The sequence below is a fragment of the Paenibacillus silviterrae genome (genome assembly GCF_030167925.1).
GTDB lineage: Bacteria > Bacillota > Bacilli > Paenibacillales > NBRC-103111 > Paenibacillus_G > Paenibacillus_G silviterrae.
Genome location: NZ_JASKUT010000001.1, coordinates 980,415 through 1,095,757, shown reverse-complemented (window position 1 = coordinate 1,095,757; position 115,343 = coordinate 980,415). Strand labels below are relative to the sequence as shown.

General features: G+C 54.0%; 114 protein-coding genes and 1 other annotated feature (1 of these 115 only partly in view). Of the genes, 23 read left to right on the top strand and 91 right to left on the bottom strand.

The features are described from left to right. The first annotated feature begins 33 nt into the window (after positions 1-33). From QMO62_RS04700 to QMO62_RS04695, 3 genes are all read left to right on the top strand, one after another. Positions 34-159: a hypothetical protein gene (locus tag QMO62_RS04700; protein WP_284638951.1), complete on the top strand. Its 126-nt coding sequence runs from the start codon at positions 34-36 to the stop codon at positions 157-159. Between the two features lie 86 nt (positions 160-245). Beyond that, positions 246-428, top strand: a complete 183-nt coding sequence (locus tag QMO62_RS33375; protein WP_369699102.1) for a putative holin-like toxin — start codon at positions 246-248, stop codon at positions 426-428. A gap of 279 nt (positions 429-707) precedes the next feature. Next, on the top strand, positions 708-932 hold the full coding sequence (locus tag QMO62_RS04695) for an alpha/beta-type small acid-soluble spore protein (RefSeq protein WP_284638950.1): 225 nt from the start codon (positions 708-710) through the stop codon (positions 930-932). A gap of 66 nt (positions 933-998) precedes the next feature. On the opposite strand, the gene QMO62_RS04690 is transcribed toward QMO62_RS04695, so the two are convergent. From QMO62_RS04690 to QMO62_RS04655, 8 genes are all read right to left on the bottom strand, one after another. Continuing rightward, entirely contained in the window at positions 999-1,433 is a 435-nt protein-coding gene (locus tag QMO62_RS04690; RefSeq protein ID WP_284638949.1) for a DUF350 domain-containing protein, read from the bottom strand. 11 nt (positions 1,434-1,444) lie between these two features. Beyond that, complete coding sequence (locus QMO62_RS04685; RefSeq protein WP_284644861.1) at positions 1,445-2,731, bottom strand: glutathionylspermidine synthase family protein; 1,287 nt, start codon at positions 2,729-2,731, stop codon at positions 1,445-1,447. Positions 2,732-2,775: 44 nt separating this feature from the next. Continuing rightward, entirely contained in the window at positions 2,776-3,039 is a 264-nt protein-coding gene (locus QMO62_RS04680) for a hypothetical protein (RefSeq protein WP_372516647.1), read from the bottom strand. Between the two features lie 32 nt (positions 3,040-3,071). Continuing rightward, positions 3,072-3,518: a hypothetical protein gene (locus tag QMO62_RS04675; protein WP_284638948.1), complete on the bottom strand. Its 447-nt coding sequence runs from the start codon at positions 3,516-3,518 to the stop codon at positions 3,072-3,074. A gap of 169 nt (positions 3,519-3,687) precedes the next feature. Next, the gene (locus tag QMO62_RS04670; protein ID WP_284644859.1) at positions 3,688-4,584 is read right to left on the bottom strand and encodes a hypothetical protein; all 897 of its coding nucleotides are present in this window, start codon (positions 4,582-4,584) and stop codon (positions 3,688-3,690) included. Positions 4,585-4,827: 243 nt separating this feature from the next. Next, entirely contained in the window at positions 4,828-5,325 is a 498-nt protein-coding gene (locus QMO62_RS04665) for a YhjD family protein (RefSeq protein ID WP_284638947.1), read from the bottom strand. Beyond that, the gene (locus QMO62_RS04660) at positions 5,322-6,590 is read right to left on the bottom strand and encodes a DNA polymerase IV (protein WP_284638946.1); all 1,269 of its coding nucleotides are present in this window, start codon (positions 6,588-6,590) and stop codon (positions 5,322-5,324) included. The genes QMO62_RS04665 and QMO62_RS04660 overlap by 4 nt, the downstream gene beginning before the upstream one ends. After that, positions 6,587-6,958 carry a YhjD family protein gene (locus tag QMO62_RS04655; protein WP_284638945.1) on the bottom strand — a complete coding sequence of 124 codons (372 nt, stop codon included), beginning with the start codon at positions 6,956-6,958 and terminating at the stop codon, positions 6,587-6,589. The genes QMO62_RS04660 and QMO62_RS04655 overlap by 4 nt, the downstream gene beginning before the upstream one ends. Positions 6,959-7,256: 298 nt before the next feature. Here QMO62_RS04655 and QMO62_RS04650 point away from each other — a divergent pair, with 298 nt between their 5' ends. Further along, entirely contained in the window at positions 7,257-9,059 is a 1,803-nt protein-coding gene (locus QMO62_RS04650) for an LTA synthase family protein (RefSeq protein ID WP_284638944.1), read from the top strand. A gap of 57 nt (positions 9,060-9,116) precedes the next feature. Here the strand turns inward: QMO62_RS04650 and QMO62_RS04645 are convergent, their stop codons facing one another. Continuing rightward, entirely contained in the window at positions 9,117-9,719 is a 603-nt protein-coding gene (locus tag QMO62_RS04645; RefSeq protein WP_284638943.1) for a DedA family protein, read from the bottom strand. Beyond that, positions 9,716-10,309, bottom strand: coding sequence for a class I SAM-dependent methyltransferase (locus QMO62_RS04640; RefSeq protein WP_284638942.1), 594 nt, complete (start codon positions 10,307-10,309; stop codon positions 9,716-9,718). The genes QMO62_RS04645 and QMO62_RS04640 overlap by 4 nt, the downstream gene beginning before the upstream one ends. Positions 10,310-10,515: 206 nt before the next feature. On the opposite strand from QMO62_RS04640, the gene QMO62_RS04635 reads away from it, so the two are divergent. Then, complete coding sequence (locus tag QMO62_RS04635; RefSeq protein ID WP_284638941.1) at positions 10,516-11,019, top strand: Crp/Fnr family transcriptional regulator; 504 nt, start codon at positions 10,516-10,518, stop codon at positions 11,017-11,019. 55 nt (positions 11,020-11,074) lie between these two features. On the opposite strand, the gene QMO62_RS04630 is transcribed toward QMO62_RS04635, so the two are convergent. The 5 genes from QMO62_RS04630 to QMO62_RS04610 form a co-directional block, all read right to left on the bottom strand. After that, on the bottom strand, positions 11,075-11,362 hold the full coding sequence (locus QMO62_RS04630) for a stage VI sporulation protein F (RefSeq protein WP_284638940.1): 288 nt from the start codon (positions 11,360-11,362) through the stop codon (positions 11,075-11,077). Positions 11,363-11,470: 108 nt separating this feature from the next. Beyond that, positions 11,471-13,519, bottom strand: a complete 2,049-nt coding sequence (gene recG / locus QMO62_RS04625) for an ATP-dependent DNA helicase RecG (protein ID WP_372516705.1) — start codon at positions 13,517-13,519, stop codon at positions 11,471-11,473. An 8-nt stretch (positions 13,520-13,527) separates the two neighbouring features. Further along, positions 13,528-14,379, bottom strand: coding sequence for a DegV family protein (locus tag QMO62_RS04620; protein ID WP_284638938.1), 852 nt, complete (start codon positions 14,377-14,379; stop codon positions 13,528-13,530). 34 nt (positions 14,380-14,413) lie between these two features. Continuing rightward, positions 14,414-16,186, bottom strand: a complete 1,773-nt coding sequence (locus tag QMO62_RS04615) for a DAK2 domain-containing protein (protein WP_504928718.1) — start codon at positions 16,184-16,186, stop codon at positions 14,414-14,416. A gap of 108 nt (positions 16,187-16,294) precedes the next feature. After that, on the bottom strand, positions 16,295-16,657 hold the full coding sequence (locus QMO62_RS04610) for an Asp23/Gls24 family envelope stress response protein (protein WP_284638936.1): 363 nt from the start codon (positions 16,655-16,657) through the stop codon (positions 16,295-16,297). A 231-nt stretch (positions 16,658-16,888) separates the two neighbouring features. Here QMO62_RS04610 and rpmB point away from each other — a divergent pair, with 231 nt between their 5' ends. Then, on the top strand, positions 16,889-17,077 hold the full coding sequence (gene rpmB, locus QMO62_RS04605) for a 50S ribosomal protein L28 (RefSeq protein WP_284638935.1): 189 nt from the start codon (positions 16,889-16,891) through the stop codon (positions 17,075-17,077). A gap of 104 nt (positions 17,078-17,181) precedes the next feature. Here rpmB and spoVM read toward each other — a convergent pair whose 3' ends face one another. From spoVM to QMO62_RS04510, 19 genes are all read right to left on the bottom strand, one after another. After that, a complete protein-coding gene (gene spoVM, locus QMO62_RS04600) occupies positions 17,182-17,262 on the bottom strand; it encodes a stage V sporulation protein SpoVM (protein WP_014652194.1) in 81 nt (26 codons plus the stop codon). An 854-nt stretch (positions 17,263-18,116) separates the two neighbouring features. Further along, entirely contained in the window at positions 18,117-18,368 is a 252-nt protein-coding gene (locus QMO62_RS04595; protein ID WP_284638934.1) for a hypothetical protein, read from the bottom strand. A 6-nt stretch (positions 18,369-18,374) separates the two neighbouring features. After that, entirely contained in the window at positions 18,375-19,034 is a 660-nt protein-coding gene (gene rpe / locus QMO62_RS04590; protein ID WP_284638933.1) for a ribulose-phosphate 3-epimerase, read from the bottom strand. Positions 19,035-19,036: 2 nt separating this feature from the next. Beyond that, the gene (rsgA, locus tag QMO62_RS04585) at positions 19,037-19,981 is read right to left on the bottom strand and encodes a ribosome small subunit-dependent GTPase A (RefSeq protein WP_284638932.1); all 945 of its coding nucleotides are present in this window, start codon (positions 19,979-19,981) and stop codon (positions 19,037-19,039) included. Then, positions 19,981-22,161: a Stk1 family PASTA domain-containing Ser/Thr kinase gene (pknB, locus tag QMO62_RS04580; protein WP_284638931.1), complete on the bottom strand. Its 2,181-nt coding sequence runs from the start codon at positions 22,159-22,161 to the stop codon at positions 19,981-19,983. The genes rsgA and pknB overlap by 1 nt, the downstream gene beginning before the upstream one ends. Positions 22,162-22,167: 6 nt before the next feature. Further along, the gene (locus QMO62_RS04575) at positions 22,168-22,938 is read right to left on the bottom strand and encodes a Stp1/IreP family PP2C-type Ser/Thr phosphatase (RefSeq protein WP_284638930.1); all 771 of its coding nucleotides are present in this window, start codon (positions 22,936-22,938) and stop codon (positions 22,168-22,170) included. Positions 22,939-22,947: 9 nt separating this feature from the next. Then, a complete protein-coding gene (gene rlmN, locus QMO62_RS04570) occupies positions 22,948-24,033 on the bottom strand; it encodes a dual-specificity RNA methyltransferase RlmN (protein ID WP_284638929.1) in 1,086 nt (361 codons plus the stop codon). A gap of 108 nt (positions 24,034-24,141) precedes the next feature. Then, complete coding sequence (gene rsmB, locus QMO62_RS04565) at positions 24,142-25,515, bottom strand: 16S rRNA (cytosine(967)-C(5))-methyltransferase RsmB (protein ID WP_284644858.1); 1,374 nt, start codon at positions 25,513-25,515, stop codon at positions 24,142-24,144. Between the two features lie 69 nt (positions 25,516-25,584). Beyond that, entirely contained in the window at positions 25,585-26,526 is a 942-nt protein-coding gene (fmt, locus tag QMO62_RS04560; protein ID WP_284638928.1) for a methionyl-tRNA formyltransferase, read from the bottom strand. Continuing rightward, entirely contained in the window at positions 26,523-27,008 is a 486-nt protein-coding gene (def, locus tag QMO62_RS04555; RefSeq protein ID WP_284638927.1) for a peptide deformylase, read from the bottom strand. The genes fmt and def overlap by 4 nt, the downstream gene beginning before the upstream one ends. A 28-nt stretch (positions 27,009-27,036) precedes the next feature. Further along, positions 27,037-29,577: a primosomal protein N' gene (priA, locus tag QMO62_RS04550; protein ID WP_284644857.1), complete on the bottom strand. Its 2,541-nt coding sequence runs from the start codon at positions 29,575-29,577 to the stop codon at positions 27,037-27,039. An 8-nt stretch (positions 29,578-29,585) separates the two neighbouring features. After that, on the bottom strand, positions 29,586-30,791 hold the full coding sequence (gene coaBC, locus QMO62_RS04545; protein WP_284638926.1) for a bifunctional phosphopantothenoylcysteine decarboxylase/phosphopantothenate--cysteine ligase CoaBC: 1,206 nt from the start codon (positions 30,789-30,791) through the stop codon (positions 29,586-29,588). 114 nt (positions 30,792-30,905) lie between these two features. Further along, positions 30,906-31,121 (bottom strand): DNA-directed RNA polymerase subunit omega, encoded by a 216-nt coding sequence (rpoZ, locus tag QMO62_RS04540; RefSeq protein ID WP_284638925.1) that lies wholly within the window; start codon positions 31,119-31,121, stop codon positions 30,906-30,908. A gap of 2 nt (positions 31,122-31,123) precedes the next feature. Continuing rightward, positions 31,124-31,762 (bottom strand): guanylate kinase, encoded by a 639-nt coding sequence (gmk, locus tag QMO62_RS04535; RefSeq protein WP_284638924.1) that lies wholly within the window; start codon positions 31,760-31,762, stop codon positions 31,124-31,126. After that, positions 31,752-32,012, bottom strand: a complete 261-nt coding sequence (remA, locus tag QMO62_RS04530; protein ID WP_009672664.1) for an extracellular matrix/biofilm regulator RemA — start codon at positions 32,010-32,012, stop codon at positions 31,752-31,754. The genes gmk and remA overlap by 11 nt, the downstream gene beginning before the upstream one ends. 277 nt (positions 32,013-32,289) lie before the next feature. Further along, entirely contained in the window at positions 32,290-33,174 is an 885-nt protein-coding gene (locus QMO62_RS04525; protein ID WP_284638923.1) for a YicC/YloC family endoribonuclease, read from the bottom strand. Positions 33,175-33,204: 30 nt separating this feature from the next. Then, the gene (locus QMO62_RS04520) at positions 33,205-35,058 is read right to left on the bottom strand and encodes a bifunctional homocysteine S-methyltransferase/methylenetetrahydrofolate reductase (protein ID WP_372516704.1); all 1,854 of its coding nucleotides are present in this window, start codon (positions 35,056-35,058) and stop codon (positions 33,205-33,207) included. Positions 35,059-35,146: 88 nt separating this feature from the next. Continuing rightward, positions 35,147-35,983, bottom strand: coding sequence for a diaminopimelate epimerase (gene dapF, locus QMO62_RS04515; RefSeq protein ID WP_284638921.1), 837 nt, complete (start codon positions 35,981-35,983; stop codon positions 35,147-35,149). 145 nt (positions 35,984-36,128) lie between these two features. After that, positions 36,129-38,915: a calcium-translocating P-type ATPase, SERCA-type gene (locus tag QMO62_RS04510; RefSeq protein WP_284638920.1), complete on the bottom strand. Its 2,787-nt coding sequence runs from the start codon at positions 38,913-38,915 to the stop codon at positions 36,129-36,131. A 178-nt stretch (positions 38,916-39,093) separates the two neighbouring features. On the opposite strand from QMO62_RS04510, the gene QMO62_RS04505 reads away from it, so the two are divergent. Further along, positions 39,094-40,092, top strand: coding sequence for an MDR family oxidoreductase (locus QMO62_RS04505; protein WP_284638919.1), 999 nt, complete (start codon positions 39,094-39,096; stop codon positions 40,090-40,092). Between the two features lie 65 nt (positions 40,093-40,157). Then, entirely contained in the window at positions 40,158-41,903 is a 1,746-nt protein-coding gene (locus QMO62_RS04500) for an Rqc2 family fibronectin-binding protein (RefSeq protein ID WP_284638918.1), read from the top strand. Between the two features lie 87 nt (positions 41,904-41,990). Here QMO62_RS04500 and QMO62_RS04495 read toward each other — a convergent pair whose 3' ends face one another. Then, positions 41,991-42,938: a MerR family transcriptional regulator gene (locus tag QMO62_RS04495; protein ID WP_284638917.1), complete on the bottom strand. Its 948-nt coding sequence runs from the start codon at positions 42,936-42,938 to the stop codon at positions 41,991-41,993. A gap of 78 nt (positions 42,939-43,016) precedes the next feature. Between QMO62_RS04495 and QMO62_RS04490 the strand changes: the two genes are divergently transcribed. Next, positions 43,017-43,205 carry a hypothetical protein gene (locus QMO62_RS04490; RefSeq protein WP_284638916.1) on the top strand — a complete coding sequence of 63 codons (189 nt, stop codon included), beginning with the start codon at positions 43,017-43,019 and terminating at the stop codon, positions 43,203-43,205. 47 nt (positions 43,206-43,252) lie between these two features. On the opposite strand, the gene QMO62_RS04485 is transcribed toward QMO62_RS04490, so the two are convergent. The 6 genes from QMO62_RS04485 to QMO62_RS04460 all read right to left on the bottom strand — a co-directional run bounded on the left by QMO62_RS04485 (position 43,253) and on the right by QMO62_RS04460 (position 48,320). After that, positions 43,253-44,563, bottom strand: a complete 1,311-nt coding sequence (locus QMO62_RS04485; protein WP_284638915.1) for a UDP-glucose dehydrogenase family protein — start codon at positions 44,561-44,563, stop codon at positions 43,253-43,255. Between the two features lie 23 nt (positions 44,564-44,586). Beyond that, complete coding sequence (gene galU / locus QMO62_RS04480; RefSeq protein ID WP_284638914.1) at positions 44,587-45,465, bottom strand: UTP--glucose-1-phosphate uridylyltransferase GalU; 879 nt, start codon at positions 45,463-45,465, stop codon at positions 44,587-44,589. Then, positions 45,462-46,310: a PHP domain-containing protein gene (locus tag QMO62_RS04475; RefSeq protein ID WP_284638913.1), complete on the bottom strand. Its 849-nt coding sequence runs from the start codon at positions 46,308-46,310 to the stop codon at positions 45,462-45,464. The genes galU and QMO62_RS04475 overlap by 4 nt, the downstream gene beginning before the upstream one ends. 79 nt (positions 46,311-46,389) lie before the next feature. Beyond that, positions 46,390-47,301, bottom strand: coding sequence for a selenium metabolism-associated LysR family transcriptional regulator (locus QMO62_RS04470; protein WP_284638912.1), 912 nt, complete (start codon positions 47,299-47,301; stop codon positions 46,390-46,392). A 104-nt stretch (positions 47,302-47,405) separates the two neighbouring features. Then, the gene (locus QMO62_RS04465) at positions 47,406-47,843 is read right to left on the bottom strand and encodes a hypothetical protein (protein WP_372516703.1); all 438 of its coding nucleotides are present in this window, start codon (positions 47,841-47,843) and stop codon (positions 47,406-47,408) included. 210 nt (positions 47,844-48,053) lie between these two features. Continuing rightward, positions 48,054-48,320, bottom strand: a complete 267-nt coding sequence (locus QMO62_RS04460) for a YlbG family protein (RefSeq protein WP_284638910.1) — start codon at positions 48,318-48,320, stop codon at positions 48,054-48,056. Positions 48,321-48,369: 49 nt separating this feature from the next. Between QMO62_RS04460 and QMO62_RS04455 the strand changes: the two genes are divergently transcribed. Next, complete coding sequence (locus QMO62_RS04455) at positions 48,370-49,395, top strand: asparaginase (protein ID WP_284638909.1); 1,026 nt, start codon at positions 48,370-48,372, stop codon at positions 49,393-49,395. Between the two features lie 4 nt (positions 49,396-49,399). Here QMO62_RS04455 and QMO62_RS04450 read toward each other — a convergent pair whose 3' ends face one another. The 3 genes from QMO62_RS04450 to QMO62_RS04440 all read right to left on the bottom strand — a co-directional run bounded on the left by QMO62_RS04450 (position 49,400) and on the right by QMO62_RS04440 (position 53,622). Continuing rightward, positions 49,400-49,849, bottom strand: a complete 450-nt coding sequence (locus tag QMO62_RS04450) for a YlbF/YmcA family competence regulator (protein ID WP_284638908.1) — start codon at positions 49,847-49,849, stop codon at positions 49,400-49,402. Positions 49,850-49,927: 78 nt separating this feature from the next. Beyond that, positions 49,928-51,925 (bottom strand): helicase-associated domain-containing protein, encoded by a 1,998-nt coding sequence (locus QMO62_RS04445; protein ID WP_284638907.1) that lies wholly within the window; start codon positions 51,923-51,925, stop codon positions 49,928-49,930. After that, positions 51,922-53,622 carry a DNA repair helicase XPB gene (locus QMO62_RS04440; protein WP_284638906.1) on the bottom strand — a complete coding sequence of 567 codons (1,701 nt, stop codon included), beginning with the start codon at positions 53,620-53,622 and terminating at the stop codon, positions 51,922-51,924. The genes QMO62_RS04445 and QMO62_RS04440 overlap by 4 nt, the downstream gene beginning before the upstream one ends. A gap of 142 nt (positions 53,623-53,764) precedes the next feature. Between QMO62_RS04440 and QMO62_RS04435 the strand changes: the two genes are divergently transcribed. Further along, entirely contained in the window at positions 53,765-54,319 is a 555-nt protein-coding gene (locus tag QMO62_RS04435) for a thermonuclease family protein (RefSeq protein ID WP_284638905.1), read from the top strand. Positions 54,320-54,373: 54 nt separating this feature from the next. Here QMO62_RS04435 and QMO62_RS04430 read toward each other — a convergent pair whose 3' ends face one another. From QMO62_RS04430 to QMO62_RS04420, 3 genes are all read right to left on the bottom strand, one after another. Continuing rightward, complete coding sequence (locus QMO62_RS04430) at positions 54,374-55,540, bottom strand: Gfo/Idh/MocA family protein (protein WP_284638904.1); 1,167 nt, start codon at positions 55,538-55,540, stop codon at positions 54,374-54,376. A 145-nt stretch (positions 55,541-55,685) separates the two neighbouring features. Then, positions 55,686-56,126: a CBS domain-containing protein gene (locus QMO62_RS04425; protein WP_284638903.1), complete on the bottom strand. Its 441-nt coding sequence runs from the start codon at positions 56,124-56,126 to the stop codon at positions 55,686-55,688. 103 nt (positions 56,127-56,229) lie between these two features. Beyond that, the gene (locus QMO62_RS04420) at positions 56,230-57,417 is read right to left on the bottom strand and encodes a M20 metallopeptidase family protein (protein WP_284638902.1); all 1,188 of its coding nucleotides are present in this window, start codon (positions 57,415-57,417) and stop codon (positions 56,230-56,232) included. Between the two features lie 222 nt (positions 57,418-57,639). On the opposite strand from QMO62_RS04420, the gene QMO62_RS04415 reads away from it, so the two are divergent. Together QMO62_RS04415 and ftsW are read left to right on the top strand one after the other, a co-directional pair. Beyond that, positions 57,640-57,987, top strand: a complete 348-nt coding sequence (locus QMO62_RS04415; protein ID WP_284638901.1) for a YugN family protein — start codon at positions 57,640-57,642, stop codon at positions 57,985-57,987. A gap of 12 nt (positions 57,988-57,999) precedes the next feature. Beyond that, a complete protein-coding gene (gene ftsW / locus QMO62_RS04410) occupies positions 58,000-59,169 on the top strand; it encodes a putative lipid II flippase FtsW (RefSeq protein ID WP_284638900.1) in 1,170 nt (389 codons plus the stop codon). A 54-nt stretch (positions 59,170-59,223) separates the two neighbouring features. On the opposite strand, the gene QMO62_RS04405 is transcribed toward ftsW, so the two are convergent. Next, a complete protein-coding gene (locus QMO62_RS04405) occupies positions 59,224-59,616 on the bottom strand; it encodes an Asp23/Gls24 family envelope stress response protein (protein ID WP_284638899.1) in 393 nt (130 codons plus the stop codon). A gap of 115 nt (positions 59,617-59,731) precedes the next feature. Next, positions 59,732-60,517, bottom strand: coding sequence for an SDR family oxidoreductase (locus QMO62_RS04400; protein WP_284638898.1), 786 nt, complete (start codon positions 60,515-60,517; stop codon positions 59,732-59,734). 103 nt (positions 60,518-60,620) lie between these two features. Here QMO62_RS04400 and cax point away from each other — a divergent pair, with 103 nt between their 5' ends. After that, positions 60,621-61,673 carry a calcium/proton exchanger gene (gene cax / locus QMO62_RS04395; RefSeq protein ID WP_284638897.1) on the top strand — a complete coding sequence of 351 codons (1,053 nt, stop codon included), beginning with the start codon at positions 60,621-60,623 and terminating at the stop codon, positions 61,671-61,673. A 54-nt stretch (positions 61,674-61,727) separates the two neighbouring features. Here cax and QMO62_RS04390 read toward each other — a convergent pair whose 3' ends face one another. The 5 genes from QMO62_RS04390 to QMO62_RS04370 all read right to left on the bottom strand — a co-directional run bounded on the left by QMO62_RS04390 (position 61,728) and on the right by QMO62_RS04370 (position 65,212). Continuing rightward, positions 61,728-62,018 (bottom strand): Fpa/YlaN family protein, encoded by a 291-nt coding sequence (locus QMO62_RS04390; protein WP_284638896.1) that lies wholly within the window; start codon positions 62,016-62,018, stop codon positions 61,728-61,730. Positions 62,019-62,168: 150 nt separating this feature from the next. Then, complete coding sequence (locus tag QMO62_RS04385) at positions 62,169-62,417, bottom strand: HPr family phosphocarrier protein (protein ID WP_284638895.1); 249 nt, start codon at positions 62,415-62,417, stop codon at positions 62,169-62,171. Positions 62,418-62,520: 103 nt separating this feature from the next. Next, positions 62,521-63,636, bottom strand: a complete 1,116-nt coding sequence (locus tag QMO62_RS04380; protein WP_284638894.1) for an aminopeptidase — start codon at positions 63,634-63,636, stop codon at positions 62,521-62,523. Next, a complete protein-coding gene (locus QMO62_RS04375; RefSeq protein WP_284638893.1) occupies positions 63,629-64,255 on the bottom strand; it encodes a TVP38/TMEM64 family protein in 627 nt (208 codons plus the stop codon). The genes QMO62_RS04380 and QMO62_RS04375 overlap by 8 nt, the downstream gene beginning before the upstream one ends. 84 nt (positions 64,256-64,339) lie before the next feature. Beyond that, positions 64,340-65,212 (bottom strand): hypothetical protein, encoded by an 873-nt coding sequence (locus QMO62_RS04370; RefSeq protein ID WP_284638892.1) that lies wholly within the window; start codon positions 65,210-65,212, stop codon positions 64,340-64,342. Between the two features lie 300 nt (positions 65,213-65,512). On the opposite strand from QMO62_RS04370, the gene rpsD reads away from it, so the two are divergent. Continuing rightward, positions 65,513-66,112, top strand: a complete 600-nt coding sequence (gene rpsD, locus QMO62_RS04365; RefSeq protein ID WP_284638891.1) for a 30S ribosomal protein S4 — start codon at positions 65,513-65,515, stop codon at positions 66,110-66,112. A 106-nt stretch (positions 66,113-66,218) separates the two neighbouring features. On the opposite strand, the gene tyrS is transcribed toward rpsD, so the two are convergent. Further along, the gene (gene tyrS, locus QMO62_RS04360; protein ID WP_284638890.1) at positions 66,219-67,478 is read right to left on the bottom strand and encodes a tyrosine--tRNA ligase; all 1,260 of its coding nucleotides are present in this window, start codon (positions 67,476-67,478) and stop codon (positions 66,219-66,221) included. A 42-nt stretch (positions 67,479-67,520) separates the two neighbouring features. Then, positions 67,521-67,773, bottom strand: a binding site (T-box leader). Positions 67,774-67,979: 206 nt separating this feature from the next. Between tyrS and QMO62_RS04355 the strand changes: the two genes are divergently transcribed. Then, complete coding sequence (locus QMO62_RS04355; RefSeq protein ID WP_284638889.1) at positions 67,980-71,105, top strand: transglycosylase domain-containing protein; 3,126 nt, start codon at positions 67,980-67,982, stop codon at positions 71,103-71,105. Positions 71,106-71,164: 59 nt separating this feature from the next. Here the strand turns inward: QMO62_RS04355 and acsA are convergent, their stop codons facing one another. After that, on the bottom strand, positions 71,165-72,889 hold the full coding sequence (gene acsA, locus QMO62_RS04350) for an acetate--CoA ligase (protein ID WP_284638888.1): 1,725 nt from the start codon (positions 72,887-72,889) through the stop codon (positions 71,165-71,167). A gap of 170 nt (positions 72,890-73,059) precedes the next feature. On the opposite strand from acsA, the gene QMO62_RS04345 reads away from it, so the two are divergent. Beyond that, the gene (locus QMO62_RS04345; protein WP_284638887.1) at positions 73,060-73,692 is read left to right on the top strand and encodes a GNAT family N-acetyltransferase; all 633 of its coding nucleotides are present in this window, start codon (positions 73,060-73,062) and stop codon (positions 73,690-73,692) included. A 16-nt stretch (positions 73,693-73,708) separates the two neighbouring features. Beyond that, on the top strand, positions 73,709-74,887 hold the full coding sequence (locus QMO62_RS04340) for an acetoin utilization protein AcuC (protein WP_284638886.1): 1,179 nt from the start codon (positions 73,709-73,711) through the stop codon (positions 74,885-74,887). 37 nt (positions 74,888-74,924) lie between these two features. Here QMO62_RS04340 and QMO62_RS04335 read toward each other — a convergent pair whose 3' ends face one another. From QMO62_RS04335 to QMO62_RS04310, 6 genes are all read right to left on the bottom strand, one after another. After that, positions 74,925-75,383: a hypothetical protein gene (locus QMO62_RS04335; RefSeq protein WP_284638885.1), complete on the bottom strand. Its 459-nt coding sequence runs from the start codon at positions 75,381-75,383 to the stop codon at positions 74,925-74,927. 200 nt (positions 75,384-75,583) lie between these two features. Then, positions 75,584-76,969 carry a glycine--tRNA ligase gene (locus QMO62_RS04330; protein ID WP_284638884.1) on the bottom strand — a complete coding sequence of 462 codons (1,386 nt, stop codon included), beginning with the start codon at positions 76,967-76,969 and terminating at the stop codon, positions 75,584-75,586. Between the two features lie 31 nt (positions 76,970-77,000). Then, entirely contained in the window at positions 77,001-77,702 is a 702-nt protein-coding gene (locus QMO62_RS04325) for a 5'-methylthioadenosine/adenosylhomocysteine nucleosidase (protein ID WP_284638883.1), read from the bottom strand. A 46-nt stretch (positions 77,703-77,748) separates the two neighbouring features. After that, positions 77,749-78,762, bottom strand: coding sequence for a catabolite control protein A (ccpA, locus tag QMO62_RS04320; RefSeq protein WP_284638882.1), 1,014 nt, complete (start codon positions 78,760-78,762; stop codon positions 77,749-77,751). A 151-nt stretch (positions 78,763-78,913) separates the two neighbouring features. Then, positions 78,914-79,330 carry a hypothetical protein gene (locus QMO62_RS04315; RefSeq protein WP_284638881.1) on the bottom strand — a complete coding sequence of 139 codons (417 nt, stop codon included), beginning with the start codon at positions 79,328-79,330 and terminating at the stop codon, positions 78,914-78,916. Positions 79,331-79,432: 102 nt separating this feature from the next. Then, a complete protein-coding gene (locus QMO62_RS04310) occupies positions 79,433-79,828 on the bottom strand; it encodes a VanZ family protein (RefSeq protein ID WP_284638880.1) in 396 nt (131 codons plus the stop codon). A gap of 149 nt (positions 79,829-79,977) precedes the next feature. Here QMO62_RS04310 and QMO62_RS04305 point away from each other — a divergent pair, with 149 nt between their 5' ends. Continuing rightward, positions 79,978-80,502 carry a type 1 glutamine amidotransferase domain-containing protein gene (locus tag QMO62_RS04305; protein ID WP_284638879.1) on the top strand — a complete coding sequence of 175 codons (525 nt, stop codon included), beginning with the start codon at positions 79,978-79,980 and terminating at the stop codon, positions 80,500-80,502. Positions 80,503-80,626: 124 nt separating this feature from the next. Here QMO62_RS04305 and ptsP read toward each other — a convergent pair whose 3' ends face one another. The 10 genes from ptsP to chrA form a co-directional block, all read right to left on the bottom strand. Beyond that, on the bottom strand, positions 80,627-82,393 hold the full coding sequence (gene ptsP / locus QMO62_RS04300; protein WP_284638878.1) for a phosphoenolpyruvate--protein phosphotransferase: 1,767 nt from the start codon (positions 82,391-82,393) through the stop codon (positions 80,627-80,629). Beyond that, entirely contained in the window at positions 82,386-84,275 is a 1,890-nt protein-coding gene (locus QMO62_RS04295; protein WP_284638877.1) for a glucose PTS transporter subunit IIA, read from the bottom strand. Before QMO62_RS04295 ends, ptsP begins: the two co-directional genes overlap by 8 nt. Positions 84,276-84,380: 105 nt before the next feature. After that, positions 84,381-84,980 carry a hypothetical protein gene (locus tag QMO62_RS04290; protein ID WP_284638876.1) on the bottom strand — a complete coding sequence of 200 codons (600 nt, stop codon included), beginning with the start codon at positions 84,978-84,980 and terminating at the stop codon, positions 84,381-84,383. A gap of 131 nt (positions 84,981-85,111) precedes the next feature. Further along, the gene (gene thiE / locus QMO62_RS04285) at positions 85,112-85,765 is read right to left on the bottom strand and encodes a thiamine phosphate synthase (protein ID WP_284638875.1); all 654 of its coding nucleotides are present in this window, start codon (positions 85,763-85,765) and stop codon (positions 85,112-85,114) included. Between the two features lies 1 nt (position 85,766). Further along, complete coding sequence (locus QMO62_RS04280) at positions 85,767-86,195, bottom strand: CoA-binding protein (protein WP_284638874.1); 429 nt, start codon at positions 86,193-86,195, stop codon at positions 85,767-85,769. A 23-nt stretch (positions 86,196-86,218) separates the two neighbouring features. Next, the gene (locus QMO62_RS04275; protein WP_284638873.1) at positions 86,219-87,034 is read right to left on the bottom strand and encodes a C39 family peptidase; all 816 of its coding nucleotides are present in this window, start codon (positions 87,032-87,034) and stop codon (positions 86,219-86,221) included. Positions 87,035-87,070: 36 nt separating this feature from the next. Next, positions 87,071-88,366, bottom strand: a complete 1,296-nt coding sequence (gene aroA, locus QMO62_RS04270; RefSeq protein WP_284638872.1) for a 3-phosphoshikimate 1-carboxyvinyltransferase — start codon at positions 88,364-88,366, stop codon at positions 87,071-87,073. A gap of 35 nt (positions 88,367-88,401) precedes the next feature. Further along, a complete protein-coding gene (locus tag QMO62_RS04265) occupies positions 88,402-88,764 on the bottom strand; it encodes a fluoride efflux transporter FluC (RefSeq protein ID WP_284638871.1) in 363 nt (120 codons plus the stop codon). 16 nt (positions 88,765-88,780) lie between these two features. Then, positions 88,781-89,146 carry a fluoride efflux transporter CrcB gene (crcB, locus tag QMO62_RS04260; RefSeq protein ID WP_284638870.1) on the bottom strand — a complete coding sequence of 122 codons (366 nt, stop codon included), beginning with the start codon at positions 89,144-89,146 and terminating at the stop codon, positions 88,781-88,783. Continuing rightward, positions 89,143-90,321: a chromate efflux transporter gene (chrA, locus tag QMO62_RS04255; RefSeq protein WP_284638869.1), complete on the bottom strand. Its 1,179-nt coding sequence runs from the start codon at positions 90,319-90,321 to the stop codon at positions 89,143-89,145. Before chrA ends, crcB begins: the two co-directional genes overlap by 4 nt. A gap of 93 nt (positions 90,322-90,414) precedes the next feature. Here chrA and QMO62_RS04250 point away from each other — a divergent pair, with 93 nt between their 5' ends. Further along, positions 90,415-90,708 (top strand): rhodanese-like domain-containing protein, encoded by a 294-nt coding sequence (locus QMO62_RS04250; protein ID WP_284638868.1) that lies wholly within the window; start codon positions 90,415-90,417, stop codon positions 90,706-90,708. 2 nt (positions 90,709-90,710) lie between these two features. Here the strand turns inward: QMO62_RS04250 and QMO62_RS04245 are convergent, their stop codons facing one another. Continuing rightward, positions 90,711-91,256: a shikimate kinase gene (locus QMO62_RS04245; protein ID WP_284638867.1), complete on the bottom strand. Its 546-nt coding sequence runs from the start codon at positions 91,254-91,256 to the stop codon at positions 90,711-90,713. 157 nt (positions 91,257-91,413) lie between these two features. On the opposite strand from QMO62_RS04245, the gene QMO62_RS04240 reads away from it, so the two are divergent. Beyond that, positions 91,414-91,755 (top strand): hypothetical protein, encoded by a 342-nt coding sequence (locus QMO62_RS04240; protein WP_284638866.1) that lies wholly within the window; start codon positions 91,414-91,416, stop codon positions 91,753-91,755. On the opposite strand, the gene gnd is transcribed toward QMO62_RS04240, so the two are convergent. The 9 genes from gnd to QMO62_RS04195 all read right to left on the bottom strand — a co-directional run bounded on the left by gnd (position 91,752) and on the right by QMO62_RS04195 (position 102,308). Continuing rightward, on the bottom strand, positions 91,752-93,161 hold the full coding sequence (gene gnd, locus QMO62_RS04235; RefSeq protein WP_284638865.1) for an NADP-dependent phosphogluconate dehydrogenase: 1,410 nt from the start codon (positions 93,159-93,161) through the stop codon (positions 91,752-91,754). The two genes, QMO62_RS04240 and gnd, sit on opposite strands and share 4 nt — an antisense overlap. A gap of 257 nt (positions 93,162-93,418) precedes the next feature. Beyond that, a complete protein-coding gene (locus QMO62_RS04230; RefSeq protein ID WP_284638864.1) occupies positions 93,419-94,186 on the bottom strand; it encodes an SDR family oxidoreductase in 768 nt (255 codons plus the stop codon). A 13-nt stretch (positions 94,187-94,199) separates the two neighbouring features. Next, complete coding sequence (locus tag QMO62_RS04225) at positions 94,200-95,762, bottom strand: gluconokinase (protein WP_284638863.1); 1,563 nt, start codon at positions 95,760-95,762, stop codon at positions 94,200-94,202. Next, positions 95,763-97,031, bottom strand: coding sequence for a nickel pincer cofactor-dependent isomerase, group 22 (locus tag QMO62_RS04220; protein WP_284638862.1), 1,269 nt, complete (start codon positions 97,029-97,031; stop codon positions 95,763-95,765). Then, positions 97,028-98,047 carry a LacI family DNA-binding transcriptional regulator gene (locus tag QMO62_RS04215; protein WP_284638861.1) on the bottom strand — a complete coding sequence of 340 codons (1,020 nt, stop codon included), beginning with the start codon at positions 98,045-98,047 and terminating at the stop codon, positions 97,028-97,030. The genes QMO62_RS04220 and QMO62_RS04215 overlap by 4 nt, the downstream gene beginning before the upstream one ends. Before the next feature lie 149 nt (positions 98,048-98,196). Next, positions 98,197-98,793: a YkzI domain-containing protein gene (locus QMO62_RS04210; RefSeq protein ID WP_284638860.1), complete on the bottom strand. Its 597-nt coding sequence runs from the start codon at positions 98,791-98,793 to the stop codon at positions 98,197-98,199. A 252-nt stretch (positions 98,794-99,045) separates the two neighbouring features. Beyond that, the gene (locus tag QMO62_RS04205) at positions 99,046-100,179 is read right to left on the bottom strand and encodes an ABC transporter permease (protein ID WP_284638859.1); all 1,134 of its coding nucleotides are present in this window, start codon (positions 100,177-100,179) and stop codon (positions 99,046-99,048) included. Further along, positions 100,172-101,359 carry an ABC transporter permease gene (locus tag QMO62_RS04200; protein WP_284638858.1) on the bottom strand — a complete coding sequence of 396 codons (1,188 nt, stop codon included), beginning with the start codon at positions 101,357-101,359 and terminating at the stop codon, positions 100,172-100,174. The genes QMO62_RS04205 and QMO62_RS04200 overlap by 8 nt, the downstream gene beginning before the upstream one ends. Before the next feature lie 13 nt (positions 101,360-101,372). Continuing rightward, complete coding sequence (locus tag QMO62_RS04195; protein WP_284638857.1) at positions 101,373-102,308, bottom strand: ABC transporter ATP-binding protein; 936 nt, start codon at positions 102,306-102,308, stop codon at positions 101,373-101,375. 144 nt (positions 102,309-102,452) lie between these two features. Between QMO62_RS04195 and QMO62_RS04190 the strand changes: the two genes are divergently transcribed. Together QMO62_RS04190 and QMO62_RS04185 are read left to right on the top strand one after the other, a co-directional pair. Then, a complete protein-coding gene (locus QMO62_RS04190) occupies positions 102,453-103,580 on the top strand; it encodes a sensor histidine kinase (RefSeq protein ID WP_284638856.1) in 1,128 nt (375 codons plus the stop codon). A gap of 23 nt (positions 103,581-103,603) precedes the next feature. Continuing rightward, positions 103,604-104,263 carry a response regulator transcription factor gene (locus QMO62_RS04185; protein WP_284638855.1) on the top strand — a complete coding sequence of 220 codons (660 nt, stop codon included), beginning with the start codon at positions 103,604-103,606 and terminating at the stop codon, positions 104,261-104,263. Positions 104,264-104,281: 18 nt separating this feature from the next. Here the strand turns inward: QMO62_RS04185 and QMO62_RS04180 are convergent, their stop codons facing one another. The 9 genes from QMO62_RS04180 to QMO62_RS04140 form a co-directional block, all read right to left on the bottom strand. Next, entirely contained in the window at positions 104,282-105,211 is a 930-nt protein-coding gene (locus QMO62_RS04180) for a stalk domain-containing protein (protein ID WP_284638854.1), read from the bottom strand. A 131-nt stretch (positions 105,212-105,342) separates the two neighbouring features. After that, on the bottom strand, positions 105,343-106,470 hold the full coding sequence (locus tag QMO62_RS04175) for a serine hydrolase domain-containing protein (protein ID WP_284638853.1): 1,128 nt from the start codon (positions 106,468-106,470) through the stop codon (positions 105,343-105,345). A gap of 226 nt (positions 106,471-106,696) precedes the next feature. Further along, positions 106,697-107,704 (bottom strand): Bug family tripartite tricarboxylate transporter substrate binding protein, encoded by a 1,008-nt coding sequence (locus QMO62_RS04170; protein WP_372516646.1) that lies wholly within the window; start codon positions 107,702-107,704, stop codon positions 106,697-106,699. 25 nt (positions 107,705-107,729) lie between these two features. Then, positions 107,730-109,184 (bottom strand): tripartite tricarboxylate transporter permease, encoded by a 1,455-nt coding sequence (locus QMO62_RS04165; protein ID WP_372516702.1) that lies wholly within the window; start codon positions 109,182-109,184, stop codon positions 107,730-107,732. Positions 109,185-109,268: 84 nt separating this feature from the next. Beyond that, positions 109,269-109,730, bottom strand: a complete 462-nt coding sequence (locus QMO62_RS04160) for a tripartite tricarboxylate transporter TctB family protein (RefSeq protein WP_284638850.1) — start codon at positions 109,728-109,730, stop codon at positions 109,269-109,271. A gap of 170 nt (positions 109,731-109,900) precedes the next feature. After that, positions 109,901-110,458: a hypothetical protein gene (locus QMO62_RS04155; protein WP_284638849.1), complete on the bottom strand. Its 558-nt coding sequence runs from the start codon at positions 110,456-110,458 to the stop codon at positions 109,901-109,903. A gap of 157 nt (positions 110,459-110,615) precedes the next feature. Next, complete coding sequence (locus QMO62_RS04150) at positions 110,616-112,919, bottom strand: DUF4962 domain-containing protein (RefSeq protein WP_284638848.1); 2,304 nt, start codon at positions 112,917-112,919, stop codon at positions 110,616-110,618. A gap of 6 nt (positions 112,920-112,925) precedes the next feature. Continuing rightward, positions 112,926-114,953 carry a heparinase II/III domain-containing protein gene (locus QMO62_RS04145; RefSeq protein ID WP_284638847.1) on the bottom strand — a complete coding sequence of 676 codons (2,028 nt, stop codon included), beginning with the start codon at positions 114,951-114,953 and terminating at the stop codon, positions 112,926-112,928. Continuing rightward, positions 114,950-115,343 carry the 3' portion of an SDR family NAD(P)-dependent oxidoreductase gene (locus QMO62_RS04140; protein ID WP_284638846.1) on the bottom strand. It continues 374 nt past the right edge of the window, so the window shows 394 of its 768 coding nt (coding positions 375-768); its start codon lies beyond the right edge, outside the window; the stop codon is at positions 114,950-114,952. The genes QMO62_RS04145 and QMO62_RS04140 overlap by 4 nt, the downstream gene beginning before the upstream one ends.

Here is a 115,343-nt window from a genome sequence, read left to right as displayed (position 1 = left end):
GAAGCTTTAATGTGCAAGTATTGCGGGGAGCTGGTGAGTCATTCAAGGGATGCGCCTGTGTCGGCGCCTGAGTCCAAATCCTCCTCCCGAAATACGTGGTCCATTTGGATTGCTCTGATTGTCTTGCTGCTGCTGGCCGTATACCTCGCGATGAAGTAATACAAAAAAAGCTCCGTGATCCTGAAGCTAGGACGCGGAGCTTATTTTCTCTGTTCGCCTTTTTATACGAACACTTATGTGATATAATGGAAAATGTACAACGGAATAAGGCGCTGCAAGGGTGGTGGCACTCCACCGTAACGCTTAAGGGACAAGCCGTTCCCGGGCGTAGAGGAGGTGATGCCATGGAGGTGTACCAAACATTAACGCTAATGATTTCATTCGCGACATTGGTGGTGCTGGTCCTCTCTTTCCATAAAAGGAAATAGACCGCCCTTGCGACAGGCCGCGGTCTATTCTTAATCCAACGTCTGATTGCCACCGCCCTTACAGCGGACCGGTGTGCCGCCGTAGATGTTAGCCGCATCTATGGCGTTTTTATATTACCCTCATTTTACCACAAGCATCCCTCCCATTTCAATCAGCCATTCCTTCCTCTGCGGCGGCGGCTCCCGTTTTCTTTTTTCTAGTCATGCATATTCCTGGGATGATTGGTTATCATAACGTTACTGGGTAATCAAATCACTTAATCAGGAGGAATGATTATCATGGCACAAGGACAATCCAGAAGCAGCAACACATTGGTGGTACCACAGGCATCCCGCGCGCTCGATCAACTGAAGTACGAGGTTGCTCAAGAGCTGGGCATCCAAATCCCGCAAGACGGGTACTACGGCTACATGGCTACTCGCGACACCGGCGCTATCGGTGGTCACATTACACGCCGCCTGGTTCAAATCGCCGAGCAGCAGCTCGCCGGCAATCGCTTCTAATCAGGCAATCCAACAAATCCCCAACGGCTTCGCTTGAAGCCATTGGGGATTTGTCACGTTGCATGATTAATAGCTGATCAGAGAGGCCATCAGCAGCCCGGACGCCACACTCAAGAAGCAGGAGAACATCCCTACGGAAATGTTGCCCTTCGGAATTTCAGCCAGCACTTTAAACGGGGTCAGCAGCTCGAACACATAGAACACAATAATTTGGAACGCTACGCCGATCAGCCCCCATACGATCAAATCCAGGAAGCCGACCGAATGGTAGACGGCGGAAGCCAGCACCAGCACCTGCCCCAGGATTTTCCCTCCCAGATCATACGCCGCAGCCCTCCCTGCCGCTACCTTCACCGGATCGCTTACGTCACCGCCGTCCCGAATGAGACGAAATTCGTTGTACGGAGTCACCAGATTGAAGAACAGAATGCCCACGCCGACAAGCGGCAGGGTGACTCCTAAGTAAATGAGAAAATTCAAGATCGAGCTCCACTGTGCCAAAGGTATACCCCCTAAGAATCAATAACTCGCCCGCGCACCGCCGACGGTAAATAATATGACATATTGCTAGTAATTTTGCCTCCGACCCTGGCAACAACGGCTGAAGCCTGCCCATCGATCAAAAAGCACCCCCACAGCAGCCGGCCCCGGAACGGCCCGTTTGCGGTCTCCACCTCGATCTCCGGCAGCTCGGCATATTGCTGATACACCATCGGCTGATCCCTGTATTCCTCTTCCTCGCTGCGCTCGGAAACGCCCGCGGCCTCGAAGATCGTCACTCCGCTGCCCTCACGCCCGAGGATCGGCTTCGCGACGTACGAGCTGCCCGCCTCGAAGCCCGGCTCCAAATACGTGGGCAGCATATAAGCGGCGATGGCCGCATGCTCCTCTTCCGTGAAAAACTCCCCGGCCTCGTGCAGGCTCCAGATGAGGGCCTGCAGCGCTTTGGTTTGCGCGGCGAAGCCCGACGGCGGGTTGATAATCGCCAGTCGGCCGTCCGCAATGAGCTGCAGCACATGCTCGCCCGTCGGATAGCCGTCCGTGTCCCGCTCATACGCCAGCTTCTCCAGCGCATGCAGCCGATACAGCACGTCAACCGGCTGCATCCGGCCCTCGTCCGCCGTACACGGCGCCCACAGCAGGTCGCCGTCTACCCGCAGCTCCTCCAGCGGAACAAACTCCGCTCCGGGAATCCCCGAAGCCCTCATCAGGTAGCGAGTCGTCCCCGCATCCTCCTCATGCCAATCGAGGGCGCTGAACACCACCCGCTCCACCGGCTGCCCCGCAGCCCTGTACAGCTGCAGCATCCGGCTGAACGCCTGCGTCAGTCGCTCGCTGCAGCCCGCGTTCGGATCCTCTTCGCCGTACCACTCGCATACACGCCCGTTCACGTAGAATGCTTCCACGATCCCGGTGGGCGTGTCGCTGTTGAACTCGAGCATCTTCGGCCCTTTCGGCGTCAGGGCGAAGTCGAAGCGGCCGATCAGCGTCGGCACCGACTCGTCATACCGCCGACGGATCGTCCCGATTGCCGCTTCCGGCAGCCCGAGCTCAAGCAGCAGCGCCTCCTCGCCTTGCTGAACGATCTGTACGGTCTTTGCATAGACGCGTCCAAGCGCTTCCGCCGCCGTCCGCAAGCTTGTCAGCTGCCCCGGCTCCAATCGGACCAGGCCGGGAAGGGCATATTCCTCTCCATACATCGTATCCCAGGTAAACACGCCTTCCTCCCGCAGAGGCCCGTAGAGGCTGTCCCGAAGCTCCCGATAGGAGGAAGCAGCGTGGCTTTCCTTCTTCGTCATCAATGGCCACTTAGCCTCCTTCGACTGCGTATCTCGCAAGCTGGCTAGCTTGAGCTGGACCCGCTGCTGCCAATGCCGCCTTTGGAGCCGCTGGTAATCCCCGAGGAAGATTTGCTCTTGGAGCTATAGCTGGAGCCGGTGCCCCCATAATAACCTCCCGAGGAGCTTCCCCCCGTATTGTCGCAGTAGCCGTCGCGGTTATTGTCCACACAATCCCTGTCGGAGCAGGCCGTCGTTCCCAGCATGAGCGCCGTTGCGACGAACAGCGACATCACCTTGCGCGTTCTACCTGCTATCTGCTGTTCCAACTCTCGCCACTCCCCTCACTATTCTGCATCCGCTAAACCGGTTCGGCATAAATGACATACGTCTTCCGGTCCTCATCGATCTCGGTGGAGGTGCGCGACCACTCTCTGCCCTCCGCATACAAATAATTCGCCTGAAGGTGCAGCATCATCTCGAGCGTGTCCTTGAAGCTGTATGTCTCGACCAGCCGATAATCCGCGACGCCGTCGCGATATTCGCGCAGCTCGGCATGCACGCCATGAGGCAATCCGGCCGGAACCGGCCAGAACATGACACGCTCATCCTCGGCCTCTTTCACATACACGATATAACAGCCGGGTTCCACGGCACAAGAGGTTTTTTCATACACCTTACTTCCCTTGACGAAATAATCGCAGGCAAATCGAAGAGCCACCTCATCCCGTCCGATGCCATGATAGTAATACAGCACCGGAAATTCCGAGCTGCCTTCACGATAATGCCGATACTCGAGTCGTACCACGCGCGTTGCTCCTTCCTATGAATCTCATGATCAATGAACGTAAACATTAATACGCACTTTCTGGAAAAAGGATGCGCAGGACGAAGGTCCCATTTTCACGGGATACTTTAGCACAAAAAAAAGGACAGTCCCGCTTACGGCGGAACTGTCTTCTTCAGCCAAGCCAAGCTCAAGCCCCTGCTTGATGCCCCATGGCAATGTAAATGGCCATCAGGCCGAACAGCAGCACACAGAAGTTCACAAGCACGAACAGTGAACGCAGCACCAGGGAACGGTGAAATCGGAACGGCGTAACGAACGTGCCTTCACCTTCAATAAGAAACAAAATGAGCAGCGTATGCACGATGGTATGACCGACGATCTCCGTGAAGCCGAACACCGTCGTGGTTGTGATAAACACCAAGGTGACCAGGATCGAGATAAACCGGTTCAGGATGCCGACAATAAACGTCCACGCGAGACCCAGCTCGATGAAGGCGCTGATCAGTACGAAATCCTCCACGCTAAAGCCGAAGGTCGGAATGTGGAACTCGTGCATAATGTCATAGGCCAGCTGCGGCAGCGTCATCTTCTCCAGCCCGACCCAGGCGAGCGACAGCCCGGTAAACAGATACAGAACCGGTGTGGCTGTCGGTCTCCAGCGCGTCTCAGCCACCAGCAGGTAATAGACGATGCCGGCGAAGAACAAATAATCGAGCCCGTGGAATACGCCGTAACGGGCTAATGCATATACGTACAACACTCCGATAGCCAGCCCGCTGACCGCCAGCAAACGCCGATGGAGCAGCCCCATGAACGCAACAATCAAGACGACTTTGATCCAGGCCGCATCGGCCGCCAGCTCCGGCGCAAGGAAGGTGCCGGTGACGAGCTGCAGCAGCAAACCCGCTCCCAGGCCGATCCGCAGGATCAGCGTTTCATACGGCTTCAGCCTGTCAAGGAAGCGATGCACCCGTTCTACCAGCTTGATACGCTGCAGCGGCTCGTTAAAGATCGTGGAGCCGAGCAGGCCGACCAGCGTCACGCCCAGCCAGAATAAGAAGCCGGGGGTAATGACCTCGGCCATCGGCAGTGGAAACTCCTTACCCGCTCCGGTAAACCATTTGACGTGCGTGTACATACCTTGGAAAACATTCAACATATGACTTCCTACTCTCTCTAGACCATAGATTCGTTTAGCTTTCCTTTATTTTACTTATTCCATTCTGCTCTCTCCTGTGATTTCCCTCACACCCGCCAAGACACTTGTGTCTATTTCGTGACAAAAAAGCCCGCCCAATGACTTAGCATTAGACGGGCTGCCGCCCGATTAGGACGGCTTTCGATTGACCTCCTGCAGAGCAGATGCCAGATTTCTTACATAACGTTCGATCCTGACGCTGACCTCGCTGCGCATGTAGTCCTTGGTCATGACGAACCGGTTCTCGTAGCCTCGGCACACATAACGATAGACGATCTCCGAAGCGTCCTTTGAATCCTCGAAGACCCGAATCTGCTTCTCCACGAGCGCCTTCCTCGACTGCTGAACATCCTCTTGGATGCTCTTAACCAATACCTTCGCAGCGGCCGAGTACAAGATCTTCAGGGTGAGGGAGGACATTTCCGTCTCCCTTCGTTTCTTCTCCACAATACCGAGGGCGACCGGTAAGATGATGAAGTCCCGCATAAGCTCCAGCTCTTTTTGCGTCGGCGGTTCGGGAGCGGCTGCCGGCTTGGGATGGCTCAGCAGCATCGACTGCTCCTTATGCTGCGGCAGCATCATGCGGCTGGATTCCCACAGGCCGTTACCTTGGAGCTTCTTGCTCATTTATAATGACCTCCGATTTTTTGTGACCTCATCATGGCCTGACCTGCCGCTCGAAGCGAGGAGGCCCTGATGATCGCCGCGCTTCCGAAGCGTTCCTTGATGTGGTCCGTAGCCTTATCCAGAGCCCTCGTCTTGATCTGATCCTCGAACAGCGTCAATTGATAGCCTGAATCATCGATGAGACCGCTCAGCATAATCCCTACCCGGCGTACCGGCATACGGTCCCAGTACCGGTAGAACAGCGTCTTCGCCGCTTCAAATACCGTATTGGTATGATTAGTGGGGTCCGGCATTTTCATCTGACGCGAGAACCCCGTGGGCTGCTCATACGGACTGCACATGCAGCTGACGGAGACAACCCATCCCATAAAGCCTTTGCTGCGGCAATCGCGGCAAACCTCCTCGGTCAGCTCCAGAAGCACCGTTTCCACCTCCGAGTTCTCCAGGTAGTCTCTCGGCAGCGTCATCATATGACCGACGGACTTGGGCGGCGTAAGGAAGGTGCCCGGCGTTACGGGAGAATCATCGAGCCCGTTCGCGGTTCGCCACATGACCTCGGCATGGATGTCGCTCTGCTTTCCGAAGCGCTTGCGGAACTTATCCTTGAGAAGCGGCAGCGGCGTGCGGGCAATATCCCCGATCGTATGCATGCCTAACCGGGTAAAATGCCCCGTCATTCTCGAACCGACGCCGAACATTTTATTCACCGGCTCCTTCCAGAGCTTCCCCTCCACATCCGACGGGTTGAGTGTAAAAATGCCCTCAGAATTCTTCTTGGCCCAGATGTCCGTGGCCAGCTTCGCCAGCATCTTGTTCGTACCGATCCCTACCCTGACCTTGATCCCCGTCTGCTGCAGCACCTTCTGCTGAATCGATCGGGCGATCGTAACGGGATCCCCGAACAGCCGAAGGCTTCCGGTTACATCCAGAAACTGCTCGTCGATGGAGAAGATCTCCACAAGGTCCGTATATTCCTTATAAATTTGCGTAATCATCAGCGACACATCGATATAATGCTGCATGCGCGGACGCATGACCACCAGCTCGGGACACTTGTTCATCGCGGCTCCCAGACGTTCGGCTGTCGTGACCCCGTATTCCTTGGCGATCGGGCAGGCAGCCAGAACAATGCCGGAGCGAAGAGCCGGGTCTCCCGCCACCACCACCGGCTTCTCCCTGCACCAGGGGTGGTCGGCCTTCTCCACGCTGGCGTAGAAGCTTTGGCAGTCCGCCAAAAAAATCGTTCTTTCGCTTTTCCCGGTCATGTTAACCGCCTCCTTATGTCCATAAGCAAGGTCATGAGCTCCGCTTTCACCAGGCTCCTTAACATTTGAAAATGATGAATGTAGCCCCGGACCTTATACTCCACCTCGATGCCCAGTGCGTTCATTTCCGTCTTCAAAATTTGAATATTGTGCTTCCTCATCCTGCTCTTGATCGCCTGCAGCTCCGGAAAAATCGACCGTTCGACCTCTTGAAGGTAAGAGATCACATGGTGATAAACAACCTTGTCCTTATACATCTTCAGCTCGTTCAGATCTCGTGCCAGCATATCCAGCAAAATAGGCAGCAGCGTGTATTCCTTGATGATTTGAATATCCTCTTCTGTCTCAACCCTTGGATTACCACTCATAATCACACCACCATATTGCGAACGTGTATTCGTATTCTTTATTATATACCGAACACAAGTTCGATATGCAAGCAAATTTTTTTGGAAACAAAAAGAAATGCCGCCCGGCAGCGTCGGAACGCAATCGAACGGCTCTCTTTGAGCTTTCAGCAAACTTTCAGTCTATTTTCATGTTAATTTAATGTAAAGAAAATATAATGAAATTGTAAAAAACGGTCAACGGAATAGCACCTGACGGAGGAGCCTGCCACCACAGAGGCTCTTTTGCTTTTTTCAACGAAGAAAGGAGAGGTTCTTTATGAAGCGGTTCAAAACCGGCTGGAGTCTGGGAATCTCCTTCGTGACGGCCAATCTTCTTGTCCTTGCGATGCAATATGCATCCTTTAAGCCGTTCGAGGACAGCTGGATCGATTGGATGCGCGATAATATGCCGCTGTATGCTCTATCGACGGCGATTCTGTTCATCCTGATTCTCGGACTGGACGGCTTGTTCGATAATACGCTGTTCGCGGCAGGCATCGCAGCCGCGGCGATCGGCGCCTTGACGTTCGGCAATTATCATAAACTGATGGTATTGGGGGAGCCGGTCTATCCCTGGGATTTAAACCAGCTGAGGCAGTTTTCGGAAATACTGAACATTGCCCGGGATATCGCCTCGCCGCGGATCGTGACCGCTGTGCTGGCCGGGAGCGTTGTGTTATTGACGGCAACGTTCTTTCTTCCGAGAGCCAGAAAGGGAATGGCTTACCGTTTCGGCTGTGTGTTCGCAGCGGCGCTCATGGTATTCTCCTGCTTTCACGTACAGAGCACGGTATTTGCCAAGCCGCTTTCCAAGCTGGGCGTCGTCGATCACAACTGGAACCAGCGGGAAAATTATTTGATGAATGGATTTGTGATCGCCTTTCTGCAAAATATAGGAGCGAAAATTCAAAGCCAGCCGGCAGGCTACAGCGAAGAAGAGATCAACCGGATCCTCCATAAATATACGAATCCGGCCTCCGCTGCGGGGGCTTCGGAGGAGCAGCCGAATATCGTTCTGGTCATGAACGAATCCTTGTTCGATCCGACGCGGCTCTCCGGCGTCTCCTTCAGTGAGGATCCACTCAGCAGACTGCACCGGAATGAAAAGCGGTTTCCGTCAGGCAAGTCGCTGTCCCCTACGTACGGCGGCGGTACCTCCAATGTGGAATTCGAGGCGCTCACAGGGCTTTCCATGTCGTTTATCAATCAAGGAGCAACGCCTTATCAGCAGCTTTTGGTCAAAACCGATCGCTTCCCGTCCATGGTCAGCCTGCTGAAGGACAAAGGCTACCAAACGACGGCGATTCATCCGTTCGACGGAACCTTCTACAACCGGAACCGCGTGTATCCGGTGCTCGGCTTCGATCAATTCATCACTCAGGATAACATCGCCTATACAGACACTTTAACGGATAACGGATTTATTTCCGATATGGCCGCCACCCGGCAAGTGATGGATGTACTGAACGCAGGAGAGGCGCCGCAATTCATCCATCTGGTCACGATGCAAAATCATTTGCCCATTCAAGGAGTGGCAGGCGCCGATCCTCTGACGGTCAAAGGGCTGAAGGGCTCCGGTAAGAAGGAGCTCGAAAGCTATGCCCAGAGTATCCGGGAATCCGACCGGGCGATTCAATATTTGATTGATTCCATTCAGGAAGTGAAGCGGCCGACGATCGTGCTTGTATTCGGGGACCATCTGCCTGCGCTGGAGGAGTCCACCTATATCCAAGGAACCGAAGGCCTATCCGAAATGGAGCGGACGCAGTTCCAGCATGAAACTCCGCTTCTCCTTGCGGCCAATTACCCTATGAAGGCGCAAAGCCTAGGCACGGTATCGCCGTCCTTCTTCGGACCGATCCTATTCGAGCAGGCCGGCTTGCAGCAGCCTCCTTTTTATCAGCTGCTGCAAGCGGTGAAGCGGGAGCTGCCGGGATTGACGCGCAGCGTCTATGTAGATGCCGGCGGGCAGCCGCTGCTCGAGCTTAGCGACGGACAGGAGGAGCTGCTCCGCGATTACGAGATGGTGCAATACGATTTGCTGTACGGCAACAAATATGCACTGCCGATGATGAAGTAACCTATAAAGCCGATCCGTGCGGGAATCGCTTTTCCCCCGCAACGGATCGGCTTTTTCTTAGTTAGACACGTTTCGCTGCCGCAGGCTCCGAACCCCCCAAACCGCAAGAGCTACGCACCCTGCTCCCGCCAGCACGAACCAGCCGTAGCGATAGACGGCTGCAGCGATCCTCTCGATATTTCCGCCGAAATAGTAGCCTACTGTAAAGAAGCCTGCCGTCCAGACCAGACCGGTCGAATAAGAATAAAGCGCATACCATCCGAAGGGCATCCGATGAACCCCAACAAGATAAGGCACTACATGGCGAACCACCGGGAGAAAGTAACTAAAGATGAGCGTAGCGCGGCCATAGCGTTCCAGAAGACGCTGCGACCTCTCGAGGGGACGTCTCATATTTTTCCGTTTCATGAGCCGCTCCACAATCGGCGGACCCATCATGCGGCCAAGCACATAGCCTAACGATAACCCCGAAACGACTCCAAGATAAGTAACAATAAAGGCCGGAAGGATCTGTAGAATATGAAGAGAGGCGACCATCCCGCCGGTCATGACAACCGCCTCATCCGGGATGGGCATGCCCACGATTCCAAGCCACAACGCGAAAAATAAAGCAAAATAACCGAACTGCTCCACATACTGCAGAAGTGCATCAACCGTCATCTGATCGCCTTCTTCTGACGGCATACGTAAACGAAGGCCGGGGGGATATTCCATGGAACGAAGCCGATGCTCACCTCGTCGAAGCACGAAGTCAGCAGCCGCTTCATCTGCAGCGAGTATTGAAAGGCGATGAAGACACCGTCTTCTGTCAGCGACTGCTTCACCTGTGATATGATCCGTTCCCTCATTTCGGCAGGAAAATTGGCGAAAGGCAGCCCCGAGACGACACAATCGAGCCGATCCATCCCGTAGCCGGAAAGCCCTTGAAGCATCTTTTGCGCATCATGGTAAAAATATAGCCCGTCATACTTTTCCCGCAGCTGCGAGCGCATGCCTGCATCCTTTTCGCAGACCAGTACTTTGCACTCCGGATGCTTCCTTTCGTGAATGGCGCGGGTGAATACGCCGGTTCCCGCCCCAAGCTCCGCCATCGCCCGCACATTCGCCCAGTCGACGGGCTCCAGCATTTTCTCCGTCAGCGCCGTAGAGCTGGGAATCAAGCTGCCGACGTCGCGGGGACTGCGCAGAAATTTTTGAAAAAACATCACCTTATCGGATAGCCTTGAGGTCAGCGTCGAATGTAATGACATAAATCGTTATCACTCCTTGTTTCCAATCCTAGCTCTTAGCTTATCCAAAAAATCATAAGATTGTAGCATGAAACTTCTGAAGATTTTCTTAACAATAAGAGAAAGACACCATCCCAGGGCTAATCAAACCCCAAGCAGCGCAAAAAAGACATGGGGTTCCCTGCCTTTGCCTTTCCATGTTATGATGACCGGGAGGTGAGCTTACCATGCTTCTGCATAAGGGAGAAACATTATTCCGGCAGGGAGAAACCGGTCCTCTGTTTCGGATCCAAAGCGGCCTGCTCAAAATCGTCCGAGTGAACGAAGAGGGCCACCCGTTCTTATTTAATATTATTGTTCCCGGTGAGATGATTCCCCATCATTCGTTAATGACCCCCAAGGACTATCACGGAACGGCCATTGCTTTAATGACCACAGAGGTGGAGCGGGTTTCGCCGAAGGAGTGGTACGAGGAGCTGGAGCGGAATCCGGAAAAATACCGCGAGGTGGCGCTGCTGCTGCAAAGTAAGCTGCGCATGATGCAGCTGCGGATCGACCAGCTGACCCAGGTAACCCCTGCCGAGAAGCTGGGGCAGCTGCGCAGCTGGTTCGCCGAATACTTATCGCCGGACGTCTCGCTTACCGATGTGCTGACTCAAGAAGAGATCGGCCAGCTGATCGGTATTCGCCGCGAGACGGTAAACCGGCTGCTGCGGGCGGATCGGGCATAGCCGGGATACGCCAAAAAGGCCGGTACCCGGTACCGGCCTTTCCGCAGTTCGCAGCTTAACGAAACATTCCCCACAGCTTGATGAGGTGAAACGTATTGTTCGGGTCGATCTTTTGGGAGATGACGAAGTTCACCAGATGATCCGTTTGCGCTTCGGTGAGCTTCTCCCCGAGCACCTTGGTCAGCATTCCTACGAAACGGCGCACCTTGACGCGATCCTGCAGATCGTATTTATTAACGCCCTTGAGGATCATCTTCACGCGTTCCTTGACCTCGGGGTTCTTCATCTTCAGCTTGATCCGCTCCACCTGAGCAGGATCGAAGCCATGCTTTGCATAAGCCATGCCGCACACCTCCGTCTTCATCACTTTATGCCTGTTTCCCTCGTGCTAAAGTAATTCTATGACGGAGTGCTTGGACATGTGTCCCCATTTTCCATAAGAAGAATGAAATTAGTCCAATAAATCGTTAGAGAAAATTTGCTCCCGCTGCAAATATTGACGGAGCATGACGTAGGAAGCGGAGGTCCAGAAGTCGGACTGCCGCACCAGCCGGGCAGCATCGTCCCGCGCTTGCTCCATGACCTCGAAGTCGGTCACCATATCCGCGATGCGGAACTCCGGCATCCCGCTCTGCTTCGTGCCGAAGAAGTCGCCCGGCCCGCGAAGCTCCAAATCGCGTCTTGCGATTTCGAAGCCGTCGTTCGTATCCGTCATCGCCTTCATGCGCTCCTTGCCTACCTCGTTCTTCGGGTCGGCGATCAGCACGCAATACGACTGATGCTCTCCCCGCCCTACCCTGCCCCGCAGCTGATGCAGCTGGGACAGCCCGAAACGATCGGCGTCATACACGACCATGAGCGTCGAATTCGGCACATCGACACCTACCTCAATGACGGTGGTGGACACGAGCACCTGCACACGGCCTTCACTGAATTCCCGCATGACGGCATCCTTCTCGGCCGGAGCCATTCGCCCGTGCAGCAAGCCGACACGGAAGCCGGGGAATTCATGCTGCAGCTGAGCATGCACGTCGATGGCGTTCTGGACGTCGAGCTTCTCCGACTCTTCGATCAGAGGGCAAATGATGTACGCCTGCCGCCCTTGATCCACCTCGCGGCGGATAAAGCCAAGCACGCGCTCCAGCATGGCATGCGTGACCGCATACGTCTTGATCGGCTTGCGGCCCTTCGGCAGCTCCTTCAGCGTGGATACGTCCATATCCCCGAAAGCCGTAATGGCCAGCGTGCGGGGAATGGGTGTCGCCGTCATCGTCAGCACGTCGGGATTCATCCCCTTGCGGCGCAGAATGCTTCGCTGATTCACGCCGAAGCGATGCTGCTCGTCGGTGACGACCAACCCCAGCTTGCGGAAGAATACATCCTCCTGAATCAACGCATGGGTGCCGACCACAACGTCAATCATCCCCATCTGCAGCGCCCCCAGCACGTCACGGCGCTGCCGGTCCGTCAAGCTGCCGGTAAGCAGCGCCACCTGGATGCCGTAAGGCTCATAGAGCCGCTCCAGCGACCGCTTGTGCTGCTCCGCCAGGATTTCGGTCGGCACCATGAGCGCCCCTTGATAGCCTGCCTTAACGGCAGCGAACAAGGCCGCAGCGGCAACGACCGTTTTGCCCGCGCCGACGTCGCCTTGAAGCAGCCGATTCATACAGTACGGCTGCTGAAGATCGTGCAAAATCTCAGCCAGCACCGTCTTCTGAGAATCGGTCAGCTTGAAGGGAAGTGCCCGGACGAAGGCCCGAACGGCCGGAAGATCCACCGGATGGGCTACCCCGTCGGAGCGGTCATGATTCAAGGCGCGGTAGGCCTGCATTTTCAGCTGAAACAGAAACAGCTCCTCATACACCATCCGCTTCCGCGCGCGCTGTCCCTCCTCCGTGCTTCCGGGCATGTGCAGCAGCGCTACCGCCTGTTTGCGCGGCAGCAAGCGGTAGCTCTGCAGCAGCTCCGCCGGCAGCACCTCCGGAATGAGGCCGGCGAACTGCGTCAGCGCCTGCTTCATCGTCTGCCGCATCCACTTCTGCGTAAGTGCAGCGGTCACGGAATAGACCGGCTGCAGGGTGCCGATCTGGGAAGCGCCTTGGCCCGGAAACTCCGTTTCCGATACCGTAATATGAAGCCGCCTTTGGTCCCATTTCCCCGTAAGCACCACTTCATTGCCTGCCGCCAGCTTGTCCTTCAGAAAATGACGGTTAAACCAGACCGCCGTTACGAAGAGAGAATCGACCATAAGCTTGCAGGTCATTCTTGATTTGGTCCGGCCGTACATCTGTACCTGCGGCATGCCGGCGATCGTGCCCTGCACGGTAATCTTGTCTCCGTCCTTCACCTGGGTCAAGTCACGAAGCGTGTAATCCTCGTAGCGGAAAGGATAATAGTCAAGCAGCTGCCCAACACTGGAAATTCCCAGCGTGAGCAGCTCCTCGGACTTCTTGCCTTTGACACCGGACACCTGCGTGACCGGAATTTCATATAGATCCATACTCATCATTACGCCTTCCAAACAAAAGCCGCCACGACTCCGGGACCCGTGTGGGTACCGATCACAGGGCCAATTTCGGTAAACCTCGAGCTGCGTACGTCAAAATGCTGATGCATCAGAGCGTTCAGCTCCTCCGCCGCCTCCGGCGCCTTTCCGTGAGCAACGGTCAGGTGCATCGGCACCCCCGCATAATCCTGTTGAAACAGCTCGATCATACGGGCCATAGCCTTCTTCTGCCCGCGTACCTTGTCTACCGAATACACCTGGCCCTCGCCGTTAATCGAGAGAATAGGTTTGATGTTGAGCAGCGACCCGACCAAAGCGGAGGCTTTGCCGATGCGGCCGCCCTTCTGCAAGTACTCCAGCGTATCGACAAGGAAGTAGAGGCGCCGGCTGCTCTTCAGCTCTTCAATGAGCTGAACGATCTCTTCCTTGCTCTTGCCCTGCTTGGCTGCCTCCGCTGCGGCGACAACCAGCATGCCGATGCCGTAGGAAGCCGACAAGGAATCGACGACCGTAACGTCCGCATCGCCATCCAGCATGGACTGGGCCAAATGCGCCGATTGATACGTCCCGCTTAGCGCAGAAGCGAGATGAATCGAAACGATGGACTGCGCTCCGCTGTCGAAAACCCGTTTATACGTTTCCATAAATTCAACCGGAGACGGCTGAGACGTGGTAGGAAGGCCGGCCGAAACGGCCAGCTTGGTGAAGAACGCTTCCGTGCCGATGTCTACCCCGTCCAAATAAGATTCCGAACCGAACAGCACCTTCAGCGGCACCATTTCGATTCCAAGCTCCTTGCGCACGCTCTCCGGAATATCTGCCGTGCTATCCGTTACAATCCGAACTTGACTCATAGGGTCACCCCCAACATATTGAACTTTATTTATTCTATTCGGCGGAGATGATGTAATAATACACCGGCTGTCCGCCGGCATGAACCTCCAGCTCCACCTGCTTGTAAGAGGATTCGACGTAAGACTCGAGCTCTGCCGTCACCGCGTCTTCCGCCTCCGCACCGGTATAGATCGTCAGAATCTCCCGCCCGTCCTGAAGCAGGCTGTCGATCAGCTTGCGGCAGGAAGCCGTAATATCCGGCTCGGCCGAGACGATTTTGCCGTTATGAATCCCGATGTAATCGCCCTGCTTAATCTCAATGCCGTCCATGGACGTATCCCGAACCGCATAGGTTACCTGTCCGGACTGCACTTGCTGCAGCGCCTGCTGCATAGCATCCGCGTTAACCTCTGCCTCCGCATCCTCCTGGAACGCAATCACCGCTGCAATGCCTTGAGGAATGGACTTGCTCGGAATCACGACAAGCTGCTTTTCCTCCACCAGCTCCACCGCCTGCTGGGCAGCCAGAATGATATTCGAGTTGTTCGGAAGAATAAAGACCGTTTGGGCTTCCACCGCATTCACGGCATTTACGATATCCTCCGTGCTCGGATTCATCGTCTGGCCCCCGTGAAGCACCTGGTCTACGCCAAGGCTGGAGAAAATGCTTGTAATGCCTTCCCCGGCCGAGACGGCAACAAAGCCATAGCGCTTCAGCTCCTTCGTCTCTTCGGCCGGAGCCGTGGAAACCGTGCTGACAACTGCAGGCGTTTCCGGTACGTCATGTTCCAGAAGATGCGTGTGCTGATCCCGCATGTTTTCTATTTTAATTCGGCTCAGATCGCCGTAGTTCATGGCTAAATTCATAACCGTGCCCGGATATTCGGCGTGAATATGCACCTTGACGAGATCTTCGTCCGCCACGACCAGGAGGGAATCCCCATGAGCGGAGAGCTCATCCCTAAAGCGGGACTCATCGAAGGACCGGTCCGCTGTCTTCTGCGCATTTAAGGTAACGATAAACTCCGTACAATATCCGAATTCGATATCCTCCGTAGCGAGCATCGCTTGAGCCCGCTTCGGTTCATGCGCGTGGGCGTGCGCAGCCAGGCTCTCCAGCCGAACCGGCTCCAAGGTTGCCTCTGTCGTCTCTACCGCGCCGAGCGCCGCATAAGGCACATCGATTGGTCCGGACGGTACCGCCTCCTCATCCAGAGCAGCCATGAAGCCCTCGTAAATGTAGACCAGTCCCTGTCCGCCGGAATCGACAACCCCCACCTGCTTCAGAACAGGCAGCATGTCCGGCGTCCGTTCCAGTGCTTCCTTCCCCTGTCTCAGCACCTCGTGCATCACTTCGTCAATGCCTGCATGCCTCTTGGCATACTGTACCCCATGTCTTGCCGCTTCCTTGGCTACCGTAAGAATGGTGCCCTCCACCGGCTTCACAACCGCTTTATACGCCATATCGACGCCGTTTTGAAGTGCCGCGGCGAATTGCTGGCTATTTGCTTCCTCTAGGTCGGCTACCGCCTTCGAGAAGCCGCGGAACAGCTGTGACAAGATCACGCCAGAATTGCCGCGCGCTCCCATCAGCAGCCCTTTTGCAAGCGCTTCAGCAGCTTTCCCCAAATGGGACGAAGGACGGCGGCGCAGCTCCTCCACGCCGGAGGTCAGCGTCAAATTCATATTTGTGCCCGTATCTCCATCCGGAACAGGGAACACGTTGAGCGCGTTTACACGCTCCGCGTTAGCCGTGAGCTGCTGTGCACCCGCCTCTACCATCCGAATGAAATCTTGTCCATTGATCATATTTAAGCGCTTACTCAAAAAAACCATTCCCCTTCCTGCTCTGATGCCATCCGGACCCTTAAGCAACTGCCGCACCGCAAGGCGAATGCGCCAGTTGCCATGAATCGCTGGAACCAATCATGCTGTCTACTGCGCAACCCGGACACCGGATACAAAAATGTTGACGTTCTCCACCTTAAGGCCGGCCACGTCGTTCAGTACATATTTCACCTTGGTTTGCACATTATGAGCAACCACGGAAATCTTCGTGCCGTAGCTGACGACGATATATAAATCGATCGCCATCAAGCCCTGTTCGTCTCTATGTACCTCTACCCCGCGACTCAAATTGTCCCGGCGCAATAATTCGGCGATCCCATCCTTGAGCTGATTGCGTGAAGCCATGCCGACCAAGCCGTAGCAATCCAATGCCGCCGAGCCTGCAAGTATTGCGATGACTTCATCCGTTACAAACACCTTGCCATACTCTGTCGCCAGTTCTATAGCCATCTCCAACAGCTCCTTTAAAATATACAATGATTAGGATGGACTATTTTTCATTGTACTATAGATATGAAAAGAAATAAATAAATTGATGAATATTGCATAAATCGGTGTGCTTCGCGTTGACGCCCGCTTATGTGCTGTGATATGATATTCAAGTGTGTTTTGAACGCAAAGAAAGTGGAGAGCAGCTATCGATCTTGAAACCGTCGGAGCTTTTTAAGGAGGTGTAATACAATGTCCCGCAAATGTTTCATCACTGGTAAAGGTCCGGGTACCGGAAACAACGTTTCCCATGCGAACAATAAGACAAGACGCACTTGGGGTGTCAACGTACAGAAGGTTCGCATTCTGGTGGACGGCAAGCCGAAGCGCGTTTGGGTTAGCACCCGAGCTCTGAAAGCTGGCAAGGTTACTCGCGTATAATAGCTATACAAGCAAAAAGCACCTGACTCAGGTGCTTTTTTTAGTTGGCGGAGACGGAGCACCCTTGCGGCTCGCTCCGCTTAAGTATGCACCAACGCGAATCGTCAGTTTTTGCTGAACGTATTAAGTACGGCTTTCACGAATCCACCCAAAAACTTCGGAAGCTTGATAGTGTAAAATTTCATCTCGTACCCCTCCTCTGACGTGCTTTGCTGAAGCAAAGCCGCTTTCGTTCATCTTCCTCGGAGCTTTGCTTCAGCAAAGCCGTGCGCTGCTCCCGGTGGCGTCCGGACCCACCTACCGAAGCACATACCTAGTATATTCCTTCGCGGCCAAAACGTGACTTCCCAAAGCCCGCCTGCGCAAAAAGAAAAAGGTTACAAAAGCGCGTACTTTTGATTTATTCATATTAAAGTCCCATTGGATTTATGACAAGATGGAGCAAACGGGAGGGCTGACACTCTGAAAAAAAGCTATTTTCGCCGAAGGATCTGCTAGGGTTCCGTACGGGCATCAAGCGAAAATATCCCGCACCGCTTAGCGGAAAATATGCCATGGGAACGCACTTCTGTGAACCTGCTAAGCCAAAACGTATAAGGCAAGGGGTACAAAGGTGCTAAAGTGCAGAAATCCACAAGCTTAAGCGGGGTTCGGATCGAGATTTGTGACAATTGGCAGCTTTAGGAGCGCGCAATGGCTGAAAATGAGGCAAATGGTCTTGGAATGTTGTATTTACGCAGAAATCTTCCTGCTTCTGATACAAATCGTGGGGGAAAGTTGCGTTTTTGCAGAATTCAAGGCTGAACAGCTCCCGACCGCAGATCGGGATGTGTTCTGATCAAATCAAAGGTATGGGTAGATCCGAGGGGAAATGCGTAGGTGTGGAAAGCTAACGGACCGCCTTTGAAGTCGCATCCTTACCGAAAATCCCTTCCAATGGACACGACTTCAAAAGAGGCTTAGCACGCAGAGATCATAAAAAGGACGCCGCTAGGCGTGGGCGTTTATCAAACCGCTATCCTCGAAAGGAGCACCGTAATCATGCCGGAGCAGGCATCTGCTGCATGGCGACATAGACGGCATAAATGAAAGCGAAGATGAAGTAAAATACGATCGTCAAAGCGACGAACCAAATCCGCAGGCTGCGCTCTTCATATCGTTTAAAAAACTGAATGCCTGCGAACAGGGCGCCTAGGGAAAATACATACTTCAATAAGTCCTGGATGTGGGAGAACAGGCTCAGAAAAATCGCGCAAAGCAGGCTGAAGCCAAGGACAGCTAAGGCACGCATGCTCCCTCACTCTCCCGTTCCGCGAATCCGGCGAATCGCTTCCGCCCGATCCTGTTGGTTAAAGATCGCGTTGCCTGCCACGAGCACGTTCGCGCCGGCGGCAATGACCTGCTTGGCCGTCTCCGGGTTAATCCCCCCGTCGACCTCGATATCGACATGATCCAAGCCTCGCTCGTTCAGCATTTGACGAAGACGTGTAATCTTCGGCAGCATTTCGGGAATGAACTGCTGTCCTCCGAAGCCCGGATTCACCGTCATGATTAGGATCAGATCGACGGCCCCGGTAAGCACATGCTCCAGGGACGACAAAGGTGTCGCCGGATTCAGAACGATGCCTGCCTTGACCCCCTGCTCTTTAATCAGATGCACCGTCCGGTGCAGATGGCGCGCCGCCTCCACGTGAACGGAGATCAGGTCCGCCCCGGCCTTGGCGAAGGCAGGAATGTATCGGTCAGGCTCCTCGATCATCAGATGTACGTCAAGCGGAAGCTTGGTGATCGGACGAATCGACTCCACGACCAGGGGGCCAATGGTAATGTTCGGAACGAAATGTCCGTCCATAACATCGACGTGGATCCAATCCGCTCCACCGCGCTCAACGTCCGCAATGTCTTCCCCCAACCGGGAGAAGTCCGCAGATAAAATAGAAGGGGCGATTCGCAGCATGATCAATACCTCCTTTTTCTCTCTTTAATTTCAGTCAGAAATTGCAAATAGTGATTGTAGCGGGATGAGACGATTTGCCCTTCCGCCACGGCCTCTTGGACCTTACAGTCCGGCTCGTGCTGATGAAGGCAGCCCCGAAAGCGGCATTGCTCGGAAAGCAGCTGGAATTCCCGGAAGCAGGAGCTGAGCTCCTCCGCCTCTTCAATCTGTAGAAAATCAAGCGAGCTGAAGCCCGGCGTATCCGCAACAATGCCCCCGTTCGGCAGCCGTATCAGCTCGACATGACGGGTCGTATGCTTCCCGCGGCCGAGCTTATTGCTGATCGCATTCGTTTCCAGATCAAGACCCGGAATCATCGCATTAAGCAGCGAGGATTTCCCGACGCCGGATTGCCCGGCGAATACGCCGATGCGGCCGATCAGGCGCCGCTCCACCTCGGCCACGCCGATGCCTTCCTTGGCGCTTGTCATCAGCACCGGGTAACCGATCGATTCGTATAATTGAACGGCGGAATCCAGCGAAGCCGCCTCCTCTTCCTCGCTCTCCGTCAGCTCGGAGGCGGTTTCCATCGAAGCAGAGCCGGGCACGAGATCCTGCTTCGTAAAGCAAATGACCGTGTCCAGTCCTGCGCTTTCCGTGTGCACAAGAAACTTATCCAACAGCTGCAGGTTTAGCGTCGGCTCGGTCACAGAGAAAACCAGTACGACAAGATCGACATTTGCAATAGGAGGTCTCACCAGCTCCGAATGACGGGGGAGAATTTCCGTGACCGTCCCCTCGCCGTTCTCCGTCAGCTCAAATTCCACTCGGTCTCCAACCAAGGGGGAAACTCCCCTTTTTTTGAAGATTCCTCTTGCCCGGCATTGCACCGGCTCCCGATCCTCCGAATCATCCGGAAGTACATAGTAATATCCGCTTAGCGCCTTTACGATTAAACCTGCTGGCATTATTGAGTTCTGCCTCCCGTGCCTGTTGTAGTTGTTGGAGCTCCAGACGTATTGCCGCTTTGCGCTCCGCCCGTAGACGGTGTCGCTGCGCCTGTTCCGCCGGTTGCCGGCGCCGTGCCGGTTCCCGTTGCAGGCGTAGGAGTCGGCGCGGGGGCTGTTGTCCCCGGCGCAGGAGTCGTACCTGACGGCGCGGCCGGCTTGCCGTTCTTCTGAGCAAGATAATCCTGGTAGGTGACTGTCATAATATCGGCTGTCGCATTATCGACCTTCACCTGAATGGTCGCGTTCTTCTCGGGCGATACCACCAGCTTGACGCTGACGGCCTCCGTCTTGGTTATATTAAGCGTTTGATACTCGAAATTATCATACTGCGCGTCCGTCAGCAAAATTTTGACCGTAGAGCTCTTGCCTTCCCGCGCAGGCTTCACCGGAACGCTTACCGTCATCGGACCGGCTTCCTCCGGAAGACCCGAGCTAATGATCAGCTTGATCTCCGACCCGGCCGAAACCTCTTCGTTAGGCTGGAACGGGAACTGGGTAATGACCTTTCCCTTCGGCTGCTTGTAGCTGGTCTCTACGTTGATGCCGTCCTTCGCAAGCTTCAGGTTGCTGACCGTGATCCGGTTACGCGCCTCCGCCTCCGTCAAGCCGACCAGGTTCGGCATTTTGAACGTTTCCCTGCCTTGACTGATCGTCAGGACGACCGTTGCCGTCGCCGGATCGACCTCCGTACCGGCAGCCGGGTTCTGTACCAGTACCGTATCGGGCGGCTCATCCATATATTTTTTCTCAACCTTGATCCTGCTGTCATCCTTAATGCCCAGCGCACTCAGCGCCATCTTCGCCTCTACCAGCTTTTGTCCGACCAGGTTCGGCAGCTTCTCGAGCTCCGGTCCCTTGCTGACGGTCAGCTTCACCGTTGAGTTTTCCTTTACCTTGGTATTCGTACTGCTTTGACGCAGAACGGTATCCTTCGCGATTTCCTTGTTCACCTCATACGATACGTCGGGTATGAGCTTGAGAGCGATGAGGGCCGCTTGCGCCTCCGTCAAAGGCTTGCCTACCACATTCGGCACCTCGACCTCAGGTACCACCAGCATCCCCTTCACGTAACCGACAAGCGACCACATTCCTGCCAGAAGGGCCATCAAGACGATAAACCAGATCAAAGGCTTAACCCAGCGGCGCTTTTTCTTCCCCTGCTCGGCAGGAGCCTCCGACTCTTCCTCTTCCGAAGCCTCGGCAGCAGCCGCCCTTTCCTGAGGGGCATATTGACTCGGCCGAAGAGCGGGAATGACCCGTGTCTTCTCCTCATCCATCTCGTCCTCATCGAAGAAGTTCACCTTGGGCTCATTCCGGCGATGCGGCTGCAAGCATGCCTCCAGATCGCTCATCATGTCCTGCGCCGTCCGGTAACGCTCCGTCGTGCTTTTGCGCATCGCGCGTAGAATAATGTTCTCCACGCTTTGCGGAATAAGCGGATTTACCTTCCGCGGCTCCTCCACATCCTCCTGCAGATGCTTCAGTGCAACACTGATTGGGCTTTCCCCAAGGAAAGGCAGACGTCCTGTGAGCATTTGGTACATGACGATTCCGAGGGAATACAGGTCAGACTGCTCGCCGGTCGGCGTTCCTTTGGCATGCTCGGGAGAAAAATAATGCACGGAGCCTACTACGGAGCCGGTCTGCGTGATCGTGGAGGACGTGACCGCCCGCGCGATTCCGAAGTCCGTCACCTTGACCCGGCCGTTACGCCCGATAAGAATATTGTGCGGCTTAATATCGCGGTGGATGATTTGATTGTGATGGGCGTGGTCCAGAGCATCGCAAATTTGCACCGCAATATGAATCGCCTCTTCCACCTGAAGCGGGGCCCGTTCTTTGATCAAGCTGTTCAGCGTGTGCCCTTCCACGTATTCCATCACGATATAATGTACGTCTTCTTCCTGCCCTACATCGTAAATACTAACCACGTTGGGGTGGGATAATGATGCGGCTGCCTGTGCTTCCCGGCGAAAACGCTGAATAAACTCCTCGTCGTGCACATACTGCTGTCTTAGTATTTTAACGGCTACATGTCGATGTAATAAAATATCTAGTCCTTTGTAAACTATAGCCATCCCGCCGCCGCCGACTCGTTCCAGAATCTCGTAGCGACCTCCCAGCTGTCTACCGATCATTCATCCTCACCCCGTTTCTCCGTCGTTTGCTGAGTCGCTATCCCGCGCGCTCTCCATGAGCACAACCGTAACGTTGTCGTCTCCTCCGGCGTTCAAGGCTTCGGAAATCAAGCGATCTACCTTCTCCTCGAGCGAGCCCTCCCCGGTAATGTGTACGGTCAGCTTCTCCTGGTCCACCAGACTGCTGAGGCCGTCGCTGCAAAGCAGCAGCACATCGCCTTGCTCCCAAGCGATATCCCGCACGTCCACCTCAATGGTCGGCTCGGTTCCGAGAGCACGGGTCAGCACATTGCGCCTAGGATGGTGAAACGCTTCCTCCCGCGTAATTTGCCCGCTCTTTACAAGCTCATTGACCAAGGAATGGTCCTCCGTCAGCTGCTCCATCTGACCCTTATGTACGCGGTAAGCGCGGCTGTCGCCGATATGGGCGACAACCACATGCTGCTCGTCCGCCAAAACAACCACTACCGTGGTCCCCATGCCATGGTAGTTCTCCCGCCTGGAGGCGAATTCGAAGATTTTCTCATTGGCGATTTCGACCGCCGACTTCACCAGCTGCTTCCTCTCCTCAATCGACATCTCCCGATGAAGGGTTTGCAGCTGAAATTGGATCAATTCCACCGCCATTTGACTGGCAATGTCTCCGGCCTGATGGCCGCCCATACCGTCGGCCACGATGGCGAGCGACAGCCCGTTCAGCTCGTCTTGCACGACCGCCCGGTCCTCATTCACCATCCGTACACGGCCGATATCCGATTGGTACGCCAATTTCAGCATCGATTCATCTCACCTCGCACCCGTTTCCATATGCTTCGCCCTCAGCTGTCCGCAGGCGGCGGCAATATCGCTGCCCTGCTCCCGCCGGATCGTGGCGTTCACCTTGCTTCTTTCCAAAATGCGCTGGAACGTAAAGATGTCGTCACGCGTCGTACGGACGTAATCGCGCTCCGACACATAGTTGACCGGAATCAAATTCACATGCGCATGCGGGAAATCCTTCAGCACCTTCGCCAGCTCCTCCGCATGCACCGCCTGGTCGTTCACGCCGCCCATCAGGGCATACTCGAACGTAATACGGCGGCCGGTTTTGCCGACATAATATTTGCACGCCTCAATCAAATCCGCGAACGGAAAGCGCCGGTTTACCGGCATCAGCTTCGAACGCAGCTCGTCGTTCGGCGCATGGATCGAAATCGCCAGGTTGATCTGCGTATTCTCCTCGGCGAATTTGTAAATATTCGGCACGATACCGCTCGTCGACACTGTAATATGACGCTGGCCGATGTTGAGTCCCTTCGGATGAATCATAACCTTCAGGAACGTCATGACGGCGTCATAGTTCTCGAACGGCTCGCCAATGCCCATGATGACAATGCTGCTGACCCGCTCCTGCGTAGCATCCAGCAGCTGCTGCGCCTTGACCACCTGAGCGATGATTTCGCCGGGACTCAAGTTGCGCTTCAGCCCGCCCAGCGTGGACGCACAAAACGTACATCCGATCCGGCAGCCGACCTGTGTGGTCACACAAACGCTGTTGCCGTAGCTGTGCTTCATGATGACCGTTTCGATCGCATTTTTGTCGGTCAGCTCGAACAGAAACTTCACCGTACCGTCCTGGGACTGGTACTTAGCGACCTCCGTCAGCGTAACAAAATCGAACTGCGTCGTCAGCTTCTCCCGAAGCCCCTTCGGAAGGTTCGTCATCTCCTCGAAGCTCGACACTCGCTTGACATACAGCCATTCAAAAATTTGTCCCGCACGAAAGCCGGGCTCGCCGTTCGCCTTCACCCAATCCTGCCACTGCTCCAGCGTGAAGTCGTAGACGTAAGGCTTCTCGTTCACGGGTCCTTTGGGCGGCCGTTTTTCAGTCATTTGCTGTTCCGTATGCTCCATATCGTTTATCACAACCTGTTGTTTGTCAGAGTAGTGCCCTCAGCCTGCGCATGAAGGCCACAGTATATTTTACCACAATAGCACCGCTTATGCTCGTTTGCGAAGCCTCGCAATGTAGAAGCCGTCGGAGCCGAAATCAAAAGGGAAAATCTGGATCTCCTCTTCCTTTGCGTGGGGAGGCGCCTCGAGCTCATATTCCGGATGCTTGTCCAAAAAGGAACGGATCATCTCTTCATTCTCCGCCTTCTCAATGGTACAGGTGCTGTAAACGAACACGCCTCCCGGCTTCAGCAGCCCGTGAACCGCCTCCAGCAGCTCCCGCTGCACGGCGCAAATCTCGCCAAGCTCCCGCTCCTCCTTGCCCCATTTCATGTCCGGCTTACGACGAATGACGCCGAGTCCGGAGCAGGGGGCGTCGAGCAAGATCCGGTCGAAGCTGCCGGGAGCGTACTTCCGGTGCAGCTCCTTCGCGTCCGCCACAACCGTGCGAATGCTGCGCAGCCCCAGCCGCTCGGCCTGCTCGCGAACCAGCTTCTCCTTATGCTCATGGATGTCGCTGGCCACGATCTCGCCGCGGTCCTGCATCTTCTCGGCCAGATGCGCCGTCTTGCCGCCCGGGGCGGCGCAGCAATCGAGCACCCGCTCGCCCGGCTGCGGGTCGACCCATTCCGCGACGAGCATCGAGCTCTCGTCCTGCACCGAGAACAGGCCTGCCGCATACTCCGGCGTCAAGGCCATGTTCCCGCCGCCGCGCACAAGCACGCCGGCCGGAGCTACCGCAGAGGGCTCCGCTTCGAGCCCTCCCTCGCGCAGCCGCTGCACCAGAGCGTCGCGGCTGCCCATGAGCGAGTTCGCCCGGATGCTCACGCGCGGAGGCGTGTTGTTCGCCTCGCAGATGCGCATTGCCGTCTGCTCGCCGAACTGGCGAACCCACCGCCGCACCATCCATTCGGGGTGCGACCCGGCAAGGGCAATGCGGCGCTCGGCCGGCAGATCATCCGGGATGACCAGCTCCGCCTTGCGCCGAATGATGCTGCGCAGCACGCCGTTCACCATGCCGGAGATGCCTTGATGACCCTTGCGCTTCGCTAGGTTCACCGCTTCGTTCACCACCGCGTGATCCGGCACCCGCTCAAGATAATAGAGCTGGTAGAAGCTCAGCCGCAGCAAGCTGCGCACCCAAGGCTGAAGCTTGCCGAGTCCCTTCGTAACGAAGGGCTCCAGGAAATAATCGATCGTGTTCAGCCGCTGAATCGTGCCATAAACGATCTCTGTAGCAAGCCCTGCATCCGCCCGGTCCAGGCGATACTTCTGAAGCGTCTGGTTTAGCAGCAGATTGCTGTAAGAGCGATCCTGCTCGATGCGTACAAGCACGTCCAACGCCGCTTCGCGGGCGCTTCCTTTTCTCGCGGCTGTCGGAGCCGGGCCTTTGGGGCCTGTTCGATCCTTGCTTCCGTTCATATCTTTCACCGTAAGCCTCGGCTCTGCTTACCAATCGCATCGCCTTGAAGCATTTCCTTTCGATTGCTCTTAGCCTAATCTCGTCCCTGCGGCCAATTGGCCGCCCTTAACGAATTCCTCTACCGCCATCGCCTTCTTACCAGCGGGCTGCAGCTCCGTGATGCGGACAACTCCATCCGCTGCGGCAACCTCAATCCCCTGCGGAGACACTGCTACGACCGTGCCCGGCTCCGCTTTGACGATCGCTTGTCCTGCAGCCGGCTTCTCACATTTCCAAATCTTCAGCACCTCTCCGTTCCACAGCGTGAAAGCGCCGGGCCGCGGGTGCAGGGCACGAACCAGGTTCCAGATGCCCAGAGCAGGCAGATTCCAATCGATTCTCTCCTGCTCCCGCTGAATATTGGGCGAATACACGGCCTCGTCGTCGTTCTGGGGAACGGCATTCACCTCGCCGGCCAGCAGGGCAGGCAGCGTATCCGTCAGCAGCTCGGCTCCTGCCACACTTAGTTTCTCAAACATCGTGCCGGTTGTATCCTCGTCGGTAATCGGCACCTCGATCCGGCTGATCATATCTCCGGTATCGAGCCCTTCGGCCATATACATGATCGTGACGCCCGTTACCGCATCCCCGTTCATCACCGCATAATGAATCGGCGCGCCGCCGCGGTATTTGGGCAGCAGCGAGGCATGGATGTTAATGCATCCGAGCTTCGGCATGTCCAATACCGACTTGGGCAAAATTTGCCCGTAAGCGGCTGTCACGATCAAATCCGGCGCATACTCGCGAAGCGCCTCCACAGCTTCCGCCCGGCGCAGCCGCTCCGGCTGCAGCACCGGCAGTCCGTGCTTCTCCGCTTCCACCTTCACGGGGGTAGGCGTCAGCACGCGCTTGCGTCCTACCGGTCGATCCGGCTGGGTCACTACCGCCACTACCTGCACCCGATCGTTTGCTAGCAACGCTTGAAGGGACGGCACGGCAAACTCCGGCGTCCCCATGAATACTACTCTCATCCTTCCTCACGCTCCGGGCGGTCTTCGCTGCGATACATCGCTTCCGCCAAATCCGTGTACAGCACCCCATTCAAATGGTCCACCTCATGCAAAATGCAGCGGGCCAGCAGATCCGTCCCTTCAATGACGATCTCCTCCCCGTCTCGGTTCAGTCCCTTCACCTTCACGCGCTGCGCCCGGCGCACATCCCCCGTCATACCGGGAATGCTGAGACAGCCCTCGGGTCCGAATTGCTCTCCCTCGCGCTCGATCACCTCAGGATTGATCAGCTCGATCAAGCCGTGGTCATCTCCCACATCCATCACGATGACACGCTTCAGGATGCCGATCTGAGGGGCAGCCAGCCCTACACCCTGTGCGTCATACATTGTATCGGCCATATCGTTCAGGAGCTTATGAATGTTCGGTGTAATTTTCGGAACCGGCTTCGCCACCTCGCGCAATACTGGATCGGGATCCTTCACTATCATCTTAATCGCCATAACTAACCACGCACCTCTTCATGATCTTCTACATTAATACTTGAGGGTCGACGTCGATGCTGATCGTCAGCTTCTGCTGCTTTACCGCATCGTCCAACACGGCTGCGGCTTGCCGGACCAGGTCCGCCGCGTCCGTCTCTCCCCGATATTTTACCATGCATTGGAATCGATATCTATCTTTGATCCGCGAGATCGGCGACGCCACCGGGCCCAGCACCTCGAGCTCCACCGGCTTGAATAGAGCTCCCGGCCTGCCCTGTGGAACGCTGCCCACCACTTCCACAGCCGTACATTCGCGGGCCAGCTCCTTGAGCCTGGCGGCGAGCGCCTCCCCTGATCGTATCAGCAGCGGCACCTGCTCGTGCGACAGCGTAATCAGGATTAACCGGTGAAACGGCGGATAGTTGTGCACCTTGCGGATGAGCAGCTCCTTGCGGATAAAGCTGTTATAATCGTGCTTGCTCGCTGTAAGTATGCTGTAATGCTCGGGAGTGTACGTCTGTACGAACACCTCGCCCGGCAGATGATGCCGTCCTGCGCGGCCGGCGACCTGCGTGAGCAGCTGAAACGACCGCTCGGATGCGCGAAAATCGGGCAAATTCAGCACCGAATCCGCCGCCAAGGCGCCGACTAACGTCACATGAGGGAAATCAAGGCCCTTGGCTACCATCTGCGTTCCCAGCAGCACATCCGCCTGCCGGTTTCGGAACATCGTCAGCCATTTTTCGTGGGAGCCCTTCTCTGTGGTCGTGTCGATATCCATCCGTATGACGCGAATTCCCGGGAACAGCTTGCTCAGCTCTTCCTCCACCCGCTGCGTGCCTGTGCCGAAATGGCGGATATGCTCGCTTTGGCACTCGGGACAAGCGGACAGCTCCTGCTGCGCGTAGCCGCAATAATGGCAGCGGATCACCTTAGCGTTCTGATGATAGGTCAGTGAAATGTCGCAGTGCGGACACTCGGCGACATACCCGCAGGTACGGCACATGACGAAGGTCGCGTAGCCGCGGCGGTTGAGCAGCAAAACCGTCTGTTCTTTCTTGTCTAACCGTTCTTGGATCGCTTTATACAGGGCGCGGCTGAACATGGAGCGATTTCCGCTCTTCAGCTCCTCCCTCATATCTACTATATGCACGGGCGGAAGAGGACGACCCTCTACGCGGGAGGCCATCGTAAGCAGCTCGTACGGCGGCCTCGCGGTGCCCGCTTCGATCGCGGCCTCCTGCGTAGTGCGATACATGCTCTCCAGCGAGGGCGTAGCGGAGCCCAGCACCACGACAGCTCCAAGACGGGAGGCTCGCGCAGCCGCCACCTCACGGGCATGGTACTTGGGGCTCTCCTCCTGCTTGTACGACGATTCGTGCTCTTCATCAATAATAATGAGTCCAATTTTCGTAAAAGGAGCAAAAATCGCCGAACGTGCGCCGATGACCACCTTCACCTGCTTGCGCATGATTTTACGCCATTCGTCGTACCGTTCGCCATGAGACAGTCGGCTGTGCAGCACGGCGACAGCGTTGCCGAACCGCCCCTTAAACCGCTCCACCATCTGCGGGGTCAGGGAAATCTCCGGCACCAGCACGATCGCTTCCCGGCCTTGATCGAGGCAGGTCTGGATCGACTGCAGGTATACCTCCGTCTTCCCGCTGCCCGTTACCCCTTGCAGCAGAAAAACCTGATGTGAGCGCTCCTCCAGCGTATCCCGGATGCGCCCGTAAACCGCTTGCTGCTCGGGTGTCAGCGGCAGCGGCGAGGTCGGCTGAAAGGCGCGGTCCGCATATGGATCGCGAAGCACCTCAACCTCCTCGATGCGAAGCCACCCGCGTTCAGCAAGTGACTTCACCGTCCCTGCACTGATATTCAGCTTCGAGAGCAGGTCGGTCAGCCGGATGGGCCGGGAATCCTCTTGGAAATGCCGCAGCACTTCCTTCTGCTTCCCCGCCCGGGCGGGAAGCTCGTCCACCCAAGCTTCCAGCAGCTCTGTATTCTCCGGAGGGAATACCGTCAGTACCTTCTTGGATTGGAGCCTGTCCTTAATCAGCTGTACCTCTTCCAGAAAGCCCTCTTCCAGAAGCTGCCTCACCATCACCGCTTGCGAGGCATACTTATCTAATAAAGCGCCGAGCTCTACCGACTGCTTGCTTCGGACATAGCTCAGAATGTCCTTCTGCTCCGGCAGCAGCAGCTGCGCCTGCCCGGACGAGCCGGCTTCGTCCAAAGCCCTCACATGCCGCTCATACTTCGCCTTAAGCGCCCCGGGGATCATCACCTGCAGCGCAGTGACCTCATGACAGACGTAGGTTTGGCTGATCCATCGCCCCAGCTCGACCAGCTCGGGCGTTAAGGGCGGGGACACATCCAGTACCTGTGAGATCGGCTTCAGCTTGGCCGTATCCAGCTCCGTCGTGCGATGCAGCTCCGTAACGAAGCCTTGTACGACTCTAGGCCCGAAGGGAACTCCGACGCGGCTTCCCACCTCCACGAGACCTTGCATCCCTTCCGGTACGATATAGTCAAAAGCCCGGTTCGTTTGACGCGCCGGCACATCTACAATGACCTTGGCAAACAATCGTCCGCTCACTCTTCCTTTCTCAGCCTTTCCTTGACGAGAAGCAGCAATCTTCTTCCCACCTCACGCTTGGACAGAAGCGGCAGCGCCTCCACCAAGCCGTTTGCATCATAAATACGAACGACGTTCGTATCCGTTCCAAAGCCTGCGCCTGCCATAGTCACATCGTTAGCCACCAGCAGATCGGATTTCTTGCGCTTCAGCTTGTCAATCGCGTACGCCTCAACATTGTTCGTTTCCGCAGCAAAGCCGACAATGATTTGTCCCGGCTTTTTTCGCTCGCCGAGGGCCTGGAGGATGTCCGGGTTTTTGACCAGCTTCAGCGACATTTCCTCTTCCTTCTTCTTGATCTTCTGCTCCGCCTGCTCGGCAGGCCGGTAATCGGCTACCGCGGCCGCCTTAATGACGACATCCTGCTCAGGGAGCCGCTCCAGCACCGCATCCAGCATCTGAAGCGCAGATTCCACAGGCACGACATGAACGCCGGACGGCGGGGGAACGGACGCCTTCCCCGTTACCAGCGTCACTTCCGCTCCCATACGGAGCGCTTCTTCGGCAATGGCGTACCCCATTTTACCGGACGAGTCGTTGGTCAAATAACGAACCGGATCGATTCTTTCCACAGTGCCTCCTGCCGTCACCAGCACCTTAGTGCCCAGCAGGGGCTTATCTTCTTGAAAGAACGCGACAATGGCCGCGAGAATCTCCTCCGGCTCCGCTAAGCGTCCTTTGCCTACATAACCGCAGGCCAGCTGACCGGTGCCCGGCTCTACGAAATAAACCCCGCGATCCGCCAGCGTCTTCAGGTTCTCCTGTACCGCCGGATGGGTGTACATATGAACATTCATGGCGGGGGCTACAAGAATCGGAGCCGTTGTCGCAAGTAATGTTGTACTGAGCATGTCGTCGGCCAAACCATGCGCCATTTTACCAATGATATTCGCCGTTGCCGGTGCGATGACGACGAGATCGGCGCGGTCCGCCAAATCAATGTGCTGAACCACCGAGGGATCCTTCTCATCGAACGTATCGATTGCCACCGGCTGCCGCGATAATGTCTGAAACGTTAACGGCGTGACGAATTTGGATGCCGATTCCGTCAGGATGACTTGAACCTTCGCTCCCGCCTGCGCCAGCTTGCTGGTTAGCGCCGCCGCCTTGAACACGGCAATCCCCCCGCTGACTCCCAGTACAATCGTTTTGCCGTTCAACATAGTGAATCTCCCCCCCTATAGAACTGCATTCTCAAAAAATCCTTCGTATCCCAGGTTAACCTCGTCAAAGAAAAAAATAACAACCGCTCACAGAGGGTTGTTTTTTTCTTGAATCTATTTCAGTGTTTCTTTGCCTTGCAGCTTCTCGTAGGAAATGTGATCTTCATAAATCTCCTCTAGTGCGAGTCCTACGAACTTATGCGATTTCTTATTGCGTACTTCTGATTTCGAACCGTCACGCAGCAATCGGGCGCGCTTGGAAGCGGCCACCACCAAAGAGTATTTGCTGTCCACCTTGCCGAGCAGCTTATCAATGGAAGGATACAACATAATTATCTCACCTCTGCCATCCAATGTTTGATTTTTGACAGCATTCTGTCCTTTCGGCAATGCTCTGCCGTAAGAATCGCTTGAATACGGTCACAGGCAGACTCTACCTGGTCGTTCACAATCGCGTAATCGTAATGCTCCATTAAGCGGATTTCTTCTACGGCTACCGACATCCGGCTGCGAATCGAATCCTCGGATTCCGTTCCCCGGCCTACGATGCGGCTCTCCAGCTCGACAAGCGAGGGTGGAAGCAGGAAAATAAACACGCCCTCCGGAAACTTTTGCTTTACCTTAAGCGCTCCCTGGACTTCGATCTCCAGAATGATATCCTTGCCGGAATTCAAGGTATCCTCTACAAATTTACGCGGCGTACCGTATAAATTGCCTACATATTCGGCCCACTCCAACATTTGGTCCTGGTCGATAAGCTGCTGGAATTCTTCCCTGGACTTGAAAAAATAATTCACGCCCTCCAGCTCGCCTTCCCGCGGTGTCCGCGTGGTTGCCGATACGGAATAAGTAATCTCAGGCGCTTTGCCGCGCAAAGCTTTACATACGGTTCCTTTCCCCACTCCGGACGGACCGGACAAAACGATGAGAATCCCTCTCTCCGACGGGGGAACATTTCTATTATTCGTCATGATCATCGTCCTTATTGGAAAGTCGATGCGCAACCGTCTCCGGCTGAACCGCGGACAAAATAACATGGTCGCTGTCCGTGATGATGACGGCACGGGTACGCCGGCCATACGTGGCATCAATCAGCATATGGCGGTCGCGGGCTTCTTGAATGATCCGTTTGATCGGCGCCGATTCCGGGCTGACAATGGAAATGATCCGGTTGGCGGATACGATATTTCCAAAACCGATATTGATAAGTTTGATCGCCATTGATTTGGGTCCCCCTGGAATTTTTTTTGTTAGTAATAACATTGTCGATACGACTCAGCTCCAAGGTAAGCTATTCCCCTCCGGTCGCTCTTGAAATTAAATTCTTTTTATTAGACTCCTGCGGAGTGAATTCAATTTCAAAGGCGACACGTAAACTCTCCGGTGAACACTTACCTTTCCGCTTCGCTTATCGGCCAAAACGAACCAACAAAAAAAATGGATATTACGAAAGAGATTGGTCGTGCCTTGCCTGTAGCGGCACGACGTTGCTCTGCGGTTACTCTATGTTTTGGATTTGTTCGCGCATCTTCTCGAGCTCGGCCTTCATGTCGACGACCAATGCGGTTAACGTCGCGTGATTGGCCTTCGAGCCGATCGTATTGACCTCGCGGTTCATTTCCTGCACCAGGAAATCGAGCTTACGGCCCACGGCTTCGCTGGAGAAAAGCATATCGCTGCATTGCTGGAAATGGCTCTGAAGCCTGGTCAGCTCTTCGTCGATATTAGCCCGGTCGGCGAAGATGGCGACTTCCGTTGCCAGTCTCGTCTCATCAATGACGATGTGGGATTGTACGAGCTCCTGAATTCTTGCCCGCAGCTTCTCCGCATGCTCCTGTACAACCTTTGGAGCCAGTTCGGCAGCCTGCTCGGCATAACCGCGCAAAGCAGCCAATCGCTGCTGCAGATCGTTCTGCAGATGCGTGCCTTCCCTCTCCCGCATCTCCGTCAGCCGCTCGGCCGCTTCCGATGCGCAAGCCTGCAGCTCGCGCTCCATGTCTTCGTCCGCCACGTCGATATCGTCCTGCATGACGATTATCTCTGGCATCCGAAGCAAGTCACGCAGAGTGAGCTCGTCGGTAAGCGTAAGACGTTCCTTCAGCTGCTGGGCAGCCTGACGGTAAGCCTCTACCATTACCCAGTCCACCTGAACGGATTGGACCTTGGACCGATCCCCCTCCACCGTAACAAACACATCCACACGGCCACGCTTAATGTATTGCTGTACTGCCCTCTTCAATACGTCCTCGAAACGCCCCCACTCCCTGGGCATACGAACGATCACTTCACTATAGCGATGGTTCACCGACTTCAGGTCGATCTGCACTTGATAGCCGGCCACCCTTCGAGCGGCTTGACCGAAGCCGGTCATACTGCGAAGCATTGGCAGTCACATCCATTACCCTATTTTAATTCATTTTCCTACAGGGGACAAGTGTAAATCGCGGCGGTTCGACTTCTCCCAAACATATTGGGTCAGCTTCACCGTCATCCCGTAAGATAAGAACGGCGTCATCAGATAGATGCCGTTGAAGTGCTTCATCGCCTCATCCAGCAGCTCCTTTGCGATTTGAACCCCCATCGCGCGCCCTTCGGCGCCGCTGAGCCCCTTCATCCGCTGACGCACCTCATCCGAAAGCTGGATCCCCGGCACCTCGTTGTGCAAATATTCGGCGTTATTGCCGCTGGCAAGCGGCATGATGCCGATAAAGATCGGAATGCTCAGATGCTTCGTGGCCTCGCGGATTTTGGCGAACTGCTCCAGTCCGTAGACCGGCTGGGTCATAATGTAATCGGCGCCTGCTTCCACCTTGCGCTCCAGACGCTGAACCGCCTTGTCCAAATATTTGACGTTAGGATTAAAGGCCGCACCTACGATGAAATTCGCTTTTTCCTTCAGCTGCTTGCCGGAGAAAGCGATGCCCTCGTTCAGCTGCTTGATCATGCGAATGATCTCGAAGGAGGTCAGATCGTATACGGAGCTTGAGCCCGGTAAATCCCCGAATTTGGCCGGATCCCCGGTAACGGCAAGCACATGGTCGATGCCTAAAGCATGCAGACCCATCATATGCGACTGCGTGCCGATCATGTTGCGGTCCCGGCAGGCAATGTGAATGAGCGGGCGGATGCCGACCCGTTCTCGGATCAGGCTGCCGAGCGCCAGATTGCTCATGCGCGTCACAGCGAGCGAGTTATCCGCCATGGTCAATGCATCGACGTGTGCTTCCTTCAGCGCTTTGGCTCCTTCCATGAATCTGCCGATATCCAGATCCGTCGGAGGGTCGAGCTCTACGATCACCGTGTGACGCTGCTTGACAAGCTCAACGAGGTTTGGCTCCTCTGCGAGACTCTCCTCCGCGGCGGAAGGAATCGCCGCCGCAGAAGCTTTCACTTCACTCACGACCGGCCCGGGAGCTTGCTCCCGGCGAAGGCGCTTAACGTCCTCCAGCGGTACGCTGTAGCTCTGCAGCCGCCCTGCTATCGCCCCAATGTGCTCGGGCGTCGTACCGCAGCAGCCGCCGATGATGCGGGCGCCAAGCTGAGCGAACTTCAAGGCCGTTTCGGCAAAATACTCCGGCGTGGCGGCATAGGAGTACCGGCCGTCCACGTAATCCGGAATCCCGGCATTCGGGAATACCGAGAACGGCAGCGTGCCGTCCACATCCGCCACCTTCTCCAGCGAGCGCAGCAAGCCGTTAGGACCGCTGCGGCAGTTGAAGCCGATGACATCCGCACCATGCTGCTTCAGCTTGTCGAACGCCTCTTCGAGCGGAATACCGTCGTGCGTCATGCCTGTGCCTTCGGTTGCAAACTGACAGATGACCGGAATCGAGCTCACCTTGCGGATCAGCTTGAGCGCGAGCAGCAGCTCCTCCAAATCATAAAACGATTCCAGCAGCAGCCCGTCCACCTGCGTGTCCAGCAGCACCTCGATTTGCTGGCGCAAATCCTCCTTCACCTTGGAGGTCCGTACATTCTTTCGTCGGCCGGCGCGGATGGAGCCGATCGCGCCTACCACATAAGCGTCGCTGCCGACGGCATTTCGTGCCAGCTCAACGCCGGCACGGTTGATCGCCTCCACCTCATTCTCGAGACCGTATTTCGACAGCTTCTCCCGGTTCGCGGAGAAGGTATTCGTCTCGATCAGCCGCGCTCCAGCTTCATAATACCTGCGATGCACCTCGGCGATCTTCTCCGGCTGCAGCAAATTGAGCTCTTCATATGAAATCCCGACGGGAAAGCCCATCTGGTATAAATACGTCCCCATTGCCCCGTCTCCCACCAGCACCTGCCGGCGGAGCGCTTCTCTTAAGTCTGGCTTCGCCAAAGCGGCCACCTACCTCCCATGATGAACATTAAAGCGTGCCTTTAAACACCGTTTCAGCGGGTCCCGTCATATAAACGCGATTATTTTCCTCGTTCCACTCGATCAGAAGCTCTCCGCCCTTCAGAGAAACGGTGGAGATACGGTCCGAGTGCCCGGTCAGCACACCGGCGACCAAAGTAGCGCAAGCTCCCGTACCGCAAGCAAGCGTAGGCCCGGCCCCTCGCTCCCACACCCGCATATCCGCGTAATCGCGGGATTTCACCGTAACGAATTCTACATTCGTCCGCTTAGGGAAGTACGGATGATGCTCCAGCTTCGGCCCCCACAGCTGAAGATCCGTCCCCACGGCATCCTCGACAAAAATAACGCAGTGCGGGTTCCCCATGGATACGGCGGTAAAGCGAAACTCCTTCCCTTCGACAACGACAGGCTGCTCCACGATTCTCTCTTGATCGATGGTCGTCGGAATGCTCGTTCCGTTCAGGATCGGCTCCCCCATATCGACGCGAACGGCGGTCACCGCCCCGTCCTCAATCGTCAGCTCCACCGGCTGCAGACCTGCACCGATCGTCTCGATCACCAGCGTTTCTCTCGAACGGTCGACCATGCCGTTGTCATAAATATATTTGGCGGCACAGCGGATGGCGTTGCCGCACTGCTCCGCCTCCGAGCCGTCGGAATTCACAATCCGCATCATGTAGTCGCCCTGGGCAGACGGCAAAATAAAGACAAGCCCGTCGGCGCCAATGCCAAAATGCCGGTCACACAGCCTGCGAGCCAGCGCAGCCGCATCGGCCGGCAGCTCCTCATGACCGGATAAGACGACAAAATCGTTGCCTAGGCCTTGCATTTTCGTGAAATTCATCGCCTTGTCTCCCATATCTATCATTTTGACCCTAATCATATCGTAAAACGGTAGGAATGCATAGTTTTTCCGCAAAATTTTACACGAAACGGAGGCAAAAAGCAATAACCGGCGCCCGCAGCTGCGGACACCGGTTGTTTGACAGCTATGCGGCTTTCACCGGCTTGGAGCCGTTCCCGCGCTGAGGCAGCACACGGCGTTTGGAGGGCTTGCTCAGCAGGCTGCCGAGGCCCATCAGGAACGTCGGGATCCCGGCAAAGCCGAGCACCAGAATCCAGTCCTGCAGACCGAGCGGCACCGTCTTGAAGATCGGCTGAAGCTGCTCGACGTACAGCACGGGGAGCATCAGCAGCAGAGACGACACGACGGCAAGTACCAGCCACTTGTTCTGCAGCGGATTGCGGTGAAAAATGGAGCGCGAGCTTCGGCAGTCGAAGACATGAATCAGCTGTGCCATAACGAGAGTGACGAAGGCAACCGTCTGCGCCTTGACCAGTGTCCCCGCTTCGTCGCCGCCCTGCTGCAGTGTGATCCAGAAGGCCGCGAGCGTACATAAGCCGATCAGAATCCCGCGGCTGACGATCTTCCAGCCGAGGCGGCGGGCGAAGATGTTCTCCTTAGCCGAGCGCGGCTTCTGCTGCATCAGATCCTTCTCCGCCTGGTCTACGCCGAGTGCCATGGCAGGCAGACCGTCGGTGACGAGGTTGACCCACAAAATTTGTATCGGCACGAGGGGCAGCGGCAGTCCGGCCATCATCGCAAGGAACATCGTCATGATTTCGCCCACGTTCGAAGCAAGCAGGTACCGGATGAATTTGCGGATGTTCTCATAAATCCCGCGGCCCTCTTCAATCGCTGCAACGATCGTCGCAAAATTGTCGTCGCTTAACACAAGCGCGGAAGCTTCCTTGGACACGTCGGTACCGCTGATGCCCATCGCGATTCCGATATCCGATGCCTTGATTGCCGGCGCATCGTTGACGCCGTCGCCGGTCATGGCGACAACATGGCCCTTGCGCTGCAGCGACTTGACGATACGAAGCTTGTGCTCCGGTGAAACCCGGGCGTACACGTAAATATCGTCAACCCGTTTATCCAGCGCATCGTCGTCCATCGCCGCCAGCTGCTGACCGTTCAGCGCCAAGCCGCCCTGCGGCAAAATCCCGAGCTGCCGGGCGATTGCCTCTGCCGTAGTCTGATGATCTCCGGTAATCATTACCGTTTTGATGCCGGCCCGCTTACACTTGACAATCGCATCGCGGACTTCCTTCCGCGGAGGGTCGATCATGCCGGTAAGGCCGACAAAGATCAGCTGATGCTCCGCATCGCCTTCATCCTCGCAGCGGTCGTTCGGCTTCAGCTCGCGGTAGGCGAGGCCGAGCACGCGCAGCGCATTCTTCGCCATGCCTTCGTTGGCGGCCAGCACCTTCTGCTTTAAGGTAGGTGTGAACGGAATGATTTTCTCATCCCACAGTACATAGGAGCACTGCTCCAGCAGGACATCCGGAGCCCCCTTGGTGCACACCATGCGTCCTCCCTGATGCTCCACGACTACCGACATCCGCTTCCGCTCGGAATCGAAAGGAAGCTCCAGCACGCGGCGGTATAACCCGTCCAGAGCGCTATGAGTCATACCGGCCTTAGCTCCGAGCACCACAAGCGCGCCTTCCGTCGGATCACCCTTGATTTGCCAAATACGGACCGGCTGCTCTGCGTTCTTCTTACGCTTGCCTTCCACCTGCTCCTCTACAAGCCTTGCGTTGTTGCAAAGGACCGATACCTGCAGCAGCCGGCGAAGCATCTGATTATTGCGCAAATCGACGGGAGCGCCTTGGTTCGTAATGGCCCCATGAGGATCATAGCCGTCGCCGGAAACCTCGAGCACATGCCCACCCAGCCACAAATGCGTTACCGTCATTTTGTTTTGCGTCAGCGTGCCTGTTTTGTCCGAGCAGATCACCGAAGCGCAGCCCAGCGTTTCAACGGAAGGCAGCTTCCGCACGATGGCTTTTCGCTGAATCATCCGCTGTACCCCAAGCGCCAAGGCAATCGTCACAATCGCCGGAAGTCCTTCCGGGATCGCGGCTACCGCCAGGCTGACGCCGGCAAGGAACATGCCGTAGGGCTCCTGACCGTGCAGAATGCCCGCAACGACAACCATCACCGTAAGCACCAGCGCGACGATAATGAGTATTTTTCCGAGCTGCTCCAGACGATGCTGCAGCGGCGTTTCCATCGCATCGGTATTTTGGATCAAATCCGCGATTTTGCCCATCTCGGTTTCCATACCGGTCCGAATCACGATTCCCTTCGCCGTACCGCGCGTCAGCATCGTTCCCATAAAGCCGAGATTCCGCTGGTCGCCAAGAGGAATTTCTTCCTCCGTAAGGGCTTCGACATGCTTGGCAACAGGCACGGACTCCCCTGTTAACGCCGATTCCTCGACATAAACGCCATGCGTCTCGACAAAACGCAGATCCGCCGGGATCCGGTCGCCGCTCTCGATCAGGACGACGTCGCCGGGCACCAGGTCCCTCGCCGGAATCTGAAGCAGCGCTCCGTCGCGGATCACCTTCGCATTCGGGGCCGAGAGCTCCTTCAGGGCACGCAGCGACCTCTCCGCACGAAATTCCTGAAGGAAACCGAGCACTCCGTTCATAATAATGATAGCGATGATCGTAATCGCGTCGAGGTATTCGCCGAGAAGTCCGGAAATCAAGGTAGCACCGAACAGCACCAGCACCATGAAATCTTTGAATTGGTTCAAAAATAACGTGAGCGGCGAGACACTCTGGCCGTCCGTCAGCTCGTTGCGTCCGTGCTTCGTCAGCCGATCCGCCGCTTGCTCTGAAGTCAGCCCTTTGGCAGGCTCCGTGCCCGTCAGCTGCAGGGTCTCCTCTCCCGTCAATTGATACCACTTTTTCTGACTCATTTGCTTCTTCCCCTCCCAAAAGGTTGTCTAGGCTAAATGTATTCAGACAAGCAGCAAAATAGCACCACGTCCTAAAGACAAGGGTCCGGCACCCGCCTATTTTACTTACGCTTCGCATTGCGTTATACTTGCTTGTTAACTAAGGCGTATGAGCCGGACACGGAAGGAGACGATCCGTATGCAGCATGAAGCGTTTCAGGCGTTCGTCGTAGACTCAACCCCAGGGGGACCGTCGGCAGCGTATCGCGAGCTTACTCTCGCCGATCTGCCTGAGGGAGATGTACTGGTTAAGATTCAATATTCCAGCTTGAATTACAAGGATGGCCTTGCCGTTACGGGACAAGAGAAAATCATTCGCAGCTACCCGATGGTACCCGGGATCGATTGGGCCGGCACGGTGGTGAGCTCAAGCTCCCCGCGCTTTCAGCCCGGGGACGAGGTCGTCATGACCGGCTGGGGCGCCGGAGAGCGCTTCTGGGGAGGGTACGCGCAATATGCCCGGACGAGAGCGGAATGGCTTCTGCCCCTTCCCCGCGGACTCAGTGCTCTGCAAGCCATGGGCATCGGTACCGCCGGATTAACGGCGATGCTGTGTGTCCTGGCGCTGGAGAAGCAAGGGCTTGCCGCAGACCGCCGCGAGGTGATCGTCACGGGGGCGAGCGGCGGCGTAGGCAGCGTAGCGGTGCTGCTGCTTTCCCTGCTCGGGCATCAAGTGACAGCCTCAACGGGGCGCCCCGAGGCTTCCGCCGACTTCCTGCGCAGCCTGGGCGCCCGGCACATTCTCCCGCGCGAGGAGCTGGCTCGACCTGGCAAGCCGCTGGAGTCGGAGCGCTGGGGCGCGGCGGTCGACACCGTCGGCGGCGACACCTTAGCGTCGCTACTCAGCAGAATGGCTTACGGCAGCAGCATTGCCGCCTGCGGCTTGGTGGGCGGCTCCTCCCTGCAGACAACCGTATATCCTTTAATATTGAGGGGCGTGAACTTGCTGGGGATCGACTCCGTTATGGCACCTCTTGAGCTTCGGGAGGCCGCCTGGTCTCGCCTTGCCGAGCTGCTCCCGAAGGAGCGGCTGGAGAGCCTCATGACGGTTCTTCCTTTCCGCGAGCTGCCTCAAGCAGCCGAGGACATCGTTCAGGGGCGCACCACCGGGAGAATCGTCATTGATGTAAACCGCTAAGCTATGGCATCATTAGAAAAGAGCACGACTTAAGTCTTTTTGTATAGAAACGGAGTTGTCCAGTTATGTCGTTAGACGGTCTGGTCGTACACAGCCTGGTGCAGGAGCTGCAAGGCTGTGTCGGCAGCAGAATCAATAAAATTCATATGCCTACAGGCAATGATATCGTTTTGCAAACAAGGGCAAAGCAGGGCAATGTCAAGCTGCTGCTGTCCGCCAATCCAACGTATCCGCGGGTTCATTATACGGAGATGAGCTATATGAATCCGATGGAAGCGCCGATGTTCTGTATGCTGCTGAGAAAGCACTGCGAAGGCGGCATCATCGAAGCGATCACCCAGCCGGGCTTGGAACGGGTGATCCACATGCAGGTGCGTCAGCGCGATGAGCTGGGGGATGTCAGCGTCAAAACGCTGGTCATCGAGATTATGGGCCGGCACAGCAATCTGATCCTGCTCGACCCTGCCACCGGGATGATCCTGGACGGGATCCACCATGTAACCCCCGCAATCAGCAGCTATCGGGTCGTTATGCCCGGAAGCACCTACACAGCGCCGCCGGAGCAGCATAAAGTAAATCCCTTCGAGGTAACGAAGGAGCAATTCCTCCAAGCGTTGACCTCCGATATCGAAGATTTGGCGCTTAGCCTGGAGCAGAGGCTGGTCGGCCGCTTCAGCGGACTCAGTCCCTTGGTCGCTAAGGAGATCGTATACCGGGCTGGAATGACAGAGCATACAGGAGAGCTCGAGCTTCTCTGGAAGCCCTTTACGGAAATGATGGAGCGACTGCGGAGTCAGGGACCGATCCCTGCGATCTACGAGGGAGCGAAAAGCGGCAAGCTGGTATTCTCCGTCGTGGAGCTGACGCATATGGGCGAGCCCATCGCCGCGTTCGATTCGGTGAGCCGCTGCCTCGAAGCCTACTACGGAGACAAGGCGGAGCGGGATACCGTGAAGCAGCGGGTTTCCGACCTGCTGAAGCTGCTTACGAACGAACGGAGCAAAAATGTAAAAAAACTCGAAAAGCTGGAGGAAACGCTGGAGGAAGCGAAGCATGCCGATAAGTTCCGAATCCTCGGCGAGCTGCTGACGGCGTCCATGCATTTGATCGAGAAAGGCATGAAGGACATCGAGGTCATCAATTATTATGATGAAGAGCAGCGCCCGATTCGAATCGAGCTGGACCCTCTGCTCTCTCCCTCCGAAAATGCCCAGCGTTATTTTAAGAAATATACCAAAAGCAAGAACAGCCTGATTGCCGTAAAAGAGCAAATGGAGCAGGCCCATGAGGAAATCCGCTATCTGGACAATGTGCTGCAGCAGCTGAGCAGCGCCGCGCTGAGCGATGTAGAGGAAATCCGCGAGGAGCTGGTCGAACAGGGCTACTTAAGAAACCGGGACAAGAAGGGCCGCAAGAAAAAGCCGAATGCGAAGCCCCAGCTGTCCTGCTTCACTTCCAGCGAGGGGATTCCGATCTATGTAGGAAAAAACAATACACAGAACGAATATCTGACGAACCGTCTCGCCCATCCGTCGGACACGTGGCTCCATACAAAGGATATTCCGGGCTCCCACGTGGTCATTCGAAGCGCTCAGTACGGTGAAGCTACCCTTAGCGAAGCGGCTCAGCTCGCCGCCTACTACAGCCAAGCCAAGGAATCAAGCCAGGTTCCCGTCGACTTCACCTTGATCAAGCACGTTCGCAAGCCGAGCGGAGCCAAGCCCGGTTTTGTCATCTACGATCATCAGAAGACGCTCTATATTACCCCGAGTGCCGAGCAAATCAAGCAGCTGCCGGTCGCTGTGAAATAAAGAGCCGGACCGTTACCAAAAAAGATCGCTCCCCATGGCCGGAGAAGGTAAATCTTCCCGGATCCACGAGGTGCGATCTTTTTTATGCTAAACAATCAGCTTCTTGATTTTCTGTACGGTTTCTTGGGCATCCCCGGCTACCAAGTGAATAGCCTCGGTACCGGTCAGCAGTTCATCCCGATCGATCGCCCTGCCGCCGATGAATACCTTCGTAGCGAGCTCCAGCTGTTGTATACGCCGGTCAAGCTCCAGGTAAAAGGGGATGGCCTCCTTCAATAGCTCGGATGAGGAGGAGCCGAAGGCGAAGGCGGCCGGCTTGAGCTGCTCCAAACAATCGAAGATGCCCTTCTCCGAAGGAGCCGCCCCCAAATACACAATCTGAAAGCCCTGCTGAAGCGCAAAATAGCCGAAGAATAAAACGCCCAGCTCATGGCGCTCCTTAGGTGAGCAGGCGGTCACAACGAGCGGCGTATCCGTTGCACGATGGTATAGGTTCCTTAGGGCAAGCAGCCTCTCCCTTACGAAATGACTGCCGAAATGCTCCTGATATTCGGATATTTCCCCCCGTTCCCATCGCTCCCCGATATCGACCAGCGCGGGAGCCAGCACCTGCAGCAGCACGAAGTCCATATGGTGAAGCGCCAGCAGCTGATCAAAGAACCGCTGCGAGCCGGACTGATCCAACCGGAGAAACAGCGAGATCAGCTTCTCCCGGTAGTCTTTCGCCTCACCGGGCGATCCTTCTACGTGGAAGGTGGCGATACCCTCCTCCTGAGGAGTCGTCGATCCTGTCTGCTCCCCTTCCTCCAGCTGCTGCTTCCGTTCCTGCACAGCCAAGCCGATGGGCACGCCCTCGTCGACCTTGCTCTTCAGCCAGAGCAGCGTCTCCATATCCTGCTTCGTATACCCGCGATAGCCGTTAGGAAAACGGGAGGGCGTTACGGCATCGTAACGCTCCTCCCATTTACGGATCAGCTGAGTAGACAGGCCCGTGCGCAGAGCGGCCTCTTTAATCGTAAATAGTCTTTGTGTCATCCGGATGTACCCCCGAAACGGCAAGCTGACCTCATTATAAACTATTTACAAACCTTATACAAGAAGCGGGCCGATTAGATGACAGCCGGCAGGAAACAGACCAAGCTTCATATCGATGCTGCCAGTGCGCTGGAGACGATCGATGATCTGATGATCATTCTTCGGGCGGATTTTATCGAGCTTGGCAAAATCGCCTACTCCGATATCATTACCGAGAAGGTCAATGAACTGCGCGACCTGCTTCGGCAGCTTAAGGAAATGAAATAAAGCCCGAACGGGCTTCCTGAAAGGGGAAGCTCTTCCGGGCTTTCTTACTAAACGGAGGGACGGCCGATCGAGATGTATTCGAAGCCGAGCTGTGCCATGGCTGCAGGAGAGAAGCAATTGCGTCCGTCCAGCAGGATAGGCCGATTCATGAGCATGTGCAGCCGCTGAAGATCCAGCCGCTTTATTTGCTGCCACTCTGTCAAGACGGCTGCCGCATCTGCTCCCTCCACCGCCTCATAAGGGTCTGTAAAGTAGCTTATCCCCTGATGACCGAGCCGAGAGGCTGCCGGAACCAAAGCAACGGGATCGTAGGCATGCACATGGACTCCCCGCTCGACTAGAAACCGTATAATGTCCAAAGCCGGTGCATCCCTCACATCATCGGTATTCGGTTTGAAAGACAAACCGAGCACCGCTAAGGTGCATCCTTCCGGTGTATCTAAAGCTTCGATGATTCTTTTGGCGAAAAGCTCTCTCTGCAGCCGGTTCACCTCGATGACCGACCGCAATATTTTAAAATCGTAATCGACGTTCTCAGCTATGCGAAGCTGGGCTTGTGTATCCTTCGGGAAGCAGGAACCCCCGTAGCCTATGCCGGCTTGGAGAAAATGCGGGCCGATCCGGTGATCCATCCCCATCCCCTCCGCAACGGATTCCACATTGGCCCCGACCTTGTCACACAGATTCGCCATTTCGTTGATAAAGGAGATCTTGGCTGCCAGGAAAGCATTCGATGCATATTTGATCAGCTCTGCACTTTCCCTGTCGGTGATCAGCACCGGCGCTACAAATGGCTCGTGAAGCTTGGCGATTCGGTCCGCCGCCTCTTTCCTTGCCGAGCCTATCACAACTCTGTCCATATGGAACGTATCCCTGACAGCCGAGCCCTCCCGCAAAAATTCAGGATTCGATACGACCTCAAAGCTCGCATGCTGCGGAGCATACTGCCTTAGAAGCGACTCCAGCATGCGCGCCGTGCCGACTGGAACCGTGCTTTTGATGACGATGAGTTTATATCGACCGAGCAGCGGCGCGATGCGCAGGGCGGCTGCTTTCACCTGCCCCATATCCACCCCCCCGTCAGGCAGGGAAGGCGTGCCGACCGCGATATAGATCAGCTCCGCCTGCTCTACGGCCCCCTCAAGGTCCGTTGTGAACCGAAGGCGTCCCTCGCCCAGATTGCGCCGGACCAGTTCCTCTAATCCAGGCTCGTAGATCGGGATCTCCGCTTGTTGTAATCGCTTAATTTTGTACTCATCGATATCGACGCATGTGACCTGATTCCCAACCTCAGCAAAACAGGTGCCGGATACTAACCCTACATAACCGGTACCGATCACTGCCAATGTCTCCCGCATGGCCCCTCCAACCGTACTGATGTTTATGAGTCCATCCTTGCCACAAGCTCCCGCAAATAGCTCTTGAGATCATCCCCAAGGCCGGGCCGCTGTAAAGCGAATTCAATGCTTGCCTGCATGTAACCGAGCTTATCCCCTGTGTCGTAACGTTTCCCCTGAAGCGAATAAATCGCCATTCTCCGGGCTCTGTTCAGGATACGCAGCGCGTCGGTTAACTGAATTTCTCCGCCTCGGCCGGGTTTGCAGCTCTCCAGAATGCCGAAGATGTCAGGCTCAATGATGTATCTTCCGATAACCGCCAGGTTCGAGGGAGCCTCTTCCCTTGCAGGCTTCTCTACTAAATCCTCCACGAAGCTGCAGCCGTTGGCCGACGGGAAGCACGGAGAGACGATCCCGTATTTATCCACGTCTTCCCACTCGATTTCCTGTACGGCAATGACAGAGGTTTGCGTTTTGTCGTAGAGGTCCATCATCTGCTGCAGGCAGGGCGGATCCGATTGAATAATATCGTCCCCCAGCAGAACGGCAAACGGCTCATTCCCGATAAATTTCCGTGCGCACAGGACCGCATGTCCAAGACCCAGCGGCTGCTTCTGTCGTATGTAATGCACGTCAGCCAAACTGGAGACGCTGCGGACGATGTCCAGCAGCTCCTTCTGGCCCTTCTCCTCCAGCATCATCTCGAGCTCGACCGACTTGTCAAAATGGTCCTCGATAGCTCGCTTATTCCGTCCGGTGACAATCATGATGTCTTCGATGCCGGAGGCGATGGCCTCCTCGATGATATACTGAATCGCCGGTTTGTCGACGATCGGAAGCATTTCCTTGGGCTGCGCCTTGGTCGCCGGCAGGAAACGAGTTCCGAGACCTGCGGCCGGAATAATCGCCTTACGTATTCTCATTCCTGTACTCCCCTGCGCTCATATAATTGCTGCACGACCCGTACATCGACCGTTCTCGCCCCGATCGGAGCATGGAAAACCACACCGTTTCGGCTCCCGTGATAGTCCGAGCCCGCAGTGACGAGCAGGCCGTGACGGGCGGCAAGCTGCTCATAATGCCGCTCCTGTTCCGAAGAATGATCGGAATGGAAAGCCTCCACACCGACAAGTCCTACGGCCGCAAGCTCTCCGATCAGCTCATCCTGCCCGTACAAGCCCGGATGCGCAAGTACCGGCACGCCTCCCGCCTCCAGTATCCAAGCTATTCCCGTAGCGGGATCGATCCGGGGCGGATTCACATAAGCCGCCGCACCGCTAGCCAAATACCGGTCAAACGCTTCCTGCATGGAGCTGACATAGCCTTTCCGGACAAGGGCTTCTGCAATGTGCGGTCTCCCGATCGTTTCATCCTGCTTTTTCACGGTCTTCAGCGAATCGAGCACGTCCTGCATCGTAACAGAAACTCCCAGCTCGGCCAGCCTTTGCAGGATCATGTCATTGCGGCGCTCCCGCACTTCCCGCAGCTCAGCCAGCCGCTGAAGCAGCTGGGGGTCCTGATGCCGGAGCCAGTAGCCAAGGACGTGAATGTCCTTACCATGACGTACCGTGCTGATCTCCACTCCAGGCACTACCTGAACGCCATACCGCTGACCGGCCTCCAGCGCTTCCTCAATGCCGCCGACGGTATCGTGATCGGTGATGGCCACAGCCTTCAGCCCGGCCTCGGCGGCTAATCTGACATTCTCCTCGGGTGTCCCCGTACCGTCTGATGCGGTAGTATGCGTATGCAGGTCTGCTCTCGACACTTCCTCAGCACAACCTTTCCTTAAATATAAACGGCTTATATTAACGCAGGATGAACACTTCCTGCAGGTTAAGTAAAAATTACAGCCATTGACTCAAATCCCTTTCCCTCAAAAAGGTCATGAAGGTTATGGCGGAAATTGGCAATATCGTCGAATTCAAATAGATGGCGTGAAAGCTTCGTTTAAAACGCACATGCTCCAGCTGCTTCACCTGCAATACCCCTAAAGCCGATTCATGCTTCACCGAAGACTGGGACAGGATCGAGATGCCAAGTCCCGCTTCCACCGCCGATTTCACAGCCCCTGTGCTCCCCAGCTCCATCACGATCTTCAACGCTCCGGCGTCGCAGCCGACCCGAGACAGCTCCTCCTCCATCACCCGGCGCGTGCCTGAGCCTTGCTCCCGCAGGACGAATGGATATTTGAGCATTTCTTCAACCGGCACTTCCTCCCACTCGGCCAGCGGGTGCCCGGCCGGAACGATCAGCTTCAGCTCATCGCTCAGCAGCGCTTCCGTATGGACATCGGGATGATGCACTTCGGCCTCCACCAGTCCGAAGGTGAGCTGATGATTCAGCATCTCCTCCAAAATCTGCTTCGTATTGATCACCTTCATGCTAACCGAAATATTCGGATATTCCTGACTAAACGGCCCGAGCAACCGGGGTAAAATATATTCGCCTACCGTCAAGCTGGCGCCCAAATGAAGTCGTCCTTCCAGCATATGCGTGAACTTCGACATGCTGACGTCCGTTTCCTTCATCAGGTCAATGCTGCGCTTGGCATAAGGCAGCAGCGTACGTCCGGCCTCCGTAAGCTCGATCTTCTTCGTCGAGCGCAGGAACAGCTTCGTCCCGAAATATTCCTCCAGCGACTGCACCTGCATCGTAACCGCAGGCTGGGTCATATGGAGCGCCTGTGCGGCATGAGAAAAGCTCCCTTTTTCCGCTACCGTATAAAAAATATGAAGTTGATGAAAATTTAGCGCCATGAAGCGGCCTCCGTCCGTCTAACTTTTGCGGGTCACTCCTAAGTATATCAAAAAAAAGAAAAGCTTGCCGGGGTCAGCAAGCTTTTTCGCACGTATTTCCCCTTTTATTTTCGTTTGCGTCCATTCTTCAGAAGGGTCATGCGGCGGGAGTGCCGAAGCCATGAATAATAAGAACGCAAATCCCGAAGCTCCATCGTCTCCGACATGCGGCCAAGAAACGTCACGACGATCATCCGGTAGGTAGGCTTCCCGTTATGCACAGCTGCCCCTTCCACCGCAGTGAACTCGGCCACCATAACCAAATCCTCATCGATCAGGTAGACGTCCTCTTCATTGCGATAGTAGGAACGAACGGCTCCCGATTTCAGCTTGTCCCATACAAAGCCTGCAATATCCGGCCGGGATGCCTCATTCTTCTCAATCCGGTCGCACCAGCGAATCCGGGCATGATGGGTAATAACTAATTCGATGATCTTCTTGCCGCCAAAAATCAGGTCTTCCGATTCGCTGTCATTCGTGCAACCGATCACCTTATCGTTCACCATGATTACCCCTTTATGACCAGAAAAATGATTCTTGTTGCCTATATACAACCACATCTTCATTCTCATTTTACTGTTTATGCAGGAAGAATCAACTTAAAAAAACTTTATAATGCAAAACCGGGGAAGAAAGCAAAAAAAAGCCTCCGCGAACGGAAGCCTCTTATCAAGCATATCCTAGTTATTGAGCCTCTCCGGCTCATGCTAGATTCACAATGTGTAGAATCTTGTTTTATCTGGCATATTACTGTTATACTCGGTTTTGATTTCATTGCGGTAGGAGCGCTCCACCTTCTTCACAAAAGGAAGCTTCTGCAGCTGCTTGAAGGTCTCCTCCAGGCGGCTTGCGTGGACATACATGGCTGCATACTGCATTCGCTTGGAAATAAAGTGTACGTTCCCGTATTTTTCAAGCTGCTTGGCCGCGGCCTTCACATCGCTAACCCATACGATAATCCCGCTTCGTTCCGTAAACATAAAGCATGACACCTTCTTTCGTAACCCCCTAGGAGAGGATCGATTCTATATGCAAGAGCTGCAATCCGATATTGTTGTTACCGTCACCCGGGGCCCGCTGACGGAAAGTATGCACAGAGGTCACATTGCCGTTGTCGATATCCACGGGGAGCTTCAGGCCTTTACAGGCAATCCTGACTATTACGGGTTCATCCGCTCCACGGCGAAGCCCCTGCAAGCCATCCCATTGGCTGAATCCAATGCTTGGCATCGGCTCGGACTGAGTGCAGAACAAACCGCGCTGTTATGCGCTTCCCATAACGGGGAAGATGAGCATACCGCCGCGGCGTTATCCATACTTCAGCAGCTCTCTCTCGATGTAAGCGCTCTACAATGCGGCATCCACGAGCCTTTCTACAAGCCGGCTGCCGATGCATTGAAAAGGCAAGGCAGTGAGCCGACGCCGCTGCACAATAACTGCTCCGGCAAGCACGCCGGTATGCTCGCTCTCTCCACGGCAATAGGCGCTTCTATACAACAGTATACATCACTTGATCATCCTGTCCAGCAAAAGATGCTGCAAACCGTATCCGAAATGAGCGGAATGGCTGTGCAGGACATTCGGATCGGGACGGATGGCTGCGGTGTTCCCGTATTTGCCATGCCTCTATCCGCATTGGCTTATGCCTATGCCCGTCTCGGCGACCCGCGGCACCTCTCACCCGAACGTGCGGGGGCTTGCCGGACGCTTCTGACCGCTATGCAGAAAGTGCCATTCTATGTAGCAGGCAGCGAGCGGTACGACACATTGCTGGCCAAGGCAACTCACGGCCGGATTATCGGAAAGATGGGGGCGGAGGCGGTCTACGCCGCCACAGTCCCTGAGCGCGGCTTGGGAATTGCCGTAAAAATCGAGGACGGTCATCCTCGCGCACTCTATCCCGCCATTACAGAGGCGCTTGCCCAGCTGGGCCTGCTTACCGGCGAAGAGCTCTCGGAGCTAGCCGAATTCCATCGTCCGGCTGTGCGCAACCACCGTGGAGAAGAGGTTGGGCGCATAGAACCGGTTTTCCGGCTCCATACGCCCAAGGAGTAAAAGATTATCCGCACTTTCCGCTGCATGATCCGCCTGTGGAGCAGCCTCCTCCGGATGCGTGCAGCGGATCGTTGCTTGGCACCTTGATGGTGTCCGATACGGAGCGGGCGATCGTTTCCGATACCTCGTACAGGAGACTGTCAAGTCGCACTTCCGCGGCTTTGAAATTACGGTAAGCCTCCACCTGTTCCAGCTGCGCTTCAATGGATCTCACTTGATCCAACGCCTCATGGTAGTTCGGGTGAAAGTGTCCGAAGCGTTCGCATTCCTCAAACAGCTGGCGCTTCTTATTAAACTCAATCGTCAGCCGCTGTACCTCCGGATCCTTCTCCTTGCGTTCCTTCCAATATAAGTAATCCGACGTATCCGCGGAATATTTAATCATATCTGCAAGCTCGTAGGCCGACAAAAGAATCGTCGACATATCCAGCGTTTGCGTAGTTGCTTCCATCATGGCCAAATGCGGCACCTGCCTTCTATCAATCTAGTCAGACAAGTATATCATATCACATATATGCCACCTCATGCTTGATCAAAATTTATCATTGATCCCAGGTAAAATCAGCTTCATTTCCTGCCATTCCTCCGCAAGCCACTGTACTTCCTCCAAGAGAACCTCCTCAGCCTGCTGTTGGCCGACCGGCCGCTCACGCCCCGTCATGCACCACGTTCCCCTAGTTTCCTGAAGCTTGCGGGGCGCTACCCGGTAATCGGTCCCATTCCTGCGCAGCTGAAGCATCGTCTTCCACTCGATGGCCTTTTCCACCATTTCCTTCCGTGTAGACGGGTGATAGCTTCTGTAATCCTTCAGCCACATCGGAGGAATGCTGTTCAAATCGGGATACAGCTCGTACAGCTCGGGCAAGCGACGCTCCATCTCGAAATACTGGGTGGAGTGCCGAGAGTAAATCAAGCCTTTGTCCCCCGCAATCCATGGAAGAGCCAGCTTCCCTTTGTTGTCTACCGCAGCTAACCGCGGATACTGACGTCCCTCAGGCTCGGTCCCCGGCAAGCCCGATACCTTGCCGGGCATCCATCCGGCCTTCTCCAGCGCCTCCGTCAAAGCTCGAACAGATTCCGGCCGAATGAGAAAATCCTTCTCCCCGATCCGCTCTTCCAGCTTGCCGGATACCGAAGTTAAGCGCTGCAGCGATTCCGCTGTCTCCGGATCGGCACAGCGAAGCAGAATGACCTGCTCGTAGCGCACCTTACCGTAGGGCTTCGTCCATTGGATTAACGTCAGACGTACATTCTCGGGCACTCCGTACATGGCGTGCCGCTCAAGGAAGTCGATCATTTCGTCGCACGTTCGGCCGCATTCAAGACCGCGGCGCAAGCTTTCCTTGCTCAGCTTAAATACGCTGAGCTGATCACGCACAACGCTGTCGGCAAAGCTGCACAGCTCCCAAACGACGGATTGCGGCACATCCGGGGGAACAAGCAGGTCAAAATCCGGCTGGACGATCAGCACCGGCCCTTCCTCCTCCGCCGGTGTATCGCTCTTCCCGGCAGGATTGCGAAGCCATCGGTAATAGCATTCTCCCGCTGCGTCCACTCCCTGCTCCAGCCAGCCGAACGCAATTAATGGAAGCGCCCAGGACCGCTCCCATGTTTCCCGCAGCTGCTCACGGGCAATACCGCAGCCGGTAAGCCACTGTTCCATGGATTTCCAGGATATCCATGCTTGGGCCGGCTGTCGCTCCATTAAGATGACACCATGCTGCAGCGCTGCCTCCGACGGGCGGGTCAGCGATTTCCAGCAGGCATAAAGAATCGCGTCCTGCTCCTCTAGCGATAAGTGCAGCCAGCGGCTGCACGTGGCCTCGTCAAGTACGATTTCGTCTTGTCTCTGCTCTGCCAGCTGGAGTCGAAGGAGCAGATCCAGCCCGATGGCGAGCGGCAACGGGTACATGTCCGAGAACACATATTTCAAGGAAGCCCCGGCTAACCACGCTTCTTGCAAGCGAAGCATGTCCGCCAGCTTCTGAAGCTGCTTCTTGTGCAGCGTTCCTCCTTTAGTCAGCTTAAGGCCTTGCTGCGCCGACTGTACGAGTAAATAGAACAGCTCCTGAGCTAAGCTCGTGCCTGCGGAAAGGGTAACTTGGATGCCGGGATCGTCCGTAGGCTGCTCCTCCAGAGGCGGGAACAGCAATTGCTGCCAAAGGCGCAGCCCGTCGTCCGGCATCACATACACATGCTCGCCCCAGCTTTTGCGAAAGGCGAAGACAATCCCCTTTTGCAAAAGGCTGGTGAGACCTGCCTTCGCTTCCGCCCCCGCGAGCAAACCTGCCGCCGCCCGTTCCAGACCGATCGCTTCGAACGGCTCACAGCCGAAATGCTTGACGATCAGCTGCAGCACTCCCTTCTCAGCGGGAAACAATCGATTCCACACCGTTTCCATCACGGCCGAATCGGTCAATAATGCTTCCAGATCGCCGCCGCGCTGCAGCCAAGGGGCATAGATCGTTTCGCGCTCCATACGGCAGCGGACTTCATCCGGAAGTCTGGACAATAAGTGCGCGTAATTCATGACAACACCACCTCCTTGGACGTGCCTCCTTCGACCTCTTCAATCCGGTATGCATAACCCTGCTCAATAAGAAATAGCTGCCGGTTCACGGCAAAATCCTGCTCCTTCGAATCAGCCGTGACAATGGTATAGAAATAGGCCTTGTTTCTTTTACTTTTCGGACGCAAAATGCGTCCCAGCCGCTGTGCTTCCTCCTGCCTTGACCCATAGCTGCCCGATACCTGAATGGCAACCGCCGCATCCGGCAGGTCCACAGCAAAGTTGGCCACTTTGGATACAATCAGCGCCTGAAGCTCGCCGGTGCGAAATTGCTGGTACAGCTTTTCCCTGCGGTCGTTCGGCATGTCCCCGCTGATCATTGGAAGCCCCGTCCGCTCCGATATGGCTTGCAGCTGCTCGAGATATTGACCGATGATCAGCGTCTGCTCCCCTTGATGCTGTGCCAGCAGCCTTTCAACCACGGCGACCTTAGCGGGATTTTCGCTGGCTATGCGCATCTTCTGCCTTGCGCCTGCCTCCAGGTACGGCTCCTGCTCACCTTCCGCAAGGGGCACCCGCAGCTCAATGCATTCGACAGATGCGATCCAGCCTTGTCCCTCCAGCTGCTTCCATGGCATCTCGTACCGCTTGGGCCCTACGAGCGAGAATACGTCCTCCTCGCGCCCGTCCTCCCGGACCAGCGTTGCCGTCAAGCCAAGTCTCCGGGTTGCCTGAATATCGGCCGTCACCCGAAAAACCGGAGCCGGCAGCAAATGCACCTCATCATAAACGATAAGGCCCCAATCTCTTTTATTAAACAAATCCATATGCTTGAACGGTTCGTCCTTGGACTTGCGGTAGGTTAAGATTTGGTAGGTAGCGATCGTGATGGGCCGGACATCCTTCTGCTCGCCGGTATATTCCCCCACCATCTCCTCCGGCACCTCGGTTTTTTCCAAAATTTCACGCTTCCACTGCCGAACGGAAGTCGTATTGCTGGTCAAAATCAAAGTGGCACAGTTCAGCTTGCCCATGGCAGCGATCCCGATGACCGTTTTTCCGGCACCGCAGGGCAGTACCAACAAGCCGCTCCCCCCTTGCAAGCTTCCCTCTTTATAGAAGGAATCCACGGCAAAGCGCTGATAATCCCGCAGCCGGAACTCCCTGCCTTGCTCCGTCGTTTCCTTCAGCCGAATAGGCAGCGCTTCACCTGAGCTGTATCCCGCCACATCCTCCACCGGGTATCCAAGCTTAATGAGCTCCTGCTTCAGCAGTCCGCGATATTGGGCGGAGAACCGAAGCGTGCGGTGATCGATTTGGACTAAGCCGTACGACCGCAAGGAGCGAAAGGAGCACATCTCCTTAATCGCATCCAGGTTATCGGATATAAGCAGAAGATCGTCACCGAGCCGCTCCATGCGGACCATGCCGTACCGGTCCACGAAGCGCTTGATATCCTGCTTAACCGTTAAAGGGACGCCGAATTTCGCATGCCGCTCCAAAAATGCCGTAATCTCCTCCGCATTCATACCCGATGCCGCGGCATTCCAAAGCGACAACGACGACATTCGGTACGTATGAATATGCTCAGGCGACTTGATCAGATCCGAGAAACGGGACAGCCCGCTGCGTACGGAATCGAACTCAGGATGCCTAGTTTCCAGCAGGACGGTAAAATCACTCTGCACTACCAGCGCCCGTTCTTTATGTATTTGCATCGCTCTTTCCTCCCTGGCCCTTCTATTACTTCTAGTATGAGGGGAAAGCCTATGAAATAAACATAACGTTTACAACACGCCTGACTCACACTACAATGAATACCATTAGGTCGTCATAACATACTGAAGGAGAAGGAATGGAATGCGGAAACCGGTCATACGGTGGGGAATGCTGCTCGTCATTATTGGATTGGTTATGTTATCTGCCTGTGCAGCCAAAGGCGCTTCTACAGGCAAAGGGGATGAATTTGAGGCGTCGATTTATCAATCGTATCCCGATTTGAAAAAGCGTCTGGTTGCCGTAACGGAGGTCAAGCGGGTCGTGGACGGCGATACCTTCGAAACGAAGAACGGAGACAAGGTGAGGCTCATTGGTGTGAATACGCCCGAAACCGTCAAGCCCGGCAGTCCTGTGGAGAAATTCGGGAAGCAGGCCAGCGACTATACCAAAAAACGGTTAACCGGACAAACGGTCTATCTATACAAGGATACGGGGGAAAAGGATAAGTATGGCCGCCTGCTCTGCTATGTATTCCTAAAGGGCGAGCCGGTGATGTATAACGAAACGCTGGTCCGCGAGGGTTATGCCAACGTCATGAGCGTTCCGCCCAATGTAATGTACCAGGATAAATTCGTCAAGCTGGAACGAGAAGCAAGGCAGCAAAAACGCGGCTTATGGGCCGATGAAAAAAAATAAAACATCCCGTATCCGCAGGAAAAGCGGATACGGGATGTTTTCGTCAGCAGGATATTAATGCGTTCCTTGAACATCCATGTTCTTTAATTCTTTTGTTTCCTTCTTGTAGGTCGAATTCTGGATTCTCTCCTGCAGCTTCTCGTAATATAGATCCTCATTGATCGGCAGGTCAACCCAGTTATCGATCCATGTGGACAGATGCATCGCATTGGACAGTGTCAAGCCCTTGATGCCCTCTTCTCCCGGTGCCAGCAGCGGTGTTCCCTTCAGCAAATGATCCACGAAGTTTTGCGTAATCCCCTTGTGCTGCGAGCCCTCTGAGGAGCCGACCGGAATTTCACATTTCCAGCTCTCCGGGGAACCGAAGCCGCCCTTATACTCCGCATTGAATTGCGATTCCGGTGTACGCAAACGCCAGAAAGTCAGCTTGCCGTCCTCGATGACAATCTTGCCGCGGTCGCCGGACACCTCGAAGCGGTTGGTTCCTGGTGCTTCGCCTGTCGTCGTGACGAATAGACCCGTAGCGCCATTGGCGTACTCGACGTAAGCAGTTACGTCATCCTCTACCTCAATGTTGCGCCATTTGCCGAAGTGACAGAACGCACGCACGCGCGTCGGCATCATGTCCAGCGTCCACTGCCACAGGTCCAGCTGATGAGGATCCTGATTAATCAGCACCCCGCCGCCTTCTCCGGCCCAGGTTGCGCGCCAGCCGCCGGAATCATAATAGCTTTGGGAGCGGTACCAATTCGTAATGATCCAAATCGTGCGGCGAACTTCGCCAAGCTCACCGGAAGTAATGAGATCGCGGAGCTTTTGGTACAGCGGGTTCGTTCGCTGGTTGTACATGATGCCGAAGGCCTTGCCCGATTTCGCCGCGGCTTCGTTCATGAGTCGAACCTGCTTCGTGTAGACGCCGGCCGGCTTCTCCACCAAGACATGATAACCATGCTCGAAGGCTTGAATGGCAACTGCCGGATGATCATAGTGAGGCGTACAAATTAACACCGCATCAAACGACTTGGAAGCGAAGAAGGCTTCCAGATTGTCGAACAGCTGGAACTGATCGCCATAGTTTTCACGAACCCAGTCCAATCGGGCCGGATCCGTATCCACGATCGATGTCAGCTGCCCGCCCTTCACTTCATTTTTCACTAAATATTGGGTGTGGCCTTTCCCCATGTTCCCCATCCCGACAATACCAATACGCACTTTGTCCATAGATCTAACCTGCCTCTCCAAACTAGGATTTAAGCGTTTTAACAGTCCTGAACTTTCCAATCCAATTATACAATGCACACGTGAACAATACAATATATAATTCAATAAAAAAGTTCCCCCATGCTTTCTGGGGGAACTTCATCCATTAATGTACAGTAACCTGATCCTGCTCCGAAATTTTGCTCAGCGCCTGTCCGGCTTCATCCTCGAATTTATCACGAACGGCGAGGTCACCGATGGAGACGATCCCTACCAGCTTCTCGTTTTCCGTAATCGGCAGACGGCGGATCTGATGCTGGGCCATCAGCTTGGCAGCCTCATCCACTGTCGTCTCCGGTGAAGCACATACCAGATTATCACTCATCACCTGCTCAACCTTGGCGGAGCCTTCCCGCTTCTCGGCGATGCCTCGAAGCACAATGTCACGGTCGGTAATACAGCCGATCAGCTTCTTGTTCTCATCAACTACGGGAATAAAGCCTGTATCTTCCTTTTTCATTTTTACCGCAACTTCATATACATTGTCCTTTAGTGTTACGGTAGAGCAATCCGTTGTCATGATGTCGCGCAGTTTTTTAGTATTCATAATAAGATCCCTCCTGAAGAGTGGTTTCAGGTGCTGCAACCATAGAATCCCCTCTCCCGGAAGCGATCATGCTTCTGCGGCATTAACAGATATCGCCATTCGTTTAGACAATCGCCGCTTTCTCGTTCATGTAATCCAAGGTCATCTGAAGAAACAGCTTCGCTGCGTGACGCATCGCTTCCTCATCGATATCAAATCTGGGATGGTGATGGGGATGGATGATTCCCTTGCTTTTATTTCCCGCCGCCACAAACATAAAACACCCCGGCACCCGTTCCAAATAATAAGCAAAATCTTCTCCCGCCATAATGAGCGGGGATTTACGCGCGTTTTCCGGACCAAGTGCTTCCGATGCCGCGCGGGCAAAACGATGGGACTCACCCTCATGATTCACTACCGGCGGATATCCCAGCTTGTAGTCGAGCTTGTAATTCGCCCCATGCATCAGGCAAGTCGTCTTCACAATATGCTCAAGCCGCTCTTTAATCTCCATCCGAAGCTCGGGCTGAAAGGTGCGGACCGTTCCTTTCAGTATTGCGGTTTCCGCAATGACATTAAAGCTGGTGCCGCTGTGAAAGGAGCCTACCGAAACCACGCAAGGCTCCGTCGGGTCCGCAGAGCGGCTGACGATGGACTGCAGGTTGACTACCAGCTGCGACGCAACATAGACGCTGTCCACTGTTTCATGCGGAAGTCCTCCATGACCGCCCTTACCGTGGATCTCAAGTACAAATTCATCCGCTGCAGCCATCATCGGGCCTTCCTTGCAATAAGCCGCCCCTACCTCAAATGGTGTCCAAAGATGAATGCCGTAAACGGAGTCCACACCTTCAAGCGCGCCGTGCTCAATCATTCCGAGTGCTCCCCCGGGGCTTGTTTCCTCCGCCGGCTGGAATAAAAGAACGAGATTCCCGGACAGCAGCTCCCGGTGCTCGGAAGCAATCTTGGCAACTCCCAGCAGTGTTGAGGTATGAGCATCATGCCCGCAGGCATGCATGACACCCGGTATTTGGGACGCATAATCACAGCTCTTCTCATCCTGGATAGGCAAAGCGTCCATGTCGGCCCGCAGTGCAACCGTAGGTACCCCCTCCGATTGCTTCAGACGGCCGATGACTCCGTGTCCGCCGGCTTGACGCTCCACCTCAAAGCCCCAGGATTCCAGCTTCTCCGCGACGAATTCGGCTGTATTCGATTCCTGATATGACAGCTCCGGATGCCGGTGCAGGTGCCTCCGCCATTCCACCATATGAGGATAGATTCGGTCCACCGCTTCCCATAATATGTTCATGGTACCAACCCCCGGTTCTTATTGTGCTGCGATCGTAGCTTAGACTTCTGATTATTATATCAAATTTGATAAGCCGTTTCATCCGGGAACGGTCACAGGAATTTCAAACTTTCCCTGCGCCTGCGGGCATACTCCTGCAATAGGCTTGCGCAACTAAGGGAAACATACTATCATGAATACATTAAGTAAGCTACGATGTACATATATTAGGAGGGCTTGGCAGTGATTATTGAAAACAGCGGTGTTAAAGGTATGAAAAGCGATCTGGCTCATCTTGACGAGAGTATGGAGAGCCTTGGATTCGTTCGTTGGCAGTGGGAATATACCCGCGCTACCTATGATTTGAAAATCGAAGATAAAGCGAAGCGCGAGGAATATTTCCTTCGCATCAATACACGTGCCGAATCCGGGAAGCTGGAATCGCCATACGCGATCCTTTACATCGAAGAAGTTTATATCGGAAGAGCGACATTCCCTCATGGACTTGACTATGAATCGCCTATTCCTGATGCCGTTCTCAAAACAGCTCAAGGTAAGCTGGCTGAATTAAAAGTTAAGCTGGCTCACTAACGGAGGCCGGCAATGACTCCCCCGCGACGAGGAACGCCTGACTTTCTTCTGCTGTTCTTGACGTTTTCCTTGGTTTGCTTCGGGCTTGCCATGGTTTTCAGCGCAAGTATGGCTTTTGATCCGAGCGAGCCTTGGTACATGGCCATTCGGCAGGCCATTGCCATTGCCATCGGCACGATTGCCATGTTTTTTTGCATGAACCTGAACTACCAAGTATTCAAGAAGCTGATCATTCCATTCGGAGGCGTCGTTGTTTTCCTGCTGCTGCTTGTACCTATTATCGGTAAAGAAAACAACGGGGCGACGAGTTGGATCGTTCTGCCCGGAGGCTTCAGCCTTCAACCCACAGAGCTAGCCAAGCTGGCGATCATCATCTATTTGGCTACGATCATCAGTAAGAAAGGTGAGAAGATGAGCGATTTCAAGAAGGGCATCGTTCATCCGCTCGCTGTTGTTGCCGTGATCTCCGCTTTTATTATGATGCAGCCGGATTTAGGGTCTACCATGATTCTGATATTAGGCTCTCTCGTGATGATCGCTGTCGGGGGAGCCAATTTGAAACACATTTTTTATCTGGGTGCATCCGGGGCAGCTGTGCTTCTTGTGGGGATTTTGTCTTACGTCCTGTATTTGTCCACCTCCAATGCCGAAAGCTATCGGATCGACCGGCTGATGATTTTCTGGGATCCGTGGGTCGACCCCCAAGACAAAGGTTATCAGCTGGTGCAATCGCTGTACGCCTTTGGTCATGGCGGCTTCACGGGGGCAGGCTTCGGGCAGAGCATCCAGAAGCTTCATTACTTGCCGGAGGCACATACGGACTTCATTTTTTCCATCATCGGCGAGGAACTCGGCTTCATCGGTACGACCTTATTTCTTCTTGTCTACTTAGCCTTCCTGTGGCGCGGCTTGATCGTTGCCCTTCGCTGCAAAGAGACGTTCGGCACGTTAACCGGCGTAGGTATTATCGGCGTCATTGGCATCCAGTCGCTCATTAATATCGGCGGGGTCACGGCCAGTATTCCGCTTACGGGCGTTACACTGCCCCTAATCAGTTATGGCGGTACCTCGATGATCGTCACTCTGATGAGCGTTGGCATTCTGCTCAGTATATCCAGGGAGTACAACAAGCCGGAAAAAGAAACAAGTCGTAGACGCACAACCCAAACGGTGGCCTCATAGTAAAAAGAAGAAGACCTTGTCGCATTAGCGGCAAGGTCTTCTTCTCATAGCTTACTATTTCACGCGATGCGGCTCTTCAATAGGCTGTTGGGTTGCTTCTTCTTCACGGAAGGCTACGCCCTCCACCTTCACATTCACTTCCACTACGGACAGTCCTGTCATGTTCTCTACCGCTTCACGAACATTCTCCTGCAGATCCCGACAAACCTCTTGAATCTTGGATCCGTAGTTTACAATGACGCGAAGATCGATAGCCGCTTCCACTTGCCCTACCTCTACGGAGACGCCGCGTTGTACGTTCTTGCCGCTTAGGCGCTTCGCGAGTCCTTCCGAGATGCCGCCGGACATCGCTGCAATCCCCGGCGTTTCGAGTGCTGCCAATCCAGCGATCGTTGCTACGACATCATCTGAAATGCGGATAAGACCTGTTTGAATCTCTTCGCTCATGAGGATCACTCCTTCAAGGGGTATACCTCTATTGTAATAAGTTCCAATTCGGAAAGCAACTTCTAGGCCGCCAATCCTTCGACAGCTGTTGACATTTTCAATAAATTGACATGAATTACATCGCCCGGACAGCTCCACCATCCACGTAGAACACAGAGCCGGTCATGTAGCTGTTCCTTGGCGACAGCAAATACGCGGCAAAGGCTGCCAGCTCCTGCGGCTCTCCGTAACGTCCGAGTGGGATATCCTTCATGTTCTCCCGGCGTATCTCCTCGATAGAACGATTCTCCCTCATGGCACGCAGCCCGTCTAGCTCCTCCAAGCGATCGGTGCTTATGCGTCCAGGGCAAACCGTATTCAGTAAAATGCCGTCCGCCGCCCATTCCGTTGCCAATGTCTTCATCAGTCCCACTACCCCAGTCCGAAGGGTGTTGGACAGCACCAAGCCCGGAATGGGAACCTTAACGGAAGTAGAGGCTACCGTAACTACTCGGCCGCCGTACTGCTTCATAAGCGGGTGGAAGCCCTTGGCCAGCCGTACGACGCTCATCAGATTCAGCTCGATCGACTTCATCCAGGTTTCTTCGTCGAACGATAAGAAGGAACCGCTTGGCGGTCCTCCCGCATTGCATACGAGGGCATCCACCTGCCCGAAGAGATCCTTCGCCTGCTGCACCAGCCAGCCGATCTGCTCGGCGCTCGCCAAGTCAACGGCCATGCCCGAAGCTTGGACGCCATATTTCTCGCAAAGCTGTGCCGCCGCTTCATTCACCGCCTGCTGATCGCGGCTGCACAGGAGCAGATTGGCCCCCTCCGCCGCAAGCTGCTCCGCAATGGCTCGTCCGATCCCTTTACTGGAGGCTGTAACTACCGCAGTCTTTCCTTTCAGCTGCAAATCCATCCTGTTCTCTCCTTCAAAATAAGTTTTACATTATCCTAGAAACTGGGTATATTAGTATATGGTCTTTCCATTTAGGTATACTTTACCATACGAGGTGAACGATTTGAAACGCCACGGATTTACGATTGGGCTCATTGCGAGCTTCGCATTAAGTGCGGTAGCGCACTATGTAGGAGCGCCTGCGTTCAATCCTACTCTGCAATTTCTTATATCTGCAGTTGCTATTATTTTTGTAGCCGGCTTCTTAGGCAAGGCGACGGAGAGTGTAGCCCACTATGCGGGAGAACGGCTTGGCGGCTTCCTGAACGCCACATTCGGCAATGCAGCTGAGCTTGTCATCGCCATTTTCCTCGTGAAGGAAGGCTTGTTCGATATGGTCAAGGCGAGCATCACCGGCTCCATTATCGGAAACATGCTGCTGGTGCTAGGTCTGAGCGTACTCGTCGGAGGACTGAAATTCAAGGAACAGAAGTTTAACATCAAGATGGCGAGCCATAACTCGTCCCTCATGCTGCTCTCCGTCATTGCTTTGTTCATTCCTGCGATGTTCGCTACCTCGTTCACCAGAGCGCAGACGACCACCATGAGCATCATCGTATCCGTGATCCTGATCGTAGCATACTTGCTGTGGCTGCTGTTCTCCATGGTTACACATAAAGAATTTCTCGCGGATGAAGCAGTTGAGCACGGCGAAGCCCCTTGGTCGAAGGGCTTGTCCATCTTCTTCCTTGTGCTGGCCACGGCCATGGTCGCCGTCGAGAGCGAATGGCTCGTACATACGATTGAAGACTTCAGCCATCAATTCGAGCTGTCGGAGCTGTTCGTCGGCGCATTCCTGATCGCCATCGTGGGGAATGCCGCTGAGCACAGCGCCGCGATCATGCTGGCACGGAAAGGCAAGATCGGCGCAGCCGTTGAAATTGCCGTCGGGAGCAGCCTGCAGATCGCCTTGTTCGTGGCTCCGGTATTGGTACTGGTTTCCATGCTGTTCGGCAACACAATGAACCTTGTGTTCACCACCTTCGAGCTGGTTGCGATCGGTGTGGCCGCCTTCATCGCCAAGTCCATTTCCGGCGACGGCTCGACGAATTGGTACGAGGGTGTGCTGCTGCTCGTCGTTTATCTCATCCTGGGCATCGCCTTCTTCCTCGTGTAGCCAGACCGCCATGAGCACGTACAAAAAAAGAGTAACCTGTGCAAATCGCATAGGTTACTCTTTATTGTTGTTTAAAGCTTCATACAGCTGAGCCAAATTCCGCTCCAGCTTAATCAAAATTTGCTTCCCGGCAGCTTCCGTAATCAGGTCGGCCCGAATGGCAAAATCGATTTCGCGCGACAAGCCATACATCTGCGTATCTAATACCTCTTCATAAAGAGGACATTGTCTCGTCGTTAAATTTTCCATCTGCACTTCAATCAGCTTCTCGATCTTATCGGCATCCTCTTGCAGCAGCTGCAGCGCCTTCTGCGACAAGCTGAGCGACACTTCCGATGATGACATTGCTGCGTCCCCCCTGTATCATCACGCTCTACTAAGTCTAATATTAGACCAAAACCCCGCAATACACAAGTGATTCTCGCAAACAACCTCCAATCGGAAAGAGGGCGCCTTCGGCGAAAGCCGAAAGCGCCCTCTAGAAAGCACTGTCTCTTAGTCTTGAATGCTGTTGATTTGCAGGCCGTGCTTCTCGAAAACTTCCGCCATAGCCTTCTTCGCATCCTCCGAATCAGGACCGTGAACGTGAAGATCGTACTTGCTTGTTGTCAGCAGCGTTGTGAACAAGCCGAGAATACTTTTGACATCGATGTACTTGTTGTCATACTGCAGAACGATCGAGGATCTGAACTTATTTGCCGTTTGAGAAATTTCTACGATTGCGGCGTTATTTGCGTTTGCCATATGAATCCCTCCATGCCATATGCGGAACATCAGAATATGTAAATCGCTTTCTTTCTTCATGATACATTGGAAAACTATAACACGCAACTACTATTTCACTCGGTTAAACCAAGTTTTCCGGGTTCAATCCCAAGAGCTCATCAACCACGAATCGGCCGTCCTTTCGGATCAGCACATCATCGAACCATACCTCGCCGCCGCCGAATTCCGGACGCTGGATCAGCACCAAATCCCAGTGAACGGCGGAACGATTTCCGTTATCGGCCGCCTCATACGCCTGCCCCGGGGTAAAATGCAGGCTTCCGGCAATTTTTTCATCGAACAGCGTATCCTTCATCGGATACAAAATGTGCGGATTGAAGCCCAGGCTGAATTCACCGATATACCGTGCTCCCTCGTCCGTATCGAGGAGCTCATTCAAACGCCTCGTGTCGTTGGCGGTAGCCTCGACAATTTTTCCGTTCTCGAAACGGAATCGAATATTTTCATAAGTGACGCCCGAATTGACCGAAGGAGTATTATAAGAAATCGTTCCGTTGACGGAATCGCGAATCGGAGCCGAATACACTTCACCGTCCGGAATGTTACGTCGTCCGCAGCATTTGACCGATCCGATGCCTTTGATAGAAAATGTCAGGTCTGTCCCCGGTCCGGTAATGCGAACCCGGTCCGTCCGGTTCATCAGCTGGTGCAGCGGCTCCATCGCCTCCGCCATTTTCGAATAATCGAGATTGCATACGTCAAAATAAAATTTCTCAAACTTATCCGTGCTCATGCTGGCGAGCTGGGCCATGGAAGCATTCGGGTATCGCAACACAACCCATCTCGTATGCTTCACCCGCTGATCGAGATGAACTCTTTTCCGATAAATCCGATCGTATAGCTTCATTCGATCCTCGGGAACGTCCGAGAGCTCGTTCACATTCTCGCCGGCCCGAAGAGCCACATAACAATCCATATCCTTCATTCGCTGTAAATCCATCTCCGCCCAGTGCTCGATCTGCTCTTCGGTAGCGGATTGAAGCAAGGCGCTCAGTACGGCCCGATCCTGTAAATCCACATAGGGGAAGCCGCCTCTCGCATGTACCTCTTCTATTAAGCATTTGACAATTTCCCGTTCCGACCCGATCATCTCGATAAGTACCTTCTCGCCAGGCTGAACATTTAGGGAATAGTTGACAATCCCTTTGGCTAACTGTTGCAATCTAGGATCACGCATTCGGCTTGCCATCTCCTTTGGAATCAATAGTTACATGGTTTGCATGACCGGGGAACCATTTGTTTTTGATGTAGTGCCCCAGCAGCAATAAAATAGCCAGCACAAGCAATAGGACGATCAGTCTCCCCTTGTTGTGCTGAAAATGCAGCAGATCATGTCCGATCATGGACTCCAGTAAAATCATCGGCGCTTTGCCAAGCAGCGTACCGATCATAAAATGACGAGTTCGAACCCTCATCACGGCTGAGCCCATATTGATGACGAAGGAGGGGACTACCGGTATCACACGGCTTAGCGTCATATAGAGAAGCCCATTTCGGGCAAGCCGTTCATTAAAGCTGCGAATGAAGGCGTACTTCCGCAGCCTCCTCGCTACCCATTCCCGGCCGAAATACCGAACAATGAGAAAGGCCGTGAAGGCCCCAATACATGAGAAGATATAGTTGACCAGAAAGCCGCCCCAAAAACCGAACAGCAGTACGTTCGCACCCGCCACAACAATAAACGGGATCAGCGGCAGCAAAGTCTGCGCGAACACGAGGAGCGCACCGACCGCATAGCCGATCCAGCCGAGCGAGCGCATGCCTTCCGTCAGGTGCTCCGCATTCCAATGTCCCAAGAGCCAAATCCTCCCTTCTGCATCCTAACTATTGTATCACAAAAAATCCCTCAAGGGCTGAGGGACGTTTGTGACAAGTTTTCATCAGGGAGCCGTTCCGATCGTGCCGCTTATGTGCTCTTTGTCATAGTCCTTAAAGTCATATTCCGCTCTCGCCGTTTCTGTCCGCTGCTTTCCATCCTGAAGGTAGGACAGCTCGCTCACCGTCGTTAACCGGCGCGGCAGCTTCGTCGTTCGGTCGACCCACAGCGTGTAGATCCCCTGCGCCTTGAGAGAGCCCAGCATATCCTTCAAGCTTGCCTCCGAACGGCTCAGCACCTGTCTTAGCTCCGCTTCGGCTTGACCCAGCTCGGCTCCCGCCACCCCCCTGCCACGAAGCTGCTCCAGTTGCCGTTCTAAGCTAAGCTGAGCAAATTGTGCTTGAAGGCTTGAAGCAACCAGGTTTGTCATGTCCTCCTCGGAGATTTCGATGCGAAGCACCTGCTCATTCGCCCGCTTTGGCTGCTCATGATCCAGCTTCACCGTTTTCTGAAGATTCGCCAGCTCCTCCAGCTTCGTTACCGGATTCCACTGCCGGTACGTTTCGCTAATGACTCCCATTGGTTCGCCTGCCGGGGCCCATTCATCACTGATGCGCCGAAAGGTCAGGACCGGCTGCTTCAATGCTGACGATTGGGCGGTCTTACCGGCATTCAGTCCTTCTCTTATATAAAGGCGGTCCTTCCCGACCACATAGCCTTCAAAGCTCCTGCCTGCCTGTACCGTGACGCCTTGCGACACCACCTGCGTCATCCCCTGAAACGCAAATTGGTCCTTCTCGTTCAAGGCCTGAATGGAACGCTGCAGCAGCTGCTCATAGGCAGCAGCGCTTTGTTCATTTTCCAACCCGCAGGCACTTAGCAGTAGCAGGGCGATGCCCACTGGAAAAAACCTCAGCCTGCAAATGATTGTCGACATAGGAACCTCCCTGTGACATTTTTTCTATCATTTCCCCCTTTCGGTCGATTATGCACTTGACATAGATCTCCTTTATCTTATAAAATTAGAAGTCGAGATAAACACGTCTTCAGAGCTTATTTGGAGCCGGTTTATGGCGGAAGCTTGTGTCACCCTCATTCGGTTTTATGACTGACAGGACCGCGGCTGGTTCTTCTTGTCAGGTGCTTGCCTTAGGGACAAGCTTTAAATAAAATCGGCGCAATCTTCGCCCGTATAGCATTACACAAATCATTTTCATGACAAAGGAGTCAACAATACATGTCCCGCTACACTGGTCCTAAGTTTAAATTGAGCCGTCGTCTGGGTATCTCCCTGAGCGGCACCGGCAAAGAATTGAAGCGTCCATTCCCTCCAGGTCAACACGGTCCCGGCCAACGCAAGAAGCTGTCCGGCTACGGCGTTCAATTGCAAGAAAAGCAAAAGCTTCGTCACATGTACGGTTTGAACGAGAAGCAATTCCGCAACCTGTTTGACAAAGCCACTAAGCTGCAAGGTATCGCCGGTGAGAACTTCATGTTCCTGCTGGAAAGCCGTCTGGACAACCTTGTATACCGTCTGGGTCTGTCGAACTCCCGTGCAGGTGCTCGTCAGCTCGTAGCTCACGGTCACGTAACTGTCAACGGCAAGAAGGTTGACATCGCTTCTTACCTGGTTCAAACCGGCGATGTTATCGGTCTTCGCGAAAGAAGCCGCAACTTGTCCGTAGTGAAGGAAGCTCTTGCTAACCGCAACTACCTTCCTGCTTACCTCGAGTTCAACGAAGGCGCACTGGAAGGCCGTTTCGTTCGCTTCCCTGAGCGTTCCGAGCTTGCTCAAGAGATCGACGAGAAGCAAATCGTCGAGTTCTACAGCCGTTAATATGGAGAGCCCTGGCATCCTGTGGATGCAGGGCTCTTTTTTGCGTCAGGATATAACGAAGGGCCGCTCCCGGGACAATTAAGCCCGAGAACAGCCCCCATGCTGTTTAAATAAACTTCAACATGTAGTAGTTACGCTTCCCGCGTCGAAGCACCAGGTAGCGCCCTTCGATCCGGTCATCCGAACCAATTCGCTTCTCCAAATCCGTCACCTTGTTGCCATTGATGGAAATCGCTCCGCTCTCGATGTCCTGGCGCGCTTGCCGCTTGGATGGAGCCGCCTTGACCTCCACCAGCAGATCAATGAGTCCCATCTCGGTGTTTTCTGCAATCTCCGTTGACGGCACGTCCTTGAACGCTTCCTCGATTTCACTTGCATTCAGCGAACCGACATTGCCGCTAAACAGCACTTCGGAAATTTTGATCGCGCTTTGTACCGCTTCCTTGCCGTGTACCAGCTCAGTCATTTCGCTAGCCAGCACGCGCTGTGCCTCCCGTTTCTCAGGGCTTTCCTTTACCTGAAGTTCCATCTGCTCAATCTCACCAGGGCTGAGGAACGTAAAGTATTTCAGAAACTTAATGACATCATTATCGTCGGTGTTGACCCAGAACTGGTAAAATTGGTACGGCGATGTTTTCGCCGGATCGAGCCATACGGCGCCACCTGCCGTCTTTCCGAACTTCGTGCCGTCACTCTTCGTAATGAGCGGCATGGTCATGCCGAATGCCTGGCGGCTTGTCGTTTTCCCGATCAGCTCAAGACCTGCGGTGATGTTTCCCCATTGATCGCTTCCGCCGATTTGTAACGAGCAGTTGTTGTCCTCATTTAGCTTAAAGAAGTCATAAGCCTGCAAAATCATGTAGCTGAACTCGGTGAACGAAATCCCCTTCTCCAGACGGGAATCAACGGAATCCTTCGCCAGCATGTAGTTTACAGTGAAGTTTTTACCGATATCGCGTAAAAAGCCGATTACGTCCAAATTGCCCAGCCAGTCAAAGTTATTGACCATTTGAGCGGCATTGCCCTCCGCCTCAAAGCTCAAGAAGCGAGATAACTGCTGTCTCAGTCTCTCCGTCCATTCCGCTACGATATCACTAGAGTTAAGCGACCTTTCGGTAGACCGTCCGCTCGGGTCCCCGATCAAGCCGGTGCCTCCGCCCACAAGCGCAATCGGGATATGTCCGGCCAGCTGAAAGCGGCGCAGCGTCAGAATCGGCAGCAAATGCCCCAGGTGCAGGCTGTCCGCCGTCGGGTCGAAGCCCGCATAAAGCGCGATCGGTCCTTCATTCATTTTTTTCTCCAGACCTTCTCTGTCTGTCATTTGGTGGATCAATCCACGAAATTCCAAATCCTGCAGTAAACTCATTGGCTTCTCTCTCCTTTACAAAATAAAAAAAGCCTTCAATCCCAAAGGGACGAGAAGGCTTTGAACTCGCGGTACCACCCTAATTAAAGTCCAGTTCACGAAGCGTGTAACATAAGGACTTTCACTTGAACGGATAAGGGCCGTGAACCCGAAAGAGACTACTGCACGCTAAGCGTGGTTCCCCTCTTCTGCTCCGGACGGTAATTCGGCATAAGGGCTGCCACCGGTTCACACCAGCCACCGGCTCTCTGCTTGACTTGCACCTTACCCTACTCATGTCCATCAACGCATTCCATATATTAACGTTATTTATACCACAACGTCGAAACGGTTGTCAAACCCGAAGTTCCTAGTTCCTATAGTGTATTGCATAAGCGGCCTCAAGAGTTCATCATCCGGTTATCGGCCGGCGGGTCATAAGAACGTTTGTGTCCATCCATGCGTCACTGTGGTATAATGGGAAAGAATGCTTTTTTTACTTATCGGAGGGACTTGTATTCTATGGAGACAGAAAAGAAGCGAACTGATTATAAAAAAATATTTCTGAGAATCGGTAAATACTGCTGGATCACCTTCAAAGTGCTGTTCGTCATCGGTCTGCTTGGCGGCTTTCTCGCCGGCGGCGCAGGCTTTGGGTATATCACCGCGCTGGTAAAAGACGATCCCGTTCGAAGCAAGGAAATGATGATGGAACAGATGCAGGATAACGCCCTGACCGGTTTCGTTTATTTCCGTGACGATGAGGTCGTCGGTCAGCTTCGTTCGGAAGAGGACCGCCGCCTCGCCGAAATCAACGATATTCCGCAGGTGGTGCTTGATGCGGTATTCGCCATTGAAGACAATGAGTTCTACAATCATATCGGCATCGATTTCAAGGGGCTGGCGCGGGCGGTCGTTCAGAAGCTGCTGAATCAGGATGTGCAAACCGGCGGAAGTACGATTACACAGCAGCTGGCACGCCGTGTCTTCCTGACGCTGGACCGGGATGACAGCCGCAAGGCCAAGGAAATCTTCCTGTCCCTACGGCTGGAGCGCCTTATGTCCAAGGAGGAAATTTTGCTTGCCTACTTGAACAAAATTCCTTACGGCAACGGGGCAGCCGGGTACGGGCTGTATGGCATCAAGGCTGCGGCCAAGGGAGTCTTTAACATTGAAGACCTGAAAGAAATCAATGTGGCTCAAGCGGCTTATTTGGCCGGACTTCCCCAGCAGCCAAGCAATTACTCTACGTTCACGAGCCGCGGACAATTTGACGGCGCTGCCTTCAAGCGTGCCGTACAGCGCCAGCAGCTTGTTCTGAAGCGGATGCTGGAGGAAAACAAGATCACGGAGCAGCAGTATCAGGAGGCGCTCGCCTTCGACCTGAAGAGCTCGCTTGCCGAGCCGCAGAAGAAGGCTTACACTACCTACCCTTACCTCATGATCGAGGTGGAGAAGGAAGCGGCCAAGGCTCTGCTCCAGGTACAGGAGCCGAAGCTGGATCCGCAGAAAAATCCCGACGCCTATAATGAAGCGCTGAAAAATATGCAAAGCCAGCTGTCCCGCGGCGGCTACCATGTTTATACCACGATCGACAAGCAGATTTACGAGGCGCTGCGCGCTATTGCCGACGAGCCGAAAAACTTTTCTCCGGACGATCCGACGAAAGGCATAGAGCAGATCGGAGCGGTCATGATGGAAAGCAAGACGGGCGCCATTCTGGCTATGATTGAGGGCCGCGACTTTACCAAAGGACAGCTGAACCATGCCACTCAAGCATTCAGGCAGCCCGGGTCTACGATGAAGCCGGTCGCCGCGTACATACCTGCTATGGAAAAGGGCTTGATTCAGCCCGCATCCGTCATCGATGACGTTCCGCTTATTTTGAAGGACGGAACAAAAGCCGGCTACCATATTCCCGAGAACTGGGATGACGGCTATCACGGCTTGATTACGGCGAGGAGAGCATTAAATCAATCGTATAATATTCCTGCCATCAAACTGTTTGTGGAGGACGTGGGCATTCAGCCGGCTTGGGAATTCGCCAAAAAAATGGGCATCCAGTCCATTACGAAGGACGACTATGTCGCACAGACGGGGGTAATCGGCGGCTTGAAGTACGGCGTGTCCGTTCGCGAGCTGACGAATGCCTATGCAACGATGGGGAACAAAGGCGTTTACAATGAAGCCTTTATGATCCGCAAGATCACCGATTCGCACGGCAAGGTCATTTTCCAGCACGATCTGAAGCCAAGCGTGGCGTTCTCGGAGGAAACCGCCTACTTGATCACGGATATGATGCGCACCGTTGTTACCTCCGGAACGGCGACGGACCTGATGAAGAAATTTAAGTACTATGGAAAGATGCCGATCGTCGGAAAAACGGGCTCTACTCAGGATGACGCAGACGCTTGGTTCATGGGATATACGCCGGATATCACACTCGGCGTATGGGCAGGTTATGACCTTCCCATTCATAAGCTGAGCAAGCGGACGGACGGAACGAACCGGGCGAAGAACATTTGGGCTATGGCAATGAATAGTGCAATAGATTTGAAGCCCGAGTTGTTTCCTACGAAGAAGTTCGAGCGTCCGGAGGCGATAGTAGAAGCTACCGTATCCAGCGTATCCGGCAAGCTTCCAAGCGAAATCACAACGAAGTCCAATAAGCTGACCACAGATTTGTTCAATAAAAAATATTTGCCTACGGAAGAAGACAACGCCATGGTCCAGCAGGCTATTATTCCGTTTAACGGGATCAATTATATCGCCCAGCCTGGCACGCCGGCCGATTTCGTTAAAGAAAAGCTGGTCATCAAACGTCCGAAATCCGTAAGTTCCCTGTTGAAGGAGCTGTCACAAATCATCGATAGGCTGCCGGCCGATCGGAAGCGACCTCTCGACTTTTATAAGCCGACGGATTATGACGATGACGCCCCTTCTGAGGTTGATCCGCGAACGGATGACGGGAAGGTGCCGAATGCTCCGACGACTGTAGTGGCAACCCATGCTGAGAACACAAGCATCATTACATTCCAAGCCAGCAATAGCCCGGATACGGTAGGTTACCGTTTATATCGATCGGTTGGCAAAGGTAATTTTGAGCGGATGGCTGGCAAGGTTATCCATGCAGGTAACGAAACCAAATTTACCGATGCAGGGGCGCCCGGTACTCAAATATTCGGTTATTATGTAACTGCAGTAGACGTGGCCGGCAAAGAATCGGCACCGAGCAAGGTCGCTTTCACCGACGGTACCTCAGTGGACCTGTTCTTCATGAACCCAGCAGACGGGAATCCTTCGAAGCTTCCTGACAACGGTTCGGCCACGGACCCAGGAAAGCCGAATCCTAGCGGTGGAACGGCGGCAGCACCGAAAGAAGCCCCTTCCACACCGTCCGGGCTTTCCATCAAGTCTAGCGGCGCCGGCATTGAGCTCAAATGGAAAGAAGCTTCGGACAAAGAACAAGTAAAGCAGTACGTCATTTATTTCAGTCAGAAAGAGAATGGCCCCTACACCAAAATCGGTACCGTAAATAATGCATCGGAGTTTAAATATTATGCTGCTGAGTACGAAGGATTTTATCGGATCGCCGCTGTGAATGGCGCGGGTGAATCCAAGCCGAGCACTCCGGTTCGATATAAGTAAGAGGAATCAAAAGGCTGATTCGTTCTAAGTGATATCACTTAGCGAATCAGCCTTTTCGATTAATCCTCTATGGTTGACAGATCGCCTGTCGGCAGATTAAGCTCCCACGCTTTAAGTACACGGCGCATGATTTTCCCGCTTCGTGTCTTCGGCAACTTATCCTTAAATTCAATTTCCCGCGGAGCTGCGTGAGCCGATAGTCCTTCCTTCACGAACTTCGCAATATCCGCCTTAAGCTCATCGGATGGCGCAAAGCCTTCACGCAGCGCGATAAACGCCTTGATGATTTCGCCCCGCATAGGATCAGGCTTCCCGATAACGCCTGCCTCAGCTACGGCCGGATGCTCTACCAGCTTGCTTTCTACTTCGAAAGGACCTACCCTCTCTCCGGCTGTATTGATGACGTCATCAATACGGCCCTGGAACCAGAAGTATCCGTCAGCGTCCATATACGCAGAATCACCGGAGATGTACCAGCCCGGGATCCGGAAGTATTCTTCATACTTTGCAGGATTTTTCCAAATCTTGCGCATCATCGAAGGCCAAGGCGTCTTCACGGCCAAGTTGCCCATGCGATATGGAGGAAGCACATTGCCGGCATCGTCAATGATCGCTGCATCCACCCCAGGGATCGGTTTACCCATCGAGCCAGGCCGAATCGCCATAGCGGGATAATTACAGATCAGCTGACCGCCGGTCTCCGTCATCCACCAGGTATCATGAATTCGCTGCCCATACACCTTAAGTCCCCAGCGGACAACCTCAGGGTTCAGAGGCTCTCCGACGCTGAGCACATGACGCAGGCTGGAGAGGTCAAATTGTTTGACTGCCTCGTCCCCTGCTCCCATCAGCATTCGGAATGCCGTAGGTGCGCTGTACCACACTGTAATGCTATATTTCTCAATGGTCCGGTACCAGTCCTGAGGACTGAAGCGGCCGCCGCGAATGACATTCGTAGCCCCGTTCAGCCACGGAGCGAAGATCCCGTAGGAGGTACCCGTTACCCAGCCTGGGTCGGCCGTACACCAGTACACATCGTCAGCCTGCAAATCCAGTACGACTCGCCCTGTATAGTAATGCTGCAGCATCGCGTTATGAACATGGAAGACCCCTTTGGGTTTCCCTGTCGAACCCGAGGTATAATGAATCAGCATCCCGTCTTCACGGTCCACCCACTCGATAGCGAGTTCTTCCGATGCCTCTGCCATCTCTTTATGGAAATCAACCTGACCGGCTTGCAGCTCGATATCCTGACCTACCAGGATGATGTGCTTCAGATTCGGCAGCTCGCTTGCCGGTACGCGCGACAATAAGGCAGGTGTCGTTACGATCGCTACCGCTTCGCTGTCCTCCAGACGGTCTTTCACCGCCGTTTCCATGAAAGCTTCAAACAAAGGACCGACTACCGCACCGATCTTAATCGCTCCCAGCAGAGCGAAGTAGAGCTCCGGTGTTCTCGGCATGAAGATGAACACCCGGTCCCCTTTCTCGATGCCCAGCTTACGAAGCACGTTCCCGAAACGATTCGAGCTGCGCTTCATCTGCTCATATGTATATTTCTCATCCCGGCGATCGTCACTATAATAGAGCGCGATCTTGTCCCGCAAAGCCCCTTCGGCATGGCGATCTATAGCCTCATAGGCCATGTTCACATTCCCTGTCTGAGACCAGGTGAACGTTTTTTCGATCTGCTCCCAGCTGAAATGGGCACGCTCTTCTTCATAATTTTTCATGTTGGGTGAGGCTGCAACAGGTGCAATGCTTTCTACGTTTGCGTGATCCATCCTAGTTCTCCTCCGAATCGTAAAAATTTAACAATTTAAACGCTTACAAGTACAGTCCAATGAATGGTAAATAGAAAACCCTCATCATTATATCATAACCCTTCCGTTACGACTATTTTTTTGTTATTGTTATGATATTAACTTTTCAATAGGGAGACTTCATGCCATACATGGAACATAAGAAACTGTATCACTCCCTTTCTATTCCGCATGAGGGATCCGATATCATCGTGGAAGGTCCGGTGCCTCCGGAGCAGCTTCGAGCGTACGCGATGCATCCGGATCTTGATGCGTTTCGAAGGCCAAGGGAGCAATTCGAGGCTTTGATTGAAATTGCGGAGCTTCCGGAAGGCCGCATTATTTTGGCGCGTAAAGAGCGGGAGATTATCGGGTATGTCACTTTCCATTATGCGGATGAGCTGGAGCGCTGGTCGGAAGGACAAATGGAGGATTTACTTGAGCTCGGCGCCATTGAGGTGGCGGATGCGTACCGAGGCTTGGGTCTTGGGAAAAAGATGATACGTCTGGCATTTGAAAAAGAACAGCTGGAGAATATGATCGTATTTACGACGGAGTATTACTGGCATTGGGACTTGGAGAAAAGCGGATTATCCGTCTGGCAATACAGAGATATGATGGAAAAGCTGATGAAGTGCGTAGACATGGTCTGGTTCGCTACCGATGACCCGGAAATATGCTCGCATCCGGCGAATTGCCTTATGGTGCGGATCGGCAAGCACGTCCCGCTGTCCTCTGTCGAGAAGTTCGATCGCGTACGATTTCGTCAGCGCTTCATGTATTGATGGGGGCGAAAAAGCAATGATGCCGAAAGCACTTTTTATATACGATGAGAATGAAACAGCGTACCGCTTTAACGATAACCATCCGTTTAATCAAAAAAGGCTAATGCTCACGGTTGATCTTCTAAGAACCGTTGGAGCACTGCATTCCGGCCAGCTCCTCGAGCCGGTCAAAGCCAGCGAGGATCAGCTCCGGCTGATTCATAATCCCGAGTATATCGAGGCCGTCAAAAGCCTAAGTCACCCCTCGCCGGATGCCCAATGGGTAGCAATGGCCGGCCGGTATGGGTTGGATACAGAAGACACACCGTTCTTCCCTCACATGCATGAGGTGACATCCATGGTCGTAGGCGGCTCGATTCTCGCAGTGGATTCTGTTGTCCAAGGGAAGGCGCAGCATGCCCTGCATCTCGGGGGCGGCCTTCACCATGCGCTTCCCAACAAGGGAGCCGGATTTTGCGTATATAACGATGCCTCTGTAGCTATAGAGCACGCGAAGCAAGCTTACGGCGCCCGAGTGCTTTATATCGATACCGACGTTCATCACGGGGACGGCGTGCAATGGAGCTTTTATACCGATCCGGACGTATGTACCTTCTCCATTCATGAAACGGGCAAGTACTTGTTTCCCGGTACGGGGGCTGTGAATGAACGCGGTGAAGGTAGCGGCTTCGGCACCTCCATCAATGTTCCGTTGGAACCGTATACAGAAGATGAATCGTGGCTGGAATGCTTTGAAGAGGTGCTGATAAGAGCGGCCAAGCAGTTTCAGCCGGACCTGATCGTTTCCCAGCACGGGTGCGATGCTCATGCTTATGATCCGCTCGCTCATATCCACTGCAGCATGACCGTGTACCGTGAGATGCCTAGGATCATTCACCGGCTCGCTCATGAGATTTGCGGCGGTCGTTGGGTCGCGCTGGGCGGAGGCGGCTATGACATTTGGCGAGTCGTTCCCCGGGCATGGAGCTTGTTATGGCTGGAGATGACCGATCATCCGCTCCTGCAGCTGCTGGAGCAACAGCCGGAGCTTCCCCTCCCCCAAGAATGGGTCAATGCATGGCAAGCCCAAAGTGAAGAGGAATTGCCCGTAACATGGCTTGATCCTACGCATCAATGGACGCCCATGCCTCGCCGTGACGAGATCACGATGAAGAATCGACAAAATAAAGAGCTTGCCTGTCTATATTTGCCGTGAAAAGGACCCGCTGCACTCTTCGTGCCAGCGGGTCTTTTCATGTCCCCCTCTGTCTCAGGGCTCGGTACAATACGTATCCCAACAAAGCGCCAACACCATAGGCAAACATCCCCAGCCAAACCGGTCCAAGCAATTTACCTCCTAACGTGAAGCTGCTGGAGTAAATGATGCCCACTGTGCCAAAATAAGCACCCAGTACAAACGGCAGCGTGGCTGTCGAGGGCAGCTGCCCCTTGGCGTCACGGTAAGCGTCCCAGATCGCAAACATATAGACACAAGGGTAGAACATTAACCACTCATAGTTTGTTCTGTCCACGGCCTGAGCGATCTGCCCCTGAAAGCTAAGCATTATCACCTCATTCAAGCCCGAATAGACATTAATAATAAATTCCAAAGCGATGAAAAGCAAGCCTTTCAAATATTTTCCGTTCAGCAGCTGCCCGAAACCGGGAAGGGCGATGCTCCATAACACCTTGTCTGAGATCGTTTTGCTCACATAGATTCACATCATTTCTGGTTGACTAAGCATTTCGGACGTTCCGGTAATGTGGCAATTTCGTTAGTGAGCTTGCGTCTTTTTGTATCACTGCAATGTTATTAGGATGCAAGTTATTTACAGAAATATTCCTTATCTTAACGTTATTTTACAAAAAAAATGACCCGCGATACTGGATCCACGGGTCATTTCATTTCTTATTAAAATTGGGTTTTGGCTTCAATAAATGCCTTCAAATCGCTGATCGGCATCCGTGTTTGCTCCATAGTATCGCGATCTCGCACCGTGACCTGGCCATCGGTTTCGGATTCGAAATCATATGTGATACAGAACGGAGTACCGATCTCATCATGACGGCGGTAACGTTTGCCGATAGAGCCGGATTCGTCGTAATCAACAAGGAAGTTTTGAGCCAAATCCTGGAATACCTTCTGCGCTCCCTCGGAGAGCTTCTTGGACAGCGGGAAGATTGCTGCCTTATAAGGAGCCAGTGCCGGGTGCAAATGCAAGACTGTCCGGCTATCGTCGCCTTCCAGCTGCTGCTCCTCATAGGCATCGATAAGGAACGCCAACGTCACGCGGTCTGCACCAAGGGAAGGCTCGATACAGTAAGGAATGTATCGCTCATTTGTTTCCTGGTCGATATAGTTAAAATCTTCTCCGGAATGCTCCATATGCTGCTTGAGGTCATAATCCGTACGATCGGCAATGCCCCACAGCTCGCCCCATCCGAACGGGAAGCGATATTCGATATCCGTCGTTGCATTACTGTAATGAGACAGCTCGTCATCCGAGTGATCGCGAAGACGGATGCTGCCCTCCTTCATATTCAGCGCAAGCAGCCAGTCGCGGCAAAATCCGCGCCAAAACTCGAACCACTTCAGATCCTCTCCCGGCTTGCAGAAAAATTCAAGCTCCATCTGCTCGAATTCGCGCGTACGGAACGTAAAGTTACCCGGAGTAATTTCGTTACGGAAGCTTTTACCGATTTGGCCGATACCGAAAGGAAGCTTCTTACGCATAGTGCGCTGTACATTCTTGAAGTTTACAAAGATTCCCTGTGCCGTTTCCGGTCGCAAATACACCGTATTCGCCGACGACTCAGTCACACCCTGAAACGTCTTAAACATCAGATTGAATTGGCGAATTTCCGTGTAATCGAAAGCTCCGCAATCCGGACAAACGATATGATGCTCACGAATCAGATCCATCATCTGATCGAAGCTCAGTCCGTCGACGACCATCTCGATGCCTTTGTCCGACAACGCGTTTTCAATGATCTTATCCGCACGGTGTCGCGACTTACATTGCTTGCAGTCAATCATCGGATCGTTGAAGTTTCCAACGTGACCTGATGCTACCCAAGCTTGGGGATTCATCAGAATGGCTGCGTCCAACCCGACATTGTATGGAGATTGCTGAATAAATTTTTTCCACCAGGCACGCTTGATGTTATTTTTTAATTCCACACCGAGAGGGCCGTAATCCCACGTATTGGCTAAACCGCCGTAAATTTCGGAGCCCGGAAAAATAAAGCCCCGGTGCTTCGCTAATGCCACAACCTGTTCCATCGTTACTGCTGTCATCTTGTCTGTTCTCTCCTTCAACTGATATGTACTACAGCTGTTTCAGCATTTGTTCTACGATCCGGTAGGAATTCTCCGACGCTTGCACCGTGAATTCCGCGAAATTAACATGAGCCGAGCCATCCGCCTTGTCGGACATGGAACGAATGATGACGAACGGAGTTCCGTTCATGGAGCACACCTGGGCAACAGCCGCTCCCTCCATCTCCGTGCAGGTCCCTTGCAGCTCCGAATACAGCTTACCGACCGTCTCACGGCTGGCAATAAATTGATCTCCGGACAGCACCCGGCCTTCCTTGACCCGGTCCCCGAACAGCTCCTTGCTCACCTGTAATGCCAGCTTCCGCAGCTGCTCGTCCGCTACGAAGGTCGAGGTTTCCTCGTAAGGGATCGTCCCTCTAGGAAAGCCTAACGCCGTTACGTCCATATCATGCTGCAAGCATTCGTTGGATACAACAATATCTCCTACGTTAAGACCGGGATCCACTGCGCCGGCCACACCAGTGAACACAACGGCATCCACACCGAAGGTATCGACCAAAACCTGCGTAGTCACCGCAGCATTCACTTTGCCGACTCCAGACTTGCAAAGCACGATCGATTTCCCCAAAAACGTTCCTTCAAAGAAGGTAACCTTCGCTCTCGTCGTCTCCTTAACATCTTGCATGTGCTGATGAAACAGCTCGATTTCCTCTTTCATCGCACCGATAACCCCAATTTTGTGAAAAGCCAACGTGGCACCTCCTCAGTAGTCCCCTATGAAAAGAAAGTGGCTCATATCAACGATGAGCCACCGAGTTTCTATGAATGACCTCATGCGGTAACGTTACCTGCGTAAGTTCGGAAGCATCCTTCGTCTCCTTGTTCATGAGCTTCGTAAGAAGACGCATCGCTACGGCGCCGATATCATACATCGGCTGTGCTACCGTCGTCAGCTGCGGACGTACCATGGACGCCATACGGATATTATCTACGCTGATAATGGAGATATCCTCAGGCACGTTTACGCCGTTGTCCTGAAGCGTATGAATCGCGCCAATCGCCATCTCGTCGTTGGCCGCGAAAATCGCCGTAGGACGGTCACTCAGCTCCAAGAAGTACTTGGTTGCATCCATACCGGACTCGTAGCGGTAGTTGCCGATCCGGATATATTCGTCACGGATAGCAAGCCCTGCATTCTCCATGGCTTTCCGGTAGCCCTGATAACGGGAATAGCCGTTAGCCGGATCCTGCAGCGTACCCGAGATCATGGCAATCTTCTCGTGTCCGTTCTGGATCAACAAGGAAACCGCGTCGTAAGCCGCTTTCTCATGGTCAATATCCACCGAAGGAATGGAGCGCTTCTCGTCCGCTGTCGCACACAGAACAACCGGCACCGACGAGGTTTTGAACGCCTGAAGATGCTCGTCCGTAATCGCGCCGCCCATAAAGAGAAGACCGTCCACCTGCTTCTCCAGAAGCGTATTGATCACGCGGATCTCCTTATCCTTCTTCTTATCCGCATTACACAAAATAATATTGTAATGGTACATGTTAGCAATGTCTTCGATGCCGCGGGCGACCTCGGAGAAAATCGAATTCGAAATATCCGGAATAACAACGCCTACGGTTGTCGTCTTCTTACTTGCCAGCCCGCGAGCAACCGCATTCGGACGATAGCCAAGCCGTTCAATCGCTTCAAACACCTTTTTTCGTGTTTGCGGCTTCACGTTTGGATTGTTATTGACAACGCGTGATACGGTTGCCATGGAAACGCCTGCTTCTCTGGCTACATCATAAATGGTTACAGTCACGGTCATTCTCTCCAATGTAAAAAAATATAATGCGATCATGTCATTTAGCCTTATCATACGACAAAAAAACAGCTAAATCAATGAATATGGCCTTTATTATAAGTTATAGTATCAAATTATGGCAAAAAAGCCAACTGCAAAGCAGCGGCTTTCAGAAATCCTGCATCGTTAACGAGTGCTTGGTAATTTGGGACAGCCGTTTGCGGATGTCTTCCATCCATGGTTCATCGTTCAGCGATTGAGCAAGCAAGAGCAGATCCAACAGCTCGTTAATCCGTTCTTGAATGATGGACTCCACTGGATCGGCCGCTCTCTTTTTCTCCGTTACCTTGAGCATTAATAAGGCGATTTCGCTTACCTCTCCAAATTGAAGCTGCTTCTTCTCCGGCTTACTTCCGAGTGTTCCGATTAGCGCTGTCAGCTCCGGCTTCACCTCTGAAAAAACCTCACTCCGGTTGCACGAATCACAAGAGAACACAGGGACATTGTCGATTTCTACTTTGTTTTGATAGATTACAGTTCGAAGGCGAATGCTCATCTCGCTGCCGCATCTGCACTGCTTCTGCAACAATACCACTCCTTTGGGCGGGAAACAAAACCTTGACTGTGTAGAAATTCGATCTTTTGCTTCATTCTCCTGCTGCCCCGAGCCTAGCAATGTTTGCCACCGCTACAGCCTTCGAAATAAGCGGTTCACCGGCGGAATGGAGACAAACAGCATCGCAAGCGCCGCCCCGATTACATCATTGCGGATGTCCATCCAATCCGGCGTCCTTCCGGGGACGAAGCTTTGATGAAACTCATCAGTCAAGCCGTAAAGGAAGCATAACAACACGGCAAGCGCCTTGCTGAGAAAGGGACGTTGATTGTGCTCCAATGCATAGAGGAAGGTTAGCGATAAGATAAAGTAGGATACAAAATGTCCCCAATCAAAGCCCTCCATAAACGGCAGCCATTTTCGTATGCCATCCAGCCATCCGCCTAAGTCGTTTCCTGTTTTCGAGGAAAAATAATAAATAACCGCCATCCAAATCACGGCCGGAAGCCAGCGATATGCTTTTCGCATTGCTCTTGCTCCTTACTAATCGTATTTTTAGAATGTTCCTCCTTATATTCCCATGAACGCGGCCTTGTTGCAATCGTCAGATTCGCATCGGAGACGTTTGCCGTAGTATAATGGACAACGAATCGAACTCTATGGAGGAGGCTATGAACTTGAGACTTCAAGGAAAAAAGGTGCTCTGCATCGTCGATGAGGAATTCGAGGATCTGGAGCTTTGGTATCCGGTTTACCGCGCCATGGAGGAGGGTGCAGTCGTCCATATGGCCGGTGCGGAGAAGGGCAAATCCTACACGGGCAAATACGGCGTACCCGCCAAAGCGGAATATTCCTTCGATGAGATTGACAGCTCGCAGTATGACGGATTGCTCGTTCCTGGAGGCTGGGCCCCTGATAAGCTGCGCCGATACGGCAAGGTAATTCAGGTAGTCCAGGAAATGAACGCCGCCGGCAAGCCGATCGGACAAATCTGCCATGCCGGCTGGGTGCTGATCTCGGCCAAAATTTTGCAAGGACGCAAGGTCACCTCGACACCGGGCATTCGCGACGACATGGAGAATGCAGGAGCCGAGTGGTTGGACGAGGCTGTCGTTGTTGACGGAAACCTCATTTCCGCTCGCCGTCCGCCGGACCTTCCTCCGTATGGCAAGGCGTTCTGCGACGCGTTAGCCGGCGAGTAAACGTGCATTGATAAAATATCCATAAGGAAGAACCCGGCCCAGAGGCCGGGTTCTTTCGTTACTTTGAGCAGCTGCACATTTCTGCAATTGATCAAATTTTCTTTCCGCAGCTTCCATACCCAGCTCAGCAGCATCCGCTCGCTGCAGGGGGGCCGCTCACTTCATCCACCATCTCGGTCTGCACATACTTTTTCAGCACGTCCATGACCGCGGTGCTTGTGGGACAAACCGCCAGCTCGCTCCAAATCTTGGCGCTGTCGCTGCCGCGACTCTGGATCAGACTGTTCTTAACCTTAAGAATCGATTGCACCGACATGCTCAGCTCCGTCACCCCGAGCGCCAGCCAGATCGGGAGTGCCCGAATATCCCCGGCCAGCTCCCCGCAAACACTCACATGGATGCCATGACGCTTGGCACTCTCCAAGGTAAATTGCAGCATGCGCAAAACGGCGGGATGGAACGGATCGTACAGGTGCGCTACCGTTTCATTCATCCGGTCTACCGCCAATATATACTGTACCAGATCGTTCGTACCGATACTGAAGAAATCAACCTCTCGGGCCAGCAGATCGGAGATCATAACTGCAGCAGGCAATTCAATCATTATGCCCACCTCAATGTCCCGACAATAAGGAATTTGAGACGCGTCCAGCTCCCGCTTGACCTCGTCCAGAATTTCGTTGGCTCTTCGCAGCTCATCCAGCGAGGAGATCATCGGGTACATAATATGGATGTTTCCGTAGCTGCTAGCCCTAAGAATGGCCCGCAGCTGCGTTTTGAACAGATCCGTACGGTCAAGCGAAATCCGGATGGCCCGGTAGCCTAGGGAAGGATTCTCCTCCTCCGGCAGCGACAAGTAATCGAGATTCTTATCTCCGCCGATATCCAGCGTACGAATCACGATGCGTCTGCCCGCCAGCCGCTCCGCTACTTCACGGTATACGTTAAACTGCTCCTCTTCCTCAGGGAAGGTATGGCGGTCCATGTACAGAAACTCCGTACGGAACAGACCTACGCCGGAGGCGCCGTTCTGAACGGCCCGTTCCGCCTCTCTGACGGAGCTGATATTCGCCGCCAGCTGCATGGAGAAGCCGTCCTCGGTTTGTGTCGGCACACAAACCAGCTTCTGCAGCTGCGCCCGAACCTCCAGCCACTCTTCCTTGCGTTTATTATACTCCTCAATGAGCTCTTCCGTCGGATTCACGTAAACGACGCCTTCGTCTCCGTCGATAATCAGAAAATCACCCGATTGAATTTGCTCCTCCAGCTTCCCCTCGAGGCCAAGCACATAGGGAACCCCCATGGCGCGTGCCATGATGGCCACATGGGACGTCTTGCCTCCAAGCATGGTGACCATGCCCAGCGCGTTCTGCGTGTCCAAATGGACCATCTGAGAAGGCTGCAGCTCCTTCGCTACAAGGATGTAGGGCTGATCCTTCGGCGGCAGCGTCTCTTCCAGAGCGCCCAGCAGGTGCTTCAGCAGCCGGTTGCCCACATCCTTAATATCGAGCGCCCGCTCCTTCATGTACTGATCGTCCAGCAGATCGAACATGCCGACGAACTTCTCGATCGCTTCCTTGACCGCAACCTCCGCCGCCTTGTACTGCCGCTGCATAATCCCTTGAACCTCGCTCATGAAGACGGGATCCTCCAGAATCGCCAGATGCGCATCGAAAATTTGCGTTTGCTCTTCTCCCAGCACTCCGACAAACTCCTGCTTAATCTGTTCGATCTCATCCTTGGAATGACGGATACCGTCATACAGCCTCTCGAATTCAAAGGCAAGGTCTGCAACGTCAATCAATTTCTCGGGAAAATCCCACTCCCAGGTTGGAATAACGAAAGCTCTTCCCATCGCAATTCCTGATGATGCTCCGATCCCCTCAACCAAAAGCTTTCCCTCCCCCAGTGACGGCACTCTTTAGGACAACCGACATCACCGATGCCTGCCCTTTCTTGACTGCTTTATACGGCGCAAAGCTCATGGACTTGACCAAATCCCCATTCGTGATCAGCATGGGCGTTGCGAGTGAAGTACAATTTTTCTTAACCTTTTGGAGATTAAACTGGACGAGCAGCTGGCCCGGCTCCACCTGATCTCCTTCTTTTACATGCGCGGTAAAATATTTCCCTTGCAGCTGAGCGGTGTCGATGCCGATGTGCAGCAGCACCTGCAGCCCTTCCGCCGTTTCGATGCCAATGGCATGCAAGGTAGGATAAATATGAATGATCTTCCCTGCTACCGGAGAGACAAGCTCTCCCTTCTCGGGCATGAAAGCAACGCCGTTTCCGACCAGCTTGCTTGCAAAGATTTTGTCCGGCACTTCCTCCAAAGGAATCATCCGGCCTTGCATCGGTGCGTGGAAGAGCACCTGCTGAATGTCCTTCCGAAACAGCTTCATAATTTCCTCGCGAATCAGCTCCGAATACGTGCCGAATACGACCTGGACGTTCCCACCGCCGAGACGAATGACTCCTGCGGCTCCAAGATGCTTCAGCGCCGTAATGTCGAGCTGCTTATCATTGACCAAGGTCAACCGCAGCCGGGTAATGCAGGCTTCCATCTGCTTGATGTTTTCCTTGCCTCCAAGCGCCTCGAGGATCAGTGGAGAACGGTAAGGAATATCACCGGCCCACTCCTCCAGGGGAGAGCCCTCCTCGCGGCCCGGGGTCGGAATTTGAAACCGCCGGATCGAGAAGCGGAACAAGAAATAGTAGCAAAGTCCGTATACCACACCGATCGGGATCAACAGCCAGCCGTTCGTCGACAAATGAAAATTAATAATAAAGTCGATGGCTCCCGCCGAATAGGAAAACCCATGATGAATATCCAGCGCATAAGCGAGCCACATGGCAAGACCCGATAAGACGGCATGCCCGATGAATAAATACGGCGCCACGAATAGAAACGCAAATTCAATGGGCTCCGTAACCCCCGTCAGGAAGCAGCTGATCGCCGCGGTAAGGAAGGTTGCCTTAATCTTGGGTTTCAAGTCCTCACGGGCTTCCTGAATGATCGCCAGGGCAATCGCAGGCAGCGCGAACATCATAATCGGATACAACCCGGCCATATAGATGCCTGCCGAAGGGTCTCCGGCAAAGTAACGAGGAAGATCCCCGTAAACAGGATTCTCCTGGGTATCATAGGCTCCCAGCTGAAACCAAAAAAAGTTATTAAACACATGATGCAAGCCGGAAGGCACAAGGAGTCTGTGAATCAGCCCATATAAAAACGTACCGAAGCCGCCAAGTCCCAGGATGGCGTTGGATAACGCTTGCATTCCGAGCTCCAGCAGCGGCCCGACATATATCATGAACAGGCTTAAGACAAATATGGCAAACCCCATAACGATTGGAACAAGCCTGGGTCCACCAAAAAGCTGAATGTACTCCGGCAGACTTACATCCTTGCATTTATGATAGGCGATAGCCGCAAGCAATCCGATCAGGATGCCGCCCGGTACTCCTAAATCAAAGGTATTGCCGAGAAAATGCTGAAGGACATAAGTGAACATGAAATGTCCGATCAGGGCGGACATCCCTGCAATACCGGCACTTTCCGTCAAGCCGAGGGCTACGCCAACGGCAAAAATCAACGGCAGATAGGCAAATATCGTCGTACCTGAAAACAAAAAAATGTCGCCGACTTGCGACAGGCCCAGCTCCGCCCACGGCAGGTTCCCAAGGCGCAGCAAAATGGCCGCCACCGGCAGGGTGATGGTCGGCAGCATTAACGACCGTCCCAGCTGCTGTAAATTCCCCATCCAGTTCAAATGTGGCGCTCCTCCCTTCTATAGTCGATGGTAAAGCTTGTCGCGCCTTTTGTCAAAGAAAAAACGGCGGGCCGCAGCGGCCCGCCGTTCATTTCTCATATCTCATTAGAAGCGGCCGAAGCTGCTTTGGCCAAATTGCTGCTGCGTTGGAATGCTGGAGCTGTACTGGTTAGTAAAGCTGGAAGCACCCATACCGAATTGCGCCTGGGACGGTTGAGTTGCGTCTGCTCTCAGGTATTGGTCATGCCCTTGTTGGTTACCACGGTAGTTAGCCGTATGGTAGGATTGCGGGCTTGTTTGTTGGTAGAAGCCTTGGTTTTGGTTTTGGTTCTGGTTTTGGCTGATGCTTGTAGGGAATTGGGAGCTGAAGCTGCCGGAGATGTTTTGCGTTCCGAAGTTGGACGCTCCCATGCCAAATTGCGCCTGGGACGGTTGAGTTGCATCCGCTCTCAGGTATTGGTCGTGACCCTGTTGGTTACCGCGGTAGTTCGCTGTGTGGTATTGCTGAGTGCCCATACCGAACTGTTGTGCGCCAGCTGCGAATTGGTTGCTGAAGCTGGAAGGAGTCGTGGATTGGCCGTACTGGGATTGCACATAACCGATCGGCTGGTATTGCGTTTGAAGCCCGCGGTATTGGGAGGTCACAGAGCCGGCAGTACCAAATTGATTTTGGAAGCTGTTTTGTTGAAATCCTTGATTGTACATGCGAAATCCTCCTTGAATTGTGTAAGATGTCTTCCGGGGCGGGGTGCTGTCTCTAGCATCCGTTTCAATCCAGAAGCTTTTCTTATTGTTTTCAGGGAGGATTCATTTTATTACTATATTTTTAAAACCTATCACTTTTTGTCCAAAAATCCCTTATTGACGGTAAGCTTCAGCCGCTCGGCCGCCTGCTTCGGGCTCGCCGCTTTTGTAATCGCCGAAACTACTGCGACCCCGTCCGCCCCGGCAGCAATGACCGGTACCGCGTTATCCGCAGTAATTCCGCCAATTCCCACCAGAGGAATGTCAGACCAGCGCTCCTGTATGCGCGTAATCAGCTCCGTGCCGATCGGAAGACCTGCATCTCCTTTGGTCAAGGTCGAATAAATCGCTCCGACACCCAAATAATCGGCCCCCTGAGCCATCGCGATTTCCGCTTCCTCCATCGTACCTGCGGATATGCCGACGATGCGATCGGATCCTAACAGCTTTCTCGCTTCCAGGCCGGGGATATCGTCTTGCCCAACGTGGACGCCGTCAGCATCCAAAAGCAGGGCAAGATCAATCCGATCATTTACAACAAAAGGGATTTGCTTCCGACGGCAAAGCTCGCGAAGCTCCTTACCCCAGGCAAGCACCTCGGTCATCGTCGCTTTTTTCTCGCGAAGCTGAATCAGCGTCACGCCGCCGGCAATCGCATCCTCCGCCAGCTTGACCGATGCCGCCCCTTGGGAAATATCCATTACCAAGTATACCTGTAAATATTCGCGAATCCGTTCACGGTACAACTTATCTTCCTCCAGGCAGCAATATCGAATCTTCCACCTTAATACAGCGGTCCATAATGACCTCCAGCCCTCCGGCCTTGGCAATCTCAGCAGCTTCATCATTTGCAATTCCCTGCTGCAGCCATAATACCTTGGCTCCGATCTGTACCGCTTCTTCGGCTACCGGTACGACCTGGTCACTGCGGCGAAATACATTGACGATATCCACGGGCTCCGGGATATCCTTAAGTGATGCATAGCAAACCTCGCCAAGAATAGTCCCTTGCACCATAGGGTTCACAGGAATAATTCGGTACCCCTTCGATTGCATGGCTGCGGCAACCATATAGGATACGCGGTCCTCCTTATCCGATAAACCGACTACCGCAATATTTCCGGCATTTTGCAAAAGCACCTTGATGTGATCTCGAGACGGATTCTTAAAAGCCATAACCATTCCTCCTTATGATCCTGTTACGATGAAGTGTATGAGATCGCTTGGCGTCCCATCGCTTCCCAAGTCGAAATAAATTGAGCCTTATCGAGCTTATGCTTACTTTTCCCTGAAAACGGATCGTTAACATATACAAACTGGTCATCGAAGCCGACAAGCAAAACCGCATGCTCCATAAAGGTCGTCTCAATCGGGCCGATCGGCGTATCCCATGTCACCCATTTGTCGGGCACCTGATAATTGATAGTGGTCCAAGCTACTACCGGTATCCCCTTCAGCAGCTGGTTCTCCAGCTCGGAGAACGGCTTGCGCGTCAAATCCACCGCTGTCGGCACATGCATCTTAAGCGTCTCGAATAAGGCGGTATGATAAATGCCGAAGCCCTTGCGGTTACCTGTCACATCCCCTACAAAACCGGTATTCGGATTACCCCAATAGGCAATGGAACCGTCACGGTTCCATTTGATCGGCGTGGTATCCCTTTTCATTTCCTTCACAAGCTCCATCTTGCCGATATCGAGTCCATAAAATTGAAGCAGCATCGTTAGGCTGGTGATTTCGCAGCCGGAGGGCAGCTCCGGGAGCTGCCTTACGATCGGAGCATCCAGCAGCGCTTCTCTCGGTGCAGGAGCCACGGGCTCAGGCGCTTGGGGAGGCGCAGCGGGAACGGGTGTCTGTTCCATGGCGTGAGCAATGGTGCCGGTTGCCTGCTCGAACCAGATCTGATCCGTTATCCGCGCATATAGAAGCACCCCGAATACACTGCTGGCAAATAGGAGACCTGCGATGAGAAACATGCCGAATGTTACCTGCATTCCTTTCCACAATATTTTCATCGCCCGTTCACCTCTGGTCATGTTCTAATCTAGCTGCTATTCCTTCACAAGCTCGATTTGGGCACCGAGCGACAGCAAGTGGTCAAAATATTGCGGATAAGACTTAGCTACATGGTGGGCATCGTTAATGATGAGCCCTTGCTTCGACCGCAGGCCGACAATGGTCAATGCCATGATGACGCGATGATCATAGTGAGCGTTGATTTCTACGCCGCCTTCAACACCTTCCGGACGACCGTGCACGATAATCTCGCTTTGCCGCTCCTCAACGTTGGCTCCGGCTTTACGCAGCTCATTTAAATAGTCGGTGATGCGGTCGCATTCCTTGTAGCGAAGGTTCTCTACATTGTAGAAACGGGAAGTGCCCTCAGCGAATACGGCCGCCGCAACCATGGCCAGGACGCCGTCCGTGAAATGGTCGCCGTCGAACTCCCCTGCCTTTAATTGTCCGTTTGCCTGAACGTGTACAATATCATTCTCATGTGTCAGGTTTACGCCCATCGCTTTCAGCACGTCCACCACGGCGCGTTCGCCTTGGCGGCTGTTCTCGGCCAAACGGAGCACCTTCACATCGGACTGGGTAACCGCAGCAGCAGCAAGAATTGCCGCTGAGCCCGGATAATCGCCTTGGACGACATATTTTTGCGGAGTATATTTTTGACCGCCAGGGATACGGTAATGCATCAGATCCTCGGATGCCTCGATCTTCACACCGGCTTGCTCGATAACCTCCAAGGTTTGGCCGACGATAATCTTTGATTTCAGATCATGCAGCACCGTAATTTCACTGTCTTCCTCCAGCAGCGGAGTCACGAAGAGCAGAGAGCTGAGGAACTGTGAGCTGATATTGCCCGAGACGGTAATTTTCCCGCCGCGAGGCTGTCCGCCGCGAATCGTAATCGGAAGCTTGCCTTGATTATGCTCTACTTGCACGTTCATTTGATGAAGCGCGTCGATGAGGTCGTCATGCGGCCTTTTGCCAAGAGAGTTCGGATAGGCGTTAATAAATGTCACTTCCGGACAGAAGGCGGCGACGGACATCAGAAAGCGAAGCACCGCTCCTGCATTGCCTACGTTCAGCTCTTTCACATGCTTCGGACGGCTGCCGAAGCCTTGAATGGTCATTTTCTCTTCATCTTCTTCAACCAAGGCACCAAGATCGCGTATACAGCGGCGCATCGCATCGCTGTCCTCGCTGTGTGCCGGGTAATACACCGTGCTCGTCCCGTCGGCTAACGCACCGATCAGGAGATATCGTGTCGTGTAATTTTTGGAGGACAGTGCGTTGATGGTTCCGGATAAGGTCGAGGTAGGTTTGACAATAGCTTTCATTAGGGTACATTCTCTCCTCTATATGTAGAAATAAGTTAACTATAGTAGCCCAGCATGGCGCAGGCAACGCCGATGATGTAGGTCATGCTCAGATAGACGGTCGCGGTCAGCCGGTCACCCTTGGAATACAAGGTACTGCTCTCCCACTTCAAGGTGGAGAAGGTCGTATAGGCCCCCATAAAGCCTGTGCCGGCAAGCGCCAGCCAGCCCTGCGAAACCCCGTGTCCCCACAGCCAGCCCAGCAGGTACGAGCCGGAGACATTTACAAGCAGTGTGCCAAGAGGGATCCCCCAAGGCGCATTTCGGTTCAGAACCCGCGTCATCCAATATCGGGCTAGCGCCCCCGTGAAGCCTCCGGAGCCGACCAAAAGCATGGATAACCATATATTCGACAGCATTCGCCGAATCCCCTCTTTACGAAAACAATTTTATCGATTTGCCCAGATGTACCATGAAAAGACCACCGAGCCAGCTGGCGGTTACGTACAAGCCTGCGGTCAGCCATAGCTGATGCTGAAGCAGCACGAACAGCTCCGCGCTCAGAGTAGACATCGTTGTAAACGAGCCGACGAAGCCTGTCGTCATAGCCGTCCGCAGACGCGGCCGGGCTTCAAGCCGTTTGCATGACAGTAGAGCGCTGATAAGAAAACAGCCTGCCAGATTCGCTGTTAACGTTCCCCATGGCAGGGTCAGTACGGTTGACGGATTCATGAGCAAGGAAATGGCATATCGCGTCATAGCCCCGGCAGCTCCGGCCAACCCTATGTAAACGATGATCATAGCGACAAACCCGCCGTTTGAAGAAGCCAGCCGACGAGGCCGCCGGCGAGCACAAGCCATGCTGAATTGATCCGGTAGCGCAGTAAGACCAATAAGGAAATAACGGCGATCACGGCCGTAATCGGATCCGTTACGGAGGCTAACCCGAGCTGCCAGCTGACGGCCGCCATCAATGCGATCGAAGCGACATTTACGCCGTCCAGAAAGGCACTAAGCGGCTTGCTTTGGCGAAGCTTCGGGATCCATTTCATCGTCAGAGCGACAAATACAAAGGCGGGCAGGAAGATGCCCAGCGTCGCCCATATGGCCCCCGGTGCACCATGGATTAAGTACCCGACAAAGGTTGCCGTTGTGAACAGCGGGCCCGGCGTAAATTGCCCGACCGCTACCGCATCGATCAATTGCTGTGCCGTCAATACTTGATAGCTGTCAACGAATTCCGATTGCAGAAAGGCCAGCAGCACATAGCCGCTTCCATAGAGTACGGACCCTATTTTCAAAAAGGACCAGAAAAGGCCTGCAGTGCTCATGCTACCTAATGCCACAGGAGCAGCCGAGCTGCCTAACAGCAGTGCGCCAGGGAAAAAAGAGTTCATCCTACTGCGGTCCGCGGCTCCCTTATCCTTAAACCGCTCCACTATCATTACCGCTGCACCGCATAAAAGCAACAAAAAAAGCTCATTCATGCCTACGATTGCCAAAACCAAGGCGAGAAGTCCGACAAGGAGGGTTGTCCTTGTTTTCATTGCGGTTTTGCGAAGACCCCACAGCGCCTGGGCAACTACTGCAATAATAACCGGCTTTACGCCGTACAGGACGGATTGCAGCTGAGGCATCGTTTGGAAGGTTGCATACAGGTAAGCGAAAATTCCGACCAATAGCATGGCAGGCACAATAAAACAAGCCCCGGCCGTGATCAGTCCCGCCCAGCCTGCGCGTTTATATCCGAGGTGAATCGCCAGCTCCGTCGAATTCGGTCCGGGTATGATATTGCTTGCCCCGAGGAGGTCTAGGAACGTTTCCTGAGAAACCCACTTCCGTCTCCTGACAATCTCTTCGTCCATCATGGCAATGTGCGCCGGCGGTCCTCCGAAAGCGGTTGTCCCCAGCTTTAGAAAAACGAGCGCTACCTCCTTCAACCGTTCCCCTTGCGTCTGCCCGGTTGGTTCAGTCATGCGAATCACCTCTTTCCGTTTGACACGTATCCTGTTTCTTTCTATGATGAAATAAGGCTTATGACACTAGTACAAGGAGGCTTGAATCGACTCATGCAAACGATAACCCCCGCTGAAATCAAGCAAAGGCTCGAGCAAGGCGAGAAGCTCGATATCATAGACGTTCGGGAGTACGAAGAGGTTGCCCTCGGTATGATCCCGGGCGCCATCCACATCCCTCTGATGCAGCTGCCGGAACGACTGGATGAAATTCCGCAGAACGGCGAAACCATCCTGGTATGCCGCAGCGGCGGCCGCAGCTCGCGCGCTTACGAATATTTGGAAGCGCAGGGGCTGAAGCATTTGAAAAATATGACCGGCGGTATGCTTAGCTGGGACCAGCTATAACGCTACGCGGTTACGTCCGAGCGGTGCTGTACGATGGCCTCCACAATTTCGCTTACGGCTGCGCCCGTTGTAGCTATATGTACATCGGCAAAATCATAGGCGTGCTTGCGGCTTTCCATAATGGCTTGCACCCGCTCGGCTACATTCCCCTGCACCAACGGGCGGCTCGTATCTCCGCTGACTCTCGCAATGATTTCGTCCGCGGTCGCCGTAAGGGCTACGACAAGACCGTTCTCTTTCATTACGATCCGGTTCTCTTCCGCCAAGACGGCCCCTCCGCCTGTCGCGATGATTTGCTCGCTGCCCTGCGCGAGCTCTGCAATCACTCTGCTTTCCACTTTACGAAATGCGGGCTCGCCGCTTTCCGCAAAAATATCGCTGATTTTCTTCTTCTCGACCTGCTCAATTCGTTCGTCCGAATCGACAAACAACCAGCCCAGCCGCTCAGCCAGCGCCTTGCCTACCGTTGATTTTCCCGTTCCCATCAGTCCGACAAGAATAATATTTCGATGCTTCACGACACCATTCACTCCCGATTTCGCTTTCAATTGACACAGTATTTCCCAATAAGAAGCTCCCCCTATCATATCATAGGTCAGCCTTAGTGAATAGAAATCACTGCAAAAACATAAGATGATTGTGAATAAATTCCAGCGTAAACAGATATGATGGTATTATCGAAATTTGCCAAGGAGGTTTTGCTCTATGCATTCTGCCCTTTCCCAGCAAGGTGTGCCTCAAACCAATTTGACGGAGCTGAAGCTGCAACAAATTCTCGACCCTGACCGCCCCCTTTGCAAAGAAGACGTCGTCTGGGTTCTGGAGTATATCAAAAAAAAGGTGACTGAGGAAGACCCGAAAATGACGGATCTTTCCCAGCCACGCTTAATGCAAAACTTCCGTTATTTCGCAGAAATTGCCCTCATGCTGATTCAACGCCGCAACGGCTTCGACCAAGAGGCAGACCGCTTGAAAAGCTGGGTCTATGAAGCCTCCTTCGGTTTGCACCCGGCCAAAGCGAGCCGCCCGCGTAAGCCGCTTGATTAATCCATCCAGTTGAAATGGAAAGTGCCTTCCTTATCCACGCGCTTGAAGGTGTGGGCCCCGAAATAATCACGCTGCGCCTGCAGCAGGTTCGCCGGCAATCGCTCCGTGCGGTAGCTATCATAGTACGCCAGTGCGGAAGCGAACGCCGGAACCGGAATTCCCCGAGTCACTGCAGTAGAAACAACCGTTCTCCATGCATCTTGATAATTCTCAACCACGCCTTTGAAATACTCATCCAGCAGCAGGTTCTTGAGCTCAGGATTACGATCGTAGGCATCCTTGATGTTCTGCAGGAAACGGGCACGGATGATGCAGCCGCCGCGGAAGATCATGGCGATGCTGCCGTAATCGAGTCCCCAATTGTACTCCTCCGATGCCGCTCTCATTTGAGCGAAGCCTTGGGCGTAGGAGCAAATTTTACTTGCATACAACGCCTGACGCACTGCTTCAATGAAGGCAGCGCGGTCGCCGTCGAATGCTGCAGTCTTAGGTCCGCTCAGGATTTTGCTGGCTGCCACACGCTCTTCCTTCAGTGCCGACAGGAAGCGGGAGAATACGGATTCCGTAATGATGGAAAGCGGTACGCCCAGATCCAGTGCGCTTTGGCTGGTCCATTTGCCTGTACCCTTTTGACCCGCGGAGTCAAGGATAACGTCCACCATCGGCTTGCCTGTATCCGGATCGGTTTTGGTGAAAATGTCTCTGGTGATCTCGATCAGGTAGCTGTCCAGCTCCCCTGTATTCCACTCGGAGAAAATTTCATGAAGCTCCTGCGTGCTTACGCCGAGCACATCCTTCAGCAGCTGGTAAGCTTCGCAGATCAGCTGCATATCGCCGTACTCAATCCCGTTGTGGACCATTTTGACATAGTGGCCGGAGCCGCCTGGTCCGATGTATGTGCAGCAAGGGTCGCCGTTCACTTTGGCCGAAATCGCCGTCAGAATCGGAGCCACCAGCTCGTATGCATCCTTTTGTCCGCCTGGCATGATGGACGGTCCCTTCAGTGCACCCTCTTCGCCGCCGGATACGCCGGTACCGATGAAGCGCAGGCCGTGCTGCTCCAGCTCCGCGTTACGACGCTGTGTATCCGGGAAGAACGCGTTACCGCCGTCGATGATAATATCTCCCTTGTCGAGGTGAGGGATCAGCTGCTGAATGGTATCGTCCGTAGGTGCACCCGCCTGTACCATAATTAACACTTTGCGGGGTGTTTCCAAAGAAGCGACAAACTCTTCGATCGAGTATGTACCCACGAGATTTTTGCCTTGAGCTTCCGCTACCAAAGCATCTGTTTTTTCACGCGAGCGGTTGTACACGGATACGGTGAAACCTCTGCTTTCAATGTTGAGAGCCAGGTTTTTCCCCATGACCGCCAAACCGATCACACCGACTTGTTGTTTCGACATAATGATTCTACTCCCTCTCTAATGTATTTACCCACGATTTAACAAATGAAACCCTCTTTACAACGTAATTCTGCCGGAGGGCAGAGTGTCTGCCGAAGTAAATGCTTCCGAAGCAGCTTTCCTGTTAAAAACCTGGAGCCGCCTTTGAAATCGTGTTCCCTCCTCATAATAAGATTAATGGACCATGATTTCAACAGCGGCCTTAGGAAATACTGCAATCCCGCCGGCGGAAGCCTACGCTGGAAGTGTTTTTTTGTTTAGATCGTCATCGATCCGAAGCCCCCGTCAACGCGGAGAAGGGATCCTGTCACGAAGCTGGAAGCCTTATCGGAAGCGAGGTATACGGCTGCGCCTTGCAGCTCCTCAGCTTCGCCGAAACGGTTCATCGGCGTATGCTTCATAATGGATTCTATGCGCTCCGGAGACAAAATTTTGCGATTTTGCTCTGCAGGGAAAAATCCAGGGATGATCGCATTGACACGTACGCGCGCCGGCGCAAATTCACGAGCCAGGAATTTCGTTACGTTATTCACGGCCGCCTTGGATGCAGAATACGTGAATACGCGGGACAACGGAGGCTCGGAGGATACCGACGAAATATTGATGATGCTGCCGCCCTCGCCTTTGTCCACCATATGCTTCCCAAAGATTTGGCAAGCAAGTACAACGCTCTTTAAATTCACTTCCATGATGGAATCCCACTCTTCCATCGTCAGCTCGAAGAACGGAGTCGGGCTGTTCTTGCCCGGGCAGTTCATCAGAACGTCACAGCGGCCTGTCCAAGCCAGCACTTCGTCCAATACGCGCTTCAGATCGTCCGTGCTTGTAGCGTCCGCAGAGAAGGACTTCGCTTTGCCGCCTGCCTCTTCAATGCGCTTCACGACCTCCTCGGACTTCTCCTGGTTGCGTCCAACAATCGCGACATCAGCGCCGTGTCCTCCAAGAGCTACCGCCATGGCACCGCCAAGCGTGCTGTTACCGCCGATGATGACGGCTGTTTTTCCAGTAAGATCGAATAAATTCATGATTCGGGACCTCCTATGAATTCGTGTATTTCTGTTGATAGGCCGCAATCGCGTCGAACTCATCCTTCAACTGATGGTATACACGTTGGTAAATTTTTGTCAACTGCTCGTATCTTGAATGCGCTTCTTCCTGCGCCTGCATCCTATGCTGCACCTGCATCCAGCCGTGAACGCTGGAGAAGTCGTTAATTTCGCCGACTGCCAGCATACCGAGCTGCGCAGCTCCGAGCCCGGAGCTTTCAATCGAATTCGGCACCGCTACCTGCACGCCCACAACGTCCGAGAGCATCTGCAGCCAGAAGGAAGAGCGGGCAAAGCCTCCGGAAGCGCGAATCTCCTTCGTCGGGCCGTTCATCTCCTCCAATGCGGTAACGACCGAGTGAATCCGGTACATGACCCCTTCCAGCACCGCACGGATCATATGCTTCTTCTCGTGGTAGAGCGACATCCCGAAGAAGACACCGCGCGCGTTCGCGTTCCAATACGGCGCGCGTTCCCCGGCAAGCAGCGGCAGGAAGATGAGACCGTCGGAGCCCGCGGCCACCTCAGCTGCCAGCTGCGTCAAGTAGTCGTACGGGTCCATGCCGCGGCGGCGCCCCTCTTCAGCCTCGGCCGTAGCAAGCTGGTCGCGAACCCAGCGGAACATAATGCCGCCGTTGTTGATCGCCCCGCCGACACACCAGAAGTTCTCGTTCAACGCATAGCAGAACAAACGGCCTTGCGGATCGGTCTTCGGCTCGCGGACAACCCCCCGTACGGCGCCGCTTGTACCGATGGTGACGGCGTAGATTCCTTCCTCGAATGCGCCTACGCCCAGATTGGCAAGAACGCCGTCCGACGCCCCCACCACAAACGGCGTGTCCAAGGCCAGACCGAGCTCGGAAGCATCCTCCGCCCTCAGCCCTTGCACTACATGCGTGGTGGAAACCGGCTTAGCCAATTGTTCGCGGCGAACTCCGCATGCAGCTAGCGCGCCAGCATCCCAATCGAGCTCTTGAAGATTAAACAAGCCCGTGGCGCTGGCGATGGAATAGTCAACGACGATCTCGCCGCCGAACAGCTTGGCGAATACGTATTCCTTGATGCCGATAAACTTGTAGGCCGACTCGAACAGCTCCGGTTCATGATCACGGAACCACATCAGCTTCAGCAGCGGCGACATCGGATGAATCGGAGTACCCGTCCGGCGATAGATGTCGAGGCCCGAGCCGTTGGCCTTAAGCTCCTTGCTGTAAGCGGCGCTGCGGTTATCCGCCCAAGTAATGCATTGCGTCAGCAGCTTCAGGTCTTTGTCAACCGCAATCAAGCTGTGCATCGCAGAGCTGAAGGAGACGCAAAGAACCTGGCCCGGCAGCACGTGGGCTTTATCGATCACGGCACGAATGCCGGTGCGGACGGCGCGATAAATTTCGTCCGGATCCTGTTCCGCCATATCCGGACGCGGAGTATACAAAGGATACTCCACTGAATGGGATGCCAGCACTCTGCCGCCGCGGTCAATGACGAGGGTTTTCGTGCTGGTCGTGCCGATATCGGCTGCGATGATAAAAGGCTTTGTTGCAGACAATGCGCTCATTTATACCAAATTCCCTTCACTGTCAAATGGCAGGTCGTACGGCTCCGTTAAAACCTCGATGTCCGGATGCTGACGCGCTTCCTCCAGCAGGTTCACCGAGATTTCGATTTCTCCCAGATGGAGCGTATCTTGAATTCGAACCAAACGGCACTTGGTGTAATCGAGAATATTGCACGTTTTTACACCAGCCTTCACGGCGTAGTAATCATTGTCCAAGTAAGTTGTAATCTTGGTAGGTGCACACACCGTCGAGGTCAGGCCGTTGACGAAGGTCGCCGCTTTATCCATCTTGTCTACAAGACGCTGTGTCGTGAAATCCGCCGTACCTACGCCATTGGCGTTACCTTTGGTTTCCGGCGTCAGGTCGAGAACGACCATCTTGGACACATCCGGACCGCCATGTGCATATGGCGTCGGATAACGTCCGGTAACGTTCGGATCCATTCCGTCGCCGCTGATGTTTTTGCCGATATAGTCGATAACGAGAACATCGATCTGACCGAACAAAATTTTCGGCAGACGCGCCTTCGCCATCTCCAGCAGCTCCATCTCGCGCTCTTCAATCTGTGCCGCAGGCAGCACCTCAACAAGACAGGTCTCATCGTAAGCATTCTCGACGAGCGCCACGCCGAACAGGATCGGCAGCTTGTCGATCATGATTTTGGCCATTGCAGGCACATTCTCGGCCATATACTTGAAGCCGAGCTGATGGCACGCCTCGGCGCCCTTCTGCTTACCGAGTCCGATCGCGATCATCTTCATGATGCCGCTCTCGATGCGGCCGCGGAACGCAGTATGCGGCTTCACGCGGTTAATGACGACAATGGCATCCGCCTCGGAAGCAATGCGGTCCACATAAACCGGCAGGCCGTTCGGCAGCTGGTCAAGCTGGATAACCTCCATTGAGGAACGGATCGGAGCACCCATGGCTTCTTCGGTAACTCCCAGGTGATGCAGCACTTCCTTTTGTCCTTCGGCCGTCGCGCCGCCGTGGCTGCCCATGCAAGGAACGATGAACGGTTCCCCTCCGGCTTGCTTAATGGCATCGATCGTCGTTTTCGTAAACAAAGCGATATTCGCAACCCCGCGGCTGCCTACGGCTACCGCCACCGATTGTCCCGGCTTGATTTGGTCAATCGCGCCGGGCTTCTGAAGCTCCTGCTTCAGCACCTCCGCCGGATGGTCCAGCTTCGTGGCGTCGAATTTTTGGCGAATCCGCACTACCTGCGGAACCGGAATGTCCTCTAATACCGTTCTTAAAATACTCATTGGCGATCTCCCGCCCCTTCCAAGGATTTGACGGAGTCTCGAATGACGAGCTCCGTATGATACAATTCCGTGGATCGCTCCACTTGTTTCTTCTCAATAAAGGAAAGCAGCTTGGCTGCTCCTTCCCTGCCAATCGCTTCAATCGGCCGGCGAACCGTCGTTAAGGAAGGCGTCATGAAGGCGGAGAACAAATGGTTGTCGAAGCCGACGACCGAAATATCTCCGGGCACCGTCAAGCCTTGCTCCTGAATCGCCTTAACCGCCCCGAGCGCCATGTCATCGTTGAAGCAGAAAACGGCGGTCGGACGCAGCGGCTGCTTCAGCATCCTCAGCATCGAGGCGTAGCCGCTTTCCGCATCATAGTTTCCGGGCATGCAAAGCTCCGGATGCACAGTCGCATCGTACATGCGCATGGCCTCCTCGTAGCCGGCGCGGCGCTCCAGCGTAGAGCGGAAGCCCGTCTTCCCTTCGATGATCCCGATGCGCCGATGTCCCATGCGGAGCAAGTACTCGACAACCTGATAAGCTCCGCTCTGATCGTCCGGCACGAGGTTCATCACCTCGACGCTATCGACACGGCGGTTCAGCACGACGAGCGGAATGTCCTTCTGCGTTACGTATTCAATGAACGCCTGGTCGCTTTCGCTTTGGCTCATCACGATGAGTCCGTCATAGCTTTTCCGGTTAATTTTATGATAACTCCTATAATCGTCGATTCCTCGAACAATCAGGTTGTACTGATCCTTAATCACATCATTGACGCCCTTAATGGATTCATACAAGAATCCGGCGGAGGTACCGGTGTGCAAGGTTGAAAAAAAGAGCCCAAGGTTGTATGATCGATCTAATACCAAGCTCTTGGCACTGTAATTAGGTGTATAATCCAGCTCATGAGCCAGTGCCTTGATCCGTTCCTTCGTCTCCGGGTTAATGAGCGGGCTGTCGTTTAAGGCGCGAGAGACCGTTGTATGCGAAACCCCGGCCAGCTTCGCAATATCCTTGATTGTAACACTCATCCTACCACCTCAAGCCTCATCATAACATATACCTGCACACGTTAACAACGCTCATTTTTGCCGCTTTTGCTAGACATTCCTCTCCTATTTTGCTCCCCTGCAAACGAAAAATGACCCATGCATCCGCATAGGTCATTCATTCCTCCCTATTACATTTCGAGTAGAAGCATTTCATGCCGCAGTTCCTTCAGCCTTTCTTTACTTAGTTTGATTGCTTCTTTGTCCCCTGCCTGAATCGCATCGTGCAGCGTTGCCAGCTCGTAATCCAGCTCCAGACGAAGCACCGGAATTCTCTCATCAGGACGTTTGGAGCGGAAAGCCGTCATCATTTCCTCCACAGTCACCACCGGTTCCTTTTGAAAAAGCACCTTATGCTCAACACCGGAAATTTCCACCATACGGATGATTTCTCCGAACATAATGTTCTCGATAAGAATTTGCCGGTCCTTAAAGCGCTTTACCACCGCATGACCGCGCGTATCTCCGATCATTTTCTCCATCAGCTCGGCGAGCTTCTCATCCTTGAAGGAATAATTGCCTACAATTTTATATCGTTCACCGATGCGCTGAAATTTGAGCTTCACCAGCTTGCGCCCGGTACGTATGGAAACAACGAACTGCTGATCACTTTCATTCCAGTACAAGGAGTACCCTTCCTGGATCAGCGTTTTGATGAAGTTCCGGATTAGCCGACGATCAAATCGTAACTCCAGGTTGCAATATTCAACTTCATGACTTTTACTCACGGCAATCCCCTCCTTAAAGTGTTTCCGTCCAGCTTAACCTCTCGCACGTCGACTGCAGCTCCGGTAATTTTTATTTTGATAGAATTTTCAGACTATTCAGTTACTTAATTCTATCTTATTATGAATCATATGATTTAGCAACTTGGATTATGGACTTTTTTTCTTGATTTTGAACCTATTTTTTTGCCCAGTAAAAGGAATAGGACCGCCCCCTTCGGGACGGCCCTGACATCGTGTAAGCGTTTCAACGCATTATGTCTCGTTCGGCTTAAGGATAACGGATCCAAGCCCCAGCAGCACTACAGCGAACAGCAGCAGTACACCTAGATGAAGAGCGATTCCCGGTATAGAACCGCCGGACGCTAACCGGTTCATCGCATCGATAGCCCAGCTTTGAGGCACAAAATGGGCGAGCTTTTGCAGAAACTCCGGCATAATGCCGATCGGCCAGAAGCAGCCTCCCAGCATGCAGGTGGGGGTTATCACCATGGCGTTGAGGGCGCTGACATTCTCCACATTGCGCATGGCTCCAGCTACGCTGCTGGCCAGCCCCATCACCGCCAGCAAGAAGCAGGCGAGCACAAGCAGGTGAGGCAGAAGTCCGACGCCATAATCGAAGCCAACGACGTATCGGGTAACGAGAACTACCACAACCACTTGAATGATTCCGAGCAAAAAGCTGCCCAGAAAATTTCCGGAGGCTATCTCGAAGGACCTTACGGGTGCGGCGTACATTCTTGCCATCGTCATTGCCTTTCGATCCTCCAAAATTCCGGCGACAGCTGTGTGCACGAGGCCCATCATAAATAAAATAAGAAACCCGGTGATCAAATGCAGCGAAGGATTGGCATACAGCCGGTAATCCGTAATTTTCGCCTGCACGCGATGCTTCTCCATCTCTAGAAGCGCGTTATCCAGTTCTCCGGGCGACGCCCCGGCTGCCGTTAGAATATGCTCTGCTACTTTCACCTGTTCGATCATTTGACCGACGGTGAGCCTCAAGCTCACCGTGGATTCGGTGGCGGACAGCTCCCACTGCTGCACGGACATCCTTTCTCCTAGTCGCAGCGATTCGGAGAAACCCTCCGGTATGAGCAAGGCTGCCTGAACCTTCCGGGACGTCACCGCCTCTTTCAAATCCTCCAGCTTCCCCGCCTCGGTGAAACGAAAGCCCGAATTCCTTTGAAGCTCCCGGATCAAATGGCTTCCGACGGGGCCCTGATCGGCGTTCATGTAAGCGACCTCCGTAATTCCATTCGGACTTTGCCCGAAAAAGCCGACAAGGAACGACACTACCGCAACGGGAATTACGAAGTGAAGGAGGATTCCCTTGCGATGACCCATCGTTCGTTTCACTACATTCCACGCAATGATAAAGCTATTCATGGTAACCCGCCCTTCGGAAGATCATAAATGAAAGGAGCATGAGTCCCAGGCTGACGACAAGCAGTACGGAGACATACGGGAGCACCTCAGCTGCTTCCTGATCCAGCATGATTCGCAAAATGCCCTGCATCGCCCAATGGTTCAGTGTGAAGTTGCCCCAGCTTCTCAGCAGCTGTCCCATATCGGGAAGGAAACCGCCGCTAAGGAAGGTCATGACGATGATCAGAAACTGAAACATGGTCGTAACCCCCTTGGTCGTTTTGCCTACAATCGCCGCAATCGTCGAAAGACTCATCGACGCAGCGATGACCAAAAGGCATATACAAAGCAGCAGGAGCGGCTGTTTCCCCCAGTAGACGCCATATAGAAGCCACGACAAGACGATGATGATCAGACACTGCAGCAGAGAAAGGAAGCCGTTGCCGGCCATTTTCCCAAGAATGACCTGGTTCATGGTAATCGGCATCGAAGTTAGCCTTGTCAGCGTGTGCTGCTCCCGCTCCTGCACTAAGCTGATGGCAGCTGTCATGCCTGAATACAGCATGAACATGATCAGCATGGCTGTGGCATAATATTGTCCGGCCGTATGCGTCCTGCCGTTGCTTAACTTATCGATTTCTACAGATGCATTTGCTTCCTCCGCCAGGGGTCCGGATGCCGACTTTGCAAGCTCGCGAAGCTGCTCCGCCCCAAGATGCTTCTGTGACAATACCGTAGCCTGGATACTGTTGATGCGATTTACATAGCTGTTTACAACCGATTCCGCAATGATGTTCTGCCCATGATCCTTGCCGCGAATCAGCTCCCACTCCGCCTGTTTGCCCTGCATGAGCGCCTCGGTGAAGCCTTCGGGGATCACAACGGCATAGTCCGCCTCTCCTGTTCGAACCGCACGCTCCGCTGCCTCCCGCGAGGCCATAACGACCGGATCCAGCCAGGTCAATAGAGCCGCGTCCTTCCCGAAAGCAAATACCGGGTCTCCGGGCTTGCCCGGCGTCTCCTGAACGATGACCATTTTCACAGGCTTCATCATTCGATCTTCCACCTTAAAGACGGTTGAGAGAGCTGATCCGAGAATAAAGATCAGCAGCAGCGGCATGAGAAATAAGACGAACATGACCGATTTGAGCCGGCTAAGCCGCTTTAACTCATAGATGGCGATGGTAACTGCATTCCCCATTACCCCACCTCCCCTAATCTCGAAGCGTTCTGCCCGTTAAGGACAGGAATAACGTTTCCAAGTCCGGCTCGACACGGGTTAACGATTGTATGATAACCTGATGCTTTTGCAAAATAAACAAAATGTCCTGAAGGTATGATGAGGCATTCTGCAAATACACCTCAATCGTCCGGTCCTGTATAACCGCCTGCCGTATTCTCGGGTGCTGACGGATCTCTTCAACCGCCGTCTCTACCACCTGCGCAACGGTAATGGACAGCTTCTCCTCCTGGGCAACGTGTGCCTTCAGATCCTCCTGGGTTCCGTAAGCGATAAGTCTGCCGTGGTCCATAATCCCGATCCTGCTGCTGATGGCCGATACTTCCTCCATATAATGGCTTGTATAGATGATCGTAGACCCCATTTGATTCAGCTTGCGCACAGAGCCGAGTATATGATTGCGGGACTGCGGATCGATGCCTACCGTCGGCTCATCCATAATGATCAGCTCCGGACGGTGCATGATCGCGCATGCGATATTGAGCCGGCGCTTCATCCCGCCGGAGAAGGTAGCCGGGCGGTCCGACTGCCGGTCTTGCAGGCCGACGAACTCAAGCGCCTCCTCCACTCTATCTTGAAGCCATTTGCCGCGAAGTCCGTACAGCCTGCCGAAAAACAGCACGTTTTCCCGGGCGGTCAAGTGCTCGTAAATCGCCAGCTCCTGCGGTACCAGGCCAATCTTCCTTTTCACTTCGAGCGGCTGACGCGATACGGACAGGCCGCCCAGAAAAATTTCCCCTTGATCGATGCGAAGCAGTCCGCTCAGCATCTTGATGGTCGTGCTTTTTCCCGCTCCGTTCGGTCCCAACAATCCGAAAATTTCCCCCGCACGGACGCTCATGGTCAAATGATCCACGGATAGGTGATTGCCGTACCGTTTGGTTACGTCTTTGATTTCAACAAAGCTCATGCCTCTCTGCTCCCTGCTTCTTTTTATATAGCTTCATTTTACTCTAAGCGGTGCATATGAACAGGTAGATTTCGTCATCTAATGGAAATGACCAAAGTCATATCCCCAATCCTGTGCTATAATCACGGGTGGAGGCGTTATTCCATGCTGAATGCACTATTACGTTATTTGCTTATTTTGCTTCCCGCTATAGGTGCTGTCTATATCCTGCCTTTGTCCATCGGCGGGTTGCTGACCTTTCACGTACTGCTATTGCTGGCATGGGCGGAGCTTCGCAGAGCCTGGGTTCCTGCCGGCCTTCAGCTGTTTGCTGCGCTGCTCGAGATGTTGTATGTGACCTGGCTTGCTCACAGTTACGGCAGCTTGATGCTCCTGTGCCATTTGTCCACGCTGAGTACTTATATGCGTTATTCAGAAGGGTCCCCTCGCTGGTTTTTACTGGCCTTGCAATTTGTCCTGCTGCAATATACCTTCTGGCTCAGGCCGCTGCCGGAGCTGCAATGGGGCGGCAGTCTGCTGTTCCTGTCGGCCGCTGCGCTACTACATAACGTTTCGAACGCTGAGAAACACAAGCTGGAGCAGACTGTGCTCTATGATGAGCTTAGAAGAAAAGCGAATGAGCTGGATGCCGCCAAAAATCGAGTACTGGAGTATGCCGGTAAGGTAGAGCACCTCGCTCAGGTGGAGGAACGAAATCGGATATCGCGAGAAATCCATGACGATTTGGGACACCGGCTGATCCGCTTGAAGATGATGCTGGAGGCGGCGGTAAAGGTGGGGCCTACCGATCCGGACAAGGGACTGGAGTTGACGCATCAGGTGTTATCCCAGCTCAGCGAAGGGATGGAGAAGCTCCGATTTACGGTTCGCAAGCTGAAGCCGGAGGAACGGGAAGTCCACAGCTACTCGTTATCCAAGCTGATTGAAGGGCTAGCGGCCGAGGCGCAAATCTCAGTCCATTATGAAGTAAAAGGCAACCCGATGCAGCTGTACCCTAGTCTCGAGATTGTCCTGTACCGTAACGCACAGGAAGCGATTACGAACGCCCTGCGGCATGGCCGGGCAACGCTTGTGGATATTCAGCTTAGCTACGAGCCCTCGGCGGTAAGATTAACTGTGACCAACAACGGCATCGTTCCGGACCCGGTCCGCATTCACAAGGGCTTGGGGTTAAGCGGGATGGAGGAGCGGGCCAAGCTGCTTGGCGGCGAGCTGCATTGGGACTGCGGCTCCCGCTTTGGAATAACGACAGTGCTACCTTTGCGCAGCTGAGTAAAGAAAGGAGCTGGATACGTATGATCCGTTTATTGATTGTTGACGATGACCCGTTCATTCGGGAAAGCCTGAAAATGATATTACAGCTGGACACCGATTTATTCGTCGAGGGCACCTGCGGGGACGGCGAGGAAGCGTACCGGTGGTTTGAAGCCGGAGGAACGGCCGATGTGGTTCTCATGGATATCCGTATGCCGGTTTGTTCGGGAGTCGAGGGCACCAAAAAAATAAAGCAGCTCTCTCCATCGACGCACGTTCTCATTTTGACTACTTTCGATGATGACGAATATATCGCACAGGCCTTGAAGAATGGGGCTAGCGGCTACTTGCTGAAAAATATTCCTCCGGATCGCATTGTCCAAGGGATCAAGACGGTCCATCACGGCAATTTGCTGATCCATCCGGATATCGCGAGAAAGCTGACCGATTGGATTCAGCCCCAACCGTCCGCAGCTTCGGGCACCCGAGACCGATCCTCAATACTTGATTCCTACGGACTGACCCCCACAGAAAAAACAGTCGTAGCGCATATCGCCCAAGGCCTCTCAAACAAAGAAATCGCCCAGGAATTGTTCCTGAGCGAAGGGACAGTGAAAAATTACATCACCGAGATATTAAGCAAGCTTGCTCTGCGAGACCGGACGCAGATTGCTATATTTTATTTAAAGCAGGATGCTTGAAGGGAGTCGGAGCGCGCCTTACTTTTGTCCCGTGGCGCGCTTATTCGCTTCCGATTCGAGATCCGTTTTATCTGTCATAAAGATGGAGTATTGCCCTTCGACCGTACCTTTTACCAATTTCAGAATACCCCGATAATAACGATTAGCGGTGTAGTAATTGTTATTGCCGATGTATTGGGTCGTTTCCTGGAAGTAATAATTGTAATAATCAAACTCATCATTGGAATCGTCGCGCTTCTCCACATAAATCGGCTTCTGGACCAGAGTCAATTCATTATTGACTTTGAGGCTGGCAGCGGATTTCAGATGATCCCTTATCATGGCAAGCTTCTTCGTGTGTACTTCCCCGGAAATGACATAGTTCCCTTCCGAGCTGTATACCTGAGTCGGCTGCTCCTTCCACGTCTTAGCTAATTCCTTTTCACTCACGAACAATTCATAAGTGATCCGATCCCTCACCTTTTTCAGCCCGCTAGTATCAATGCCCATTCTTCGCACATCGGACAATCGATAATACAGATCGTACGAATAGTTGCCTCCGGTCGGGTCATCGTTAGTGAGCATAACGGGATATTCCGCCCCCAAATAACGATACGTGACGGAGGTCGGATTATACAGCTTGATTTCCCCGTAGATCTCCTCGTTCGGATTCGGCTTCTGTTCGGAATTAAGAAGACTGTTGATATAAATGGTATTGGTATCGCCGCGCCAGATTACATTCGCACCCAGCAGCTTGCTTATTTCCTTCAAGGGGAGATAGCTGGTATCCTCGTAAACTAAGGTGGATCTCTCCAGCTTCACGGGTGTCCCGTTGATTACGACATTGAAATCAGGACGAAGATACGCCTGAACGCTTTGCAGGACATCCTGGGCATAGGCCCCTGCAGTAAACGCGCCGCTCAGCAAGGCTCCCATCAGCAGGACGCGGTGCCTTCGGTTCACATTCATCACAAACCTTTCTCATCGGAAAGTTACAATTGAAACATCGGATATTTATCTATTCGACAAAAGCCGATATTTTCCTGCTTCTGATTAGGCAGTGGTGAAAAATGAACGAAGGCAGCGGCATCTAAATAGCGCTAACGGACAAAGGCGTGCATACCTGCAAACGAGTGAATCGCTTCCTCGAGCCGATCGGTTGCCTGCTGATTCAGCGGCAGACTTCCATTCGTTCTCACTGCTTGAAGAATCCTGCGCAGCGTGAGCTCCGGCATATGCGCATTCTGTGAATCGGCCGTCAAAGCTGCAATCAGCTGCAGCGCCGGAACGACGAAGATACGTTTGCCTGCAGAGCCTGCAGCGTAGAACACGTCGTAGACTCTCTGCTTATCTACCCCGATCTGCTTGAGATACCAATAGAACCCATAGCCTCCTTGCGAACCGTCGGCAAGCGTTTGTCTCACTCTAGTAGTAAGTGATTCTTTGACCCATTGGCGCGGCAGGACCGCTCTGCTCCCCCACTGCCCCTTCTTTAAGTAGAGCAGCCCCAGCTTCGCCATGTCTTGAGAAGTCAAGGTTAACGCCCAAGCCCCGATGGTATGACCTTGGGGATCGTGGTTCCAGGTGAAGCTCGTAATGCCGAGCGGCTCGAATAAGCGGGTTTTCGCATACTCAGCCAAGGTTTGTCCCGTTGCCCGCTCCAATATCGCGGATAGCAAATGGGCATCTCCGTTACTGTAATTAAACTTGGTTCCGGGGTCATGCGCCATCGGCCGGTTCAGGATGTACTCCACCCAGTCCGGTGAATACATCATTTCAACGGAGGATTGATCCATATGGTTCACCCAATGGATTCCTGAAGTCATCGTTACTAGATGCTTGACGGTAATTTTTGATTTAAGCATATCCCCGGCCAGCTGCGGAAAAAAGGACGCCAGCGTTTGATTCAAGCTTTGCAGCTTGTTCTCGGACAGAGCGATGCCGACCAGTGCCGAGGTAATACTCTTGGTGACGGATTTCATGTCCTGCAGACTGCCGGGGTGCAGCGACTCTCGATAAGCTTCTGCAACAAGACTGCCCTTGCGAATGACTACCAGACTGTGAACCTCTTGCTGTTCCGACGCGGCAACCACATCTGCCAAGGCATTTGAATCGATTCCTTGCAATTCGGGAACAGCCTTGCTCCATCCATTCGTCGGCCAATGTGACGTTTCGTCCGACGGCTTCTGGATGATAAGCCGGTTTCTCTGTTTTTGTTTTTTCGTCATTGCCTCCAGATCCTTCCGAATAATGGTATGGTTATCTCTATATATTTGCTTTGTCAGTGTACTCCCCAAATATGAAATGACAATGAATCAAACCTTAAGAAAAACTGAAGACGATGGTAATTCCTTCCGATCCTTCCAGCAACTCAGGTTAGTATGTCCCAGGATAAATAAAAAAACTGCTAACCATTGGTTAACAGTTCGGGCAATTAGCGCTTAGGTGACACCATTACTTTCTCATTCCGTACTTGGTCGCCAGCTCCGTGAAATAACCGGTTTCCTTCTTAATGAACCCGGCAAAATCCGTCGAGTTCAAATACGCGGCTTCCATCTGCATGTTTTTTAGCTTCTCTTGGAAGCCGGGATCCTTTACCATCTTCGCAATGGCGGCATCCCATTTCGCCCGGATGGCATCCGGCGTACCGACCGGCAAGGACAATCCGGTCCACCATTTGACCGTTAGTCCCTTCACTCCCTGCTCGGCCGCGGTCGGCACATCGGGAAAATAAGGGCTGCGTTTGTCTGAGACGACGGCCAGCAGCTTGATTTTACCCGCCTTGGCTAGGGGGTAGAGCTCCGCTACGGTGTGTACGGCAAGCACTGCATGCCCGCCGGCAATCATTGGGGCCGAATCCGCCGCTCCCTTGGTTGCCACCATACGCGTTTTGCCATAATCCGCGCCGATTGCGCCGGCCCATTCCGCTACGGCAAAGGAGGAGAAGCCGGCAGGCCCTACACTGGTCCAGGTCAGCTTCTCGGGGTTATTTTTAACCCACTCGGAGAACTCCTTGAAATCCTTCCACGGAGCATCGGCACTTACGGCGAAAGCCGCCGCATCCTCCACAATCTTCGATACAAAGACGTGATCCTCGATCTGCACCGGAGGGTTGGGGGTTCCGCCCGTCAGCATCGTCGTGCTGGAATTATTGTCCGCCAGCACCGTATAGCCGTCCTTTGGCGACTGCTTCAAGGCTGCCTGCGCCCCGATCGCCCCCCCGCCCCCGGGCTTATTCACGACAACTACCGGCTGCTTCCACTCCTTGCTTACATAATCCGCCACCGCTCTAGCTACCAGATCGACGCCTCCGCCCGCGGCGAACGGTACGACGTATTCGATTTGCTTCTCCGGGTACGAGGCCGCCGTTCCGCCGCTGCGCGCAGCACAGCCTGACAGCACGACCCCCAGCGCCAAGAGGGCCGCCGTCGAGAGTACTAGCCATTTCCGCATTCGTTTCATCCTCTCCCTGCATACTCATGTAGACTCAAGAGATCTCCAGCTCTTCTCCCGTTTGTTCCTTCATTTTCTTAGCCGTTCTTCGTTTCAGCCTTACCGAAATAAAAACGAGTACGATTGCCGCTGCCATTAGTCCAAGCGTGATCGGCCTTTCTACAAAAATACCGAGACTTCCTCCCGATAAAGCCATCGATTGCAGAAAGGATCGTTCCATAATGGGACCCAAGATAAAGCCGAGCAGCAGTGGAAGCACCGGCCACCGGTATTTCGAGAAGTAATAGCCCGCCACTCCGAAAACAATCGCTACGAAAACATCAAACAAGCTGTTTCGGACAGAATAAGCCCCAATAAAGCTTAGCAGCAAAATAACCGGCGCCATGACGCTGAAGGGGATCCGTGTAAGCTTCGCCCACATCCCGACGAGAGGCAGATTCAGCACCAGCAGCATAACATTGCCAATAAACATACTTGCAATGACGGTCCATACGAAGGCCCCGTTCTGCTCGAACAATACCGGTCCGGGCGTGAGTCCGTAGATCATTAATCCCGCCAGCAGAATCGCCAGGGGCGGCGAAGAGGGAATCCCTAAGGCAAACAGCGGGATAAAGCCGGCCGAGCTGGTTGCATTGTTCGCCGCTTCCGGTCCGGCAACCCCCTCCATCCGTCCCTTTCCGAACTCCTCCGGGTTCTTGGACACCTGCTTCTCCAAGTCATAGGCTAAGAAGGAGGAAATCGCGGCGGAGCACCCCGGCAGCAGTCCAAGCACGAAGCCCAGCATGCCTCCGCGGAGAAAAGCAGGCGTACATTGCTTTATATCCTTAACGCTCGGGTAAATACTCCCCAGCTTGGCATCGGCGATCTGCGCGCGTTTCTCCTCCATTCCCTTCAGCACCTCGGCAATGGCAAACAGTCCAATGATGATACTGATCATTTCGAAGCCTGCTGCCAGATCATTAGTGCCATACGTAAACCGGGTTAACCCGGAGAAACCGCCGATGCCGACCGAAGCCAGCAAGCAGCCGAAGGCGGTCATGGCAAGCGCCTTCAGAAGCGAATTCCCCGCCAAATTCACAATGACGGTAAACGCGAGCAGCATTAAGGCAAAATACTCCGGGGGTCCGAACCTCAGTGCCTGATCCGCCAACATCGGGGCGAAGAAGACAAGACCCACTACTCCGAGTACCCCAGCTACAAATGACGCAATCGCTGCAATACCCAGCGCCGGTCCCCCGCGGCCCTGCTTCGCCAGCGGATAACCGTCAAGACATGTGGGGACCGATGATACCTCCCCCGGGATATTCATGAGGATCGCCGTGGTGGATCCTCCGTACATAGCCCCGTAATAGATGCCCGCGAGCATAATGATGCCCTGGGCCGGCTCCAGAATCGCCGTAATCGGCAGTAAAATGGCAATCGCCGATGTCGGTCCGAGTCCGGGGAGTACTCCTACGAAGGTACCGACAAGTGCTCCTATCGCCGCCATGAACAAATTTTCCAGCGTGAGGGCTGAAGCGAAGCCGTTCAGCAGCAGGAACAAGGTGTCCAAATCCGATTCCTCCCTTCGCCGTTACCAGCCGAATATGCCTTGCGGAAAGGACATGTGAAGCCACTCGATAAACAACACATCCAGCAGCACCGTGATGACGCTGGAATAAAGTACAGGCTTCCACCACCAGGACGAACGTGATCCGAACAGGCCAAACAGCCCTACACTGGTAAGCCAGGTGCCGAGTAAATACCCAACAAAAGGCAGCAATAATGCGTATCCGAGCAAAATGACGACACAAATGCCCATCCTGAACTGCACCTTTCCTTCAGGAAACGCCACTGGAAACGACTCCGCCCGAAACCCTGAAGCAATCATGACGCCCAGAACAAACAACCCAATCCCAAGCAAGGCGGGAAAGGTATGATCGCCCGTGAACCAGCGGTGGCCGTCAGGGTAAAGCCTTACTGCTTCCGCAACCGACAGCAGCCCCAGCACCGCGGCTATGGAGCCGCCTACCCGATCGGCTATGGTATGTCTCACAGCTTCACCTCCCTTACTTCACCCAAGCGAATCCGGCTTGCTCCTTACGCATGGGCAAGAGCTTATACCTTTGCTAACCATTATATTGGGCGGCCGCCTGATTGGTTCCCGGCCACGGCGATATTCCCGAAACGAAAAAAAGCAGCCCCCTTCCGGGGCCGCTTCAGCCGTTAGACCTTCCTGTTTTTGCGCAGTATATAAAGGAGCAGTGCAGCGAACAGCAGTCCGACGACAACGGTTCTGTTTCCCGTAATGAAATCCTCCCCGGCACCCGCCCGTTGAAGCGGCTTTCTCCCTTCACCGAGCTGCGCCATATCCTCTGCCGCGGCCATGAGTGCCTTCGTTCTATCGCAAATCGTCGTTTGCAGTCCGTCCTCTCCCTTCCTTGCATACACCACATACTCCGTGTTCTCCGAGAAGGTGAAGCCGCAGCTGGCTGAGCTTGCCGCCGTATAAACCGTTTGCGAGGCCTGCGGCTCCCCCTTCCACACCTGCGAAACCTCGAACGTTACCGCAACCGGATCCGCGGACGAGCGAATAAACCATTTGCCCGAACCTGCGATTTTGACCGCCTTCCCTACAAATACCGCATCCGAGCTCTCAAGGGATTCCTTTACGGACAGAGGCATAGCACAAGAGCAAGCATACACGCGTTCGGGAACGGCACCATACATTAGGCTCAATAGCAGCAGTGCTGCGATAACCAGCTGGAGTCCCTTTCTCTTCATCGCACTTCCTCCTCTACGAATCGGTATTCTTACCAACGTAGACGCTGCGGTCTGCCATTTAGTTACATTCCACGCAAAAAAACCGTCATATCCCCATCGGTTTGCGGCAATCGGCCGATCCCCCGGGAATACAACGGTTTCTGAAACGCATTCGGGCTTAGTAAGCCTTAGGCACTTCGACTTTGCGGGTTACCCCGTTCTCCGTAAAGTAAATGTGTACGCCATGGTCCTGATCATCCATAAAATACGATACGTATTTCGGCTCGTTTTTCTTAATCGGTACCAGCAGTGTTGCGATTCTGTGGCTTCGGGCAGGCTTGGTAGCCGCCTTCAGATGCCAGTGAAGCGGGAGACCTTCGATTTCGGAACAATCCACTCCCGGGAAGCCCTCGGTTTGCGACAGCTCCAGCTCGCCGGAGGAGCAGTACACGAAGCGGCCGTCCAGGTCCGCCTTGTTCCCTTGCAGCTTGAACGTCTGTCCGTTCAGCTTCATCCCGTGTAAGGTCTGGAAAAGCCAATCGACACTGCCCGGCTGGGCCAAGTCAATATGGTCCACCACCACTACATACGACTCGTCGAAGAAATAGAGTTCACGCACATATCGCTCCAGGTAAGGAACATTCTCCTTATAAGCGGCCGTTGCGTTGCTGCGGGAGTAGCCGTAGCCGTCTCGCTGCTCGGCCGCCTCGATGAAGCCGGAGGCCGCCATGTTCAGCACTTTGTTCGTCCCCGCATACTGACCTTGACCGTCGATCAGGATATTGTTCGTCGAGTGCGTCTGCTTCCGCCACTGCATATGCATAGTGCTGCCGAACGCCACGTAATAGCCGCTTTCAATAGCCAGCGGTTCTCCGTAGGCGTGAAGGAGGAAGCCGTTTTGATCGCCGTGGCTGTGGCTGATTGATCCGTACTTGCTGCTCTTGGTCAGCAGCATGATGTGCCGGTCCGGATCGTGCATATTGGCATGGAAGGCGACCCAGTCGATATCCCGGAACCATTTGACCGAAGAAATCGAATTCGCCGTCGGCTCCTCCGCTGCAACCTCCGGATAATCGTGCCGGTATACCATTTCGTCAAAGCGGAAGTCCCACCAGCCGTAGTTGTAAAATTTCAGCTCCGAATCGGTATCGGTCGCCTTCACCTTCTCGAAGTACCACTGATACAATCCGTTGCCCGTCACTCCGGCGAACTGTCGAATGTTAAAGCCTGTCTTGAGGCTTACCGGATCACCCAGCGTAGATTGGTCTCCGAAGCTGGCACGTATCGTATCCGGACTGAAGCAGTACAGCGGGAAATCACCGGTTTTGCTAAAAAACGGACGCTTGTAAAAATCAATGCCGGTATATTTCTTCAGCAGGTTCATCGCTTCAGTGACAAAGGCCATGCCCGTTGTCCAATACATCGGTCCTTCGGCCCAACCGCCGTCCACGCCCCCCCAAGGGCTGTAAAGTCCTGCGTAATATTCCAATGTGTAATCGAGCCACTCTTGAGCTTCGTTTTTTTCCCCCAGCATGGCAATACAGCAAGGGACCAATACGCTGGAAAGGGAACGAACCGCATGGCTGTCAAAAGGAACATGATGGATTTTCGAGCGCTCTATCACATGAAAAGCGACCTGCTCCGTACGCCTCAGCAGATGCTTGCTTACCTCTTCACGCTCCTCGGCGCTAAGATAGTCGTGAAGCCAGTCATAGCCCCATGCCAGTGCGCCGGCGATCCGAAAGGCCGCTTCGTCATTGTAGTCCCGCGACGTCGTTCCTTCGTCATTCCATGAACAAACATGCAGGAGCCAAGCTTTCGCTTTCGCAATGAGCTCTTCATCCTCGAGCACGACGCCGGCAATAGATAGGTGGCGTATCGCGTACAGCGTTTCTTGGCAATCCATATACATCTGCCGCCAAAGCTTTGCCACCCGTTTATTCTCCGGATACGGCAGCGGCTCCTGAATCAGCTCTTTGTTTATCCAGGGCTTAACCGATCGTTCGAAGAACGCATCCCAACCGCAGAAGGAAGGATCCTCCTTGATCTTCTTGCGGAAGGCTGCCAGCTCCGAAGCCTGGAGCCATAACCGGGGATGGGCCTTCTGTGCTCCGGCATACCGATCAGACCTCGACGGAAGCGCTGTAACTGGCAAGCCCTCCTTCACCTCGAACCGCCTTACTGCGCTCCATTCCGTCTGCCCGTCCTCAGTCAGCAATGCATACCGCCAGTAATAAGTCCCTGCAGCAAGTGGTGCGTCGGGCGTATATAAGTTGTATGGAATCGGCTGAATCGTCTTCGTATCCGCCGCTGCAAAGTTTTCAGCAGATGAAATTTGCAGGACGTACCGGTCGTGGTCCAGCTGGGCCGGAATCCAGGTAAACCTTGGCGGATTCTCAATCAATTGCGTCGTCTCGTCCGGTTGGTACTGTACGGTCAGAACCCCGCTTTGGGGCTGATACAAGGGTGCCTTGCTGCTCATGAAGCTTCATCCTCTCCCCGTAATGGTCAAGCCAGAATCCTTGCTTAAGGCTATAGTGAATTGCTCATTACCGCTGGCTACAGTGACTTCCCCGCTGTCACACAGCTTCAATAAAGCTTGCTCTCCTGTGGTATACACATGAAAGAAGCTTGCGGTGCGGCCCATACGCCGGTGCAAAAGCCCCTTTACCCGTTGGCTCGGATCGATCGTGGTGCCCGGCGTTTCGATCTGGTACACTTCATCCTCCGCCTGAACAAGCGCCGTATGATACACTTCCGCACCTGAGGCTAACGTATATCGCAAATACAGCTCCCGATCATCCGTATAACGACCCGTCACGTGCATGAAGGCTCCTCCGTCAATCGGTTCAAGCAATGCTTCAGCAGCCTCTTTCGTGAGCGCTTGCAGCTTGCCTCCTTGCATTGCGGCAGTCGGATGCATCCACCATTCGATGGAGGCCGCTTCCTGCAGCTCCACCTCAAACCAATCCACCAGCACATCGCCCTTGAGAAGCAAATGGCGATCCAGCTGACAGCCGGAATAGGCGTCTGTCGACTGGAGCCAAACGACGGTTGCCTCCACGCCGTTCTCAAACCGTACACACCGTCCGGTATGATGTGCCTGCGTGGCCCCGTCGATGGAAACGGTATTATGGCTGGCCGTCTTGGCAAACCATTGCTTCCGCAGCTCCGAGCCGTAGGGCACCATGCCCATATCGGGCGTTACATCTCCCGAACGATGAGCGAGTGAGACGTGAAGCTTGTCGTCATGACCATGGGAACCGCCATGCGGTCCGAAGTCGGCCAGGAACGAAAGATTCGAATCTGATCGCCGTCCTATCACAAAGCCTGACTCCGCCAGCAGCTGCGAGCCCCGGTCACCGAACGAAGGTTCGACAGGCCACTCACCCGTACCGTACAGCAGTGCTTCCAGGCTGCTGCGAACCGGTTTCCCGCCAAGCTGATGGTAAGCTTCCGCCAGAATCGGGATGAGTCCGCTTAAGCCGTACCTTGCCAGTCCGGCTTCGCAGGTTTCGGCTATTTCACGGGCGTACGGCACACGGGCCATCGGTCCGTCATGCAACGCAGGCAGCATCCCTTGCTCATTGGCAAGCGTGATCAGCAGCTCAAACATACCCTTCAGCGATTGTCCCGCTTCTCTTTGGACGGAGTACAAGTCAATGCCGAAGCGCTCAGCCATTTCCGCCGAAATCATATAAGCTCTCAGAACAAAGATGTGATAATAGACAGAGCCTTCGAACTCGAATTGATCCGGCTTTACACCGATCGTCAGGTGGTGTTTAAAGCCGCCCACTCCCTCGATCAGTTCTTTCAGCTCCTCGACCTGACCCCGGACCGCATAGACACAGGATAAGGAAGCATTGAGCCAGGCGGTGTAGTTGTTCTCCGGATTGTTGCGATCATGAATAAGAATTTGGCGATACTCCTTCATGCTGGATTCCAGCATCGTCAGAAACGTATCCAGCGCCTGGCGCTCCACGGGAGTAAACTCGACCCCCTCATCCAGCAGCAGAAGATACGCCCTAAGCAGTGTTGTCGACCAGATTCCCTCCGTCAGCGCCTGATGGAACGCCCTCCCCTTCAGCATCCAAGGCTGAGCGTCCGGGTGTACCGGATACTTAGGGAACTGCAGTGCATACTCAACCAGCAGCCGCTTGGACAGCACCGCAAGCTCCGCTTCCCGTGTAACCGCATACACCGTTGCCGCCTGCAAGCAATACCGGGCGAGGGACTGGTGCTTAAACACCAGCCACGCCCCGCGGTATGCTTCCCCTTGGATTCGGCAGCCGTAAGGACATGCGATGGCTTCGGGCTCGTTCTCCCGAGGGTCGAATAGCAGCTCCGTGTGATGCTCGGGACACACATATTGGTGCCACCAGCCGCCCGGCTCCTCAGGAATCACAAGACTTCCCGCCGCTTGAAGCGATAACAATTCCTGCCTTAGCGCGTTAACAATGTCATCGGCCCATGTCGTCTTCGCCAGCTTCTCTCCCAAGAATCCTGCCGTCATCATCGCATGAACATCCCGCCGTTGATTTCAATTGTTTCGCCGGTCAAATAGGCGGCAAGATCGGACGCCAGGTACAGAACGGCTCCAGCCACGTCGTCCGGTGTGCCTTCCCGCTTCAGCGGAATGGAGTTAATGGTAGCTTCGCGGGCCGCATCGCTGGTGAACGTCGCGTGGAACATCGTATTGCCGATAAAGCCCGGGGATACATTGTTTACCGTAATGCCGTTTCCGGCTACTTCCTTGGCCAGACCCTTGGAGTAAGCCATGACCGCCGCTTTGCTGGCAGCATAAATGCTGGAGCCCGGACCGCCGCCGTTATGCGCCGCTACAGACGACATATTGACAATGCGCCCGTAGCCTTTCGCCTTCATGCCGCCCAATACTCTTTTGCAC

Excerpts from the sequence above, each read along its gene's own strand:
- QMO62_RS33375 (WP_369699102.1), top strand. The coding sequence starts at position 246 with ATGGAAAATGTACAACGGAATAAGGCGCTGCAAGGGTGGTGGCACTCC.
- QMO62_RS04695 (WP_284638950.1), top strand. The coding sequence starts at position 708 with ATGGCACAAGGACAATCCAGAAGCAGCAACACATTGGTGGTACCACAG.
- QMO62_RS04685 (WP_284644861.1), bottom strand. The coding sequence starts at position 2,731 with ATGACGAAGAAGGAAAGCCACGCTGCTTCCTCCTATCGGGAGCTTCGG.
- QMO62_RS04670 (WP_284644859.1), bottom strand. The coding sequence starts at position 4,584 with ATGGCCGAGGTCATTACCCCCGGCTTCTTATTCTGGCTGGGCGTGACG.
- QMO62_RS04665 (WP_284638947.1), bottom strand. The coding sequence starts at position 5,325 with ATGAGCAAGAAGCTCCAAGGTAACGGCCTGTGGGAATCCAGCCGCATG.
- QMO62_RS04660 (WP_284638946.1), bottom strand. The coding sequence starts at position 6,590 with ATGACCGGGAAAAGCGAAAGAACGATTTTTTTGGCGGACTGCCAAAGC.
- QMO62_RS04655 (WP_284638945.1), bottom strand. The coding sequence starts at position 6,958 with ATGAGTGGTAATCCAAGGGTTGAGACAGAAGAGGATATTCAAATCATC.
- QMO62_RS04650 (WP_284638944.1), top strand. The coding sequence starts at position 7,257 with ATGAAGCGGTTCAAAACCGGCTGGAGTCTGGGAATCTCCTTCGTGACG.
- QMO62_RS04645 (WP_284638943.1), bottom strand. The coding sequence starts at position 9,719 with ATGACGGTTGATGCACTTCTGCAGTATGTGGAGCAGTTCGGTTATTTT.
- QMO62_RS04640 (WP_284638942.1), bottom strand. The coding sequence starts at position 10,309 with ATGTCATTACATTCGACGCTGACCTCAAGGCTATCCGATAAGGTGATG.
- QMO62_RS04635 (WP_284638941.1), top strand. The coding sequence starts at position 10,516 with ATGCTTCTGCATAAGGGAGAAACATTATTCCGGCAGGGAGAAACCGGT.
- QMO62_RS04630 (WP_284638940.1), bottom strand. The coding sequence starts at position 11,362 with ATGGCTTATGCAAAGCATGGCTTCGATCCTGCTCAGGTGGAGCGGATC.
- recG (WP_372516705.1), bottom strand. The coding sequence starts at position 13,519 with ATGGATCTATATGAAATTCCGGTCACGCAGGTGTCCGGTGTCAAAGGC.
- QMO62_RS04620 (WP_284638938.1), bottom strand. The coding sequence starts at position 14,379 with ATGAGTCAAGTTCGGATTGTAACGGATAGCACGGCAGATATTCCGGAG.
- QMO62_RS04610 (WP_284638936.1), bottom strand. The coding sequence starts at position 16,657 with ATGGCTATAGAACTGGCGACAGAGTATGGCAAGGTGTTTGTAACGGAT.
- rpmB (WP_284638935.1), top strand. The coding sequence starts at position 16,889 with ATGTCCCGCAAATGTTTCATCACTGGTAAAGGTCCGGGTACCGGAAAC.
- spoVM (WP_014652194.1), bottom strand. The coding sequence starts at position 17,262 with ATGAAATTTTACACTATCAAGCTTCCGAAGTTTTTGGGTGGATTCGTG.
- QMO62_RS04595 (WP_284638934.1), bottom strand. The coding sequence starts at position 18,368 with ATGCGTGCCTTAGCTGTCCTTGGCTTCAGCCTGCTTTGCGCGATTTTT.
- rpe (WP_284638933.1), bottom strand. The coding sequence starts at position 19,034 with ATGCTGCGAATCGCCCCTTCTATTTTATCTGCGGACTTCTCCCGGTTG.
- rsgA (WP_284638932.1), bottom strand. The coding sequence starts at position 19,981 with ATGCCAGCAGGTTTAATCGTAAAGGCGCTAAGCGGATATTACTATGTA.
- pknB (WP_284638931.1), bottom strand. The coding sequence starts at position 22,161 with ATGATCGGTAGACAGCTGGGAGGTCGCTACGAGATTCTGGAACGAGTC.
- QMO62_RS04575 (WP_284638930.1), bottom strand. The coding sequence starts at position 22,938 with ATGCTGAAATTGGCGTACCAATCGGATATCGGCCGTGTACGGATGGTG.
- rlmN (WP_284638929.1), bottom strand. The coding sequence starts at position 24,033 with ATGACTGAAAAACGGCCGCCCAAAGGACCCGTGAACGAGAAGCCTTAC.
- rsmB (WP_284644858.1), bottom strand. The coding sequence starts at position 25,515 with ATGAACGGAAGCAAGGATCGAACAGGCCCCAAAGGCCCGGCTCCGACA.
- fmt (WP_284638928.1), bottom strand. The coding sequence starts at position 26,526 with ATGAGAGTAGTATTCATGGGGACGCCGGAGTTTGCCGTGCCGTCCCTT.
- def (WP_284638927.1), bottom strand. The coding sequence starts at position 27,008 with ATGGCGATTAAGATGATAGTGAAGGATCCCGATCCAGTATTGCGCGAG.
- coaBC (WP_284638926.1), bottom strand. The coding sequence starts at position 30,791 with ATGTTGAACGGCAAAACGATTGTACTGGGAGTCAGCGGGGGGATTGCC.
- rpoZ (WP_284638925.1), bottom strand. The coding sequence starts at position 31,121 with ATGTTGTATCCTTCCATTGATAAGCTGCTCGGCAAGGTGGACAGCAAA.
- gmk (WP_284638924.1), bottom strand. The coding sequence starts at position 31,762 with ATGACGAATAATAGAAATGTTCCCCCGTCGGAGAGAGGGATTCTCATC.
- remA (WP_009672664.1), bottom strand. The coding sequence starts at position 32,012 with ATGGCGATCAAACTTATCAATATCGGTTTTGGAAATATCGTATCCGCC.
- QMO62_RS04525 (WP_284638923.1), bottom strand. The coding sequence starts at position 33,174 with ATGCTTCGCAGTATGACCGGCTTCGGTCAAGCCGCTCGAAGGGTGGCC.
- QMO62_RS04520 (WP_372516704.1), bottom strand. The coding sequence starts at position 35,058 with ATGGGGACGTATTTATACCAGATGGGCTTTCCCGTCGGGATTTCATAT.
- dapF (WP_284638921.1), bottom strand. The coding sequence starts at position 35,983 with ATGAATTTCACGAAAATGCAAGGCCTAGGCAACGATTTTGTCGTCTTA.
- QMO62_RS04510 (WP_284638920.1), bottom strand. The coding sequence starts at position 38,915 with ATGAGTCAGAAAAAGTGGTATCAATTGACGGGAGAGGAGACCCTGCAG.
- QMO62_RS04505 (WP_284638919.1), top strand. The coding sequence starts at position 39,094 with ATGCAGCATGAAGCGTTTCAGGCGTTCGTCGTAGACTCAACCCCAGGG.
- QMO62_RS04500 (WP_284638918.1), top strand. The coding sequence starts at position 40,158 with ATGTCGTTAGACGGTCTGGTCGTACACAGCCTGGTGCAGGAGCTGCAA.
- QMO62_RS04495 (WP_284638917.1), bottom strand. The coding sequence starts at position 42,938 with ATGACACAAAGACTATTTACGATTAAAGAGGCCGCTCTGCGCACGGGC.
- QMO62_RS04490 (WP_284638916.1), top strand. The coding sequence starts at position 43,017 with ATGACAGCCGGCAGGAAACAGACCAAGCTTCATATCGATGCTGCCAGT.
- QMO62_RS04485 (WP_284638915.1), bottom strand. The coding sequence starts at position 44,563 with ATGCGGGAGACATTGGCAGTGATCGGTACCGGTTATGTAGGGTTAGTA.
- galU (WP_284638914.1), bottom strand. The coding sequence starts at position 45,465 with ATGAGAATACGTAAGGCGATTATTCCGGCCGCAGGTCTCGGAACTCGT.
- QMO62_RS04470 (WP_284638912.1), bottom strand. The coding sequence starts at position 47,301 with ATGGCGCTAAATTTTCATCAACTTCATATTTTTTATACGGTAGCGGAA.
- QMO62_RS04460 (WP_284638910.1), bottom strand. The coding sequence starts at position 48,320 with ATGTTTACGGAACGAAGCGGGATTATCGTATGGGTTAGCGATGTGAAG.
- QMO62_RS04455 (WP_284638909.1), top strand. The coding sequence starts at position 48,370 with ATGCAAGAGCTGCAATCCGATATTGTTGTTACCGTCACCCGGGGCCCG.
- QMO62_RS04450 (WP_284638908.1), bottom strand. The coding sequence starts at position 49,849 with ATGATGGAAGCAACTACGCAAACGCTGGATATGTCGACGATTCTTTTG.
- QMO62_RS04445 (WP_284638907.1), bottom strand. The coding sequence starts at position 51,925 with ATGAATTACGCGCACTTATTGTCCAGACTTCCGGATGAAGTCCGCTGC.
- QMO62_RS04440 (WP_284638906.1), bottom strand. The coding sequence starts at position 53,622 with ATGCAAATACATAAAGAACGGGCGCTGGTAGTGCAGAGTGATTTTACC.
- QMO62_RS04435 (WP_284638905.1), top strand. The coding sequence starts at position 53,765 with ATGCGGAAACCGGTCATACGGTGGGGAATGCTGCTCGTCATTATTGGA.
- QMO62_RS04430 (WP_284638904.1), bottom strand. The coding sequence starts at position 55,540 with ATGGACAAAGTGCGTATTGGTATTGTCGGGATGGGGAACATGGGGAAA.
- QMO62_RS04425 (WP_284638903.1), bottom strand. The coding sequence starts at position 56,126 with ATGAATACTAAAAAACTGCGCGACATCATGACAACGGATTGCTCTACC.
- QMO62_RS04420 (WP_284638902.1), bottom strand. The coding sequence starts at position 57,417 with ATGAACATATTATGGGAAGCGGTGGACCGAATCTATCCTCATATGGTG.
- ftsW (WP_284638900.1), top strand. The coding sequence starts at position 58,000 with ATGACTCCCCCGCGACGAGGAACGCCTGACTTTCTTCTGCTGTTCTTG.
- QMO62_RS04405 (WP_284638899.1), bottom strand. The coding sequence starts at position 59,616 with ATGAGCGAAGAGATTCAAACAGGTCTTATCCGCATTTCAGATGATGTC.
- QMO62_RS04400 (WP_284638898.1), bottom strand. The coding sequence starts at position 60,517 with ATGGATTTGCAGCTGAAAGGAAAGACTGCGGTAGTTACAGCCTCCAGT.
- QMO62_RS04390 (WP_284638896.1), bottom strand. The coding sequence starts at position 62,018 with ATGTCATCATCGGAAGTGTCGCTCAGCTTGTCGCAGAAGGCGCTGCAG.
- QMO62_RS04385 (WP_284638895.1), bottom strand. The coding sequence starts at position 62,417 with ATGGCAAACGCAAATAACGCCGCAATCGTAGAAATTTCTCAAACGGCA.
- QMO62_RS04380 (WP_284638894.1), bottom strand. The coding sequence starts at position 63,636 with ATGCGTGATCCTAGATTGCAACAGTTAGCCAAAGGGATTGTCAACTAT.
- QMO62_RS04370 (WP_284638892.1), bottom strand. The coding sequence starts at position 65,212 with ATGTCGACAATCATTTGCAGGCTGAGGTTTTTTCCAGTGGGCATCGCC.
- rpsD (WP_284638891.1), top strand. The coding sequence starts at position 65,513 with ATGTCCCGCTACACTGGTCCTAAGTTTAAATTGAGCCGTCGTCTGGGT.
- tyrS (WP_284638890.1), bottom strand. The coding sequence starts at position 67,478 with ATGAGTTTACTGCAGGATTTGGAATTTCGTGGATTGATCCACCAAATG.
- QMO62_RS04355 (WP_284638889.1), top strand. The coding sequence starts at position 67,980 with ATGGAGACAGAAAAGAAGCGAACTGATTATAAAAAAATATTTCTGAGA.
- acsA (WP_284638888.1), bottom strand. The coding sequence starts at position 72,889 with ATGGATCACGCAAACGTAGAAAGCATTGCACCTGTTGCAGCCTCACCC.
- QMO62_RS04345 (WP_284638887.1), top strand. The coding sequence starts at position 73,060 with ATGGAACATAAGAAACTGTATCACTCCCTTTCTATTCCGCATGAGGGA.
- QMO62_RS04340 (WP_284638886.1), top strand. The coding sequence starts at position 73,709 with ATGATGCCGAAAGCACTTTTTATATACGATGAGAATGAAACAGCGTAC.
- QMO62_RS04330 (WP_284638884.1), bottom strand. The coding sequence starts at position 76,969 with ATGACAGCAGTAACGATGGAACAGGTTGTGGCATTAGCGAAGCACCGG.
- QMO62_RS04310 (WP_284638880.1), bottom strand. The coding sequence starts at position 79,828 with ATGCGAAAAGCATATCGCTGGCTTCCGGCCGTGATTTGGATGGCGGTT.
- QMO62_RS04290 (WP_284638876.1), bottom strand. The coding sequence starts at position 84,980 with ATGTACAATCAAGGATTTCAACAAAACAGCTTCCAAAATCAATTTGGT.
- QMO62_RS04280 (WP_284638874.1), bottom strand. The coding sequence starts at position 86,195 with ATGGCTTTTAAGAATCCGTCTCGAGATCACATCAAGGTGCTTTTGCAA.
- QMO62_RS04275 (WP_284638873.1), bottom strand. The coding sequence starts at position 87,034 with ATGAAAATATTGTGGAAAGGAATGCAGGTAACATTCGGCATGTTTCTC.
- aroA (WP_284638872.1), bottom strand. The coding sequence starts at position 88,366 with ATGAAAGCTATTGTCAAACCTACCTCGACCTTATCCGGAACCATCAAC.
- QMO62_RS04265 (WP_284638871.1), bottom strand. The coding sequence starts at position 88,764 with ATGCTGTCGAATATATGGTTATCCATGCTTTTGGTCGGCTCCGGAGGC.
- crcB (WP_284638870.1), bottom strand. The coding sequence starts at position 89,146 with ATGATCATCGTTTACATAGGGTTGGCCGGAGCTGCCGGGGCTATGACG.
- chrA (WP_284638869.1), bottom strand. The coding sequence starts at position 90,321 with ATGACTGAACCAACCGGGCAGACGCAAGGGGAACGGTTGAAGGAGGTA.
- QMO62_RS04250 (WP_284638868.1), top strand. The coding sequence starts at position 90,415 with ATGCAAACGATAACCCCCGCTGAAATCAAGCAAAGGCTCGAGCAAGGC.
- QMO62_RS04240 (WP_284638866.1), top strand. The coding sequence starts at position 91,414 with ATGCATTCTGCCCTTTCCCAGCAAGGTGTGCCTCAAACCAATTTGACG.
- gnd (WP_284638865.1), bottom strand. The coding sequence starts at position 93,161 with ATGTCGAAACAACAAGTCGGTGTGATCGGTTTGGCGGTCATGGGGAAA.
- QMO62_RS04230 (WP_284638864.1), bottom strand. The coding sequence starts at position 94,186 with ATGAATTTATTCGATCTTACTGGAAAAACAGCCGTCATCATCGGCGGT.
- QMO62_RS04225 (WP_284638863.1), bottom strand. The coding sequence starts at position 95,762 with ATGAGCGCATTGTCTGCAACAAAGCCTTTTATCATCGCAGCCGATATC.
- QMO62_RS04220 (WP_284638862.1), bottom strand. The coding sequence starts at position 97,031 with ATGAGTATTTTAAGAACGGTATTAGAGGACATTCCGGTTCCGCAGGTA.
- QMO62_RS04215 (WP_284638861.1), bottom strand. The coding sequence starts at position 98,047 with ATGAGTGTTACAATCAAGGATATTGCGAAGCTGGCCGGGGTTTCGCAT.
- QMO62_RS04205 (WP_284638859.1), bottom strand. The coding sequence starts at position 100,179 with ATGAATAGCTTTATCATTGCGTGGAATGTAGTGAAACGAACGATGGGT.
- QMO62_RS04200 (WP_284638858.1), bottom strand. The coding sequence starts at position 101,359 with ATGGGGAATGCAGTTACCATCGCCATCTATGAGTTAAAGCGGCTTAGC.
- QMO62_RS04195 (WP_284638857.1), bottom strand. The coding sequence starts at position 102,308 with ATGAGCTTTGTTGAAATCAAAGACGTAACCAAACGGTACGGCAATCAC.
- QMO62_RS04190 (WP_284638856.1), top strand. The coding sequence starts at position 102,453 with ATGCTGAATGCACTATTACGTTATTTGCTTATTTTGCTTCCCGCTATA.
- QMO62_RS04185 (WP_284638855.1), top strand. The coding sequence starts at position 103,604 with ATGATCCGTTTATTGATTGTTGACGATGACCCGTTCATTCGGGAAAGC.
- QMO62_RS04180 (WP_284638854.1), bottom strand. The coding sequence starts at position 105,211 with ATGAATGTGAACCGAAGGCACCGCGTCCTGCTGATGGGAGCCTTGCTG.
- QMO62_RS04175 (WP_284638853.1), bottom strand. The coding sequence starts at position 106,470 with ATGACGAAAAAACAAAAACAGAGAAACCGGCTTATCATCCAGAAGCCG.
- QMO62_RS04170 (WP_372516646.1), bottom strand. The coding sequence starts at position 107,704 with ATGAAACGAATGCGGAAATGGCTAGTACTCTCGACGGCGGCCCTCTTG.
- QMO62_RS04165 (WP_372516702.1), bottom strand. The coding sequence starts at position 109,184 with ATGGCGGCGATAGGAGCACTTGTCGGTACCTTCGTAGGAGTACTCCCC.
- QMO62_RS04155 (WP_284638849.1), bottom strand. The coding sequence starts at position 110,458 with ATGAAGAGAAAGGGACTCCAGCTGGTTATCGCAGCACTGCTGCTATTG.
- QMO62_RS04150 (WP_284638848.1), bottom strand. The coding sequence starts at position 112,919 with ATGAGCAGCAAGGCACCCTTGTATCAGCCCCAAAGCGGGGTTCTGACC.
- QMO62_RS04145 (WP_284638847.1), bottom strand. The coding sequence starts at position 114,953 with ATGATGACGGCAGGATTCTTGGGAGAGAAGCTGGCGAAGACGACATGG.